Origin of the sequence: Streptomyces sp. NPDC058464 (assembly GCF_042721035.1) — a bacterium.
Lineage (GTDB): Bacteria > Actinomycetota > Actinomycetes > Streptomycetales > Streptomycetaceae > Streptomyces.
The window spans coordinates 359,775-464,732 of the sequence record NZ_JBHXMA010000002.1 but is presented as its reverse complement, the minus strand read 5'-3'; the positions used below and the strand labels follow the sequence as shown (position 1 = coordinate 464,732).

Below are 104,958 nucleotides of genomic sequence, written 5' to 3'. Positions count from 1 at the left end.
GGCGGCCCCCGGGCGTGGTTCGCACGCCGGCCGAGCGGGTTGCGAGGTCGGTCATCGAACGGTCACTTGCCCGCCGTCGCCGGGATCGCCTGGTCCTTCATCGACTTCAGCGCGGCGGCCTGGGCGGTCGCGAGCGCGTCGTCGAGGGTGCCGCTGCCGGCCGCGGCCTTGGCCATCGCGTCCTGGAGGGCCAGGTTCACGGTCTTCTGCGTGGGGCCCCAGGCGAAGCTGGTGTCGATCTTCTTGGAGGCGTCGGCGAAGACGTCGAAGATCTTCTGGTTGTTGTAGTACGGCACGCCCTGCTTCAGCGCGGGCAGGTCCAGGCCCGCGGTGGCCGCCGGGTAGAGGCCGCCCAGCTTGTTCTCCAGCGCCAGGGCGTCCGGGTCGGTGTTCAGCCAGGTGTTGAACTCGACCGACTCGTAGAGGTGCTTGCCGCCCTTCATGAACGCGACGGTCGAGCCGCCCCAGTCACCGGAGGAGCCGTTCGCGCCCCACGTCGGCATCGGGACGATGGTCCACTTCCCGGCCTGCTTGGGCAGGTTGTCGCGGAACATGCTGTAGCCCCAGGCGGCGCCGACGTAGGTGGCGAGCTGGTCCTTCTGGTACGCCGCGTACATCTGGGTCGAGCCGTGGGCGAGGTCGGTGCGCACGACCTTCTCGGAGATCAGCTTCTGCCAGTAGTCGGCGACCTGCTTGCTCTGTGCCGAGTCGACGCTGACCTGCCACTTGTCGCCGGAGTAGCCGTACATCTTGGCGTCGTTCTGCCAGAGGAGCCCGTTGAACCACTCGGCGTTGTTCGGGTCGAAGAACGTGATGTCGAGGTTCGGGTCAGCCTTGTGCAGCTTCTCGGCGGCCGTCGCGTACTCGTCCCAGGTCGTGGGCACGGCGACGTCGTACTTCTTGAAGAGGTCGCTGCGGACGTAGAGCGCCATCGGCCCGGTGTCCTGCGGGATCGCGAACACGCCGGTGCCGCCGAAGCTGGTCTGCGACCAGGTCCACGGCACGAACTTCGACTCGGCCGCGGTGGCCGCCTTGCAGGCGGAGGCGTCCACGAAGGCGCTCTGGGTGCGCAGGTTCGGGAGTTCGTCGTAGCCGACCTGGGCGAGGTCCGGAGCCTTGTTCGCCTTGAGGGCGTTGCCGAGGGTGCCGTACTGGTCGTTGGAGATGTTCTTCGTCTCGACCTGGACGTTCGGATGCTGCTTGTTCCACAGGTCGACGACCTTGTCCATGCCCGGAACGGTGTTCCAGTACTGGAGGGTGACCTTGCCCTTCGCGGGCTCGCAGGAGGATGCGGACGCCTTGTCCGACGAGCCGGACGAGGAACACCCGGCGAGTACGACGATGCCGGCCGTGGCGGCTGCGACGGCGAGGCGGGTGCGCGTGACTGTGCTGGTCATGTCTTCCGTTCCAGAGAACGCCTGGCGAAGGTGGTCAGGCGGGTCGACGTTGACTCCTGGAGGCGGCTGCCTTCTGATTGGAATTAGGGTCCGTGAGCGGTAACGTGAGCGCTCACGGGAGCGGTAACGGGAAGTTGATTGGGAGTGTGAGCTCCGGTCCGCCGGAGTGTCAAGGCTCATGACGTCGGACCCGGGCATACTCGGTGTCCCTGCGACGCGGGCGCGTCGGCAATTTCACGGAGGTGCGCGATGGCGTCGTCGGGAACCGGACCCCGCAGGGTGACGATCGACGATGTGGCCGAGGCCGCCGGAGTGTCCCGGCAGACCGTGTCACGGGCGCTCAACGACAAGGGCGAGATCGGCGTCTCCACGAAGCAGCGGGTCCTGGACGCGGCCCTCGCGCTGGGGTACCGGCCGAGCCGGTTCGCCAGGGGGCTGGTGCGGCAGGACACGTTCAGCGTCGGCCTGGTCATCCCCGACCTGCTCAACCCGTTCTTCACCGAGGTCGCCGCCGCCGCTCTGGACGCGGCACGGGGACGCGGCTGGCACGTGGTCGTGTACGACACCGGCGACCGGGTCGAGGAGGAGCGCGGCACCCTGGAGGTGATCGCCTCCCAGGTGGACGCGGTGGTGGGCTACCTGAGCCTGCCGGAGGACGAGATCGCGCGGCTCACCCGCGGGCTCCCCGTCGTCCTCATCGACCGCAAGCACCGCACGGAACGCTTCAGTTCGATCCTGATCGACGGCGAGGCGGGCGTCCACGCGGCGATACGGCACCTGACCGGGGCCGGGCACCGGCACATCGGCATGCTCGACCACGCGGAACGCTCCGAGCCGAGCATCCGGCACGAGTGGTTCGACGCCGCGATGTCCGCGTGCGGGCTGGACTCCGGTTCGGTGGCCCGCGCGGACCAGAGCGTCGAGGGCGGCGAGCGGGCGCTCCAGGAACTCCTCGCCCGGTACCCGGACCTGACCGCCGTGTTCACGTTCAACGACATCATCGCGATAGGCGCGTTGCGCGCCGCGCGCCGGCTCGGCCGGCAGGTCCCCCGGGACCTCGCCCTGGTCGGCTTCGACGGCCTGGGGCTCGGCACGCTGGTCGAACCACAGCTGACCACGGTGGCCCTGGACACCCGCAGCCTCGGCGCCCTCGCCGTCGAACAGGCGGCCCGCCTGCTGACCGGCAGCGGCCCACTGCCCGAGGACCAGCTGAAGGTGGGGGCGGAGTTGCGGGTGCGGGAGTCGGCGTAGGGGGCCTGGCTGAGGGCTTGGGGCTCGGGGCTCGGGGCTCGGGGCACGACGGTGACGAAGTCGCAGCACCACGCTTTCTCGCCCGGGCGTCAGGCGTCGGCTCTCTCGACGGGGTCCGGGGCCGCGCTCTCGACGCGGTCCGGGGCCGTCATGCCCAGACGCGCCTGTTCCTCCTCGACGATCCGGCGGGCCAGTTCGGTGTCCGACACGTCGACCGCGTCCGGGGTGGCCTCGGCCACCGCGCTGCGGCGGGCGTAGGCGTCGAACAGGCGGGTCTTCCGCTCCAGCATCTTCACCAGGCGCTCGTCCACTCCCCCGGTGGCGAGCAGGCGGTGCACCCGGACCGGTCTGACCTGGCCCATGCGGTGGGCCCGGGCGACCGCCTGGTGTTCGATGGTCGGCTTGATCTGGGGTTCGCAGATGACGACGACCGAGGCGGCCTGCATGTTGAGGCCGACGCCCGCCGCCTGGATCTGCGCCAGCAGCACCGCGGCGCCCGGGGCGGCGGCGAAGTCGTCGACGAGCTGCTGCCGGCGTGCGGCCGGGACGGCGCCGGTGAGCGGGCCGAAGACCGTGGTGCCGGCGGCGAGTGCCTCCTCGACCACGCGCAGGACGTCCTTGAAGTTGGAGAAGACCACCGTCTTCTGCCCGTTCTCGCCGGACTCCTCGACGATCTCCCGGAGCCGCTCCAGCTTGGCCGACTTCTCGGGGCGCAGGTAGGCGGCCCTGCGCATCGCCATGAAGTTGCCGGCGCGTACGGCGTCGCGGTACGCCTCCTCGTCCGACGCGCTCAGCTCCTCCCACTCGTCGGTGTGCTGGAGGCTGGGCAGCTCCGACAGCACGTCCCGCTGGTTACGCCGCAGGTAGACGGGGGCGACGGCCTTGCGGAAGGCGACCGATCCGGCCAGGGCGTCACCGTCGTCCAGGGACTGCGCGACGCCGCGGTCGAGCATGCCGACCAGGTTGCGGAACTCCGCGACCCGGTTCTCCATCGGGGTGCCGGTCATGAAGAGGGTGCGCTCGCAGCGCTCCGCCCACCGGGCCACCGCCTGGGACCGCTTGGCCTTCGGGTTCTTCACCGAGTGCGCCTCGTCGACCACGAACAGGCCGACCTCGCCGCCGCCCGGTTCGGGAAACCCGCGCAGCGCGTCGAACGTGGTCACCGCGACCCCGCCCCGCTCCTGCCAGTCGGCGAACGCGTCGCGCCGGTCGGGGCCGTGCAGGAGCAGCACGCGCAGGGCGCTGCGGGCCTCGATCTCCCGCGTCCAGTTCACGAGGACGCTCGCCGGGCACACCACCATGAAGTGGCTCTGCCCCTCGGCGGCCAGGTGGGCCAGCACGGCGATCGCCTGGATGGTCTTCCCGAGGCCCATCTCGTCGCCGAGGATCACGTTGCGCTGCGCGAGGGCGAACCGGGCGCCGAACGCCTGGTAGCCGCGCAGGGAGACCCGCCGGTGGGAGTCGTCGAGGTGCTGGGTCCGGACCCGCTCGGCGATCTCGTCCGGCAGGAAGCCCTCGGCGGCGGCCGTGTCGGGCGCCGCGCCGGAGATCTCGGCGAGCAGGCTGTAGTACTCGGCGGACCGGAGTTCGAAGTCCGCCCAGGCGGCGAGGTCGGACGACGGACGCCGGAGCAGGTCCACCGAGGCCTGCGCGAAGAGTTCGGGCAGCCGCCCCCGGTCCGCCTCGTCCACCAGCGGACCGAGTTCGGCGACCGCCGCCAGCGCGCGGGCCTTCCGCTCCCGGCCGGCCAGGAGCATCCGCAGCCGCCCGGCGGCCGGCCTGGCGTCGGCCAGCAGGGGCTCCAGCCGTTCCGCCAGAGCACCGGCCCGCTCGACGGCGCGCCGGGCGTCCGGGCCGGCCTCCACGAGTACGTGCAGCGCCCCGACGAGCGCGGTGGTGGCCGGCTCGGGCCGGTCCACGTCGATGTGGACGGCCACGGTCTCGTGCACGGCCTCGGAGAGCCGGCGGGCCGCGGCGAGCATCTGGTCGACGGTGCGCCGCCCGACACCGGGTATCTGCAGCAGCCGGTACGCGCCCGCGTCGAGCACCGCGCCCACCGTCCGCAGTCCGCTCTGCTCGACGCCGCCGAGCCGCAGCCGGCCTTCGGTGACGTCCTGGAGCCGGGCGACCGGGATGGCGTCGAGCTCCCGCCGTACCGCCGCGTCGTGGATCGGCGTGAGTGCCGCCCGTACCGCCTCGACGGCCCTGCCGTGGTCATCGACCACGTTCCGGGCCGCCTCGGCCAGCCGCGCTCCCTTCGCGACCACACCCCGCTCGTCCCGCCCCATGAGCCCCGCCCCTCATCCGCCGTGCCGGCATCCTCCCACCCCGCACCGACACCACCGGGGCAACGCCCGGGCGCCGGGCTTCGGGGACCGAGGTCGTGCGTCGGCGCCGTTCCGAGGCCGGCCCGGTACGAGATCATCCGGGCGGACGGCGCGGGCGGGTGCCCCCATCGGGCGGGGCCCCAACTGACGAAGCGTCGTACCACTTGCGGCGTGAGGCTTCCGGACACGTCCGGTGCGCGGCTATGTTCGCGCCGTGACGGACACCGGCCCGCAGCGTCGTGGATTCGCCTGGCTTCCGGTCTCGGTGGTGGCGCTCGCGGTGATGGCGTTGCTGCTGATGTTCGCCTCGCGGTACGGCTATCACCGGGACGAGTTGTACTTCCGGGTGCTGGGCCGGCATCCCGCGTGGGGATACGTCGACCAGCCGCCCGGCACGCCGCTGCTCACCCGCGCCTCGATCGCCCTGTTCGGGGACACCGTGCGTGGCCTCCGGGTCCCGGCGGTCCTGGCGGCGGGAGCGGTGGCGTACCTGTGCGCGCTGATCGCCCGTGAGACCGGCGGCGGCCGCGGCGCCCAGACGCTGGCGGCCGCGGCCTCCTCGGGGACGCTCGTGCTGGCCTTCGGGCATCTGTTCGTGACCACGTCGCTGGACATGGTCGTGTGGCTCGCCGTCGCGCTGTTCGTCTTCCGGGCCCTGCTGCGCGACCGGCCGCGGTGGTGGCTCGCCGTCGGCGTGGTGGTCGGCGTGGGGCTGTACAACAAGCTGCTGGTCCTGCTGCTTCTGGCCACGCTGGGCGCCGGCCTGCTGGCGGTCGGACCGCGCCGGGTGCTGCTGTCGCGGTGGCCGTGGGCGGGTATGGGGCTGGCCGCGCTGATCGGCGCACCGAACCTCGTCTACCAGGCCACCCACCACTTCCCGGCGCTCACCATGGCCGGTGCCCTCCGCTCGGACAAGGGCGCCCTGGGCGGCGTGCTGAACATCCCGTTCTTCTTCCTGACGGTCGGACTGCCCCTGTCGTACATCGCAGTCGCGGGTCTGCTCCGGGTGCTGCGCGACCCGGTGCTGCGGCCCGTGCGCGCCTTCGGCGTCGGATACCTCCTGCTGCTGGTGCTGCTCTGCGCCGTCGCCGCACAGCCCTACTACGCCATGGGCATGGTGCTGACCCTGCACGCGGTGGGTTCCGTGCCGGTGGCGCGGGCGCTGGCCGAACGGCGGCACAGCCGAGGGTTGTTCGCCGTGCTCCTCGGACTCAACCTGGTGGTCTCGGTGACGTTCGCCCTGCCGGTGCTCTCCCTCCACAGCCAGCAGAGCCTGCACCTCGCCGAGGCCGACCAGGGCCTCAGCGACGAGATCGGCTGGCCGCGCTACGTCTCCCAGATCGCCGCCGTCTACCGCCCCGGCGCGATCGTCATCACCGGCAACTACGGCGAGTACGGCGCCCTCGACCGCTACGGCGGCGCCCACGGCGTTCCCCGGCAGGTCCTCTACAGCGGGCAGAACGCCCTGCGCACCCTGGGCACTCCACCCGACTCCGCCCGTACGGCAGTCGTCGTCGGCTACGACGACCGGGCCTGGCTCTCCGCCCAGTTCGCCGACTGCCGCATCGAGGGCCGGCTGGACAGCGGCTACCGCATCGACAGCGAGGAACAGCACCGCGCCGTCTACCTCTGCCGCGGCCCGGTGCGGCCGTGGCACACCCTGTGGCCCCGCTTCCTCCACTACGACTGACGGCGCGGGGCGTGTCGCGGGGGACGGCGATCGCGCCAACCGTGACCAGGTGGACACGGCTGTTCGAGTCCCATCTGGTCTCAGCGCACAGGAGGAGCAGTAGGGCGGCGGGCCCCGTTGACACGGTCCCGTGGACAGGCGGCCACGCGTTGACCATCTCGTGGCCCGAGTCCCGCCGAGTGGCTACGGTTGAGCCATGACCGCACTGCCCGACTGGATGCGCCCGCCGCGCGTGGAAGGCTGGTTCGCGGAGGATCTGGACCGCCTCCCCGAGGCACCCCGCCACACCGAGCTGATCGACGGAGCCCTCGTCTTCATGCTGTCGCCCCAGCGGTGGTGGCACGGCCACCTCGTCACCATGCTCACCGTCGCTCTCATGGAGCAGGCTCCCACCGATGTCAGGGTCGGCCGCGGGATGACCATAAAGCTGGACGAGCGAAACCGGCCCGAGCCCGATCTGCTGTTGACGACCGCCCATTACGACGGCGACCGTACCTGGTTCGCGCCGGACGAGGTACGACTCGTCATCGAAGTCGTCTCACCCGAGTCCGCGCACCGGGACCGCACGGTCAAGCTCCGCAAGTACGCGGAGGCGGGCATCCCGCACTACTGGTGCATCGAGGACGAAGACGGCGCCCCCGTCGTGCACGCCTACGAGCTCGACGAACCGACTGGAGCCTACGCACCCGCGGGCATCTTCCGGGGCACGCTGAAGCGACCGGTGCCTTTCGAGATCAGCCTGGATCTCGACAAGCTCACCCCGCCGCGGGGCGACTAGGAGTCGGCACCACATCAGCACGGGAACACCGAAGGGGCCGGGCTCACCAGAGCCCGGCCCCTTCTGACCTGCACACTTGGCGGGGCCTCTAGCACGCAGTAAGGACGAACCGATCACACGTTGAACCGGAACTCCACCACGTCCCCGTCCTGCATCACGTAGTCCTTGCCCTCCATGCGGGCCTTGCCCTTGGCGCGGGCCTCGGCCACCGAACCGGTTTCGACCAGGTCGGCGAAGGAGATGACCTCGGCCTTGATGAAGCCCTTCTGGAAGTCGGTGTGGATGACACCGGCCGCCTCGGGAGCCGTGGCGCCCTTCTTGATGGTCCAGGCGCGGGATTCCTTGGGGCCGGCCGTGAGGTAGGTCTGCAGGCCGAGGGTGTCGAAGCCGACGCGGGCGAGGGTGGCGAGGCCGGGCTCCTCGGCGCCGACCGACTCCAGCAGCTCCAGGGCGTCCTCCTCGTCGAGCTCCGCGAGGTCCTGCTCCAGCTTGGCGTTGAGGAAGATCGCCTCGGCGGGGGCGACCAGGGCGCGCTGCTCGGCCTTGAAGGTGTCGTCGGTCAGCTCGTCCTCGTCGACGTTGAAGACGTAGAGGAACGGCTTGGTGGTGAGGAGGTGCAGGTCGTGGAGGAGCTCGGCGCGGTCCGAGCCCTGGAGGATGCCCTGGGAGAACAGCGTGTCGCCCTTCTCCAGGATCTCCTTGGCCTCCTCGACGGCCTTGACCTTCGGGGCCACGTCCTTCTTGATGCGCGACTCCTTCTGGAGGCGCGGCAGGACCTTCTCGATCGTCTGGAGGTCGGCGAGGATCAGCTCGGTGTTGATCGTCTCGATGTCGTCCTTCGGCGAGACCTTGCCGTCGACGTGTACGACGTTCTCGTCCTTGAAGGCGCGGATGACCTGGCAGATCGCGTCGGACTCACGAATGTTCGCGAGGAACTTGTTGCCCAGGCCCTCACCCTCCGAGGCGCCGCGGACGATGCCCGCGATGTCGACGAAGTCGACCGTGGCCGGAAGGATGCGCTCCGACTTGAAGATCGACGCCAGCTTGGCCAGGCGGGCGTCGGGGACGCCGACGACACCCACGTTGGGCTCGATCGTGGCGAACGGGTAGTTGGCCGCCAGCACGTCGTTCTTGGTCAGGGCGTTGAACAGGGTCGACTTGCCGACATTGGGCAGGCCGACGATTCCGATCGTGAGCGACACGTTGCGACTTCCCGTAGTGAGAGGGTGAGCGGGCCAGGGGCTGCCCGTGCCGGCGGGCCGGCCGATCCACCAGTTTACGGGGTTCGGTACCCCCGGCCGGCGGCCGCGTCGAACACCTGGCCAAGCTCTCCTCTTCGGCTTGGTTTCGGCGTGTCTGGGCCCCGACTGGGCACATTAACCGACCTAAGTTGGTCCGATGGAGCAACGCAGGACCCGCCCCCGACAGCCCGGACCGCGCCGGGGCGCCCCCCGTGCGCCGCTGCCGCCGCAGGCGAGACGGCGGCCGGGGACGCCCGAGCGCCGGCCCGCTCCGGGAAGGTCGCGTCCGGCACCGGTGGCAGGGCCCGCGCGGCTGCCGGGTCCACGGCTCACGGGGCTCGGCTGCGGCCTCTTCTGCATGGCCGCGATGTTCCTGCTCGGCTTCCTCGACGACCTGCTGCTCGGGGCGTCCCTGACCGTGTACGGCGTGCTGTTCCTGCCGGTGTCCGCGCTGAGCGCGCTGTGGGTGCGCGGGGGCGATCTGCTGACCGCCCCCGTCGTCGTCCCGATCGCCTTCGCCGTGGGTCTGCTGGCCGTCGACGACGACGGCGGCGGTTTCCTGGGCGGGCTGATGGGCCTGGTGACGGCCCTGTCCACGCAGGCCGGCTGGCTCTACGGCGGGACGCTGATCGCCGGGGTGATCGTCATCGTCCGCCGGATCCGGCTGATCCGGCGCCGCCGCAGAGCCTGACCACGGGCCGTGGGCCGTGGTGGCGGCTACCTGGCCACGTGGCTACTTGGCGTGGTGGGCCGCGCGCATCGCGGCGCCCACGATCCCCGCGTTGTTCTGCAGCTGGGCCGGGACGATCTCGGCCTTGACGCCCTGGATGTACGGCAGGAACTTGTCGGCCTTGCGGCTCACCCCGCCGCCGATGATGAACAGGTTCGGGGTGAAGAGCATCTCGACGTGTGCCAGGTACCTGTTGACCCGGCTCGCCCACTGCTCCCAGCTGAGGTCGTGGTCCTCCTTGACCTTGCTGGACGCCTTCTTCTCCGCGTCGTGGCCGTCCAGCTCCAGGTGGCCCAGCTCGGTGTTGGGGACCAGCTCGCCGTCGACGAACAGGGCGCTGCCGATGCCGGTGCCGAAGGTGAGCAGGATGACCACGCCCTTGCGGTCCCGGCCGGCGCCGAACTCCATCTCGGCCACGCCGGCCGCGTCCGCGTCGTTCACCACGGTCACCGGGAGACCGCCGAGCCGCTCGCTGAACAGCGTGCGCGCGTCGGTGTCGATCCAGCTCTTGTCGACGTTCGCCGCCGTGCGGATGTGAGTGCCGTCGGTGATCACGCCGGGGAAGGTGAGCCCGACCGGGCCGCTCCAGCCGAAGTGGTCGACCACCTGCTTGACCCCGTCGGCGACGCTGTCGGGCGTCGCCGGGTGCGGGGTCAGCACCTTGCACCGCTCCTGGGCCAGGTCGCCCTTGTCCAGGTCCACGGGAGCGCCCTTGATCCCGGAACCACCGATGTCCACGCCGAAGATCTGCATGGCTACACGTTACGTCGTACGACTGACAGTCACGACGCCGGAGGACTGTACGGACGGTCCTTACACCCCGGCGCCGGTGCCGCCGCGCTCGGCGACCAGGGTGGCCGCCTCTTCGCGCAGGTCACGGCGGAGTTCCTTGGGAAGGGAGAAGGTGATGGACTCCTCGGCCGCCTTGACGATCTCGACGTCGCCGTAGCCGCGCTCGGCGAGCCACTCCAGGACCTGCTCGACCAGCACCTCGGGCACGGAGGCACCGGAGGTGACGCCGACGGTCGTCACGCCCTCCAGCCAGGCCTCGTCGATCTCGCCGGCGAAGTCCACCAGGTAGGCCGCGCGGGAGCCGGCCAGCTTGGCGACCTCGACGAGCCGCTTGGAGTTGGAGGAGTTGCGGGAGCCGACCACGATGACCAGTTCGGCCTCGGCGCCCATCTGCTTCACGGCGAGCTGGCGGTTCTGCGTGGCGTAGCAGATGTCGTCGCTGGGCGGCGAGATCAGCTGCGGGAACTTCTCCTTCAGCGCGTCGACGGTCTCCATGGTCTCGTCGACGGAGAGGGTGGTCTGGGAGAGCCAGACCACCTTGGACTCGTCGCGGACCTCGACCTTGGCGACGTCCGCCGGGCCGTCGACCAGCTGGATGTGGTCGGGGGCCTCGCCGGAGGTGCCGATGACCTCCTCGTGGCCCTCGTGGCCGATCAGGAGGATGTCGTAGTCCTCGCCCGCGAAGCGGACCGCTTCCTTGTGGACCTTGGTGACCAGCGGGCAGGTCGCGTCGATGGTGGCGAGGCGGCCGCGCTCGGCCTCCTCGTGGACGACGGGGGCGACGCCGTGCGCGGAGAACATCACGATGTTCCCCGGCGGGACCTCCTCGGTCCGCTCGACGAAGATCGCGCCCTTCTTCTCCAGGGTCTGCACGACGTACTTGTTGTGGACGATCTCGTGCCGGACATAGATCGGGGCCCCGTACTGTTCCAGGGCCTTCTCGACGGCGATCACGGCGCGGTCCACACCCGCGCAGTAGCCACGGGGGGCGGCGAGCAGGACACGGCGGCCAGGCGAAGCAGTCATGGCACCCATCGTAAGGCCGCGTTCGGGGGGTCGAAGATCGCGTCCGGGTGACGATCCCGGGGAGACCGGCGGGCCGGCCGGGTTGTGGTGCCGGTCTGCCTGTCAGTGTGCGCCGTTACTCTCGGCGCATGGCTTTGAACACGTCCGCCGAAGCTCCCGTTCCCGTCGGGGAGATCTCCCGGCTCATCGGGGGGTGGATCGATCGGCTCGGGGCCGTCTGGGTCGAGGGGCAGATCACCCAGCTCTCGCGGCGGCCGGGGGCAGGCGTCGTGTTTCTGACGTTGCGGGATCCGTCGCACGACATCTCGATCGGCGTCACCTGCTACCGGCAGGTGTTCGACGCGGTGGCCGACGTGGTCGGCGAGGGGGCCCGGGTCGTCGTCCACGCGAAGCCGGAGTGGTACGCGCCGCGTGGGCAGCTGTCCCTGCGGGCCGCCGAGATAAGGCCGGTCGGGGTCGGGGAGCTGCTGGCGCGGCTGGAGATGCTCAAGAAGACGCTGGCCGCGGAGGGGCTGTTCGCCGCCGAGCGGAAGAAGCGGCTGCCGTTCCTGCCGCAGTTGATCGGGCTGGTGTGCGGGCGGGCCTCGGCCGCCGAGCGGGACGTGCTGGAGAACGCCCGGCACCGGTGGCCGGCGGTGCGCTTCGAGGTGCGGAACGTGCCGGTGCAGGGCGTGCACGCGGTGCCGCAGGTCGTGCAGGCCGTGAAGGAGCTCGACGCGATGGAGGAGGTGGATGTGATCATCGTCGCGCGCGGGGGCGGCAGCGTGGAGGATCTGCTGCCGTTCTCCGACGAGCAGTTGGTGCGGACGGTCGCCGAGTGCCGTACGCCCGTGGTGTCCGCCATCGGGCACGAGCCGGACACCCCGCTGCTCGACTACGTGGCCGACCTGCGTGCCTCCACCCCCACCGACGCCGCCAAGAAGGTCGTCCCGGATGTCGGGGAGGAGCTGGAGCGGGTGCGGATGCTGCGGGACCGGGGGCGGCGAAGTGTCGATGCGTTGGTGGCGCGGGAGGAGCGGGGGCTGGCGCATGCGCTCGCGCGGCCGGCCATGGAGGATCCGCACCGGATGGTCGACGAGCGCGCCGATCACGTCTCCTCGCTGGTCGACCGTTCGCGGCGCACCCTCGGGCATCTGCTCGACCGCGCCGACTCCGAGCTGACGCACACGCACGCGCGCGTGGTGGCCCTCTCCCCCGCCGCCACGCTGAAGCGCGGTTACGCCGTGCTGCAGAAGGGCGACGGTCATGTGGTGCGGGACCCCGGGCAAGTCGAGCCGGGTGAGGCGTTGCGGGCGCGGGTCGCGGAGGGCGAGTTCACGGTGCGGGCCGACGGTTGACGCCGGGTCGTACGAGTCGATGAGAAAGGTCAGTGCATGAGCAGCAGGACCGAAGAGGTCGCCCTCTCGTACGAGCAGGCGCGGGACGAGCTGATCGAGACCGTGCGGCGGCTGGAGGCCGGCGGGACGAGCCTCGAGGAGTCCCTGGCGCTCTGGGAGCGGGGCGAGGAGCTGGCCAAGGTGTGCCGGCGGTGGCTGGAGGGGGCGCGGGCCCGGCTGGACGCGGCGCTGGCCGAGGAGGACGAGGGGGACGAGGAGGAAGGGGACGCGGAGGAGGACTGAGCGGGGCGGTCGGCCTGCGGTCGTTGTGAGGCGGATCACTACGGTCCGGTTTTTGTTGAACCTTGAATCTTCCTTCGCCTATCGTCGTGCCGTCAGCCTATCCGGACCACGGTCCGGATGTGAATCGCGACGCGACCTCTAGGAAGTTCAACCATGTCTCTCGTTCTCGACCCCACCGCTCAGGACCTGCTGTTCCGCGAGGCCCGCACCGCCAACACCTTCACCGACGAGCCGGTGACCGACGAGCAGGTCCAGGCGATCTACGACCTGGTCAAGTTCGGCCCGACCTCCATGAACCAGTCGCCGCTGCGCGTGGTCCTGGTCCGCTCCCCCGAGGCCCGCGAGCGCCTCGTGCCGTACATGGCCGAGGGCAACCAGAAGAAGACCGCCACCGCGCCGCTGGTCGCGATCCTCGCCGCGGACAACGAGTTCCACGAGGAGCTGCCGGAGCTGTTCCCGCACTTCCCGCAGGCCAAGGACGCCGTCTTCGGCGACCGCGCGGTGCGTGAGGGCAGCGCGGCCCTGAACGCCGCCCTCCAGGCCGCCTACTTCATCATCGGTATCCGTGCCGCCGGCCTCGCCGCCGGCCCGATGACCGGCGTCGACTTCGCGGGCATCCAGAAGGAGTTCCTGGACGACGACCACACCCCGTTCGTGGTCGTCAACATCGGCAGGCCGGGTCCGGACGCCTGGTTCCCGCGCTCCCCGCGCCTGGCCTACGACGACGTCGTCACGACCGTCTGAGTCGCAGCGCTCGCGCGAATGCGGAAGAGGCCCCCGGCAACGGCGCCGGGGGCCTCTCGCGTTCGCGGGTCGGGTCGCGTCGCACGCGGGTCGGGTCGCACGCGGGGCGCGGCGCCCGCGTCAGGACATCTTCAGCGCCGCGGCCATCTTCGTCAGCTGGGCGAAGGAGGCCGTGCCGGCCACCACCGTGGTCGAGCCGGAGGTGCCGTCCAGCACCAGCGCGTCGTAGCGGCCGCCGGTGTAGTGCGTCCAGGTGCGGTCGCCGATCTTCTCCGTCGTCTTCGTGGCCGACGCGCCCTGGCTGGCGTCGTCGACGAAGTCCGCGCGCTTCTGAGTCGACTGCTCGATCTGGACGTACTGACCGTCGGGGGTCTGGTAGCCGAGGTGCCAGCGGTCCCCGTCCTCGCCCTGGAAGCGGACCGAGGTGGCCTTCCAGGTGCCGGGCAGACCCTCCGGCGCGGCCACCGGGTAGCTCGCCGCGCGTCGCGCCGTCAGCAGCTCGACCCGGTAGTCGACCCGCTGGATGTCGGGAGCGTGATCGTCGTGCGGGACGAGCAGGTAGATGAAGCCCGCCGCGAGGCCGATCAGGGCCAGGGAGAGAATCATGTCCCGGACCGTCTTCTGCTTGCCGTTCGTGCCTGCCACGCCCCTATCGTCGCAGGTGCCCGCTGCGCTCATCCGTGGGGTCCCCTGCTCATTTTGTCAGCCTGACGATAGAGTCGACGGGAAAACCCTCATCCGGCCGTCGTCGTATCAGAAAGGTGCGTACCGATGACCGAGAATCATCATCACCTGCCGTCCGAACTCGATGTCCCCTCCGAGGCCCCCGACCGCAACCTCGCCCTGGAGCTCGTCCGGGTGACCGAAGCCGCGGCGATGGCCGCGGGACGCTGGGTCGGCCGCGGCGACAAGAACGGCGCCGACGGCGCCGCGGTGCGCGCCATGCGGACCCTCGTCTCCACCGTGTCGATGAACGGCGTGGTCGTCATCGGCGAGGGCGAGAAGGACGAGGCCCCGATGCTCTTCAACGGAGAGCGCATCGGTGACGGCACCGGTCCCGAGGTCGACATCGCCGTCGACCCCATCGACGGGACGACGCTGACCGCCAAGGGCATGCCCAACGCGATCGCCGTGCTGGCCGCGGCCGAGCGCGGGGCCATGTTCGACCCGTCCGCCGTCTTCTACATGGACAAGCTGGTCACGGGCCCGGAGGCGGCGGACTTCGTCGACATCAACGCGCCCGTCTCCGTCAACATCCGGCGGGTCGCCAAGGCGAAGCGGGCCACCCCGGAGGACGTGACCGTCGTCATCCTCGACCGGCCTCGGCACGAAGGGATCATCAAGGAGATCCGGGAGGCCGGCGCGCGCATCAAGCTGATCTCCGACGGTGACGTCGCCGGGTCGATCTACGCGCTGCGCGAGGGCACGGGCGTCGACATGCTGCTCGGGATCGGCGGCACGCCCGAGGGCATCATCTCGGCGTGCGCGGTGAAGTGCCTGGGCGGCACCATCCAGGGCAAGCTGTGGCCCAAGGACGACGAGGAGCGGCAGCGGGCCATCGACGCCGGGCACGATCTGGACCGGGTCCTGACGACCGAGGATCTGGTGACCGGCGAGAACGTGTTCTTCGTGGCCACCGGTATCACCGACGGTGAGCTGCTGCGGGGCGTGCGGTACCGGTCGGAGACCGCGCTGACCGAGTCGATCGTGATGCGGTCGAAGTCGGGGACGGTGCGGCGGATCGACTCCGAGCATCGGCTGCGGAAGCTGCGCGCTTACAGCACGGTCGATTTCGACAAGGCCAAGTAGCGCCTGAGGGGGAGGGGCTGCGGGCCTCGTCGGCGGCTGCGGGTGCGTCGTGGCTGGTCGCGCAGTTCCCCGCGCCCCCAGGGGGTTGCCACCAGCGGCGCTGCGAGACACCGCCGGTCGCGCCCACGCGGCGGCAGCCGCACATCAGTACAGCCCAGCGCCCCTGACGGGCGCAGTGCGAAAGGCGCCCTCGGTGCGGTGAGGGCGCCTTTTCGTCAGCCTGCCTGTGCTATGCGGTTGGCCGCCGCCGCCCTCGCCGCCTTCTTCAGTTCCATGTCGCGGCGCCTGCGGCGGGCCAGGACCACGCGGCGTTCGGCGGCGGTGAGGCCGCCCCAGACGCCGTAGGGCTCGGGCTGGAGCAGCGCGTGTTCGCGGCACTCGACCATCACCGGACAGCGGGCGCAGACCCGCTTCGCCGCCTCCTCCCGGGACAGCCGGGCGGCGGTGGGTTCCTTGGAGGGTGCGAAGAACAGGCCTGCCTCGTCGCGCCGGCACACCGCCTCGGTGTGCCAGGGGGCGTCTTGGTCCCTGTCCCGCACTGGCACCCGCTGGGCCGGTACGGCAGCTACCTGCAGGGACGAATGCGGCGGTTGCAGCACGGGTCTACTCCTGACGACGGCTTCGCGAGCGAGAGACGATGCAGCAAGGCCTACCCGCTGTGCGCGGGCCTATGCACAGCGTCCTCAACAGCCGTAGTACGGCGGCTTGTTCACGACCCCTGGGGCCGCCGGGCCGGGAGTGATTCGCGACCGTCAACGGTCCAGGTGTTTGCGCAGCTTTCTGTCGACCTTGTCCTGAACCCGGTCCAGGATGTCCTCGATGAGCTTGCCGCGCTTCGGCCGCGCCTCCACGTTGCCGAGGACGGCCCACCCGTCGACGTAGACGACCGGCGCGTCGGGGTCGACCGAATCCAGCGTGTCCGCCTCGAAGTTGCCCAGCACACCGCCGCCGGTGCCGCGCAGCGACACGTTCTCCGGGACACGGATCTGGACGTCGCCGAAGACCGAGACCGCCTTGATGACGACCTGCTGGTACTCGAAGATCGCCTCGGTGAGGTCGAGCTCGATCGAGCCGAAGACCGCGTAGGCGTGCAGCCTGCGGCCGGCCCGCCAGCGGCCCCGGCGGCGGGCGCTGCTGAAGACCGCCACCACGTTGCTGTCCGCCTCGACGGGGATCGCGCCGGGCGTCGGCCGGGGCGGCACCGGCGTGTAGGCCGGGGCGGCCGGGCCGGCGTGGGCCGCGGGCAGGTCCCGTATGAAGACCTCCAGCTCACCCACCGTCTTGGCGTTCAGCACCCCCTCCACGCGCTCGGCGTGCTCGTCGGCGGTCAGGCGCCCCTCGGCGAGGGCCTCCCGCAGGATGTCGGCGACGCGGTCGCGGTCGGCGTCCGAGGCGCGCAGCTCGGCGACCGGCGCTCCGGCGTGCTCACGAGGGGGCTGCTTCTGAAGGTCCACGGCAGCAGCGTACCGAAACGCGATAGATCGCGACTACCCCTCGTCGCGACCTGTGGAAAACCCGTACGGTCCGCGAACTGAGCCTTACCTCACAGGCTCCCCGTCAGTGGCAGGTTCTAGGCTGGACGCGCCCGCCAGCGTCGGCGGGCGGCCGTCCGTCAGAGTGAGGAATGGGCTGAGATGCCTGAGTTCGCGTATACCGATCTGCTCCCCCAGGGCGAGGACACCACCCCGTACCGGCTGGTGACCTCCGAGGGTGTGTCCACCGTCGAGGGACCGGACGGGCGGACGTTCCTCAAGGTGGAGCCCGAGGCGCTGCGCAAGCTGGCCGAAGAGGCCATCCACGACATCCAGCACTACCTGCGCCCCGCGCACCTCGCCCAGCTCCGCCGGATCATCGACGACCCCGAGGCGTCGAACAACGACAAGTTCGTCGCGCTCGACCTGCTGAAGAACGCGAACATCGCGGCGGCCGGCGTGCTGCCCATGTGCCAGGACACCGGCACGGCCATCGTCATGGGCAAGCGCGGACAGAACGTGCTGACCGAGGGCGGCGACGAGGCGGCGCTGAGCCGCGGCATCTACGACGCGTACCTGAACCTCAACCTGCGCTACTCGCAGATGGCTCCGCTCACCATGTGGGAGGAGAAGAACACCGGGTCGAACCTGCCGGCCCAGGTCGAGCTGTACGCCACCGACGGCGGCGCCTACAAGTTCCTCTTCATGGCGAAGGGCGGCGGCTCCGCCAACAAGTCGTTCCTCTACCAGGAGACGAAGGCCGTCCTCAACGAGGCCTCCATGATGAAGTTCCTGGAGGCGAAGATCCGTTCGCTCGGTACGGCCGCGTGCCCGCCGTACCACCTGGCGATCGTGGTGGGCGGTACGAGCGCCGAGTACGCGCTGAAGACCGCCAAGTACGCCTCCGCGCACTACCTGGACGAGATCCCGGCGGAGGGCTCGGAACTCGGGCACGGCTTCCGGGACAAGGACCTGGAGCAGAAGGTCTTCGAGCTGACGCAGAAGATCGGGATCGGCGCGCAGTTCGGCGGCAAGTACTTCTGCCACGACGTGCGCGTGGTGCGGCTGCCGCGGCACGGCGCGTCCTGCCCGGTCGCCATCGCGGTGTCCTGCTCCGCGGACCGCCAGGCCGTCGCGAAGATCACCGCCGAGGGTGTCTTCCTGGAGCAGCTGGAGACGGACCCGGCGCGGTTCCTGCCGGAGACGACGGACGAGCACCTCGACGAATCCTCGGACGTGGTGAGGATCGACCTGAACCAGCCGATGGACACGATCCTCGCGGAGCTGACCAAGTACCCGGTCAAGACGCGGCTCTCCCTCACCGGTCCGCTGGTGGTGGCCCGTGACATCGCGCACGCCAAGATCAAGGAGCGGCTGGACGCGGGCGAGGAGATGCCGCAGTACCTGAAGGACCACCCGGTGTACTACGCCGGTCCGGCGAAGACCCCCGAGGGGTACGCCTCCGGTTCCTTCGGGCCGACGACGGCCGGCCGGATGGACTCCTACGTCGAGCAGTTCCAGGCGGCCGGCGGGTCGAAGGTGATGCTGGCCAAGGGCAACCGGAGCAAGCAGGTCACCGACGCGTGCGAGGCGCACGGCGGTTTCTACCTCGGCTCGATCGGCGGACCGGCCGCCCGGCTCGCCCAGGACTGCATCAAGAAGGTCGAGGTCGTCGAGTACGAGGAGCTCGGCATGGAGGCGGTCTGGAAGATCGAGGTCGAGGACTTCCCGGCGTTCGTCGTCGTCGACGACAAGGGCAACGACTTCTTCCAGGACCCGGCTCCGGCTCCGACGTTCACGACGATTCCGGTGCGGGGGCCGGGGCTGGCCTAGTGCGTCCGGTGCGGCGGGGGAGGGATGCCGCCCCCGCCGCCCCTGCCCGTCCCGCCCTTCCAGGGGGTGGGCCCCCTTCGACCGCCCGGTTCGGGGGCTGCCGCCCCCGGACCCCCGCTTCGGCCTGAACGGCCTCGTCCTCAAACGCCGGACGGGCTGAAGAGCGCAGGTCAGTGGGGCATGCAGCCGAACCAGTTCACCGTGTCGCCGTCCGTGGTGTAGCCCATGCATCTGAGGGTTCTGTGCTGCCGCTTCTCGGTGCGGTCGACCGGGCCGTTCAGGTACTCCGTCTTGTGGTGGGGCTCCACGAGGGTGTCGACCTGGATCCGGTACCAGCGGCGGTCGCCGGACGGCAGGGTGCAGCCCTGGGCGGTCACGTTGCGGCTGGGGTCGCCGCTCCAGACAGGGCGTTCGGCGCGGTCGCAGTGGGCTCGGGAGCCTGCGGCGCCCGCCGTGCCGGCTGCCGCGCCCAGCAGGGTCGCCGCGCCTATGGACACCGCTGCGAGGGTGCCGAGCAGACCCTTGGGAGTGAAGTTCATCGAGTGGTCCTCCTGCCAGCCGTGGTGACGGCGGGGAGTCGCCCTGTCACCTTGGGCCGATAGTCACATTTATCCGTGATGTTCGGCCTGGCGGGCGGGGAGGCCGTCCCCCGACCCGGTGACGTCGGTGGTGCCAATGCAGCAGGCGCCGGTCGCGTCCGGAACAACCGCCGTGCCCCGATCGCTGACAGGAACATGAGCGACTACCGCATCGAACACGACTCCATGGGCGAGGTCCGGGTGCCCGCGCACGCCAAGTGGCGGGCCCAGACCCAGCGGGCCGTAGAGAACTTCCCCGTCTCCGGGCAGCGGATCGAACGCGCGCACATCGAGGCGCTGGCCCGGATCAAGGGCGCGGCGGCCAAGGTGAACGCCGAGCTGGGGGTGGTCGACAAGGACATCGCCCGGGCGATCCAGGAGGCGGCCGAGGAGGTCGCCGAGGGGAAGTGGGACGAGCACTTCCCGGTGGACGTGTTCCAGACGGGGTCGGGGACGTCGTCGAACATGAACGCCAACGAGGTGATCGCGACGCTGGCGACCGAGCGGCTGGGGCGGGACGTCCACCCCAACGACCATGTGAACGCCTCGCAGTCCTCCAATGACGTCTTCCCGTCGTCCATCCACGTCGCCGCGACCGCAGCCGTCACCCGGGATCTGGTTCCGGCCCTGGAGCACCTCGCCGACTCGCTCACCAGGAAGTCCGAGGAGTTCGCCGACGTGGTGAAGTCCGGGCGGACGCATCTGATGGATGCGACGCCGGTGACCCTGGGACAGGAGTTCGGGGGGTACGCGGCGCAGGTGCGGTACGGCGTCGAGCGGCTGCGGGCCTCGCTGCCCCGGCTCGCGGAGCTGCCGCTCGGCGGGACGGCGGTCGGGACCGGGATCAACACCCCGCCCGGGTTCTCCGCCGCCGTGATCGAGGAGGTCGCCCGGGTCACCGGGCTGCCGTTGACGGAGGCCCGGAACCACTTCGAGGCGCAGGGCGCCCGGGACGGGATCGTGGAGACGAGCGGGCAGCTGCGGACGATCGCGGTCGGGCTGACGAAGATCGCCAACGATCTGCGGTGGATGTCCTCGGGGCCGCGGACCGGGCTCGCCGAGATCGCGCTGCCGGATCTGCAGCCGGGGTCCTCGATCATGCCGGGGAAGGTCAACCCGGTCATTCCGGAGGCCGTGTTGATGGTGGCCGCCCAGGTCGTCGGGAACGACCAGACGATCGCCGTGGCCGGCGCGGCCGGGAACTTCGAGCTCAACGTGATGCTCCCGGTCATCGGGAAGAACGTGCTGGAGTCCGTGCGGCTGCTGGCCAACGTGTCGCGGCTGCTCGCCGACCGGACCGTGGACGGGATCACCGCGCACCGGGAGCGGGCGCGGGAGTACGCCGAGTCGTCGCCGTCCGTGGTCACCCCGCTCAACAAGTACATCGGGTACGAGGAGGCCGCCAAGGTCGCCAAGAAGTCGCTGGCCGAGCGGAAGACGATCCGCCAGGTCGTCCTGGAGGGCGGGTACGTCGAGCGGGGCGACCTGACCGTCGAGCAGCTGGACGAGGCGCTTGATGTCCTGCGGATGACACGGCCGTAACCGGGTGCGAACGTTTCGCGCCGCCCGGCCAGAACCGTGACGTCCGCCGCAGCGTCGTATGCCTGTGGCACCTAATATCTGTGCATGGCAGACGGTGGAGCGGTGAGACGCGTGATGCGCGGGGAAACGGGCGGTGCGACCGGGAACGGCGCCGGGTCCGGCTTCTGGGCTCCCGGGAGCCAGATCCTGTGGCGGTACCGGGAGAACGCCGGGCACGGCTTCCACATCGCGCGCCCCGTCACCGTCGTCCGGGACGACGAGGAGCTGCTCGTCGTCTGGCTGGCACCCGGCACCGAGTGCGTCAGGCCGGTGCTCGCCGACGGCTCGTCGGTCGGTGAGGAACCGCTGGAGTCCCGCTACACCAAACCCAGGTCCGTCACGCACGGCCACTGGCGCGGCACCGGAGTCCTGAAGCTGGCCCGGCCGGGTGAGCCCTGGTCGGTGTGGCTGTTCTGGGAGCCGGGCTGGCAGTTCAAGAACTGGTACGTCAACCTTGAGCAGCCGCTGGTCCGTTGGGGCGGCGGAGTGGACTCGGAGGACCACTTTCTGGACATCTCCGTGCACCCGGACCGCAGTTGGCGCTGGCTCGACGAGGACGAGTTCGCACAGGCCCAGCGGGACGGGCTGATGGACGCGGAGACGGCCGCGGCGGTGCGGACGGCGGGCCTGGCCGCGGTGGCCGCCGTCGAGGCCTGGGAGCCGCCTTTCTCGGCCGGCTGGCAGCACTGGCGCCCGGACCCGTCCTGGGCGGTACCGTCACTGCCCGAGGACTGGGACCGTACGCCCGCGCACGTGTCCTCATGAGACCCTTGATGCGCCCCCGGTCCACAACCGTAGGATCGTCCTCCGCAAGGAAACGTGAGCACAACTCCCGGCGCATGCGCCGGGCTTGACCGAACGTCACCGAGGGGCGGCAGGACGTGAGCGAGGGGTACGAGGGCAACACCGGCGAGCGGTGCGCGGGCCGCAGATCGTTTGCCGGTGGCACAGGAACAGCCTCCAGCCACGCCGAAATTCCGTTCCTGGGACACGTAATCCGGGTATCGGCACTTCGGCGGGACCACCTGCGCGCCCGGCGCGCAGCCCCGGACGGACGGATTCGACACGCGTGACGGAGCACCCCACCTCCTACGAGCGCCCACAGCCGGGCGCCGACCCCGCGGAGGGCCGCGGGGCGCTCCTGCGTTCCCCGCAGCCGCAGGTGCAGACACAGGGACAACCGCAGCCCTGCCCGCGCGGCGGCACCGCCTTACCGGCACAGGCCCGCGCGGGAGAGACGCCCTCCGGTCCCGGTACCAGCACGTCCAAGGAGCACTCCGTCAACGGCCCCGAGCACGCCCAGCCCACCAGCGCTGAGCCCGATCCGCACCGGCCGCGCCCCGCCCCGGAGGGCATCCCGCCGCAACCCGGCGCCGAGCCGGAGCGGGCGGTGGGCTCCCAGGAGCGCCGTAGCGGACGCGGGCTGCCGCCCGGCCGGCCGATGCCGATGCGGCGGGACGGCGACCGGCTGCGCTTCGTGGGCGCCGCGACCCGCCGGATCGCCCGGGGCATCGACCTGGACGAGATCGTGATGGGGCTGTGCCGGGCGACCGTGCCGACCTTCTCGGACGCGATCCTGGTCTATCTGCGCGACCCGCTGCCGGTCGGCGACGAGCGGCCCGTCGGCCCGGTGGTGCTGCGGCTGCGCCGCACGGACCGGATCCCGGAGGAGCGGGACTCCGACGGTTTTCCGCCGTTGCCCGTCCCGGAGCCGGATCCGGCCGACATCGGCCTGGCCGCGCTCACCGCGGAGCTGTGCGAGGTACGGCCGGGCGGTGCGCTGAACGAGGTGTTGCGGGGCGTACGACCGGTTTTCGCCGACTCCCCCGCGGCCCGTGCCGCCCTCCCCGAACTCCTCGGTGAGGGAAACGAATCGCTCGTCCCCGGTGCCCAGCACGCGATCCTCGCCCCGCTGCGCGGCCGGCGCCGGGTGATCGGCGCGGCCCTGTTCCTGCGCCGCCCGGAGCGGCTGGCGTTCGAGGCCGACGACCTGCTGGTCGCCGCCCAGCTGGCCACGCACAGTGCGCTCGGCATCGACAAGGCGGTGCTGTACGGCCGGGAGGCCTACATCGCCGACGAGCTGCAGCGCACCATGCTGCCCGAGAACCTGCCGAGCGCCACGGGCGTGCGGCTGGCGTCCCGTTACCTTCCGGCCGCCGAGACGGCCCGGGTGGGCGGTGACTGGTACGACGCGATCCCGCTGCCCGGGAGCCGGGTGGCGCTGGTCGTGGGTGACGTCATGGGCCACTCCATGACCTCGGCGGCCATCATGGGCCAGCTCCGGACGACCGCGCAGACACTGGCGGGCCTCGACCTGCCGCCGCAGGAGGTCCTGCACCACCTGGACGAGCAGGCCCAGCGGCTGGGCAGCGACCGGATGGCGACCTGCCTGTACGCCGTCTACGACCCGGTCTCGCACCGCATCACCATCGCCAACGCCGGGCATCCGCCGCCGGTGCTGCTGCACCTGGGCGGCCACGCCGAGGTGCTGCGGGTGCCGGCCGGGGCGCCGATCGGCGTCGGCGGGGTCGACTTCGAGGCGGTGGAGCTGGACGCGCCGGCCGGGGCGACGCTGCTGCTGTACACCGACGGGCTGGTGGAGTCCCGGCTGCGGGACGTGTGGACCGGCATAGAGCAGCTGCGCGAGAAGCTCGCCGCTACGGCGCAGTTGACGGGACCGGACCATCCGCCGCCCCTTGAGGCGCTGTGCGACGAGGTGCTCGACATGCTCGGGCCGGGTGACCGCGACGACGACATCGCGCTGCTCGCGGCCCGGTTCGACGGGATCGCGCCGAGCGACGTCGCGTACTGGTTCCTGGAGCCGGAGGACGCGGCGCCGGGGCGTGCCCGGCGGCTGGCGCGCCGGGCGCTGGCCCGCTGGGGGCTCGAGGAACTCACCGACTCCGTGGAGCTGCTGGTCAGCGAGGTCGTCACGAACGCGGTGCGGTACGCGTCGCGGCCGGTGACGTTGCGGTTGCTGCGGACGGATGTGCTGCGGTGCGAGGTCGGCGACGACGTGCCCCAGCTGCCGCGGCTGCGGCAGGCCCGGGCGACGGACGAGGGCGGCCGGGGGCTGTACCTGGTGAACCGGCTGGCCCGGCGGTGGGGGGCGACGCGGTTGAGCACCGGGAAGGTCGTGTGGTTCGAGCTGAACCGCTGAGAGACGCCGAACGGCCCTGCCCCGCACGTGAGTGCGGGGCAGGGCCGTTCACATGCCGTACTTCAGGTTTCCGTCACGCGTAGCGCGCGGCGCGGCGCCTTCGGGACGGCTGGGTCATGTCGACCAGGACGCCCGCTCCCCGGCCGGGGGTCTCCTCCCAGGAGCGGATCTTGGCGGCGACCCGGGCCAGGCGTGGATCTCCCGGGCGGACCGCCACGTAGAACAGGCCCTCGCTGGGACGACGGTCGTCGCCGCCCCAGCGGACTACGCCCTCGGTGTCGGCGATGATGTCGCGGATGATCAGTTGCCGGCCGGCCGTGAAGGCGCCCCGGGCACCCGGCGGGTAGGAGCCCGGCCGGATCGCCACGGCCGTGCCGGACGCCCGGTTCGACTCGGGAAGCCGGCTGTCGCGGATGTCCGTGGGCGGTAGCCAGCCCTCGACCGGACGGGGTTCGCCCTGGGTGCCGAGGGCGTCGATCTCGTAGTGGAAACGGCGGACCACATGGACGAGCACGGTCCGCACGTCCCCGGCGCGCAGGGCGACGGTGAGCGGGCCGGGGGTGCCCTGGATGCCGTAGGTCCAGATCGAGCCGTTCGCGTCGGTCTCGTTCTCCATCTCCCATCCGTTCACGGACGGGCGGCTCGTCAGCAGGCGGCGGCGCCGGGCCTGTTGACGGCTCAGCGCCTCCTTCAGCTTGTCGTTCCTCAGGGGTGTGGGCCCGGCCTGGGGTACGGCGGCTGCCGGGGCGGCGGTCAGTCCGGTGCCGGCCAGGCTCGCGGCGGCGGTGACACCGGCCACCGCGGTGAGGGCGTGTCTGCGGGTCGGGACGGTGTGGCTCAAAGGGTCGGCCTTTCTTCCGTCTTGGCCGTTCGCTGCCTGCGGTGGAGCACGGCGGCGGTGATCGCGCAGGCCAGGGCCAGCAGCAGCAGGACGGCGAGGGAGGGATTGAGGTAGCCGGGGACCACGACGGTGTAGCTGCGGTCGGCGTCCGTGCGGCAGACGAGCCGCAGGGGGACGAAGTCGCCGTGGAACGCGGCCACCCGAACCCCCTCGGCCTTCTTCGCGCACTCGTTGCCGATCTCCTGCCGTTCCAGGAAGACGAGATGGAGGCACCCCCAGAGGTAGAGGGCGAGCGACCCGGTCACCGCTGTCAGGGACATTTCGCGCCACACGGTGGGCGGGGTGCGGGAACCGAGGTTCTGTCTCGTCAGCCGGGAGGCCAGGTACCCGGCGAGGCCGAGCAGGGCCGCCAGGCCTGTGAACAGGACCGTGACGAGCACGGTGAAGTCCGGTGCCTGGTACGGGTCGGACATCGGCATGAGGGCTATGACTCCCTGATGACTCGGTTGTACTTCTCGAAGATCGCGTACAGCGGCATGCGGAGCGTCGCGTCGGAGAACGCCGGTTCCTCCGGGCCCTGGTAGCGGCGCAGGACTTCGTAGATCTCCGTGTCGGTGTAGTCGAGTGCGGGACGCCTGACGGGGGTCTCCGCCACGTCGCCCGCCTTGCCGTCCGCGGACCAGATGTGGACGTGGGCCACGGTACGGACGTTGAACGCGTGGTCCTCCAGCAGCCGCAGCCACATCGTGTAGCGGTCGGCGTCGGGGCTGGGCCGCACGTCGGTGGGATCGAGGATCGTTCCGTCGACGAGACCGGAGCGGATGGAGTTGTTCCACGCCAGAATCCCGATACGGCCCTGGATCTGCCCGATTCCGATACTGCTGTCCTGGGCCCTTTGCACACCCGGGATGCCCTCGGCCCAGTCGGGGAGGATGCCGGAGTAGTAGAGGCCGACACCCGCGTCCACGAAGACGTCCTCGGAACCGTAGTGGCAGAACTCCCAGAAGGCGGAGGTCTGGATGAGGGCCTTGCGCATCCGGTACCGGCGGGCGGTCGCCGTGATCACGTCGTCGAGCTGGATGACCGTCTCCAGGCACTGCAGACGTGTGTAGATGTTGTTGGTGCCCTCGCCTCTGCCGATGGAGGCCATGTAGCCGGTGGCTTCCTGCGCCAGCCCGTCCCAGTAGGCCAGGCTGAAGCCGATGTCCTGCTTCTGCGCCGGGGCCGGGTCGAAGTCGCCCTGGCCGGTGTCACGTCCGGAGGCGATGTTGTTGTCGATCTCGATCGCGCCGTCGCCGGAACCGACCGTCTTGGTGACGATCTGGTCGAAGGCCCAGTTCTCCGGGAGCGTGTACCCCAGGTTGCCGGAGAAGCCGGACGACATGTCGGACACGAAACTCGTCTCCGCGTATCCGGCGGCGAAGACGCGGGAACACACGTTGCGCGGACCGTAGATGCCGATCCGGTACGGGTTGCCCATCCGGTCCATGCGCGCCTTGATGTTGGCGAAGTACGGCAGGACGAAGGCGGTGACCTCGTCGTCGACCGCGTCGTAGTCGACCGCGAAGTAGATCCGCGACCCGTACTTGAAGCCGTGTTCCTCGGCCTTGTACGCGGCGTTCAGGCAGTCCGTGACGCCCTGTGCGGGACTGTAGTAGTCGGCCGACCTGGCGAACGTCTGGTAGATCGGGAAGCAGCGCAGCCCGTACTGCTTGATGGTGTCCAGCTCACCCGGCTGGATCTCCTTCTCCGGAAGGGAGGTGGTGGAGGGGTTGTACAGATACCGGCCGATGTACTTGTAGCCGGCGTTCTTCAGCGCCTGCGCGCGAGCGGGGGTGATCTTCGTGACGCCGTCGCAGGCTTCTCCCACGCGCGTCTGGTCACCGTAGGAGACCAGCAGGGACGCCCAGGTCTGGAAGTCGCCGTTTCCGCTGACGGGAAGCCGCGCGAAGGACTGGAACACCTCGACCCCGGCCTGCACCTCCCCGGTGAAGTTCCCGAACGGCACGGCGCGCTTGTTGAGGATCATGGCCGCGGTGAACAGGAGCGCCCAGGTGCCGGTGGTGCCCACGGTGACGGTGTGGGACTTCAGGCCGGTCTGGGTGGCGGGGCCGAAGACGCCGTTGGCGGTGCCGTCGGCCATACCGAGCTCGTACTGGATGGCGTACAGCAGGGATTTGGCGACGTCGCGGGAGTGGTGGCCGTCGCAGGGGATGATGAAGAAGTCCTGCCGGCCCACGTAACGGCCGTTCATCCACTGCTGGATGCCGCGGATCGTGTCGGAGCCGCTGTTGACGGTGACGTAGGCGTCCATGTTGAGCAGGCCCTTGAAGACCTTCGGCTCAAGGCTGCCGCCCGGGTACGCGCCGTCGACGCCCATGTTCGCCTTCAGCCCCGACACGGCCGCCGCGACCCGGTCGCTGTACAGGCCGTCGATGCTGCCGCCGTCGTAGCCCTTGCAGTACAGGGCCGACTGGATGATGCGGCAGAAGTCGCCCGACGGAACGGTGGACGCGTTCAGCTTCGGGTACTTGGACTGGAGCGTCGAGAGCGTGGTGGGCCCGAAGGTGTTCGACAGGGTCGTGATGCCGAGTTCGTACTGCAGAGCGCGCGTGAGCGCGTACATCGTGTTCCAGCCGGTGTTCCCGTCCTCGGTGACGGTCATGCCGATCCGGCTGCCGTAGACCTGGTTGACGAACCGCTGGGCTCTGAGCACCATTTCATCGGCCACGGAAGTCCCCCTCGTGCCCGCTCGCGGAAAATAACACCCTGTCGGCGTTTTCTTTTCCGCCGGCTACCACTTGGTGCTGCACTTCAGCGGATACAGGTCGGCGTCGAACCGGATGCAGACCCGGTAGTAGTACGTCGAACCGCCGAGCATGTTCGACCAGTCGGACTTTCCATAGCCGGGCGTGGTGACGGAAAGCGACCTGATGAGAGTTCCGGCGGCGTTGTACTTCTCGATCGTGGCGTACGAGGTGTACACCGACGGGGTCGCGTTGTTCTCGACGCGCACCCACCCCGCCAGGCAGTCGGTCGACCAGCGGAGTTCCGCGACCCGGTTCTCGTTGGTGACCGTTCGCTCCGTGATGACGTTGGAGTCGCAGCCGTAGGTGACCGGCCCCTTGTTGTCACAGCCGGTCCCGGAACAGCCCGCGGCGTACGAGGTGCCCGCGAGCGGAATCATGGTGGCCGCCATGGCCGCGGCGGAAACCAACGCCGCCCTCACCGAATTTCTGCGCATAACACAGCCCCCTTCGGTTCGTCAGGAGTATTCGACGCGACAAAGCGGCCTTTACGGCCGCCTTGCCTGTTCTTTACTGATCCTAGGCAGCACTCCATGTCATGTCCACGGCTTTTTTTGTCCGTAATGTGCGGTCCCGGAAAGACCGAAGGGCGCCCAGCCGGTGCTGGACGCCCTTTCCGTCGTGCTCGGTGCTGTCGTCGGCCTACTGGTCGAGTTGGTCGAGCGGTTGGTCCGTGTTCCCGTCGCCCGGAGTCGTCGGCGTGTCCGTCGGCGTCTGCGAGGGCGTCTGGGACGGGGTCTGCGACGGCGTCTGGGACGGCGTCTGGGACGGGGTCTGCGACGGGGTCGCCGACTTCGTCGGGGTCGAGCTCGGGGTCTGCGACGGGGTCTCGGACGGGGTGAGGGTGGGGGTCGGCGTCTTGGACGGCTTGACGGCTGCGCCCAGCTTGGTGTCCAGGTCGAACTTGGCCTTCTTCGTGACGCCGAAGGTGTACGCCGCCCAGATCTGCGCCGGGTAACCGCCACCGTTGATACGGCCGGTGCCGGGGATCAGGCCCGTGGCGCCGGTCAGCGGGACCTGGTTGTGGGTCTTGGCGTCCTCGCCGAACAGCCCGACCGAGGTGACCAGGTCCGGCGTGTAACCGGTGAACCAGGCCGACCTGTTGTAGTCGGACGTACCCGTCTTGCCGGCCACCTGCTGGCCCTTGCGCAGCGGGTTCTGGGCCACCGACACCTTGGCCGTACCGTCGTCGACCACACCGGTCAGGACCGACGTCACCTGGTCGGCCGCCTCACGGCTGATCACCTGTTCACCGATCGGGTCCGGCAGGTCGACCTTGCGGCCGGTCTTCTCCGCGGACGCGAGGATCGACGGGGTGACCTTCTGGCCGTGGTTGTCGAGGGTGGCGTACACCGAGGCCATCTCCAGCGGGCTCGCGCCCATGGTGCCCAGGGTCATCGCGGGCACCGCCTGCAGGCTCTCGGTGTCCAGGCCGAGGTCGTCGGCGGTCTGCAGCACGTTCTTCATGCCGACGTCGACGCCCATCTGCGCGAACACCGAGTTGACGGACTTGTTCATCGCCGTCTGCACGGTGATGTTGCCGTAGTCCGCGTCGTCCTCGTTCGGCGGGGAGAAGGCGATGTCGCTGCCCTTGACCGCACGGCCGCTGGTGCCGTCGTAGATCGCGTTGGCGTTGATGTCCTTGCCGTCCTGCGTCTTGGCGTCCCGGTCGAGCGCGGAGGCGAGGATGATCGGCTTGAAGGTGGACGCGGGCTGGTAGTCGGCGCGGGTGGCGTTGTTCGTGTAGTGCTTGTAGTAGTCGACGCCGCCGTACAGGGCGAGGATCTTGCCGGTCTTGGGGTCGACGGAGACGGCACCGGCCTGGACGTTCTTGTCGACCTTGCGCTTCTTGCCGTCCAGCTTGCTGGTGAGCTGGCTCTTGACGGCCGCTTCCAGCTTCGTCTGCTTCTTCGGGTCGATGTTCAGGGTGATCGTCCAGCCCTGGTCGACGACCTGGGCCTCCGCCTCGGAGCGGGTGAGGCCCTGCGACTTCATCAGCTGGTTCTCCAGCTGGGTGTTGGCCAGGTCGACCAGGTAGCCCTTCTGGCCCTCCAGACCGGACGCGGCCTTCGGCTCCTTGGGGATCGGGAACTTCATGGCGTCACGCTTGGACTTGTCCAGCCACTTCTGGCCGACCATGTTGTCCAGGACGTAGTTCCAGCGCTCCTGCACCAGCTTCTTGCCGACGGGCCCCGCCACCGCCCAGTCGTACTGGCTGGGCGCCTGGAGCAGCGCGGCCAGATAGGCGCCCTGCTGGACGGAGAGCTTGTCGGCGTCGACGCGGTAGTAGGCCTGGGCGGCGGCCTGGATGCCGTAGGCGCCGCGGCCGTAGTAGCTGGTGTTGATGTAGCCAGCGAGGATGTCGTCCTTGGACTTCTCGCGGTCCACCTTCAGCGAGATGACCAGTTCCTTCAGCTTGCGGGTGACGGTCTGGTCCTGGTCGAGGTAGTAGTTCTTGACGTACTGCTGGGTGATGGTCGACCCGCCCTGGGTGCCGCGGCCCCTCGCGGTGTTGTAGAGGCCGCGGGCCATGCCCTTGAGGTCGATGCCGTTGTCGTTGTAGAAGGTCTTGTTCTCCGCCGCGACGAAGGTGTGCTGGACCTCCTTGGGGACCTTGGAGAGGTCCACGATCTCGCGGTTGACGGTGCCCTTGCGGGCCAGGACCGAGCCGTCGCTGTACTTGTAGACGTTGCTCTGCGTCTGCGCGAGCGCGTTGCCCTCGGGGATGCTCACCATCATGTACAGCGCGATGAAGGAGCCGATGCCCAGCAGGCAGACGGTGAAGAACGCGCCGAGCATCTTCTTCCAGGTGAACAGCCTGCGTATGCGGCCCTTGGCAGGCTTGCCCGGCGTACCGGGTTTGCCGGGCGGACCGGGCTTGCCCGGCTTCCTGGAGGCGGCGCGGCGGCGCTCGGCGCGGGTGGCGCCCTCGGCCGCCGGGGCGGCCGGGGACTCGACCACCGTCGTGGTCCCGCCCTCCGCCGTGATCTCGGGCTCGACCTGCTCGGACGTGCGGTTCCGCGGCGCGGCGCGGCGGCCGCCACGCTGTCGCGCTCTTCTCTCGTCCGCTCGTCCCATGAGTCCGTCTGCTCCGCTTCGTCTCGGCTGTCACACGTGTGTACGGGTGTCACACAAGTACGTGGCTCAGGTCAGTCCAGAAAACTAACACCGCTCGCTATGACAAAGGACGCACGATCTGCCCTTTTTCGGACGTGACAATCAGCACCCCCACCCAACGGAACCGACGAGCGGAGCAGGCGGAGGGTTGCCGGGCGCCGTCAAGTGATACCACTTGGATACGTCCGAGCAGGGTTCGAACAGGACGAAGACGGCCGGAACCACCGCGGCAGGCTCCGGGCGCGCTCCTCCGCCTGCGCTCAGGCCAGTTCCTCCTCGAACCCCTGCCGCCAGGACGGGTACCGCAGTTCCCAGCCGAGCTCCCGCTTCGCCTTGGCGTTGGAGAAGCCGCGGCCCTGGGTCATGACGACGACCGCCTGTTCGCCGGCCAGGAGACGGGCCAGCCAGACCGGCACCCGCAGCGGGCGCCGCGCGCCGGCGCACCGGGCGAGATGCGGCAGCCATGCGGCGGCCGGCGCCGGTTCGTCGTCGACGATGTTGAAGACGCCCCGCGCCTTCTGTTCGACGGCCAGCACGGTGGCGCTCGCCGCGTCGTCGAGGTGGATCCAGCTGCTGTGGCCGGTGGCACGGCCGACCAGGGGGTACTGGCGCCTGCGGACCAGCTCCACCTGGTCGTCGATGGCGCCGGGGCCGTAGAACGCGCCGTAGCGCAGGGCCGCACCCCCCGCACCGAGCACCGCGTCCTCCAGGTGGCGCAGGGCCAGCATGCCGCCGTGCGCGGGCGTTCCCGGCATCAGGTCCAGCGGGTCCTCCTCCGTCTTCACCCAGCCGCCCTCGCGGACGCCGTTCCAGCTGCCGTGGCTCTGCGCGACGACATGGGGGACACCGGTCGCCTCGGCGGCGGCGAGCAGGTGGTCCGTGCCCTCGGTGCGCAGCCGGTTGGTGAGGGCGAACCAGCGGTCGGGGTGCCGGATGTCCGGCTTGCCGGCGTGCGCCGGGGAGATCGCGGTCAGCTGATGGACGATCACGTCCGGGCGGGCCCCGGCCACCGCCGCGCCGACCGACAGCGCGTCCAGGCCGTCCATGACGACCCCGTCCGCGCCCAGTTCCCTCAGCAGTCCCAGCTTGGCCGCGCTCGTCGTCGTAGCCGTCACCCGGTGCCCCCGCGCCACCAGTCGCGGCACCAGCCGCCGTCCCAGAACCCCGCTGCCACCCGCCACGAACACCCGCACGGTCATCACCTTCCTGGTCCGTTCCGGAGCCGTGGACCGACTCCCGGACCGGAGACGAGACAGACCCGCGCCGCTGTGACATCGCGCTGTCGCACAACCGTGACAAACGGCTCCCACGTGCGCGTTCGCACACCCCGCCATGATCTACACACTCGGCGTATACATGCGGCGTATACACCGTGTGTAGAGTGCTCGCCATGTCCATCGGTCACACTCTTTTGGGGCTCCTGGAGTCCGGCCCGCGCCACGGTTACGACCTGAAGCGGGCCTTCGACGAGAAGTTCGGTCACGACCGGCCGCTGCACTACGGCCAGGTCTACTCGACGATGTCCCGGCTGCTGAAGAACGGGCTCGTGGAAGTCGACGGCATCGAGGCGGGCGGCGGACCCGAGCGGAAGCGGTACGCCATCACCGACGCCGGGGTCACCGATGTCGAGCAGTGGCTGGCGACTCCGGAGAAGCCGGCCGAGTACCTCCAGTCGACGCTGTACACCAAGGTCGTGCTCGCGCTGCTGACGCACCGCGACGCCGGCGAGATCCTCGACGGCCAGCGCTCCGAGCACCTGCGCAGCATGCGCATCCTCACCGACCGCAAGCGCCACGGCGACCTCGCCGACCAGCTCGTCTGCGACCACGCGCTCTTCCACCTGGAGGCGGACCTGCGCTGGCTGGAGCTGACCGCGGCCCGGCTCGACAAGCTCCGGGCGGAGGTGGCCGCGTGAACGCCGCCGCCGCTCCGGCCGGTTCGCTGCTCACCGCCGAGGGTCTGCGCAAGGCCTACGGCCCGACCCTCGCCCTCGACGGGGCCGGGTTCTCCATACACCCGGGCGAGGTCGTCGCAGTGATGGGTCCCTCGGGGTCCGGCAAGTCGACGCTGCTGCACTGCCTCGCCGGGATCGTGCCGCCCGACGCCGGGTCGATCATGTACGCCGGGCGGGAGATGGCGACCATGAGCGACGCCGAGCGCAGCGCGCTGCGGCGCAGCGAGTTCGGGTTCGTCTTCCAGTTCGGCCAGCTGGTGCCCGAGCTGACCTGCGTGGAGAACGTCGCGCTGCCGCTGCGGCTGAACGGCACGTCCCGCAAGGAGGCCGAGAAGACCGCGCTCGGCTGGATGCAGCGCCTGGAGGTCGACGACCTCGCGAAGAAGCGGCCCGGCGAGGTCTCCGGCGGGCAGGGGCAGCGGGTCGCGGTGGCGCGCTCGCTGGTGACCGGGCCGCGGGTGCTGTTCGCGGACGAGCCGACCGGCGCGCTCGACTCGCTCAACGGCGAGCGGGTGATGGAGCTGCTGACGGACGCCGCCCGGTCCACCAACGCGGCCGTCGTCCTCGTCACGCACGAGGCGCGGGTGGCCGCCTACTCCGACCGCGAGATCGTCGTACGGGACGGGAAGTCCCGGGACATGGAGCGGGCGGTATGAACGCCAGGCAGTGGTCCAGGGATCTGGCCATGGGGGTCCGGTTCGCCTTCGGGGGCGGACGCGAGGGCTGGTTCCGGGCCGCGATGACGGCGGTGGGCGTGGGCCTGGGGGTGGCTCTGCTGCTGCTCACCACGGCCATCCCGAGCGCGCTGACCGTGCGCCACCAGCGCGACGTGGCGCGGGCGGACTACACGTACGTCTTCGGCAAGCCCATGAAGGCCGGCGAGAAGACGTTCGTCGTCGCGGACATCGAGACCCCCTACCGGGGCAACGACATCCGCGGCCGGATCGTCCAGCGGGAGGGCGCGAAGGCGCCGGTGCCGCCCGGGCTCACCGCGTATCCGGCGCCCGGCGAGATGGCCGTCTCGCCCGCGCTGAAGCGGCTGCTCGACTCCCCCGACGGGGCCCTCCTGCGGGCCCGGCTGCCGTACCGGATCACCGCCACCATCGCGGAGAGCGGGCTGACCGGCTCGCAGGAGCTCGCCTACTACGCGGGCTCCGCCGACCTCGCCGCCCACATCCACCCGCCGGACGTGGCCCGGATCGACCACTTCGGCAGCCCCCGGTCCCCGGACGAGGAGTCCGACCCGGTCCTCACCCTGCTCGTCCTCGTGGTGTTCGTGGTGCTGCTGATGCCGGTCGCCGTGTTCGTCGCGGCCGCCGTCCGCTTCGGCGGCGAGCGCCGCGACCGGCGGCTGGCCGCACTGCGGCTGGTCGGCTCCGACGGCCGGATGGTACGGCGGATCGCGGCCGGCGAGGCGATGGCGGGCGCGCTCCTCGGACTCGTCCTCGGCGTCGGCTTCTTCCTGGCCGGCCGTCAGTTCGCGGGCAGCGTCGAGGTGTTCGGCATCAGCGTGTTCCCGAGCTATCTCAACCCCTCCCCCGTGCTGGCCGCGCTGGTGGCGGTCACCGTCCCGGCGGCGGCCGTGCTGGTGACCCTGTTCACGCTGCGCGGGGTGGTCATCGAGCCGCTCGGCGTGGTGCGTACGGCGAAGCCCGCCCGCCGCCGGCTGTGGTGGCGGCTGCTGCTCCCGGTGGCCGGCCTGGCGGCGCTCTACCCGATGATCGGGCAGGGCCGCGGCGACGGCGACTTCAACCAGTACCTGGTGACCGGCGGCGTCCTGCTCCTCCTGGTCGGCGTCACGGCGCTGCTGCCGTGGGTCGTGGAGACGGTCGTCGGCCGGCTCGGCCGGGGCGCGGTGGCCTGGCAACTGGCCGTCCGGAGGCTGCAGTTGAGCAGCGGTACGGCGGCCCGCATGGTCAACGGCATCGCGGTGGCGGTGGCCGGGGCGATCGCGCTCCAGATGGTCTTCGCCGGTGTCGAGGCGGACTACACCAAGGTGACCGCCAACGACCTGAACCGCGCCCAGATGTCGATCCAGGTTCCGGACGGCGTCTCGGTGCCCGAGGTCGCCCGGGCCATGACCGCCACCAAGGGGGTGCGGAAGGTGGTGTCGATCGCCGACGGCCAGGCCGGCGACCTGAAGAAGGACCCGAGCCAGACCACCCAGGTGAGCGTGGGCAGTTGCGCCTCGCTGCGGGAGATCGCCACCCTGCCGTCCTGCCACGACGGCGACGCCTTCGCGCTGAAGGGGTCCGACAGCGACTCCGAGACCGCGAAGCTGCTGGCGACCGGGGAGAAGCACGGCCGGACGCTGTACCTCAACCCCTCCTACACCGGCGACACCGAGGGCTCCCCGAGCCGCTGGGAGGTGCCGGCGGGGCTGAAGCAGGCGCAGACCCGCGAGGACCCCACCGGCTACAAGCGCGGCGGCCTCCTGCTCACCCCGGGCGCGCTGCCGGCCGGCGCCGACACGGCGGTGCAGGGCGTGGTCTACCTGTCCATCGACTCCGCGGTGCGTGACGTCAACGAGTACGTGATCAACACGGCGGTCCGGATCGACCCGCTGATGCACGCGGAGGCGCTGACCCGGTTCGAGCGGGACGGCCAGTTCGAGTCCATCCGCACCGGGCTGTTCGTGGGCGCGGCCGCCGTCCTGGCGCTGATCGGGGCGAGTCTGCTGGTCGGCCAGCTGGAGCAGTTGCGCGAACGCAAGAAGCTGCTGTCGGCCCTGGTCGCCTTCGGCACCCGGCGCCGCACGCTGAGCCTGTCGGTGCTGTGGCAGGCGGCCATCCCGGTCGGGCTGGGCCTGGCGCTGGCCGGCGTGGTGGGGCTGACGCTGGGCACGGTGCTGCTGCGGATGGTCGGCTCCACGGTGCGCGTGGACTGGCCGGGCGTGCTGGCGATGACCGGCTTCGGCGCGGCGGTCGTCCTGGCCGTGACCCTGCTGAGCCTGCCGCCCCTGCTGCGGCTGATGCGCCCGGACGGCCTGCGCACCGAATAGGCCGAACGACAGGTGTCAGGAACCGGCGCCGAGGACCCGGACGGGCAGCGGCCGCAGCGCCTCGCGCAACGCGGCCGCCAGCTCCCGGTACTCGGCGCCGCGCGCTGCCCCCGCGCGCATCGCGAGGGCGACCCGGCGGCTCGGCGCGGGCTCCGCGAAGGAACCGGTGAGAAGCTGCTCGCTGCGGCTGGTCTCGACCTTCACGGCGGTGTGCGGGACGGGCTGGAGTCTATGGCTGAGCGCCCTCTTCAAGCGCGGGACGGGCTGGAGAGCGTGGCTGAGCGACGTCGTCAGGCGTGGGACGGGTCGAAGAATGCGGCTGGGCAGCCCCGTCCGGCGCCGGACGGGTCGAAGATTGCGGCTGGGCAGCGTCGTCGGGCGTCGGGCGGGTCGGTTGCGGGGAGTGGTCGTCTTCGCCGGGTGCCGGGCCGGGCGGTTCCGGGGACTGGGCGTCCTCGTCGGGCTCGGTGCCTCCGTAGCGTTCCTGTGAGTACCGGTGGAGATAGCTGACCACCGTGTTGGTCACCGCCACCAGTGGCACCGCCACCACCGCGCCGCCCAGACCCGCCACCAGGCTGCCGGCCGTGACCGAGAGGACCACGGCGAGGGGGTGGACGCGGACCGCGCGGCCCAGGATGAACGGCTGCAGGATGTGGCCCTCGATCTGCTGGACCGCGAGGACGACGGCCAGGGTCAGCACCGCGGTGACGACGCCCTGGGTGACCAGTGCCACGATCACCGCCAGCGCGCCGGAGGCGACGGCTCCCACCAGGGGGATGAACGAGAACAGGAAGATGAAGACGGCCAGCGGCACGGCCATCGGGACATGCAGGAAGTAGATGCCGATGCCGATGAAGATGGCGTCGATGAGGGCGACGAGGACCGTGCCCCGGACGTAGGCGGTGAGGGTGCGCCAGGCGCGCGGGCCGGCCCCGGCCACTCCTTCGCGGGCCGCGGCGGGGACCAGCTTCAGGAACCACTGCCAGATGCGGTCGCCGTCGTACAGCAGGAAGAGCGTCGAGAAGAAGACCAGCAGGATGCCGGTGAGGGCCTCCACGACGACCTGGACGCCCTCCAGGCCGAACGAGGTGATCTCGTCGGTGTTGGCGCCGATCGCCTCGCGGAGGTTCTTGGCGATCTGGTTGATCTGCTTGTCGGTGACGTGGAAGGGGCTCTTCAGCAGCCAGTTGCGCAGGTCGTCGATGCCGCTCTGGATCTGGTCGGAGAGGGTGTCGATGTTCTCCATGACCTGCCAGGTCACGAACCAGCCCATCAGGCCGATCACCACGAAGCCGGAGATGGCGGTGAGCGCGGTGGCGGGGCCGCGCGGGACGCCGTAGCGGCGCAGGCGGGCGACCGTGGGCTGCAGCAGGGCGGTGATCAGCAGGGCGACGACGAAGGCGAAGACGACCAGTTGTACGGAGCTGATGACCCGCATCAGGATCCAGACCGCGCCGGCCAGCACCAGCAGCCGCCAGCCGACCTCGGCGGCGACGCGCACCCCCCACGGGACAGCCGTCACCGGGTCGGGACGCGGCACCGGCTTCCGGACGGGCGCGGGGGCCTGCGGAGCCGGGGTGGGGGCAGGGGCCGGGGCCGGGGCGGGCGCCGGAACGGACACGACCGGAGCGGGCGGCTCCGGCTCGGCGTGCTCCCGCTCCACCTCGGCCCGGCGCTCGTCCAACCGCTCGCCCATCTCGGTCAGTCCAGCACCGATGCGGCCGAGCCACCCAGGCACGCGCGACATGATCCGCCCTCTCCCCACCACTCCCCCCTGGAGTCGTCCGCAACGACCGTACAGGGCAACAGCCCCTCCCCCTAGGACGGGGAGGGGCTGTGGAAGGTTGAGAGAGGCTCAGCGCCCCGTAGGGGCGCGGCGAACCCCGGCGGAACGCCTAGTACCAGTGGTTCGCCTGCCAGAACGACCAGGCCTCACAAGGGCTGCCGTACCGGGAGTTCATGTAGTTGAGGCCCCACTTGATCTGCGTGGCCGGGTTGGTCTGCCAGTCGGCGCCCACGGAGGACATCTTGGAGCCGGGCAGGGCCTGGAAGAGGCCGTAGGCTCCGGAGGAGGCGTTGACCGCCCGGTAGTTCCAGCTGGACTCGTGGTCCACGATGTTGCTGAAGCACTGGTACTGGCCGCTGGCCACCATCTGCTGAGCCATCGCCTGGATCTGCGCCACGGTGTACGAGCTCTGGACCGGGAAGCTGGCGGAGGAACGGCTGGCCGCTTCCTTCGCCTCGGCGCGCTCCTTGGCTTCCTTCGCCGCCTTCTCGGCCTCGGCCTTCTTGGCCTCGGCGGTCTTGGCTGCGGCCACCCGGGCGGCCTGCTCGGCGTCCTTCTTGGCGCTCGCGTCCGCCTGGATCGCCACGGCGTCGGCCTGCTGCGTCAGGGACGCGGTCTGCACCTGGGCCTGCTCACCCGCGGGCAGATCCGCGAGGAGCGTGGTGTCGGCTGCCGTAGCCTCGGCGTCGTTGTTCGGCTGGGCAACACTGCCCGAGGCCACACCCACGACGCTTCCGACGGCGGTGACCGCGGTGGCCGAGGCCACTGCGAATCCCCGGACCGAGATCCGGCTCACACGGTTTCCTTCCAGCATCGCCCGCTTCGGTGACCCTGGCGGACGCAATCTTGCCCCCGACACTGGTCTCCTCACTACTGGGTCACGGGAGACACGGGCCCGGTGGGCAACTCCTGGGAGGGAGCGCCGCGTGGTGCTCGGGCGGCATACGACGTCGCTATGGAATTAGCAGTGATGCTTCTGTTGTTCCGTACCGCTGGGGGTACGGGTGTGTCGTATGCGGGGCCTGACAGGAGTGAGACTCTGCCGTAACCCGACGCCGGGTGGCAATTCAGAGTTGCGTGTGAAAGCTCACATCCGGTTTCTCCCAAGGGATTCCAGGAAACCGCCACACGCGAAGGCGCCGCCCGGCTAGGCTCGGGGCCTTTGCCGGACGGCGCCAACGGATGGGCAATCAGCCCAAGTTGGACACAGGGATCAGATGGCTCAGATGTGCCCGTCCTCCAGCATTTCGGTCACAAGGGCGGCGATCTGGGACCTCTCGGACCGGGTGAGGGTGACATGCGCGAACAGCGGATGCCCCTTCAGCTTCTCCACGACGGCGACCACACCGTCGTAACGCCCGACGCGCAGATTGTCCCTTTGCGCCACGTCGTGGGTCAGAACCACCCGTGAATTCGCGCCGATCCGGGACAGAACGGTCAGCAGGACGTTCCGTTCCAGCGACTGCGCCTCGTCCACGATCACGAACGCGTCGTGCAGGGAGCGGCCGCGGATGTGGGTGAGCGGCAGCACCTCCAGCATCCCGCGGGCGGTGACCTCCTCGATGACCTCGCGGCTGGTGACCGCGGAGAGGGTGTCGAAGACCGCCTGCGCCCAGGGGCTCATCTTCTCCGACTCGGAGCCGGGCAGATAGCCCAGCTCCTGCCCGCCGACCGCGTACAGCGGACGGAAGACCATCACCTTCTTGTGCTGGCGGCGCTCCAGGACCGCCTCCAGGCCCGCGCACAGCGCCAGCGCCGACTTGCCGGTGCCGGCCCGGCCGCCCATCGACACGATCCCGACGTCCGGGTCGAGCAGCAGGTCGAGCGCGATGCGCTGCTCGGCACTGCGGCCCTTGATGCCGAACGCCTCACGGTCGCCGCGCACCACACGGACGTTGCCCTCGGCCGTCACCCGGCCGAGCGCCTTGCCGCGCTCCGACTGGATGGTCAGGCCGGTGTGCACGGGGAGGTCGGAGACCTCCGGGACGTACACGTGACCTTCCTCGAAGAGGATGTCCACCTGCTCGCCGGACAGGGTCAGTTCGGACATTCCGGTCCAGCCGGAGGAGTCCGTGATGGCGAGTTCGGCGCGGTACTCCTCGGCGAGGAGACCGACCGACGAGGCCTTGATCCTGAGCGGCAGGTCCTTGGAGACGACGGTGACGTCGTATCCCTCGGCCTGCAGGTTGCGGGCGACCGCGAGGATGCGGGAGTCGTTGTCCCCCAGGCGGTAGCCGCTGGGCAGCACGCTGGGGTCCGAGTGATTGAGCTCGACACGGATCGTGCCACCGAGTTCCCCGATCGGGATCGGGGCGTCCAGACGGCCGTGCCGGACCCGGTAGTCGTCGAGCAGGCGCAGCGCCTGCCTGGCGAAGTAACCGAGTTCGGGATGATGCCGCTTGGCCTCGAGTTCCGTGACCACGACGATCGGGAGCACGACCTCGTGCTCCTCGAAGCGGGCCATGGCGTTCGGGTCGGCCAGCAGGACGCTGGTGTCGAGAACATAGGTGCGCCGGTCGGACTTGCGGCGCGTTGTGCTGGTCACCACGGAAGGACGTACCCCCTCGGATGAGGTCGGGGAGCGACGAAGGCGAACTGGACCGGTTGACGGCCGCCCTGCACGGGCCGAAAACCGGCCCCCCGCTGCTTCTTCCGTGCCGTGACCGCACGGTCGGGCTGGTGCAAAGGGCCTCCCGGGCGGGCGGCCCCGAGCCGCCCACTGAGAACCGATGCCCGTGGTTCGGGCATCGACCTGCTTGGCTTATGCCCTCGAACATGCGCCACCATGCCACGGTCCGCAACGACGGGAAAGTGAACTCCGTGTTACTCGCGCCCCGATATGGGTGATTTACGCCTCATGGGCGGGGTGGGGTCATCCAGCGTGACGACGGGGTTATCCAGCGTGGCGGCGGTGGTGGGGGTCGTATGCCGTGTTGACGTCCGCCGTCACGATGACGTCACCCGCCGTAGCGGCGGTGCCGGGCCGCGTAGTCGCGCAGGGCGCGCAGGAAGTCGACCTTGCGGAACGCGGGCCAGAAGACCTCGCAGAAGTAGTACTCGGCGTGGGCGGTCTGCCAGAGCATGAATCCGGACAGCCGCTGCTCCCCGCTGGTGCGGATCACCAGGTCCGGGTCGGGCTGGTCGCCGGTGTAGAGGTGACGGCCGATCGCGTCGACGGTGACGGAGTCGGCGAGGTCCTCCATCGCTACGCCCTTGTCGTGGGCGTCCAGGATCATCGAGCGGACCGCGTCGGCGATCTCCTGGCGGCCGCCGTAGCCGATGGCGACGTTCACCAGTATTCCGTCGACGTGCGCGGTGGCCTCCTCGGCCTCCTTCAGCGCGGTCTGCATCGGGGAGGGCAGCAGGTCGGGGGTGCCGACGTGGTGGACGCGCCAGCGGCCGTCGGCGGCGAGGGTGCGGACGACGTCCTCGATGATGCCGAGGAGGGGGACCAGCTCCTCCTTGGCGCGGTCGAAGTTGTCCGTGGACAGCAGCCAGAGGGTGACGACCTCGACGTCGGTCTCCGAGCACCAGCCGAGGAACTCCTCGATCTTCTCGGCGCCGGCGCGGTGTCCGTGCACCGTGCTGGATCCCGCGGCCTTCGCCCAGCGGCGGTTGCCGTCCATGATGACGCCGATGTGCTTGGGCACCTGAGCGTGGTCCAGGTGGCCTTCCACCCGGCGCGCGTAGAGCCTGACGAGCAGGCCGCGCAGCTTGTCGCGCAGGTTCACTTGAGTCCGCCCCTCGTGATTCGGATGCGGGGGTCCGCCCGCCGAAGCCTACCCCGCTGGGAGTTGGGGGAGGCGCGGTGGGGATGGCGCCCAATAGGGGTGGGGGCTTGTGCCGTTTGGCGAGTGCGGGTAGGTCACGGCTGGTCGCGCCCACGCGGCGGAGCCGCATATCGATACTGCCCCGCGCCCCCGGGTTGGTGGCGCCCAGGTCGCTTGAGAAGTGGGTGAGAGCTGCGGACAAAAAAACGGGCCGGTCCGTGGGGGGGAGACGGACCGGCCCGAGGGGGGGCTTCCACCATAACCCTTCGTAAGTGATGCTGCGCGCATCAGCGCGCATCAACTACTCTCCGGAGTCGTCCGACGACGCCCCGACGGGGCTGAAACGCTGGATTCGCGGGTCCCGATTGGCCGATTCACAGCGGAATCCCAGGAAAAGTAGCCGCTTACGGGGAGATCAAGAGGGTTTGGGCCATCTTGGGGACGCCTCGGCGAGTTGTGCGCCCGTCCCCCCGACGGGCTACCCCGGGCGCGAACGGCGACTTGACGGGAGCGAGTGGGGCGATACGGCACCGCGCAGCCCCCTCCACCGCGCGGTACCGCCCGCGCAGCTTTGCTCACGCGAATTGCCTTGGTCTGAACTTACGTGAGCCAACCGGGTGATACGAAACGAAACAGGTAACGATGTGAGAACGCCGTGAAGACAGAGGATGAACGGGAGAGATCGGCATTCACTTATGCATAGATCCACGAACTAGATCACGGTTTGCCCGTATCGATCCCGCACGTCACGACATGCCCCACCTCGATCGCTTGGCTCGCCTTACGGCCGGTCGGACGCCCGGAAACCCGGACGGCGGTTCTTGGCCATTCTTCGCCGCCTGGCATTGCAAGGCCGGTGGATCACGGCCGGCGCGCCGGTTTGCGGGCGTCGAAGAGATGCCGCGAGCTGTGCGCGACGAACGGGCCCTCGGTCTCGATCCGCCGGTGCAGGGAACGGAGTCGGGGCTCGTACTCCTCGACCGTGAAGCCCGGGACCATCCACACGACCTTCCGCAGGAAGTGCACGACGGCCGCGATGTCGTGGAACTCCATCCGCAGCCGCTCCGCCCGCAGCCCGACGACCTCCAGCCCGGCCGCCTCCGCCGCCGCGCGCTCGCCGTCGGGGTGCCGGCCGGCCCGTACGGCCTCCGGCTGCGGGCCGAGGAAGAGCTCGACGAGTTCGAAGACGCTGGCGGGCCCGACGTGCTGCGCGAAGTAGGTGCCGCCCGGGCACAGCACGCGCGCGATCTCGGCCCAGTGGGCCCGCACCGGGTGCCGGCTGAGGACCAGGTCGAAGGTCTCGTCGGCGAACGGCAGCGGGGCGTCCTCGGGTGCGGCGACGACCACGGCACCGCGCGCGCTCAGCAGGGCGCTCGCCTTCGTGACGTTCGGCGGCCAGCCCTCGGTGGCGGCGAGCAGCCGGGGCCGGTCCGGGGCCGCCGTACCGAGGGCGAAGTCGAACACCTCGCCGCCGCCGGTCTGGATGTCGAGCGCGGCCGCGGCGCGGGCCAGGCGCCGGCCGGCCGCACGGGCGTACCCCCAGGACGGGCGGGCCTCGGTGGCCCGCCCCTCGAACCAGGAGAAGTCCCACCCCTCGGTCGGCACGGCGGCACCCTCGGCGACGAGGTCCTCGAAGGTGCGGTGCGTCCGCTGCTCTGTCATGGCCCGCATAATCGCAGCGGGTTGTCGGTGCCCGCTGCTAATTTCGCCCGCCATGAAGACCGATGAGATGTACACCGCCGGTGAGAAGGAAACCCTGCACGCGAGCCTGGACCGGCACCGGGACGCGGTCCTGTGGAAGCTGCGGGGCCTCGACGACGAACAGCTCCGCCGGCCGATGACCCCGTCGGGGACGAACCTGCTGGGGCTGGTGAAGCATCTGGCGTCGGTGGAGTACGCGTGGTTCGTGGCGAGCTTCGGCGGCGAGGTCGAGCCGCTGTGGTTCGACCCGAGCACCGACGACGACCTGGTCATCGACCCCGATGAGACGACCCGCCAGATCGTCGACTTCTACGGCCGTGCCCGCGCCGCGGCCGACACGGTGATCACGGAACGCCCGCTGGAGGCACTGGGCCACCCGGACTGGCGGGACCACTCCGTCTCCCTGCGCTGGGTCCTCGTCCACATGATCGAGGAGACGGCGCGGCACGCCGGGCACATGGACATCGTGCGGGAACTGATCGACGGGGCGACGGGCGACCATCCGCACGCCGCCGCGACGTCGTGACCGGGCCATCGGGGTCGGCGGCCACGCGCCGGGGGATTCAGCCGGCGTGCCCGGCGCCGCCCTCGCGCAGCACCAGCAGCACAAACCCCTCGTCCACGGGGTGCCGCGGGTCGTCGTACGGCACGAAGCCGCTCTTCTCCAGGAGGCGTACGGAGGCGGTGTTCCCGGCGAAGGGGTCGGCGAACAGGGGCCGTACGGTCTCCTCCTGGAGGAAGAGGGCGAGGGCACGGCTGCCGACGCCTCTCCCCCAGTAGGCCCGCCCGAGCCAGTACCCGGTGAACCGGCGCTCGCCCTCCCACCAGGCGACGATGTTCCCCGCGACCTCCCCGTCCACGACGACGGTCCGCACCAGCCCGCTCGGATCCCCGAGCACCCGCTCTCTCCAGTGCCGCAGAAAGGCCTCCCGCGGCCGGGGCGTGAACCTCGACCGCCGGACGGCCTCCGCGTCATGCTCGTACGCGAGGAAGATTTCCAGATCGTCGTCCTGTACGGACCGCAGCCGAACGTCATTGGTCGTCATACCGGCGAGTGTGGCACCCACCACTGACAACACCGCCCGCCCGACTCCCGGACCCCCCCTTACCCCTTTAGGGCACCAGCGGCCGGACCTCCTCCGCGGTGAACCGCACGAAGGCCTCGGGGTCGGGCTCGTCCGCCGTCGGCTGGAGGATGACGGTGTCCGCGCCGGCCTCCACGAGCCGCTGCACGGCCTTGGCGACGGCGCCCGCGTCGCCGGCGACGCCGAGGTCGGGGACGGACTCCAGCCCCTCCGCGGCGAGTTCGGCACGGAGCCGGGCGGGGGCGTCGGGGCCGGTGGCGGTGAGCAGATAGACGACCACCCGGTGCGGCTCCCCCGCGTCGCGTCCCGCGGCCAGCCGCCCCTCCTCGATGAGCCGCAGGGCCCGGCGGACGCGGTCGGGTGAGGTCGCGGCGGTGAGAACGGTCCCGTCGGCGGCGGCACCGGAGAGGCGCAGCGTACGGGGGCCCTCGGCGCCGGCGAGGACCTCGACCGGGCCGGCGGGCGGCCAGTCGAGCGCGACGTCGTCGAGGTGGACGTACCGCCCGCCGACGGTGAGCCGTTCCCCGCGCAACAGCGCGCGCAGGGCGTCGAGATGCTCGCGCAGCAGGGTCAGCGGGGAGTCGGCGCGGGCGCCCACCTGGCCCATCCAGTCCTGCACACCGTGCCCGACGCCGACGACCGCGCGCCCCGGGAACATCCGGTGCAGCGCGGCGACCTCCATGGCGGTGACGGCGACGTTCCGCAACGGCACGGGCAACAGCCCGACCCCGACCCGCATCCGCTCCGACCAGGCAAGAGCGGCCGCGGCCGTGGAGATCCCACCCTCCCGAAAACAGTCCTCCCACAACCACAACTCTTCGAGCCCCACCCCCTCGGCAACCCGAACGACGTCCCGAAGCCGCTCGGGGGGAAGCTGGGGACGGAAGACGGCGCCGAGTGATGTCATGGGGGAGGTCCTACCCGGGGACCGGGGTCGCGACAACTCCGACAACCACCGGGTCGTTCACCCGGTCGCGGAGTTCGGGTCCGGTAGTCGTACTCCGGCACGACGGGCGCGTTCGAGAGCGGCCGGACTTGCACCACGGAGGTCGGCCACACCTCGTTCGTTCGTCGGACGCTGCTGGACCACATGGAAGCGACAGGGACCTGGAACCGCGATGACGGCGGCGAAGCGAGGATCACCAGCGAACCACACCTCCCTGATCTGCTTGGTTTTCTCGGTGGTGTAGCCACGCCCGAGACGCCGTCTCCACCACATGGACCGAATGTGCACCTTCAGGATCATGGGCAGCTTCTCGTCCTGGCGCTCCGGGTTGGGAAAGCTCAACCAGACGTCGCCGGCGGTGGCTCCTGGAACCTTTCCGATCCCGTTTTCCGGTTCCTCGAACACCTGCCATGGATAGGCACGCAGCAGACGCCGTGCATGGAAGGCCCAGGAGATGTAGGACGGCTGGAGAAAGGCCCGGTAGAACGAGTAGAGCAGGGGAACGAAGAAGAGCCACAGTGTCCAGGTCATCGACATGGTCACGTACCAGGCCAGCAGCCCCAGCCACGCTGCAGGCCACAGGATCTGACCCAAGAACGCGCAGGTGACCAGCTTCGCCCAGGCGCGGCGGGTTGCCGGATCGTCCCAGGCCGCGGGGTGGTGCGTAGGGGGCATGTCAGTCCTTGTCGGGTTCGTCGTCGGACGCTTCCGGACGCGGGTCTTCGAAACTGACCGTACCGGCGACGTCCTTGAGCAGATCTCGGTAATGCCGGGCGTGCTCGACCGCCGTCGTGGCCAGTGAGAGGATCGCGACGCGTCGGCCGTCGAGACACGGGACGTAGGCCGTGACCTGCAGAAGTCCACCAGGAGCGCCAAGTCCCAGCTCTGGTGGCTCGTGCAGACGCGTCTGAACGAGCGAGGCCGGACCGCACGGCAGGTCCAGCGTCTCGATGTGCTCTGCCCCCTCCGTACAAGCGGCCGCCCGCCCCGCGAGGACACTGCGCGGAGCCCAGCCGGTACCACGCCAGGCAAGCGTGAAAAGAGACAGCAACGGTCCGCCATCCCCGTCGTCGTCGGCGTGAAGACCCAGGCAACAATGCACCGCGCCGGCTTCCAGAAGCAGTTGGGCCAGTCGGAGCACCGGACCGAGAGCGGTCAGCGGAACAGCCACCTGTGCGACATCACGCGCTGCCGCCGCCAACTCGTCGAGCGGAAGTGGCACGAATCCCGGGGGCAGTGCGAACCAGACATCGGCGTCCTCGCTCCGGGCCGAGTCGTCGATCAGGTAAGCCACACCGCTCATGACGCTTCTCCCGCGCCACGCAGCAGGAAGTGGAGCGCACCCGCTGTCGCCGGGACGTCGACGCCCAGGGTTCTCGGTCCGTCGAGAAGGCTGGTGACCGTCTTGGCCGTGTCGTTGTCCAAGGCGCCGGCGAAACTGCTGGCGACACCGTAGACGGCTGTACCGGCCCCCAGGATCGTCGCCGGTTTGTCGACCTTTTCGACGATCGGCGCCAGCCGTCCGCCGAACACACGGGGATGAGACAGAAGGCTCACAGCCCCCTCGGCTGCCGAGGCCTCTGTCCGCACCGAGACGCCCACCGTCTTGATCGAGGTCGCCGCTCTGACTCCGGCCTTGGCGATCTTCTGCCCGAGGGTCAACACTTCCTCGACCTCCCCGACCGATCCCGCCGTGGCAGCCAGCAGCTCGGGGGCTTTCATGGCCCCCTTCGCCACCGCTCCCAACCCCGGCAGCATCCCCAGGAAGTCCCCCGCGACCCCGAGCAGGTTGCCCCAGAAATCGACGTCCAGTTCGCCCTCGGTGAGGCCGTCCTCCAGCGATGCCAGGACCTCGGGGTCGCTGACCCGCAGGCCGAAGGCCATTCCGCTGAGGAGGCCCGCCGCCAGGAACAGCATCCAGGGTGCGACGGCCGTGAGGCCCAGCAGTGCGATCACGCCCAGGACGGCGGCACACGCACTGAGGATGTCGGGGAGGTTGTCGCCCAGCCAGTCGGTGAACTTGTCCCACGCGTTCGGTTCCTGCGGCGCCAGCTTGTGCGTGGCGTCGCTGATGTGCCGGGCCCGCCTGCGCGCGGTCTCGTCGTGCTCGCCGGCGAGGGAGCGGGCGCGCTTCAGTACTTCGTCCAGGTCCCCCTGCGCGGCCGTGACCTTGCTGTTCGCCTTGTGCAGGGCCGAGTCGGCGCCATCGTGCGCCTTGCCCTTGCCCGCGGCTCTCTCCGCCTCGTCCGCGTGCCCCTGCGCCCGCTGCAACGCCTCGCGGGCGTCCCTGGCCTCGCCGTCGAGTCTCTTCGCGCGCCGCTGGAACTCCTCCAGCTCCGTGCCCCAGAGATCCAGTTGCCTCGCCGCCTTGTCGGCGGAGTGGGCGCCGTTCTTCAGGTTGAGCGGCAGCGGGCCGCCCTCCAGCTGCTCGCGGAAGGCGACGGCCGCGTCTCCCTCCCAGTAGCTGCCGTTCATCAGCTTCGTGACCTTGGAGTGCGCCCTCTCCATCTCCTTGGCACAGTCGGACAACCTCCGGTGGATGTCCCGCACCAGGTCGGTGCTGCCGGGCGCCGGATCGAAGCCGAGATAGGGGTAGGGACTCGTGGCCGTCACTTGCCCCCGCCCTTGCTCCGGGCCTTCTCCAACGCCTTCTCCAACGCCTTCTCCAGAGCGACATCCACCTCGTGGAAGTCGTCCTTCGCCTTCTTCGTGATGTCCGTGAGCTCCCCGATCTGCTCGGCGATCTCCTTCGCCCCGTAGTGCCAGTCCTCCTGGAACCGGTCGCACGCCTTGTCCAGGTCGTCCGTACCGAGGCCACTGACCCCCGGGTCGTGCAGCACCTTCTGCAACGCCGTGAACGACTCCCGCGCCTTCTTCAAGTCCTTGAAGAACCTGTCCAGTTCGGTTCCGTCGACCTTCAAACGGTCAGCCATGTACCGTCCCCGTCACGTCGGTCTCCGTGCCAGAGGAATTACGGGCGGTCGGAGGCAGGGCCGCAGAGGCGGTGGGCACGGCGGTGGGAAGCCGGGCAGGGCGGTTCACCGGGGGACTCCAGGTGGGGCTAGAGGTCTCTTGAACCGCCCAACGATTTCCACGGGCTCGGGTGACACATACCCAGACCCGATGGGGGAAAGAGCGGACGCCCGGGCGGGCAGGACAGCACTACCTGGCCGAGAAAACCTCGCCTGGGCCGGGACATCGGTCGCTCCCTCACCTGTCGCCCGCAGTGTGGAACGGCCGGTGCGAGCATCTGCGGCGGAGCCATGAGAGGGGTGGGCGTAAGGCGCTGGCGAGACGGGCGCGGGACGTTGCTGCGGTCACGGAGAAGCGGCGTCGGCCCGGGCGGCGGATGCGGTGAGGTCCTTGCGCAGGGCCAGCCGGAAGGGCCTGGCGCCGCCCGGTTCGGAGACCACGGCGCCGGGGCCGGGCGGGCCCGCGCACCAGACGTGGGTGAGCCGCACGCTCACGTGGCGTTTGAAGGGGGTGGACGTCAACACCTCCCGCCCGATACGGAGGATCGCGGGGACCCTCGCCTCGCGTCCCGTGACGGGGTCGTACTCCCTGGGCCGCCATCCGTGCGTGCCGGGTACGACGACCTCGCACTCCACCAGCCGCCACGGGTACGCGCCCAGCCTGCGATGCGTGCGCAGCGCCGTGACGGCTCCCCAGACGTTGAGGGCGCCTTCCTCGGTACGCGTGTACCAGGACACGGTTCACCACTCCCACCGGCGACTACTGGCACACGCGTTCGCATTCCCCTGGCTCCGCAACGCCCCACAAACGCTCCGCGCCCACAGACCAGAGGCGGCGGCGCTCCGCGCCGCGACACCGGGATGCGATTCCTCCCCGGCGTGAACGCCGGGGCATCCTCGCAACAGGGAGGTGAAAGTCGGCCAGGCCGAACCAGTCGTAGGCGGAGTGCTTCGTCCACTCCAGTGCAGGGCGGCCGAGATCGCCGTCGACCTCCACCAGGTAGTCGGCCTCGTGGCGCAGCCCGCCGCCGTCGTCGCCGGTCCAGGACGTGACACCCAGCAGCTTGCGGACACGGCGCAGGCGCCAGCCGGTCTCCTCCTCGACCTCGCGAGCGAGCGCCGCCATGAGTGATTCACCCGGCTCGACGTGTCCGCCCACGATGTCCCAGGTGTCGGGAAACAGGCGCCCCTCAGGGCCACGCTTTTGAGCGAATGCCTCTCCTCGGTGATTGAGGATCACCGCACCGACGGTCCAGAGTTCTCCCGGCGCGGGCACGGGCATCTCGACACCCGTGTCCACCACGACCTGCGGATCTTTCGCTGCCATGAGCGTCAGCCTAGGGGGATCGCATGCGGGTCCGGCCCGACGTCGCGTGACGCGGCCGTCCACGATCGGCCGACGGATGCCCTGTGGGTACCGCCGTCCCTGTGCTGCACTCCGCTGTACTTCTTCTGCACGATGTTCATCTGTTCGTCAGCGGCCTGTCCGGCCGTGGATCCGGCTCTTCGCGCCACCTGGTGACCTGGGCGAACCTCACGGAGTCCTTGATGCAGATCGCTTCGTTACCGTACCTCGATGAACACGCGACGGTCGTCGCCGCGGGGACCGCCGACGTCTGGCGCGCTCTGACCGAGACACTGGACCGGTCCTTCTCACGCCCCGGATCGGCCGCCTACACCAGACTGGTGGGATGCGCCGACCGCTCGGCGTCCGGGCCACGGCCCCTCGCCGAAGGGTCGACAGTTCCCGGCTGGCGGGTGGTCACCGCAGTCCCGGAGCGTGAACTGGTCCTCCAGGGACGGCATCGGTTCTCGTCCTACGCCCTGATCTTCCGCCTCGAACACGCCGGTCCGGGGCAGTCACGGCTCCGCGCCGAAAGCCGGGCGGCCTTCCCGGGCCTGGCCGGGGGCCTCTACCGACGGCTCGTCGTCGGAACGGGCGGGCACGTGATCGGCATGCGGCGTCTTCTCTCGGCGGTCCGCCGCCGGTCCGAGTAGGAGACGGGCTGGCCTCGCCGGCAAGGGGATCCCGTATGTCGCCGTGCCTGTACGTTCGTTCACGTCATGCGGCAGCGGGCGGGCGGAGGCAGCTGAGATGGCACGGTGGAGAGACGGGCGCGGGACGCTGCTCGTGCATGGTGGTGGGGATGAGAAGGGGAATGGGGATGGGGATGGATATGGGGTGAAGGCCGTTCCCTTGGAGATCGCTGCCTCCTACCGGGCGCGTACCAGAGGGCTGCTGGGGCGTGATGCTCTTGACGGGGCGATCCTGTTGTCGCCCGCCAGTGGGATCCACACCTTTCGGATGCGGATGGCGATCGATGTCGCCTATCTGGATCGCCGTCTCAAGGTCATCGCCGTACGCACCATGCGGCCGGGGCGTCTCGGTCTGCCCCGGCTCCGTTCCCGGCATGTGCTGGAGGCGGAGGCCGGGGCGATGGCGGGGTGGGGTGTGGCGGCGGGGGTGAGGGTGAGTGTGACTGTCGAGGAGGGGCGGGCCGGCTGACGGTACGGCGTGGGAGCCGTGCCGTGTAGGGGCTTCAGGAGCCGGTCCGCGGGAACGTGACCTCCACCCGGCGGTTCTTCTTCCTTCCCTCCTCCGTCGAGTTGTCCGCGATCGGGTACTGCTCGCCGTAGCCGCGGACGTCGAAGGTGATGTTCGGGTCGTTCAGGTCCTGGTCCAGGACGCCCTGTACGGCGTTGGCGCGCTGGCGGGAGAGGACGTCTCCGTGGGCGGAGGTGCCCAGGTTGTCGGTGAAGCCGAAGACGCGGACCTGGGTCGGGTTCTGCTTCCTGATCTCGTCCGCGATCGCCGCGATCCGCGCCTTCGCCGCCTCGCTCAGCTTCGCGCTGTCCTTGCTGAACAGCACCTCGGCCTGGAGGGCGAACGTCACGTCCGTGTTGGTGTCCGTACGGCGCTCGTCACCGCTCTGGTCCTCGACGACCGACTTGATGTCCAGGACCTTCGGCGCGGCGAGGGTGGCGCCTTCAGGGAGCTTCAGGTCGGGGTCCGTCGGGTCGATCTTCACGGGCGCGGTGGCGGAGGGCTCCGTGCCCGGGGGGACGCTCGGGTCGCCGCCGTCGGCACGGGCGGTCGTCGCGCCGTAGAGATTCGCGACGACGAGAAGCGTCGCGGCGCCCAGGGTCAGGGGGAGGCGTGGTGTGGTCACTTCGGCCTCACCCGGAGATCTTGATGGTGCCGCTGGAGAAGGTGGGGAGTTGGAGGGTCACCTCGGTGGTGTCGGCCGGCGGGGCGGGGAACTGCATGAAGACGGGGATGGTCTGGCCGGCCTCGATCGAGGACAGCCCAGTGGTCGTCAGTGGTCGCCCGTCCGTGTCCCGTAGCACGTAGTAACGCTTCTTGCCCTTGGAGTCCACCAGAGTGGCGCCCCCGAGCGACGTACCGTGCTGGATGATTTCGGTCTCGTCGCCTCGAATGATGGAGGGGATCACGATCGACTGGGAACCGTCGTTCTTGAAGACCCCGTTCACGGTGAGGAAGCCGCCCGAATCCCGGTCGGCGGATGTGATCTGAAGAAGCAGACCGTCCTCTCCTCGGAGTTCCGCCAAGGGGGTGTCCGACTGCCCTTCCTGAGCGCTCGGTTTTGATCCGCTGTCCTTTGAGGCGGAGGCCGAAGCCTTCGGGTTCTTGCTGTCGTCGCCACCTCCACCGCCGCATCCGGCCATGCCGAGGGCAAGACCGACGGTCACGGCCAACGCGACCGTCCCCCTGCGAGCCTTCGCAGTGAACCGAATGCTCATCACTCCGCTTCCTTCGTCACTCGTCGATTCGCTTGTCAGTCGGCCAGGTGGACGTCGAAGAGGTCCTCGGGACCCGGGAGATCCGTGAGGTCGTGCGGGTCCAGGGTCCAGTTCCGGTCCCTGCAGGTGAGTTCGGGCAGTACGCCGCCCCCACCGGACAGCGTGAACGTGCAGAGAGAGTCGATCACGGCGGTGGCGTGTGCCGTCGACCTCATGTTCTCGGTCCCCGGCACGACCGAATCGCCCACGGTCTTGTTCGTCTCGGCATCGACCTTGTAACTCAGTGGCGGTTCGGATGTGCACTGAGCCGTCGCGTCGTTCTGGGACGCCAGTTGGGCAGCGCGCCAGCAGGAATCCGCGACGTCCACGTGGCCGTCGAATATGTCCTGCCACTTGGTCGGGTCGAGGACGTCCTGCACCCACAGGTCGGCGAGTTCGTCACGCGTGTTCATGGCCGCGGCGAGCGCTGCCGCGTCGGCGGCCGTCTGGGCACCGTTCCGGTTCACCGCGGCCTGGCCGACCGCGAGATATGCGAACGCGAGAAAGAGCAGGCCTCCCACTACCGTGATGTAGATGGGGAAGGCCTGCCCTGAATCGCCGTAGCGGCGGACGTGGATCACACGATTTTGTCGATCTGCGCGGTGATTTTGTCGAGGATGTGACTGCCGATACTCGACCCCGTGACCGCCAGTACGATCGCCACCACCACCGCGATGATCCCCAGGTATTCGACCGCGGTCTGTCCCCGGTCGTCGGCACGGCGCTGCATTGCGACAAGCATCCTCAGCATCAGGTCGCTCATGGTGCTCCCCTCCGGGTTCGGTTCCGATCCTCGTAACGTATGACGGAACATACCCATCCGCGGAGGGTCCCAGGACCCAAATCCGGACCCAGTTCACCCGGTTCATCTCAGGCCACCCCCAGCCACTTGGCCGTCGCCTGGGCGCGGGTGGTGGTGTGGAGCTTGGCGAAGATGCGGTTGATGTGGTTCTTGACCGTCTTCTCGCTGATGAAGCAGACGGCGGCGATCTGCTGGTTGTTCATGCCGGACGCGATGAGGTCCATGATCTCCGCCTCTCTGCCGCTCAGTTGAAACCGGGACTGAGATGACTGTCCCACGGATGGTTGCAATTGCGAAAGGTTGTTGGGGGATGATTTATTAGGTAGGGCTCGCAGTTCTGGTCGTGTGTGTGCAGTTGCGTTGCCTCTGACGTGGGCCAGCAACGCGTTCGTCGCCGTCGGGGTGAAGTGCGGGCGGCCGCCGCCCACGTCCCGTACCGCCTGTGTCAGCTGCTGGGTCGTGAACTCGCCGTGGACCAGGTAGCCCCCGGCGCCCAGCCGGACCGCCTCCTGCACGAGGTCCGTCTCGTCGCTGTACGTCAGCATCATGACCGGGGCGACCCGCACCAGGTGGGGCAGGGCCGCCATGCCGTCCACGCCGGGCATGCGGACGTCCAGGAGGATGACGTCGGGACGGTGGTGCAGGGCCGCCTCGTAGGCCGCGCGGCCGTCCTCGGCCTCCGCCACCACCGTGAGGTCGTCCGCGGCGGAGAGGACGGCCGTCAGGCCCGCCCGGATCACCGGGTTGTCGTCGGCCACCAGGACGCGCAGTCCCCGCGGCTCGACGTTCGCGTCGTCGGTCACGTCGTCGGTCACGTCGTTGGTCATGTCAGTGGCACCTCCACTCGGACCTCCGTGCCCTTGTCGGTGGTCAGTTGGATACGGGCGCCCACCGACGCCGCCCGTTCCGTCATGCCGAGCAGGCCGAAGTGGCCGGTACGGCGCAGGTCTTCGAGCGTCGTGTCCGGGGGCAGGCCCCGGCCGTCGTCGTGGATCGTCACCACCAGGTGGGTGGGGGTGGCGGCCGCCCGTACGTCGACCTTCGTCGCCTGCGCGTGGCGGTGCGCGTTCTCCAGGGCCTCCGCCGCGATGCCCAGCAACTGGCGGGCGGTGGGGGGCGGGAGCGGTACCGGGGTGGCAGGGCCGTCGTACCGGGCGGGGAGGGCCGTGCGGGCGGTGAAGCCGGTCGTCAGCGACTCCAGTCGGGACAGTACGTCGGCCTCCGTGTCGGCACGGAGGTCCGTCAGGAGTTCGCGGGATTCCGCCGCCGCCCTGCGCGCCGCCCTCGCCAGCAGCTCCGCCTGCTCCCTGATCAGGGCCGGGTCCAGACGGTCCGGGGGCGCGGCCGCCGACGCGGCGAGGCCGTCGGCGACCAGTGCCACGCCGTACAGCGTCTTGGTCACGGAGTCGTGCATCTCGCGGGCCAGCCGGGCGCGTTCCGCACTCGCCGCCTCCGCCGCTGCGAGGCGGGCCCGGGTCTCGGTCAGGGCCTCGGTGGCGGCGCCGAAGCGGAGCATCAGGTTGCGCAGGGCCGAGCCCATCGCGCCGGTGATGACGCAGAGGCCGGGGAGGAGGAGGGACTCGGCCGGTGCGGAGTGGTGCTTCAGCGTTTCCTGCGCCATCAGGAGGATCAGCGACTGGAGGGAGGCGAAGACCGCCGCTCCGCGCCAGCTGTAGAGGAGGCCGGCGAGGAGCGGGGTGCAGACGCTGACGTACGCGAGGGTGGTGTCGGGGCCCGCGGAGATCAGGAGGAAGGAGCCGAAGAGGGTGTCGGCGGCCAGGAGGGTGGGGTGGCGCAGGAGGAGCGGGCCGAAGCGCTGCCAGTCCCGGAAGAGGACGTACGAGACCATGAACGTGACGACCACGGCCGAGCCGACCAGGCGGGCGCCGAGACCGGGGGTGGCGTTGAGGAGGGCGGCGGGGGTCGCCACGGCGATCATCGCCAGGCGAAAGCCGAAGACCTGGCGGCCCATCGCCTGAAGGGCCCGGATCTCCACCCTCTCGCCGACTCCGGCGGCTGCGACGGCCTCGCCGTCTTCGCCGGCGTCTCCGACGTCCCTGGTAGCCACGGTCCTCACCTCCGCCTACTTCCCCGTGACCGACCCGAAGTCGATCCCCGAGCCCAGCAGCAGGCCCGCGGCCAGCAGCAGCAGCGTCGCCGGGACCATGAACGTGGTGATCATGAGCGTGGCCCTCGGCACCGCCCGGGCCGCCTTGCGGCGGGCGTTCTGGGCGTCGGTGCGGCGCATGTCCTTGGCGAGTGCGACCAGGGTGTCGACGATCGGTGCGCCCAGTTCCTCGCCCTGCTGGAGTGCCGTCACGAACATCGCCACCTGTTCGGAGTCGTTGCGGCGGCGGAGTTCCGCGAAGGCCTGGCGGCGGCTCATGCCGAGGTCCATCTGGCGCAGGGTGATGCGGAGTTCGTCGGCCCAGGGGCCCTCGTAGTGCGTGGCCACCCGGTCCAGGGCCTGGCGGAAGCCGAGGCCGGCGCCGACGACCACCGCGAGGACGTCGAGGAAGTCCGGCAGGGTGCGTTCGATGACGTCCTTGCGGATGCGGATCGCCGACCAGATGCCGACCTCCGTCCAGAACGCGCCGAAGAGGAGGAGCAGGACGGCGACCAGCCACTGGCCGCGGAGGAGGAAGACCACGAAGCCGGTGCCGCCGAGGGCGCCGTAGACGGCGCGGCGGGCCGCGTAGCGGTCGATCGTGAGGCCGCCGGGGTTGCCCGCCAGGTCGATCCTGCGGCGGTACCTGGCCACCTGGCGCGGGCCCATCAGGCGGAGCACGGCGGGGGCGTACCGCATGCCCATGCGGTCGATGAGGGAGTTGGCGGCGCCGGTGCGGGTGGCGCCCACCTCCAGGGCGATCGCCAGGTCGGCGGGGAGCTTGGCGTCGGCGCGGTACATGCGGACGCCCGCGAAGACGCCGTAGACGGCGAGGGCCATGAGGAGGGCCAGGAGGAGTGCCATGTGACATACCACCTCTACCTATACGTCGATGCGGCTGAGGCGGCGGATGAGGACGAAGCCGATGGCATAGAGGCCGAAGGCGATGATGACCGCGGCCTGGCCGAGGCCGGTGCCGGTCATGCGGGCCAGGGTGTCGTCCTTGACCCCGTTCATCAGGAACAGGGCGCCGACGCCGAGCACCGGGACGGCGTACGACGTCATCGTCACCTGGGAGAGCTGGGTGCGGATCTCCCGGCGGGTCTCCTTGCGCTCCTCCAGGGTCTCGGTGAGGTTGCGCAGGGCGGAGACGACCTGGCCGCCCGCCCGGTTGGAGAGGACGAGCGTGGTGACGAGGACGACCAGTTCGCGGGAGGGGAGCCGCTCGGCGAGCTCGCCGAGCGCGTCGTCCATGGAGTGTCCGATCGCCAACTGGTCGGCGACCCGGCCCAGTTCCTCGCCCGCCGGGGCCTCCAGCTCCTCCGCCGCCATGCCGATCGCGGTGCGCAGGGCGAGGCCGGCGTGGGTGGCGTTGGCCAGGATGCGGGACAGTTCGGGGAGTTGGGCGATGAACCGCTCGATGCGTTTCTGCCGCTGCCAGTTGAGGAACTGGACGGCGGCGAAGACGCCGAGCAGGCCGGCGATCGGGCCGAAGAAGGGGGCGAGGGCGGCCTGGCCGATGAGCCAGAGGGCCGCGACGGTGGCGAGCATGTAGGCGAGGAACTCGCCGGGTGTCACGTCCAGGCCGGTTGCCGCCAGGCGGAGTTCCAGGCGGCGGCCGACCGCCGTGCCGCGCAGGCGCCGGTCCAGGTTGCGGAAGCGGCGCCGGCGGCCGGTGAGCGGGGCCTGGCCGGTGTAGGAGAGGCGGTCCACCAGGGCGGCGCGCTGGGCCCTGCCGGAGGCGTAGGTGTGCAGGCCCACCACGGCCAGGAGACAGGCCAGCAGGGTGATGCCGGTGGTGAGGGTGACGAGGTCGTGGAGGGACATGGGCCGCCTACCGGGCTTCTCGGGTGGTGAGCTGGTCGAGGTGCTGGGCCACGCCGAAGGCCTGCGGGATCGGCTGGCTCGCCATGTAGAGGCGGTCGGCGGTGCGGCGTGGCAGCGGGAAGTACTGGAAGGAGCCGTAGACCCGGCCGTCGTGGGTCATGGGCTGGGCGTCGAAGCGGGCCACGGTCGCCAGCCGGTACGGCTCGCTGCCGTGGCTGTCGAGTACGGCGATCTCGGTGATCCGGCGGGCGCCGTCGGCGAACCGGGTGAGCTGGACGATGACCTCGACCGCGCTGTTGATCTGGTCGTGCAGGGCGACGAAGGGGACCTCGACGTCCGACATGGAGGCCAGGGTCTGGAGGCGGGTCAGGGCGTCCTCCGCGCTGTTGGCGTGGACGGTGGCGAGCGAGCCGTCGTGGCCGGTGGACATGGCCTGCAGCATGTCGAGGGACTCGCCGCCGCGGACCTCGCCGACCACGATCCGGTCGGGGCGCATCCGCAGCGAGTTGCGGACCAGGTCGCGGATGGTGACCTGGCCCTTGCCCTCGACGTTCGCCGGGCGGGACTCCAGGCGGACCACGTGGGTCTGCTGGAGCTGGAGTTCGGCGGAGTCCTCGATGGTGATGATGCGTTCGTGGGCCGGGATCAGGCCGGAGAGGGCGTTGAGGAGGGTCGTCTTCCCGGTGCCCGTCGCGCCGGAGACGATGATGTTGAACTTCGCCTGCACCAGGCCCGCCAGCAGGAACACCATGTGCTCGTCGAGCGAGCCGAAGCCGATCAGCTCCTGGAGGGTGAAGGAGCGTGGGAAGCGGCGGATGGTGAGGGTCGGGCCGGTGAGCGAGAGCGGGGGGATGATGACGTTGACGCGTTCGCCGGAGGGGAGGCGGGCGTCGACCATCGGGTTCGACTCGTCGACGCGGCGGTTGACCGTGGAGACGATGCGTTCGATGGTCTGCATCAGCTGGTCCGCCGAGACGAAGCGGAGCGGCAACTGCTCGACGCGGCCGCCGCGTTCGACGAAGATCGCGTCCGGGCCGTTCACCATGATCTCCGTGATCGACGCGTCTTCGAGGAGCGGTTCCAGGATGCCGAGGCCGAGGGCCTCGTCGACGACCCGGCGGATCAGCTGAGAGCGTTCGACGGTCGACAGGACCGGGCCCTCGCGGCTGATGATGTGGCCGAGGACGCGTTCGAGGCGCGCCCGGCGCTCGGCGGCGGCCAGCGCGCTCATCTCCGCGAGGTCGATCTCCTCCAGGAGCTTGGCGCGGTAGGAGGAGACCAGGTGGCCGTCCTCGCCCCGGCTGCCGTTCTCCTCGGGGGAGTTGATGCGTGCCCGCAGGCTCATGGTGCCGTACTCCTCGTTCAGTGGTCGACGGGCATCGTGGCGGACTTGGTGGCGTTGCCGAGGTCCCAGACGATCTTGGGGATGTGGACCGTGGCGGTGACGGTGACCGAGTCGCCGCCGCCGGAGGAGGCGCAGCTCACGTCGATCCCGCTGCTGACCGCGGACGAGCAGGCGGCGCCGACGTCCTCCTCCAGCGAGGCCGCGCGGGCCCCCGCCCGGGCCGCCGTCCCGGCCTGCTCGGCGGCGTAGGCGACGGCGCCGAGCTGGATGCCGGCCAGCCCGACGAGGAGCAGGATCGGAAGGAAGCCGAGGTACTCGATGGCGACCTGGCCGCGGTCGCGGGGGTGACGAGGGCGAGGGGGGTGCATCTCAGCGCTTCACCTCCTCCACGGTGCCGGCGTGGCCGTGCACGGTGACGGGGAAGTCGATCGAGCCGGGGAACAGGACCGGGACGCGCAGGGAGACGTCCGCGGTCACCGTGCCGGTGCCGCCGCACTGGTCCACCGTGGCTCCCTCCCGCCAGGCCCCGGAGAGGTCCTCCAGCGCGGCGCTCTGGCAGACGCCGAAGCGTTCCCCCCGGGGTACGGCCGTGCCCGCCCGTACGCCCTCGTCGGCAGCGTTCCCCGCGAGGGTGAAGGCGTACCCCACGAGGACGGCCTGCCACATGAGCACCAGGGTGAGGATGATGACCGGGGTCATGCCGAGGAGTTCTATGGAGACCTGTCCGCGGTCGCCCGGTCGTGGGTCGGGTGCTGCGCCGTCGTGGCTGGTCGCGCAGTTCCCACCGGCCCTGAAGGGGCGCTGAGCGCCCCCCAGGGGCGCGGGGAACTGCGCGCTCGGCCCCCACCGGCCCGCACCCGGCCCACGCCCTCTCACGGCAGCTCCTTCCGCCGCCGGAACCCCACCGCCGCCCGCTCCCCGCCCCGGGCCCGTGCCCCGGACCGGCGTGGTGGTGGTGCCCCCTCCCCCGACCGGACCAGCCCCAGCTCCCCCGCCAGCCCCCACAACGCCTGCTTCACCGTGCTCCGCGAGTCCAGTTCGTGCATCCGGCCCGCGTCCACCGCCCCTTGCAGCTCCTTGAAGTTCGCCGGGATCGGGGTGCCCGCCAGCGCGGTCCCGGTGATCCGTTGGATCAGCGCCGGCTGGATCTCCGTACCGCGCGTGTACCGGTTGACGACCACCGTCGTCTCCTCGGCCTTGCGGATCTGCAGCCGGTCCCACATCCGCACCGTCCGCTTCGCCGCCCGTACGGCGACCACGTCCGGCGTGGTGACCAGCAGGGCGAGGTCCGCGGTCTCGACGGCCGCCGCACCCGCCCCGCCGAGCTGTGCGCCGCAGTCGACGACCACCACCTCGTAGCGGGAGCGCAGGGCGCTGAGGATCTGGCGGGCGGCACGGTCGGTGACCTCCTCGCCGCGTTCGCCCTCGGCGGGTGCGAGGAGCAGGGCGAGCCCGGAGTCGTGGCGGAAGACGGCCTCGGCCATGACGCGCGGGGAGATGTCGTTGACCGCGGCGAGGTCGGCGACCGAGCGGCGGAACTGGACGTCCAGGTAGGAGGCGACGTCCCCGGTCTGGAGGTCGAGGTCGACGAGGGCGGTGGAGTGGCCGGAGGCCTGCGCGGCGAGGGCGATCTGGACCGCGACGAGGGTCGCGCCGGTCCCGCCCTTCGCTCCGCTGACGGTGACGACGGTGCCGCCGACGCCGGCGAACACGTCGGCGCCGTGGCCGAGATGGCGTCGTACGCCCGTGGACCACTGGGCGACGGCCTGGACCCGGCCGGCCAGCTCCTCGTAGCTCAGCGGGAGCCCGACCAGGCCGCGGGCGCCGGAGTCCATCGCGGCGGCGAACAGGCCGGGGCTGGTGTCGGTGGTGACGAGGACGACGCCGACGGCCGGGAAGCGCAGGGCCACCTCGCGGATGAGTTCCAACGCCGGGACGGGGCCGATGCGTTCGTGGACGACGACGACCTCGGGGAGTTCGTCGACGGACTCGGCGGCGGCCCGGGCGAGGGTGTCGACGAGCCCGGTGGAGTCCACGACCGGGGCCAGCGGCTCGGCGTCCGGGAGCTGGCTGAGCAGGGAGACCAGGGAGCGGACGGCGTCCGGGTCACCGACGGCGGGGAGGATCCTGATGGGCATGGAGGGCGCCTCTCACTTGTCCGTCGCGAGTTCGTAGGTACGGTCCTTGTCCGGCACGGTGGTCGTCGTGCCGGGGGCGACCAGGGCGAGCCGGACCCGCTGGGCGAAGGACTCCGCGTAGGTGAGGCGCTGGGCGTCGAGCGTGGACAGCGCGAAGGTGATGGGGACGGCGTCGCTGGGCTGCGAGTTCCGGTTGTCCGGGTCCACGTAGCTGAGCTGGGCGCCGACGTCCAGGACCCGGGCGTCGGTCACGATGATCTTCGACTCGTCGGGGTCGCTCTGCTGCTTGCCCTCGAAGGTGGCGTAGACGTTGACCCGCGAGCCCGGGGTGATCTTGCCGGCCACCCCGGTGGCCGCGTCGATCATGATGGCGACCTCCTGCTCGCCCGGCTTCAGCTCGGGCTGGTCGACGATCATGTCGGTCTGGAGCAGCGAGCCCTTCTTGAGCGTGGTGACCGCGATCTTGCCCTGGATCTGGCTGAGGCTGGTGACCGCGTTGGCGGACAGCCACCGCTCGGGCAGCGAGATCTTCTTGAACTGGCTCGCGCTCAGCGTGGTGTACGGCGTGACGTCGGACCGGAGTTCGTACGCGGTGACCTTGGGGCCGACCTCGGACTTCGCGTTGTCGATGACGGAGAGCACGCCGGCGAACGCGGCGAGCGCGCAGAGCACCGACAGGATCAGGAGTATCACGCCGCGGCGCTGACGGGAGTTCATGGACCGTGCGACCTCATCGGGGAAGCGGGGGAAGTGGGGGAACCGAGCGGTGGGGGAACCGAGCGAGGGTGGGAGCTACGGGTCAGGCGGGCGTCCGCTGTTCCAGCGCGCGGGGCGGCGGCGGGTCGTAGCCGGGCGGGGTGGCGGAGCAGAAGACGCAGCGGTCGCCGATGACGTCGATGCCGCACCAGTGGCAGCTGGTCTGCCGTACCGAGGTGACCAGTTGGTAGAGGACCGACAGGTCGGCGAGGTAGCTGGTGAACTCGATCATCCGGCCGGTGCCCCACCACACGGACGACTCGGCGGGCAGCGGGGTCTCGCGCAGGCCGTGGGCGCCCCAGGCCTTGGCGAGGCCGCCGATCCAGTCGGACTGCAGCTGTCCCCTGGCGACCAGCATCCAGGTGCTGAATTCCGGGCCGCTGAGCACGGCGTCGGGGGCGATCCGGACCAGTTGCGGCTCGGGGTGCGCGACGATCCCGAACTGGGTGCCGGGCATCCAGGACTTGGCGTGCGCCTTGAGACCGACCGGGACGCGGTCCAGCTTGGCGACGGAGCCGAGGACGGCGCCGGAGTGGATGTAGTGGGTGAGCAGCCGGCCGGCGGAGGCGAGCACGCCGGGGCTGAGGTCGCAGGAGGCCAGCTGGCGCAGCTGCCGGGCCAGGACGGCGACGCCGAGCGGCGGCAGGCCGGGGCGGAACAGCGCGATCCGGTCGCTCTCCAGGAGGGAGCGAAGGGTGTGCAGGCGCCGGACCACGGGCTCCGGTACGGCGTCCGAGTACAGGACGACCACATGTCCGTGCTGCTCGATGAGGGCCACGAACTCGGCGAGGGTCTGTTCGAGCGGGCGCCGGTCGAGGTCCCGGAGCACGACCGCGGGCATGGTCCGCTCGTCCTGGACCGGCAGCGCCATGTCGGCACTGGTCACGGCAATGGCAGTTGGCACGCGCAGCTCCCCGCTCTTCACACCCGGCGGCCCACCGGTGTTACTCCAATGAGCCGGGACGACTTCATTGCGTGACTTCCTCAGCACTGTAACCACGCGCCTGTGACCGGAGAACAGCGTTTGTGTAGCTGTCTGGGATCCGTGACCGCACAAGTGACGGCAAATCGGGACAGGTTGAGCATATGACCGGGGCTTGTTCAGCCCCGCGGGGACTTCCGCCGACCTTTGAATTTGGTCTGGACCTATTGACACGCGAATTGGTCTGGACCACCTTGATTGTCATGCCCAGACTCATCCCCCAACTCGTGTCCCGGCATTCCGGACAGCGACGCATCCGCACCTGGTCGGCCGTGGCCACCCTCGCCACGGCACTCGCGATGGCGGGCCTGGCCTCCGCGCCGGCCTCCGCCGCCGACGTCAACAACGCGAAGAACCCCGGCTTCGAGTCGGGCCTGTCCAACTGGACCTGTTCCGCGAGCAGCGGTACGACGGTCTCCTCCCCCGTCCACTCCGGCGCCGCCGCGCTGAAGGCGACCCCGGCCGGGCAGGACTACGCCCAGTGCAGCCAGACGGTGGCGGTCAAGGCCAACTCGACCTACACGCTCAGCGCGTGGGTGCAGGGCTCCTACACCTACCTCGGGGTGACCGGCACCGGCACCACCGACGTGTCGACCTGGACCCCGAACACCACCTGGACCCAGCTGTCGACGACCTTCACCACCGGCGCCTCGACCACCTCGGTGACGGTCTGGACGCACGGCTGGTACGGCCAGCCCGCCTACTACGCCGACGACTTCTCGGTCTACGGCCCCGACGGCGGTGGCGGCTCCGACCCGGCCCCGACCGTCCCGGCCACCCCCACCGGCCTCGCGGTCTCCGGTACGACGTCGTCCTCCGTGTCCCTGTCCTGGAGCGCGGTGTCGGGCGCGACCGGCTACAACGTCTACCAGAACGGCACCAAGGTCACGGCGGTCACCGGCGCCTCGGCCACGATCACCGGGCTCGCGGCCTCGACGTCGTACTCCTTCCAGGTCACCGCGACCAACTCGGCGGGTGAGTCGGCGAAGTCGACGGCGGTGACGGCGACGACGACCGCGTCCGGCGGCAACGGCGGCGGCTCGCTGCCCAAGCATGCGGTGACGGGCTACTGGCAGAACTTCAACAACGGCGCCACCGTCCAGAAGATCTCGGACGTGCCGTCCTCGTACGACATCATCGCCGTCGCCTTCGCGGACGCGACCAGCACACCGGGCGCGGTGAGCTTCACCCTCGACTCCGCCGGGCTCGGCGGGTACACGGTCGACCAGTTCAAGGCCGACATCCAGGCCAAGAAGGCGGCCGGCAAGAAGGTCATCATCTCGATCGGCGGCCAGAACGGCACGATCTCGGTGAGCGACTCGGCGTCCGCGACGAACTTCGCCAACTCCGTCTATTCGCTGATGCAGACGTACGGCTTCGACGGCGTCGACATCGACCTGGAGAACGGCATCAACGCCACCTACATGAGCCAGGCGCTGCGCTCGCTGTCGTCGAAGGCGGGCTCCTCGCTGATCATCACGATGGCCCCGCAGACGATCGACATGCAGTCGACGTCCAACGGGTACTTCCAGACGGCTCTGAACGTCAAGGACATCCTCACGGTCGTCAACATGCAGTACTACAACAGCGGTTCGATGCTGGGCTGCGACGGCAAGGTGTACAGCCAGGGCTCGGTGGACTTCCTCACCGCGCTGGCCTGCATCCAGCTCCAGGGCGGTCTGTCGCCGTCCCAGGTGGGCCTCGGCCTGCCGGCGTCGACCAGCGCGGCGGGCAGCGGCTACGTCTCGCCGACCGTGGTCAACAACGCCCTCGACTGCCTGACCAAGCTGACCAACTGCGGCTCCTTCAAGCCGTCGACGGCCTACCCCGACCTGCGGGGCGCGATGACCTGGTCGACGAACTGGGACGCGGCGGCCGGCAACGCGTGGTCGTCCTCGGTGGGCGCCCACGTGCACGCGCTGCCGTAACGACAGGTGAGTGGACTCCGGCGGCTGGGCAGGCCGCCGGAGTCCGGGCTGTGGGGCGCTACGGCTGTCGCCGACCGCAGCCGTCGCACCCGCAGGTACCGAGCTCGAACCACACGGTCTTGCCCGGCCCGTCCTGGTGGCAGCCCCAGCGCCGGGCAAGCGCATCCACCAGGTACATCCCTCTGCCGCCCTCCGCGAGGCCCGCGTCCAGCACCCGCGGCGGGCGGCGGTCCTCGTCGGCGACCTCGCAGCGCAGCACCCCGTGCGAGGCCGCCAGGGTGAGCCGGAACCGGGTCGCCGCATGGCACAGCGCGTTCGCGGCCAGCTCGCCGACCAGCAGCTCGCACACGTACGCCACCTCGTCCTGGTCCGCGAGTCCCCATTCCTCCAGCTGCCGCCGTACCGCCGCGCGCGCCTCGCGGGCCGCCGTCGGACGGGGGTCGTACTCGACCCTCAGATGGCCGGCCCGGGTCGGCGGCTGCGGGTACGCGGCATACAGGGGGTAGGGATCCGGGAAGCGGCTCCCGGAGGGCTGCAGCATGCCTCCCAGCGTGCCCGGACCCGGCTCCCCGCGCACGGGGAGGAATACCTGATCCCGTACCCGCGTATGCGCCGCCGCGGGGGTACGCGCGTACGGCATCTCGCTCACGCGTACTGGACGCGGATCTTCGCCCCGTCCCCCGCCGCCCCGTCCCGGACATCGACGTACGAGCACACCTGGCGCGTGAACCACAGCCCCTGCCCCGGCTCCGGTGCACCGCCGGGCGGCGGCACGAAGCCGGCCAGCGGATCCCCCACCGCCCGGCACAGCCGCAGCTCGCAGACGCAGGCCGGGGCCTCGCCCCAGGCGAGGACCTCGACCACCGGCCCGTGCGCGGCGGCCGCCGCCTCGACGGCACGGCCGAACCGCCCGGCGTCCACGGCCGGCAGCCCGCGCCCGGCGGCCCAGGCCCGGACCGCCTCCGGTGCGGGCAGCCGGGCCGCCGACTGCGGCGGCGGGGCCAGCGGTACGGCGTCCAGCTCGCGCACCAGGACGGGCGGCTGCTCGTACACCCCGCTGCCCGGGTGGGCCCTGCGGGCCGCGTCGACGACGGCCGGGCCCGCCGTCCGGGTGTCGTACGCGCACAGGGCGGTGGTGGCGAAGGGGGCGAACAGGAGGTTGGCGAGGGACTCGTAGCGGATCCACTCGGCGCTCTCCCGCGCCGAACGGCCCGCGCGCCCGCCCCAGTCAGGCTCCATGAGGAGGTGCACACGGCCGCCGGGCCCCGCGTTCGCCGCGAGGTAACCGGCGCCCTGGGCCACGGCGTTGGCGGCCGTGCCGGTGTACCAGTCGGCGTGGTCGATGAAGCCGACGTCCCGGGCGTCGGCGCCGAGCGCGTCGCGCAGGGCGGCCAGCAGGCCGGGGGCGGCGATGGCGACGGGCGGGGGCTCGCCGGGGGCGGCCAGGCCCTCGGCGAGGAAGGGCAGGGCGGCGGCGACGAACGCGTCGTCCGAGCCGAACACGGCCATCCGGTGGTCGAACTGCCCCTGGGCGGCGGGGCGCGCGCCCGTACTGGTACTCATCGGGTCTCCTGTGCGTCAGCGCCGGGCGGTCACCCAGGCGGCGATCTGGCTGCGGTTGCTGAAGCCGAGCTTGCCGAGGATGCGTTCCACATGGCCCTCGGCGGTACGGCGGGCGATGACCAGGCGGTCGGCGATCTGCTGGTTGCCCAGCCCCTCGGCGACGAGCTCGGCGACCTCGGTCTCGCGACGGGTGAGCCGGACGGGCGTCGTCCGCAACTCGGGTGGGTGGGGCGGGGGTTGCGGTTCCTCACCGAGGGCGTACGCCAGCACGTCCGCCAGGCCGAGCGTCCCGCCCCGGCCGTACGCCCGCTCGTACTCCCCCGGCCCCAGGGCCGCCCGGGCGTGGCTCTCGCAGTCACGGCGGGCCGAGTTGAGGGCGGCGGAGCCCCAGCGGTCGCGGTCGATGCCGGACCAGACGCGGTCGGCGCCGCCGAGCAGCACGGCGGTGCGCTCGGCCGCGCCGAGGCCGTCGGCGATCCGCGCCAGCAGGTCGAGGGTGAGCCCGATGCCGATGACGTCGTGGACCTCGCGTTTGCGGCGCAGCGCCTCGCGGGCGCGGGGCTCGGCGCGGCGCCAGTCGGCGCGGACGGCGTGCGCGAGGGCGAGGATGCGCAGGACGTAGGAGCGGACCCAGTCCTCGCCGTGCGCCTCGCACAGGCCGAGGGCGCGCTCGCAGACGGCGGTGGCCCGCTCGGCCTGCCCCAGGAAGGCGTACGCGCAGGCCAGTTCGACCAGGTCCAGGCCGTGCAGGCTGAGGTGCTGGCCGGGCACGGGGCCCCGGGCGACGGTGGTCTCGTAGTGGGCGCGGGCGGCGCCGAGGTCGTCGGCGAAGAGCTGGACGACGCCGATCACGTAGTCGGCGTGCGCGGCCTCCGCCGGGTCGCCGAGCCGCTCGGCGAGAGCACGGGCCTCGCGGGCGCGGCGCAGGCCCCGGGTGAGGTCCTCGGGGCTGCCGGCGAGCAGGGCGGAGACCCAGAGGGCGCGGGCGCGGCCGGCGGTCGGGGCGGGGTTGGCGTCGAGGGCGCGGTCGAGCCAGTAGCGGCCCTCGCGCGGGGCGCCGCAGGCGTGCCAGTAGAACCAGAGGGTGCCCGCGAGCCGCAGGCCGGCACCGGCCTCGCCGGGGGTGGTGAGGCTGAAGTCGAGGGCGGCGCGCAGGCTGTCCCGGTCGGCGCGGAGCCGGGCGACGATCTCCCGCTGGCCGGGCCCGAACCAGGCGGCCTCGGAGGCGTCGGCGTGGAGCTGGACGTGGTCCCGGTGCCGCCGCCGGGCGGCTTCCTCCGCGCCGGGCCGCTCCCGGAGCCGGTCGAGGCCGTAGTGGCGGAGGGTGTCCAGGAGGCGGTAGCGGGCGCCGCCGCCGTCCGGGTCCTCCTCCCGGACGAGCACGGACTTGTCGACGAGCCCGGCGACGGCGTCCAGGACGTCGGGCGGACGGCTCCCCGGCTCGCCCCCGTCCTCTTCGCGCGGGCCGGGTTCGTGGCACACCGCCTCGGCCGTCTCCGGGTCGAGGCACACCGCCTCGGCGGTCTCCAGGTCGAAGCTGCCTTGCAGTACGGACAGCCGGGCCCATGCCGACTGCTCCCGTGCCGTGCAGAGTTCATGGCTCCAGTCGACGGCCGCGCGGAGCGTCCGGTGGCGGGGCAGGGCCGCCGGGCTGCCGGCGGTGAGGAGGCGGTAGCGGTCGTCGAGGCGGGCGAGGAGCTGGTCGAGGCCGAGGACGCGCATCCGGACGGCGGCGAGCTCGATGGCGAGCGGGAGCCCGTCGAGGCGGCGGCACAGGCGGGCCACGGCGGCGCGGTTGGCGGGGGTGAGCCGGAAGCCGGGGAGCACGGCGGCGGCGCGGTCGGCGAAGAGGGCGAGGGCCGGCTGGGACTCGGCGGCGCAGAGGTCGCCGTCCGGGTCGGGGACCGGCAACGGCCGTACCTCCATGAGGTGTTCCTCGGTGAGGCCGAGGCGGTGCCGGCTGGTGGCGAGGATGCGGACGCCGGTCGTACCGCGCAGCAGCGCCGCGGCGAGGGCGGCGCAGGCGGCGAGCAGATGCTCGCAGTTGTCGACGACGAGGAGCAGGCGCCGCTCGCGGAGCCGCTCCACCAGCGCGTCCAGGGGCGGCCGGTCGGAGTGGTCGTACAGGCCGAGGGCGTCGGCGACGGCCAGCGGGACGAGCACCGGGTCGTGCAGGCCGGCGAGGGCGACGTAGCGGACGCCGTCCGGGAAGGCGCGTTCGACGCGGGCCGCGACCTGGGCGGCGAGCCGGGTCTTGCCGACCCCGCCGGGGCCGGTGAACGTGACGAGGCGGGCCTTGGCCAACAGCTCGCGGCCCGCGGCCTGTTCGTCTCTCCGGTCGACGAAGCTGGTCGTCTCGACCGGCAGATGGCAGCCCCCACGCGGCGCCGATCCGCCCATGATCAGCCAGCCCTCCTCTTGGCCGTCCGACCACGGTCCCCCGGCGGACCGGGAGAACGCACACGGACGTCACGCGGGTGGGTGCACTTCGGCGGGGGCCACTTGCGGCGGCGGGTACGCGCGTACACTGCGCGGCCGATTCACGCGGCCGATTCACGCGGCCGATTCACGCGGCCGATTCACGCGGCCGATTCACGCGGCCGATTCGCGCGCCCAAATCCACGCGGCCAATTTTACCGTCTTGACCTGTCCATGCCATTCCCTGGACGATGAGCGGCACTCGCACAGCCATCGCACAGGTACGTAGGTACGTCGCACTGAACCACCCCCACCTCCCCAGGAGACTTCATGCGACTTCGCATACGCGGCTCCGGTGCCCGCACCGGCAGACGGACCGCCGCACTCGGCGCCCTGCTCGCCCTCACCCTCACGGCCCCCGTGTCGGCGACGGCGACCCACGCGACCGCCGACAGTGCCCGACCGTCCGCCCCGTCGGCGGACGACGTCCGGCAGTACGAGATCCACCAGAGCACCACCCCGGTGACCCGCGCCGCCATCCAGCAGGCCGGCGTCTCCGTGGACGAGGCCGACGAGGAGACGGTGGTCGTCTCCGGGCGGCCCGCGCAGATCGCCGCGCTGAAGCGCCTCGGCTACGACGTCACGCCGCTCGGCGCGGCCCCGGACCGGTCGTCCGCCGCCGACCAGCTGCGCCTGTTCGACTTCCCGACGGCCGACTCGAAGTACCACAACTACGCCGAGGCGAACGCCGAGATCGACCAGCGGCTCGCCGCCTACCCCTCGATCATGAGCAAGCAGGTGATCGGCAAGTCGTACCAGGGCCGGGACATCGTCGCGATCAAGGTCAGCGACAACGTGGCGACGGACGAGAACGAGCCCGAGGTCCTCCTCACCTTCCACCAGCACGCGCGCGAACACCTGACGGTGGAGATGGCGCTGTACCTGCTGCGCGAACTCGGCGCCGGATACGGATCGGACTCCCGGGTCACGAACATCGTCAACAGCCGGGAGATCTGGATCGTCCCCGATCTCAACCCCGACGGCGGCGAGTACGACATCGCCACCGGCTCCTACCGGTCGTGGCGCAAGAACCGGCAGCCCAACTCCGGTTCGTCGTACGTGGGTACGGACCTGAACCGGAACTGGAACTACAAGTGGGGCTGCTGCGGCGGCTCCTCGGGCTCCACGTCCTCGGAGACCTACCGGGGCGCGGCCGCCGAGTCGGCGCCGGAGGTGAAGGTGGTCGCCGACTTCGTGCGCAGCCGGGTCGTCGGCGGCAAGCAGCAGATCAAGGCCGGGATCGACTTCCACACGTACAGCGAGCTGGTGCTGTGGCCGTTCGGCTACACGACCGCCGACACGGCCACCGGGATGACCGCGGACGACGCCGCCGCGTTCAAGGCGGTCGGGCAGAAGATGGCGGCGAGCAACGGCTACACGCCGGAGCAGTCGAGCGACCTGTACATCACCGACGGCTCGATCGACGACTATCTTTGGGGCTCCCAGAAGATCTTCGACTACACCTTCGAGATGTACCCGACGTCCAGTTCCGGGGGCGGCTTCTACCCGCCCGACGAGGTGATCGAGCGGGAGACCTCCCGGAACCGGGACGCGGTGTTCCAACTGCTGGAGAACGCGGACTGCATGTACCGGTCGATCGGGAAGGAAGCGCAGTACTGCAGCTAGCCGACCGGGACCCCGACGGGTGAGCCCCTCCGGCGGTGGGGCAGCCACCGGGGCCGGAGCGGCTCGGCCGTGGACGGGACGGGGCTACTCCTTGCGGAGGGCCTTGCCCTTGTCCACGGCCCCGTCGTCGGCCTTGTCGTCGGCTTCGGCCTTGTCGTCGGCTTCGGCCTTGTCGTCGGCTTCGACTTCGGCTACGGCTACGTCCGCGGCCTCGTCCTTCTCTTCCGTGCCGTCGTCGAAGTACGCGTCGAGGACCTCGTCCAGCTGGTCCTCCCACTCCTTGAAGCGGGAGCGGGACGTGGCCTCGATCTCGATCGGGTACCAGCGGCGGTCCGGGGTGTGGACGGTGATCGTGAAGCGCTTGCCGAAGCGCGGGGCCTCGGTCTCGATCGCGCCGATCTCGTCCCAGCGGAACTCGCACTTCTCCTCGTCGAGGCTGAGGCGCACGCCCTGGTGGTCGGCCACTATCCGGGCACGGCGGTCGGCGGCCTCGAAGGCGGGCCCCTCGGGGGTCTCCTCGTCGCCCGCGGCGCCGTCGGCGTCCTCGTCCGCCGTGGCCTCGCCCTCGGCCGCGGCCGCCGGTTCGGCCGCCTCCTGCACGTCCTCGGCCTCCTCGGCCGCCTCCGGCCGGGCGTCCTCCGGCTTCGCGTCCGCCGGCTCGGCGGGCGCGGGTCCGGTGAGCCCGGGGATGAAGGCCGGGTCGAATCCGGCGCCCTCCAGGGGCTGGCTGTTGGCTCCTATGCGCTGCTCCACAGCGGGCAGTATGGTCCAAGAACCTGTGCCGGACACAGCCAGCCCCGGACTTCGTTATCAGACGCCTACACGAAGACGCCGAGACGCCCTACACGAACACACTCAGCACACCCGCCACCCCGAACCCCGCCACCGACAACACCGTCTCCAGCACGGTCCACGTCCTCAGGGTGTCCCGCTCGCTGATGCCGAAGTACTTGGCCACCATCCAGAATCCACCGTCGTTGACGTGCGAGGCGAAGATCGAACCCGCCGAGATGGCCATGATGACGAGGGCCACGAAGGCCTGGGAGTGGTGGCCCTCGGTGAGGAGCGGGGCGACGATGCCGGCCGTCGTCACGATCGCCACCGTCGCCGAGCCCTGGGCGACCCGCAGGACCACCGAGATCAGGTACGACAGGACGATCACCGGGAGGCCGACGCCGTTGAAGGTGTCGGAGAGGGCCTGGGCTACCCCGCTCGCCTTCAGTACGGCGCCGAAGATCCCGCCCGCGCCGACCACCAGCAGGATGTTGCCGACCGGCTTGAGGGACGCCGTCGACACGGTCTCCAGGGACTTGCGGGACCAGCCCCGCCGGATGCCGAGCAGGTAGTAGGCGAGGACCAGGGCGATGGTGAGGGCGACCATCGGCGTCCCGAAGAACTCGAGGACCGAGCGGCCGGTGGAGGGGTCCAGGGCGATGGAGGAGAAGGTCGCGGCGAGGATGAGGACGAGGGGCGTGCCGATGATGGCCAGGACCGTCGCGAGCGGGACCGGCTTCTCCTGGGGCGCCACCCCGGCCGCCCGCTGCTCCGCCAGCACCGCCTGCCTGGCCTCCTCGGCCGCCTCGACCATGTCCTGCGGTACGGCGACGAAGATCCGCCGGCCGATCCACGCCGAGTACGCCCACGCGGCCAGTACCGCCGGGATGCCGCAGACGACGCCCATGAGGATGACCCAGCCAAGCTGGACGTGCAGCAGCGCGGCGGCGGCCACCGGGCCGGGGTGCGGCGGCAGGAAGGCGTGGGTCATGGAGAGGCCGGCGAGGAGGGGGAGGCAGTAGAGGAGGATCGACTTGCCGCCCCGCTTGGCCGCCGCGTAGACGAGCGGGGCCAGGACGAAGATGCCGACGTCGAAGAAGACGGGGATGCCGAAGATCAGGCCGGTGAGGCCCATGGCGAGCGGGGCCCGCTTCTCCCCGAAGAGGTTGAGGAGACGGGTCGCCAACACCTCCGCGCCGCCACTGACTTCGAGGATCGCGCCGAGCATGGTGCCGAGGCCGATGATGATCGCGACGTGGCCGAGGATGCCGCCCATGCCGGACTCGACGGTGGAGACGGCGTCCGAGCGCTGGACGGTGCCGAAGAGTTCGGTGACCGAGAGCCCGGCCAGCAGGCCGACGGCTATGGAGACGGCGAGGAGGGCCACGAAGGGCTGCAGCCGGACCTTGATGATCAGGAAGAGCAGAAGGGCGATGCCGATGGCGGCGACGGTGAGGAGTCCGGCGGTGCCGTCGAGGAGGAGGAGCAGGCCTCCGGTGTGGGGCGGGGTGGTGGGGGCGGGGGCGGACGCGGCGAGCGGTAGGGACATGTGGGGGTCCTCTGCGTAAGTTCATGAGGCTTTCGGGCAGGGGGCATCGCGGTACGGCACCCGGGCGGGCGCCGTACCGTGACAGACGTACGGTGTGCGGGAGTTGGTGGGGGGCGGCGGCCTCAGCCGAGGACGGCGAGGGCGTCGATCTCGATGAGGAGGCCGGCGGGCAGACCGACGTACACGGTCGTGCGGGCGGCGGGCGGCGCGGTGAGCGCCTGCTCCTCGAAGTACGTGTTGTAGATGCCGTTCATCTCGGCGAAGTGGTCCACGTCCGTGAGATAGACGCGGATCATCATGACGTCGTCCCAGGAGGCGCCGCCCTCTTCGAGGATCGCCTTGACGTTGGCGAGGGTCTGGAGGGTCTGCTCGCGCAGGGTGGGGCCGGCCGGGGTCGGGGGCCTGCCCTCCTCGGCGGGCAGGAAGCCGACCTGGCCGGCGACCTGGAGGATGTTGCCCTTCCGGACGCCGTGCGAGAACTTGGCGGGCGGGGTGGTGTGGGTCGTGGGGGTGAGGGCGGTCTTCTCGGTCATCTGGTGCCGGCTTCCTTGATCGGGGTTCTGCCTGAGTACTCGCCGCTGATCGCGTCCGCCGTACGGCGCACCTGCGGGAGCAGGGTGAGGAGTTCGTCGGCGGTGACGACGACGTTGGGCGCGGAGACCGACATCGCGGCGACGACCCGCCCGTCGGCGCCGCGGATCGGTGCGGCCACGCAGTTGATGGACTCCTCGTGGCCGCCGAGGTCGGTGGCCCAGCCCTGTTCGCGCACCTTGGCCAGTTCCCTGAGGAACGCCTCCGCGTTCGGCGTCGAACGGGCCGTGTACATCGGGTAGTCGAGCTTGTCGGCGAGGGCCCGCCGTTCGGGCTCGGGCAGGTCGGCGAGGAGCAGCTTGGCGACGGCGGCGACGGTGATGGCGACGGGCTTGCCGATCCGTGAGTACATGCGCACCGGGTAGCGGCTCTCGACCTTGTCGATGTAGAGGACCTCGCCCTCCTCGAACACGGCGAGGTGCACGGTGTGTCCGCAGGCCGCGTTGAGGCGGGCCAGGTGGGGGTGGGCGATCTCGCGGACGTCGAGGTTCTCCATCGCCTCCTGGGCGAGGGCGAAGAGGCGGGCGCCGAGGCGGTAGCGCTGGTCGGACTGGCGGTAGACCAGGCCGTGTTCGTGGAGGGTGCGCAGCAGCCGCAGTGCGGTCGACTTGTGCACACCGAGGCGGTCGGCGACCTGGCCGAGGTCGGCGGGGCCCTCGGCGAGCAGGGGCAGGATGCTGAGCGCTCGGTCGACGGTCTGGCTCATGGGGTGCGTTCCTCCTCTTCGGCCGCGTCGGCTTGCGTCCAGCCGGGGCCGAGTCGAAGTCTCTCCCACCCGCTGTCGTCGAGGGCGGTCAGGCGGTCGGTGGTGTCGCGGGCGGGGGGCGGGGCGAGGTCGGCGGGGGTGGTGAGGGCGGCGGCGGCGAAGAGGTGGCCGAGCCGGAGCGTCCGCGGGAGCGGCAGGCCGCGCAGGATGCCGGAGAGGAAACCGGCGGCGAAGGCGTCACCGGCGCCGACGGGGGCCACGACGTCGACGGTGGGGGCGGGTTCGAAGGTGACGGTGGGCCGGGGCCGGGGGGTGGGGCCGCTTACCGGCGCCGGCCGGGTGCCGCCCGCGCCCACCCGTGCCGCCCCAGCGGCACGACTGCCCGCGGCTGAGAAGGGGGGCCGGCCGTGGCGCCCCGTCAGGGGCGCAGGGCTGCATTTGATTTGCGGCTGCCGCCGCGTGGGCGCGACCAGCCACAACCAGCCCGCGGCCGAAACGAAAGCCGTCGCCCCCCGGGCGCCTTGCTTCACCACCAGCGCCTCCGGCTCCGGCAGCAACTCCCGGACCGCCGGCGGCCCTCCCGTCACCCCCCACGCCTGCTCCGCCTCGTCCTCCCCCACGAAGACGACATCGGCCCGCCGCGCCAGCTCCAGCAGGACGGACGGGCCGTCGCCCGAACCCCACAGCCCCGCCCGATAGTTCACGTCGAACGACACCAGGGGCCGCTCCCCGCCAGCAGCCGTCAGTTCCCGCAGCAGCCCCAGGCACCCCTCCGACAGCGCCGCCGTGATCCCCGACAGGTGCAGGACCCGGCCCGCGCGCACCGCGCCGGCGTCCACGTTCGCCACCGACATCGCGGAGGCGGCCGACCCCGCCCGGTAGTACGCGACCTCGTGCGCTTCCGTCGCCCGGTCCCCCGCCGTGCGGAAGTACACACCCGTAGGGCGCACCGGATCGCGTCCGACGGACGAGACGTCGACGCCGTACGACGCGACGGTCTCCACCAGGTGGTCGCCGAACCCGTCCGTGCCGATCCGGCTGACCCACCGCACGGCGTGCCCGGCGGCGGCCAGCGCGCACGCCACGTTGGACTCGGCGCCGCCGATCGCGCGATCGAAGGACGGCACGTCCGCGAGGCGCCCCGGCCGGGTGGGCAGGAACGTGACCATGGACTCGCCGAGCGCGACGACGTCCACGGTGGCAACGGCGCCGGTGGCCTTCACGATGGTCGTGGCTCCTCGTCGTCGGGGAAGGGTCGCCGCGGGCTCCATTGACCCGGCGTTGGCGTGGATGTTAGACAGCGGTAAGCGATATACGCAATGTACGTTGCACAGCATGCAACCGAACTGATCAGGGAGGCTCCGTGTCCCTCGACACCGGTACCGAAGCGCTCGCCCGGCTCGCGGAGGAACGCGTCGACCACCGTTTCAAGGGCCTCCCGCCGGACGCCGAGGGCCTGACCGTGGGCGAACTGGCCGCCCAGCGCCGCAACCTGTTCTCCGGCGGCTTCGCGACCCCGGTGCTGGCCCTCTCCGCCGAGCGCCTGGAGCACAATCTCGCGCTCATGGGGACGTACACCGAACGGCACGGCCTGGCCTTCGCCCCGCACGGCAAGACCTCGATGGCCCCGCAGCTCTTCCGCCGGCAGACCGAGCGCGGGGCGTGGGGCATCACCCTCGCCGTGCCGCACCAGGTGCGGGTGGCGCGGGCGTTCGGCACCCGGCGGGTCTTCCTCGCGAACGAGCTCGTGGACGCGGCGGCGCTGCGCTGGATCGCCGCCGAGCTGGAGCGCGACGCGGACTTCCGGTTCGTCTGCTACGTCGACTCCGTGCGCGGGGTCGAGCTGATGGACGCGGCGCTGCGGCCGACGGGGGCCTCGCGCCCCGTGGACGTCGTCGTCGAGCTCGCCGCCGGGGAGGGCGCCCGTACCGGTGTCCGCACGGAGGCGGAGTGCGCGGCGGTCGCGGACGCGGTGGCCGGGGCGAAGACCCTGCGGCTGGTCGGGGTGGCCGGGTACGAGGGGGAGGTCCCGCAGGCCGACCCGGACCGGGTGCACGCCTATCTGCGCCGGCTGGTCGCCCTCGCCGTCGAGTTCGACAAGGCGGGCCGGTTCGCGGGGCTGACGGAGATCGTCGTGAGCGCCGGCGGCAGCGCCTGGTTCGACGCGGTCGCGGACGTCTTCGCCGGGATCCCCGAACTGTCCGCCCCCGTACTGAAGTTGCTCCGCTCGGGCGCCTACGTCTCGCACGACGACGGCCGCTACCGCGAGGTCACCCCCTTCAACCGCGTCCCCGAGGAGGGCGCCCTGGAGCCGGCCTTCCGGCTCTGGGCGCAGATCGTCTCCCGCCCCTCCCCGGAGCAGGCCTTCGCCAACGCGGGCAAGCGGGACGCGGCCTACGACCTCGACCTCCCCGTCGCCCAGGTGGTCCGCCGGGCGGGCACGGAGCGCCCGGCGACCGGGGTCTCGGTCACCGGCCTGTCCGACCAGCACGCCTGGCTGCACACCGGCCCGGAGGCGGACCTGGAGGTCGGGGACTGGGTGGGCCTCGGCCTCTCCCACCCGTGCACGTCGTTCGACAAGTGGCAGCTGATCCCGGTCGCCGAGGCGGACGGCACGGTCGTCGACTACATCCGCACCTACTTCTAGTTCTGGGGAGCCCGCCGTGGAGGACCTGGTCATCCGGGACGCCGACGTCGTGGACGGCAGCGGCGCGCCGTCCTACCGCGCGGACGTCGTCGTCGACGGCGGCCGGATCGTGTCGATCGTCAAGGAGGCCGCGGCGGCGGGCTGCCAGCGCCCGCGCGCGGTGCGCGAACTGGACGCGGAGGGCCTGGTCCTCTCCCCCGGCTTCATCGACATGCACGCCCACAGCGACCTGGCCCTGCTGCGCGACCCCGACCACAGCGCCAAGGCCGCACAGGGGGTGACCCTGGAGGTGCTGGGCCAGGACGGGCTGTCGTACGCCCCGGTCGACGACCGCACGCTGGCGGAGGTCCGCCGGGCGATCACCGGCTGGAACGGCTCCGGCGACGACATCGACTTCGACTGGCGGTCGGTGGGCGAGTACCTGGACCGCCTCGACCGCGGCATCGCCGTCAACGCGGCCTATCTCATCCCGCAGGGCACGGTCCGCGCGCTCGCCGTCGGCTGGGAGGACCGCGCGGCCACCCCGGCCGAACTGGACCACATGCGCCGGCTGGTGGCGGAGGGCATGGCACAGGGCGCGGTCGGCCTGTCCTCCGGCCTCACCTACACCCCCGGCATGTACGCGCCGGACGCCGAACTGACCGAACTGTGCCGGGTGGTGGCGGAGTACGGCGGCTACTACTGCCCGCACCACCGCTCCTACGGCGCGGGCGCCCTGGAGGCGTACGCGGAGATGGTCGACCTCGCCCGAGAAGCGGACTGCTCCCTCCACCTCGCCCACGCCACCATGAACTTCGGCGTGAACAAGGGCCGGGCCCCCGAGCTGCTCGCCCTCCTCGACGAGGCCCTCGCCGCCGGCGCCGACATCACCCTCGACACCTACCCCTACACCCCCGGCAGCACGACCCTCGCGGCGATGCTGCCGAGCTGGGCGAACGAGGGCGGCCCGGCGGCGGCCCTCGCCCGTCTGACGGACGACGGGACATCCGAACGCATCCGCCACCACCTGGAGGCCGTCGGGTCCGACGGCTGCCACGGCGTCCCCATCGAGTGGGACACGATCGAGATCTCGGGCGTGACCGACCCGGCCCTCACGGACTTCGTCGGCCGCACGGTCCAGGAGTCGGCGGACGCCCGCGGGGAGTCCCCCTGGACGACGGCCCGCCACCTCCTCGTCACCGACCGCCTGGGCACCACGATCCTCCAGCACGTGGGCCACGAGGAGAACGTCCGCACGATCATGCGCCACCGGGTCCACACCGGCGGCTCGGACGGCATCCTCCAGGGCACGAAACCCCACCCCCGCGCCTACGGCACGTTCCCGCACTACCTCGGCCACTACGTGCGGGAGCTGGGCGTCCTCACCCTGGAGGAGTGCGTCGCCCACCTCACGTCCCGCCCCGCGGCCCGGCTCCGCCTGCCGGACCGCGGCCTCGTACGCGAGGGCTACCGAGCGGACGTCGTCCTCTTCGACCCTCTGACGGTGGCGGCAGGCTCGACGTTCGAGAACCCGCGCCGGCTGCCGACGGGCATCCCGCACGTCCTGATCAACGGCCGCTTCGTGATCGAGAACGGCCGCAGAACGGACGAGCTGGCGGGACGTGCCATCCGACGTGCACCCCAGTGCTTTTAGGGGCGCGGGGAACTGCGCGACCAGCCCCCACCCACCCGCACCCGAGAACGAACCGCCCGCCACCCCCTACGGCTTGGGCAGGGTGCAACCACTCGCACTCAGGCTCAGCACGTTCCCCGTCGTGAAGCACGCCGGAATGATGTACGTCTCCTCGGCGTAGTTGATCCCCTGCCGGACCGTCACGGTCCCGTTCTCGTCCACCTCGCACGGGTTGTCGACGGTGCACCGCTCCCCGTCCTCGTTGCCCGTGTTGTTGACGGCGACGACCTGGCCCGTGGTGGTGTCGATCACCGGCGACCCGGACGTCCCGCCGATCGTGTTGCACGCGGAGGTGTAACGGACCGAGTCCTTCCAGGTCCAGTCGCCCTCCTTCAGCCGGTACACGAACCCGTCGATGTTGCAGCTGTAGATCGTCTTCCAGTAGCCGGAGACGACCTTGATGGCGGTGCCGGCGACGGGGTGGGAGGCGCTGACGGTCAGCGGGCTGATGCCGTAGGAGCTCTTGATCGCCGCGTACGTCGTGGTGGTGCGGTAGATCGTGATGTCGGTGTCGGTCATCGTCGAGTAGACGACCTGGTTGGCGCGGAGCGTGGCGACCCGGGTGCCGGAGGAGTTCAGCAGGCCGAAGGTACGGCTGGAGGACTGGCCGGTGATGACCTCGCCGGGCTCGGGGAAGCCGGTCTCCAGGCAGTGGCCGTTGGTGAGGACCAGCGCGGGGTCGCTGTCCGCGGAGTTCGGGAAGCGGATGACCGAGCCGGAGCAGTTGCTGAGCGAGACGGTGCCCGCGAAGTTGACGGTCACCGCCGCGGCCTTGGCCGTCTGCGGCGCGGCGACCGCCGGAGCCGTGCCGATCCCGGTGATGGCCAGGGAGGCGAGCGCGGCGACGAGAGGCTTGTTCATGTGGGGGTCCCCTCTGTACGACGAGGTGACCGGAGATCTTCCGGCCACCCGCTGTTTTTGTCATGCACATTCTCATCACATGGGCGCACGCGGGCAAGGAGTTGTTTCAGGACCGGTGTTGGCGGGTTTCCGCGCAGGAGGCACCGACGCACTCGAAGAACGCCGGGGTGAACCGAACCGCTAGTGGGACTTGCCGCCGCCACCCCTTCCGTGCCCCCAGCCGTGCCCTCCGCCCGAGTAGGTCGCCGTCGGCGTCGTGCCGGTGGTGGCGGTCGGCGACGGCGTCCCGCCCGTCCCGCCGGTCGCGATGGCGCTCGGGGAGGCACCTGACGAAACGCTCGCCGACGCGTCCGGCCGGGCCGACGACGACGTCGCGGCCGGTGCGGCAGACGCGGCCGACTTCGGCGAGGAGGCGGCGGACCCGGTGCGCGGACTCTGCCCGGGCGCCACCGCGGCCGACGACTCACCGGCCGTGCGCTTCGCACCGCCCTGCCCGCCCGGCGTGCCGTCGGTGGACGGGGCCGAGGAGAAGGGAAGACCCACGATCAGCGCGAGCACGGAGGCGGCACCCACCGCTCCCACCGCGGCGACCACGTACGTGCCACGCCGGCCTCGCACACCTCGCACACCCCACACACCCCGCACGCCTCGTGCACCGCGGGCCGCCCGCCGCCGGTCCGCCCGGCCCGGTTCCGCCCGACCCGGTTCCGCCCGGGCGGGGGCGATCCGGGGCAGCTCGCGCGTCTCGTCGTATGCGTTGAGCCAGCCGTGCGCGGTCGCCGGGTCCCGGTACTCCTCGTACGCGGGGGTCGGTCCACCCGCGGGTCGGTAGACGCTGGGCGCCCCGGTCTCGTCCTCGGCAGATCTCGGCATGGACGCGGATTGTAGGGAGAGGAGGGCCCTTTGAGACAGCTACCGGCGATAACAGGCCAAACCGCCGGGCCTCGCCCCGCCCCTGCCCCGCCCCCGCCTGTCCCCCACACGTGTCTCACGTGGCGGAAAACACGGACCGGTGGGCGTTACCGCCCCGTAAGCTCACCGACATGCAGGTGATCCAGTCGACCAAGCTCGCCAATGTCTGTTACGAGATCCGGGGTCCGGTTCTCGAGGAGGCGATGCGGCTAGAGGCGGCGGGGCACCGCATCCTCAAGCTCAACACCGGCAACCCGGCCGCCTTCGGCTTCGAGTGCCCGCCGGAGATCCTGGAGGACATCCTCCGCAACGTCTCCACGGCACACGGCTACGGCGACGCGAAGGGTCTGCTGGCCGCCCGGCGCGCGGTCGTCATGCACAACCAGACCATCGGCATCGAGACCGACGTCGAGCACGTCTTCGTCGGCAACGGCGTCTCGGAGCTGATCGTGATGGCGATGCAGGGGCTCCTGGACGACGGGGACGAGGTTCTCGTACCCGCCCCGGACTACCCCCTGTGGACCGCGGCGGTCTCGCTCTCCGGCGGCACAGCCGTGCACTACCGCTGCGACGAGCAGTCGGACTGGATGCCCGACCTCGCCGACATCGAGCGCAAGGTCTCCGACCGCACCAAGGCGATCGTCATCATCAACCCGAACAACCCGACGGGCGCGGTGTACGACGAGGCGATGCTGCGCGGGCTGACCGACATCGCCCGCCGCCACAACCTGCTCGTCTGCTCGGACGAGATCTACGACAAGATCCTCTACGACGGTGCCACGCACACGCCGACCGCGGCCGTGGCCCCGGATCTGCTCACGCTCACCTTCAACGGCATGTCCAAGGCGTACCGGGTGGCCGGCTACCGGGTCGGCTGGATGTCCATCTCCGGGCCCCGGGCGCACGCCGACTCCTACATCGAGGGCCTGACGATCCTCGCGAACATGCGGCTGTGCGCGAACATGCCGGGTCAGCACGGCGTGGTGGCGGCACTCAGCGGGCGCCAGACGATCAACGACCTGGTGCTGCCGGGCGGGCGGCTCAAGGAGCAGGTGGATCTCGCCTACGACCTGCTCACCCAGATCCCGGGCGTGAGCTGCGTGCGCCCCAAGGGCGCGCTGTACCTCTTCCCGCGGCTCGATCCCCAGGTCTTCAAGATCAAGGACGACCGGCAGATGGTCCTGGACCTGCTGCGGCAGGAGAAGATCATGGTCGTCCAGGGCAGCGGCTTCAACTGGCCGGAGCCGGACCACTTCCGGGTGGTGACCCTGCCGTCGGTCGGGGACCTGCGGGACGCGATCACGCGGATCGGGCGGTTCCTGGACGGGTACGGCCAGCCGTAGGTAGCCGTTGCGCCACGGTCCGTGAGCCCGGTCAACTTTAGACGAAATCTAAGCTAGGATGGCTTCCTGTCAGAGCACAGGAGGCCATCTCCCATGTACGAACCGATCCGCACCAAGTCGGTCCACAGCACGATGGCCGGCACACCTTCCGACTTCCCCCACCGGACGCGCGAGGAGGAGCTGGACATCCAGCTCGCGGGACACCTCGCGGCGCTGCTGGCCGTCACCGACGAACTGCGCGCACTCACGCCGTCCACCGACCTCGACGCCGCCGCGATCCGGCTGGCCGAGCAGGTGGCCCGGCTGCGGGGCGGACGGACGCCGGTCCGCGCGTCACTGACGGCGGTCCAGGAGCCGGCCGCGCTCCACGAGCGTGCGCATGCGCTCGCGGGCCGCGCGCTGGTGGTCGCGGCGTCCCGGGCGGACACCGCGGCGGCGATCCTCGCGGCGGAACGCATGGACGCCCACGCGGCGGCCACGGAACTCACCACAGCCGGCTGACCCACCCCCCGGACGGCCCCGGTCCGCGCGCTCCCGCAGCGACGCGCGGACCGGGTTGCCACATGTCAGTACGCTGAGGTCATGGGCATGGACTACCCGAAGATGCGCGCGATCGCCGAGCAACTCGGGGCCTACGCGGAGCAGCTCGAAGGGACCTGGAGCGTCGAGATCGGCCCCTCCGGTCCGATACTGGCGATGATGTGCCCGTCGAAGCGCCATGAGGGCACGGTCAGCCGTATCCGCAATCAGCTGAACACCCAGCTCCAGGTCACCCACCCCGGCTACATGTGCGAGAACGGCCCGGAGATCGAGCACCCCGCCCTCGGCCGCATGCGCCGCCCCGACGCCGTCGTCATCCCCGAGGACGTGCTCGACGAGGAGGGGCAAGCCGTGGACGCCTCGCACGTGCTGGCGATCGTCGAGATCGGGTCACCGTCCAACCCGGACATCGACTACGCCGAGAAGATCAGCGAATACGCGGCAATGGGCATCGCCCACTTCATGATCGTCGACCCGCGGAAGGGCACGATCGAGGTGCATTCAGACCCGTGCGGGGACCACCACTACCGGCGCATGGACCCGTACATCTACGGCGACCTGGTGCCCTTCGGCCCCTGGCAGGTGGAGACCTCCGCCTTCCGCCGGTACGGCAAGGCCGGGAACGACCCCGTCTGACGGCGCTCGGCGGACTCCGGCGCTCCGGTTTCGTTCCGGGGCGCCCCCTTCACCCCTCGTTCACCCGTTCCACCCAGGACTGAGGGATTCCGGGAGCACTCTCCACCTCGTGAGACGTATCGCGGGAATCGTCCTCGCGGTGCTGCTGATCGGTGGCGTGGTGGCTGCCGTCGTCGCAGGCCGGCAAGGGGATGGCAAGGGCACGGCAACGAAGACCGTGCGCGGTGTGATCGGTTCGGAGAAGTCGGACTTCTTCGCCGATCCCGATGTGGTGAAGGCCCTCGCCGCCAAGGGCTACACCGTGAAGACGGAGGCGTCCGGATCCTGGGCCATGGAGGATCTGGACCTGAAGGGCTACGACTTCGCCTTCCCGTCCAGCTCGGCGCCCGCCGACACGCTGGCCGAGAAGTACCACGCCCGCCAGCCCCTCCCCCGGCCCTTCTACTCCCCCCTCGTGGTGGTGGCCCACCGCAGCGCGGCCCAGGTGCTGGCCGCCAACGGCCTCGCCGTGCTCGACGGGAAGGGCAAGGGGACCCTGAAGATGGCCGCTTACCTGGACGCCGCCCGGCACAACCGGACCTGGCAGCAGCTCAACGGGGCCAAGGCGCACGGCGAGTTGACCGGGACGCTGTACATCACCAGCACCGACCCCGAGACCTCCAACTCCGGCGCCCTCTACCTCGCCGCCGCCTCCTACGTCGCCAACGGGGGGCGGGTGGTGGCGAGTGATGCCGATGTCAGGAAGACGGCGCCGCTGCTGCACAAGCTCGTCAGCGTGCAGGGTGCCCAACAGCCCAGCAGCGACTCGGTGTTCCGGGACTTCATCAGCGGCGCCGGCAACCCGCTGGTGTGCCTGTACGAGTCGCAGGTCGTGTCGCTGCTCGCGGAGCAGCACGGCTCCGACGACCTCGTCGTCCTCTACCCGGACACCACGGTCAACAGCGACCACACCATCGTGCCGCTCGACGACGCCGGCCGGGAACTCGGCGAACTCCTCAGCACCGACCCGACCCTGCGCAGGCTCGCCGTCAGGCACGGCTTCCGGCCCCAGGGCGACTCCGCCGAGTTCGTCAAGGCCACCGCCGACCGCGCCGCCTACCTCAACCAGACACTGACCGGCGTCCGGCAGGCGCCCGTGCCCACCTCCACGGTGCTGCACGACATGGCCCGCCGTGCGCGCGGCTGACGGGGGGACCCTGTGAGCAACTTCGACAAGATGAGGCCGAGCGGCGGTGAGCACCCGCCCACGCTGAGCGGTGAGGACGTCTTCACGCTGACCCCGCCCGAGGCGGTCGCGCCCGTGCCGCGCGAGAAGGCGGGCGGGCTGGTGCCCGTCGACGACGGCGTCCGTACGGACATGGCGCGGAGGGCCTCCGACTACGTCCGCGACCTCGCCGCCCTGGACGCCCGGTCACCGGAGTTCGCGAGCAAGGTCGGCGAGATCACCGGCCTCGGCGCCGGCGAGATGCGCACCGCCGCCTCGCAGTCCAACCGCATGCTGGAGCGTGCCGTCCGCAGCCTGCCCGACAAGGGCGGCGACGCCCAGGCCAAGGTGGCCGGCTCGCTGGTCGAGCTGCGCCGGGTCGTGGAGGACCTGGACCCGCGCGACCTGCCCGCGGGCAAGGGCCGCAAGTTCCTGTCCCGGCTGCCCGGCGGCAACAGGCTCCGCGACCATGTCGCCAAGTACGCCTCCGCGCAGGGGACGTTGAACAAGATCGTGGGCTCGCTGCGCGGCGGGCAGGACGAACTCCGGCGGGACAACGCGGCGTTGCAGACGGAGCGGGTGCGGCTCTGGGAGACCATGGGCAAACTCCAGGAGTACGTGGTCCTCACCCAGGCCCTGGACACCGCCGTCGAGCAGCACGTCGCCCGGATCCCGGACCCCCAGGAGGCCGACGCCGTGCGGGCGGACGTGCTGTTCCCGGTCCGGCAGAAGCACCAGGACCTGCTCACCCAGCTCGCGGTGTCCGCACAGGGCTACCTCGCGATGGACGTCGTACGGCGCAACAACGACGAGCTGATCAAGGGGGTCGAACGCGCGGCCACCACCACCGTCTCCGCGCTGCGGATCTCGGTGATGCTGGCTTCCGCGCTCGACACGCAGAAGAAGGTGATCGAGCAGGTCAACGCGTTGCGCGGGACGACCGAGGACCTGATCCGGGGCAACGCCGAGATGCTCGCGAGCCAGAGCGGCGAGATCCAGCGGATCGCCGCCGACCCGGCCGTGGGCGCCGAGACGCTGCGGGCCGCGTTCCAGCAGATCTACCGGACCCTCGACGCCATCGACACCTACAAGGTGCAGGCGACCGAGGCGATGGCGAACACCGTGCAGTCCCTCACGGACGAACTCCAGCAGGCGAGCGCCTACCTGGAGCGCAGCCGGGCGAAGGGCGCGCTGGACGGCGGCCTCGCATGAACAGACGTGTTCTCCCTGCCCTCCTCGCGGCGGCGGCCGTCGTCCTGGCCGGCTGCACCTCCGAGGACCACGGCGACGACTCCACGGCCCCGAAGCCCGGCACCCTGCGGGTCCTCGCCTCCTCCGAACTCAGCGACATGACGGCCGTCTTCGACCGGGTCCGCAAGGACACCGGGGTCACGATCCGTCCGACCTACATGGGCACCCTGGACGCCATCGACCTGCTGGCCAGGGGAAAGGTGGACGGGAGGTACGACGCGCTCTGGCTGTCCTCCGACGACTATCTGCGGCTGCGTCCGGAGGCGGCGAAGAAGGTCGTCTCCGAGACCTCGATCATGTCCAGCCCGGTCGCGATCGGCGTGAAGACGTCCACCGTCCGCTCGCTGGGCTGGAAGCCGGCCGCCGTCACCTGGTCCCAGGTCGAGCGGGCCGTCGAAGCCGGCAGGCTGACGTACGGCATGACGGATCCGGCCCGCTCCAACTCCGGCTTCGCCACGCTGGTCTCGGTGGCCTCCGCGCTCTCCGGCGCCCAGTCGGCGCTCACCGACGACGACGTCACCAAGGCGACTCCCCGGCTGAAGAAGTTCTTCAGGGGCCAGTCCCTGACCTCGGGCTCCTCCGGCTGGCTGGCCTCGGCGTACCAGCGGCGCGGCAACGTCGACGCCCTGCTCAACTACGAGTCCGTGCTGCAGGGCATCCCCGGTCTCACCGTGATCCGCCCGAGCGACGGCGTGATCACCGCCGACTACCCGTTCTCCTCCCTGGCCTCGACCTCCGCCGCGACCCGCGAGGACGTCCGCAGGGTGACGGAGGACCTGCGCACCGCGGCCGTGCAGAAGCTCATCACGGACACCACGCACCGCCGTCCGGTCGTGGCCTCCGTCGCCCCGGCCGCCGGCCTGGACACCAGCCGCCGCCGCGAACTCCCCTTCCCCGGCAGCAAGTCGGTGGCCGACGGTCTCATCTCGGCCTACGAGAACGACCTGCGCCGGCCCTCCCGCACGGTCTACGTCCTGGACACCTCGGGCTCGATGAAGGGCGACCGCCTCTCCCGCCTGAAGAAGGCCCTCACCGGCCTCACCGGCGACTTCCGCGACCGCGAGGAGGTCACCCTGATGCCGTTCGGCTCGGACGTGAAGAGCGTCAGCACCCATGTGGTCGACGACAAGGCCGACCTCGCCGCGATCCGCAAGGACACCGACGCCCTGCACGCCGACGGCAGCACGGCGATCTACACCTCCCTGGAGAAGGCGTACGGCCGGCTGAACCCCTCCCAGGACACCTTCACGTCGATCGTGCTGATGACCGACGGCGAGAACACCACGGGCGCCAAGGTCGCCGACTTCGACGAGTTCTACAACAAGCTCTCCACCGACCGGCAGCAGATCCCCGTCTTCCCCATCCTCTTCGGCGACTCCTCCCATGCCGAACTCCAGCACATCGCCGCCCTGACCGGCGGCCGTCTCTTCGACGCCCAGCGGGGCTCGCTGGACGGCGCCTTCGAGGAGATCCGTGGCTACCAGTAGGGCTCTCGCCTACCTCGAATCCCGTAAGAACCTCACGGGCAGCGGGGCCGGCCTCGTCGGCCTGGTCCTGACCTTCACGGGGGTGGCGGGCACGTACTGGCCGGTGGTGGTGGCGGGCCTGTACGGCGCGGGCGCACTGATCGCGCCGCCGGAACGCCCGCCGCTGCCGGAGTTCCCGACCCCGTCCGCCCAGCTGGGCGAGGTGCGGGCCGACTTCCGCAAGCTGGAGACCTATCTGGCGGAGGTCGGACTGCCGGCCTCGACCGAAGCCCGGCTCGGCGAACTGACGGACCTGCTGACCGCGTTGCTGGACCCGGGCCGGCCCGCCGAGCTGCTCGCCCAGGACCCGGAGGGCGTCCATGTCCTCTCGCGGACGGTCCGGCAGGACATCCCGGAGGCGGTCGACAGCTTCGTACGCACCCGGTGGTGGACGCGGCTGGCCCCCGGCCAGGAGCCTCCCGAGCGGCACCTGGAGCGACAGCTGGCCCTGCTGAAGGAGGAGGCGGAGCGTCTGGCGGCAGACCTCAGGGACGCCGAGGCCCGGCGCCAGGAGACGCACACCCGGTACCTGGAGGACCGCAACAACTGAGGCCGGCCCCGGCCTCAGTCGTCGCGGTGGCGGTCAGGGACAGCTGATGCGGGTGTCGCCCGGGTCGGTGGTGCAGGTGTCGGTGCCGGCGCCGCCGTTGGCCGTGTCGTTGGCGGACACGCCGTCGGTGGTGACGACCCGGTCGTTGCCGGCGGATCCGTTCACGATGTCGTTGCCCGGTCCGCCGTAGAGGGTGTCGTTGGCGTTGCCTCCGTCGATGGTGTCGTTGCCGTAGTCGCCGTAGACCGTGTCGGTGCCGTCGTTGCCGCGGAGGGTGTCGTTGCCGCCCAGGCCGCAGATCACGTCGTTGCGGAAGGTGCCGTTGAGGGTGTCGGCGCCGCTGGTGCCGATGATCGTGCAGCCCCGGGAGTTGTTGACGGTGCCGGTCGCCGTGGCGGTGTTGTTGCCGGTCGCCGGGTCGGCCGGGGTGCCCGTGACCGTGGCGGTGTTGCCGAGGGTGCCGGTGGCGCGGGGTTCGGCGACGACCGTGACCGTGGTGCTCGCGCCCGGCGCCAGCGTGCCGAGGGCGCAGGTGGCGCCGGTCGCGGTGGTGGTGCAGCTGCCCTGGTCGGGGGTGGCCGAGATCAGGGTCGCGCCCCCTCCGGAGAGGGTGTCGGTCAGCGTGACCCCGGTGGCGGCCGCGGTGGAGGCGGCCGCGTTGGTCACGCGGACCGTGTAGGTGGCGCGGTCGCCGATGGTGACGGAGGACGGGCCGGTCTTGGTGACGGAGAGGTCCGCGCTGGGCGGCGGCGGGGTGCTTCCGCCCCCGCCCAGGTAGCGGGCGAGCGCGAAGTCGTTGTTCGGTCCGCCCTGCCCCGCGGCGACGATCCGGCCGTCGGACTGGAGCGCCACGCCGTGGGCCACGTCGGTGCCGCCGAAGCCCGTGGTCACCCGGCCGCCGGTGCCGAAGCCGCCGTCCGGACCGCCGTCGGTGTTGTACCGCAGGACCGCGAAGCCGCCGGCCCCGCCGCCTGCGACGACGATCCGCCCGTCGCTCTGCAGTTTCACGTCCTGGGCGCTTCCGCCGGGGGTGACGGCCAGGCCGTCGCCGTCGAAGGTCGTGTCCAGAGTGCCGTTGGTGTGGTAGCGGGCGAGCGCGAACCCGCCGCCGCCCCCGCCGGCCGCGACGATCTTGCCGTCGGGCTGGATCGCGAGCGCCTCCGCGGTGTCGTAGTCACCGAAGTCCGTCCGCTGGATGCCGCCGCTGCCGAACCCGGTGTCGAGGCTGCCGTCGCCGTTGTAGCGGATGAGCGAGAAGTCGAAGCGGGTCGTCCCGACCTGGCCCGCGACCACGATCTTGCCGTCGGGCTGGAGGGCCAGGGCGCGCACGTCGCCGCCCTCCTCCGGAGAGGGCGAGGGGTCGGTGGTCACCATGCCGTCACCGCTGAAGCTGGTGTCCAGGGTGCCGTCGGAGAGGTAACGGGCCACCGCGGCCTGGCCACCGACATAGCCCGCGGCGACGATCCTGCCGTCCGGCTGCACCGCGACGTCCATGGCCTCTTCGGGGGTGCCGAAGTCGGTGAACACCCGACCGTCACCGCCGCCGAATCCCGTGTCCAGCGTGCCGTCGGTGTTGTACCGGGCCACGGTGAACCAGCAGCAGTTCTCGTACCCGCGCCAACTGCCGCCCGCCACGACGATCTTGCCGTCGGGCTGGAGCGCCACGGCATGGGCCTCGCTCCACTGGAGCTCCTCGGGCGGGATCATGTTGTTGACGGGGGTCGTGACCCTGCCGTCGCCGCCGAAGCTCGTGTCCAGGGTGCCGTCGGCGTTGTGCCGGGTCAGCGCGAAGTCGCTCTCCGGCACCGTGTCGGAGGCGGAGGAGCCGACGGAGACGATCTTGCCGTCGGACTGCACCGCCACGTCGTTGGCGGAGTCGGTGCCACCGAGGTCGGTGCGGACCGTGCCGTCGCCGCCGAATCCGCTGTCCAGGTCGCCGGGGGCGGCGACCGCGGTGCCCGGCAGGGCCAGGAGCAGCGCCAGGAGGGTGGCTGCCACGGTTCCGGCCCGGATCGTGCGTGATCGAACACCAGGTGTGAACGATCGAACATGTGGTGTGAACATATCCGCCAGCGTTCCGGCGCCGGTCCACGGGTCGACGCGCCACGAGCCGCCTTGGGCTCACCGGCCGCAGGAAATCAGCCCGGCGGGCGACCGCGGCCCCACCCGCACAGGCGAAGGCCTGCCGTCCCCGTGCCCGTCGGGGCGGACGGGAGCAGGGACGGCAGGCCCAGGAGCCGCACACGCCGTTGTGCGCGGCCTCGCCGGTTCACACCGCGGCCGGTCGTGACGATCGCTGGTCAGGGCACATCCGGACCGGCCGCGGAGTCTTCTCGGAGGGAGACTCGGAGTCTTTTCCGAAGGGGGCTCAGCCCAGCCGCTCCACCAGCGCCCGGTACTCGGCCCACAGCTCCTTCGGCGTGTGTTCGCCGAAGGTGTTCAGGTGGTCGGGGACGAGGGACGCCTCCTCCCGCCAGACCTCCTTGTCGACGGTCAGCAGGAAGTCGAGGTCGCTGTCCGCGAGGTCGAGCCCGTTGGTGTCGAGGGCGTCCCGGGTCGGCAGCACGCCGATCGGTGTCTCGACGCCCTCGGCCTTGCCGTCCAGCCGCTCCACGATCCACTTCAGGACGCGGGAGTTCTCGCCGAAGCCCGGCCAGACGAACTTGCCCTGGTCGTTCTTGCGGAACCAGTTGACGTAGTAGATCTTCGGCAGCTTGGCCTGGTCCTTGTCCTTGGCCACGTCGATCCAGTGGGCCATGTAGTCGCCCATGTTGTACCCGCAGAACGGCAGCATCGCGAACGGGTCGCGGCGCAGCTCGCCGACCTTGCCCTCGGCGGCGGCGGTCTTCTCGGACGCGACGTTCGCGCCGAGGAAGACGCCGTGGTTCCAGTCGAAGGACTCGGTCACCAGCGGTACGGCGGTGGCGCGGCGGCCGCCGAAGAGGATCGCCGAGATCGGCACGCCCTTCGGGTCCTCCCACTCCGGCGCGATGATCGGGCACTGGGCGGCGGGCACGGTGAAGCGGGCGTTGGGATGGGCGGCCGGGACGTCGGACGCCGGCGTCCAGTCGTTGCCCTTCCAGTCCGTCAGGTGGGCCGGAGTCTCCTCCGTCATGCCCTCCCACCAGATGTCGTTGTCGTCGGTCAGCGCCACGTTGGTGAAGACGGCGTTGCCCCACAGCGTCTTCATCGCGTTGGCGTTGGTGTGCTCACCGGTGCCGGGCGCGACGCCGAAGAAGCCGGCCTCGGGGTTGATGGCGTAGAGCCGGCCGTCCTCGCCGAACCGCATCCAGGCGATGTCGTCGCCGATCGTCTCCACGGTCCAGCCGGAGACGGTGGGCTCCAGCATGGCGAGGTTCGTCTTGCCGCAGGCGGAGGGGAAGGCCGCGGCGACGTACTTCGACTCGCCCTGCGGCGGAGTCAGCTTGAGTATCAGCATGTGCTCGGCGAGCCAGCCCTCGTCGCGCGCCATGACGGACGCGATGCGCAGGGCGTAGCACTTCTTGCCGAGCAGGGCGTTGCCGCCGTAGCCGGAGCCGTAGGACCAGATCTCGCGCGACTCGGGGAAGTGCGAGATGTACTTGGTCTGGTTGCACGGCCAGGGGACGTCGGCCTGGCCCTCCGCGAGCGGGGCGCCGAGGGTGTGGACGGCCTTCACGAAGAAGCCGTCGGAGCCGAGTTCGTCGAGGACGGGCTGGCCCATGCGCGTCATCGTGCGCATCGAGGCGGCGACGTACGCCGAGTCCGTGATCTCCACGCCGAGAGCGGACAGCGGCGAGCCGAGGGGGCCCATGCAGAACGGGACGACGTACATCGTCCGGCCCTTCATCGAGCCGCGGAACAGGCCCTTCTCGCCCGCGAAACTGTTTTCTTCTCCGGTAAAGATGGCCCGCATCTCGGCGGGGGCCTTCCAGTGGTTGGTCGGGCCGGCGTCCTGCTCCCGCTCGGAGCAGATGAACGTGCGGTCCTCGACCCGGGCGACATCGGTCGGGTCGGAGGCCGCGTAGTAGGAGTGGGGGCGCTTGATCGGGTCGAGCTTCTTGAAGGTGCCCTTCGCCACGAGCTCTTCGCACAGTCGCTCGTACTCGGCCTCGGATCCGTCACACCAGACCACGCTGTCCGGTTGCGTCAGTTCGGCGATCTCGTTGACCCACGAGATCAGTTCCTGATGGTTGGTGGGGATGACGGTGGGAGCCGCGATGTCGCGCGCCACGATTGCTCCTAAATGAGGGATTTTTGATCTTGTGGCCCTGTTTTCAGGCCTTGTTGCCCCGTGGGGGCTGCGACCCGGATGCTTCGTAGCCGCTCATCCGGTGCCGACCGCACTCATTTGATCCTCCGACTCGATCACCCATCTGTCCAGAGGGAGTCACAGATGAGCGACGTGAGGAAGGCCACGGTTTCTGCGCCCACCTGCGTTTCTTTGCGTCCACATTGAGTTCGCCTCAAGGTCTTTTTGCTCATCGATGTGAGCGCAACCGAGGCCCCGTGAGACGATGGCCACTCTCCGGTGGTCATCGAGCGAGACTGATCCGTAACTTACGGTTCCGTAGGTACGATGCCCTTCATGACTGCGCCCGTCCCCGACGCGCCCACGGACTCGCCGACCGCCGGCCGTGGTTCCGCCGCGCTCTCCTCCCTGTCGCAACAGGTCAAGCCCAAGCTGCGCGGCTGGCTGCACCTGGGCATGTTCCCGGCCGTACTGGTCGCGGGCCTCGTCCTCACCGCCCTCGCCGACTCGCCGCGCGGCCGTATCGCCTGCGGGATCTTCGCCCTGACGGCATGCCTGCTGTTCGGCGTGAGCGCGCTCTACCACCGGGGCAACTGGACCCCGCGCATGGACGGGATCCTGCGCAGGCTCGACCACGCCAACATCTTCCTGATCATCGCGGGCACCTACACGCCCCTGACCATGCTGCTGCTGCCCGGAGCGAAGGGGCAGTGGCTGCTGTGGGGCATCTGGGGCGCGGCGGCCGCGGGGATCGTCTTCCGGGTCTTCTGGGTCGGCGCACCTCGCTGGCTGTACACGCCCTGCTACATAGCGATGGGCTGGGCGGCGGTCTTCTTCCTGCCCGACTTCATGCGCACCGGCGGTATCGCGGTCCTGGTCCTGGTGATCGTCGGCGGTCTCCTCTACAGCGCGGGCGGCGTGATCTACGGCATCAAGCGCCCGAACCCGTCACCGCGCTACTTCGGGTTCCATGAGGTGTTCCACTCCCTCACGCTGGCCGCCTTCGTCGTCCACTACGTCGGCATCTCCCTGGTGGCGTACCAGCACGCGTAGCTCCCGGCACCGCTCGTCCGAGTGGCCACGGCTTCCGAGCCGTGGCCACTTTTTTCATGCCCTCTTCCACATTACGACATCAACTCGCCATTGACAGCAACTGGATTTTGAGAGCTACTCTCATTTCATGGCTACTGTCACTCATCTTGAAGAGACGCACCAGAACCCCCGCCGCTGGTGGGCTCTCGGTGCCCTGGTCGCGAGCATGCTGGTGCTCGGCTTCGACACGACGATCCTCAACGTGGCGCTCCCGACGATGGCCGAGGAGCTCGGCGCCACCACCAGCCAGCAGCAGTGGATGGCGGACGCGTACGTCATCGTCTTCGCGTCGCTGATGCTCCCCGCCGGACTCCTCGGCGACCGCTTCGGCCGCCGCCGGATGCTCGTCGTCGGCCTGCTGGTCTTCCTGGCGGGCTCGGTGATGGGCTCGCTCGCCGGCGACGTGAACTGGGTGATCGCCGCCCGCGCGGCGATGGGCGTCGGCGCGGCGCTGGTGATGCCGCTCGCGATGTCGGTGCTGCCCTCGCTGTTCGGGCCGGGCGAGCGCACCCGGGCCGTCGGCATCGTCTCGGCCGCCTCGGCGCTCGGCCTGCCGCTCGGCCCGATCATCGGCGGCTTCCTGCTCAACCACTTCTGGTGGGGCTCGGTCTTCCTGATCAACGTGCCGATGGCCGCCATCGGCATCGCCGCCTGCGTCTTCCTGCTCCCCGAGACCAGCGACCCGGCCTCCCCCAGGGTCGACATCCTCTCCACCGTGCTCACCGCGGTCGGCCTCGGCGCCCTGGTCTACGCGATCATCGAGGCCCCCGGCCGCGGCTGGGGCGACCCGCTGGTGCTGGCCCTGTTCGCGGTCGCCGTCGTCCTCGGCACGGCGCTGGTGCTGCGCGAACGCCGGGCGGTGCGCCCCATGCTCGACATGGAGCTCCTCACCCACCGCGGCTTCCTGCTGAACACCCTCGCGGCGACCCTGGTGATGTTCGTGCTGTCCGGCCTGCTGTTCGTGCTGCCGCAGTACCTCCAGGCGGTCCTCGGCAACGACGCCTTCGGCACCGGCCTGCGCCTGCTCCCCATGATGGGCGGCCTGGTCATCGCCGCGCGCACCGCCCAGCCGGTCGTCGCCCGCTTCGGCGCCCGCGCCGTGGTCGCCGCCGGCCTGGTCGTCCTCGCCTTCGCCGCCCTGCTCGGCAGCCGCACCTCGGTGAGCGACGGCTACGGCTTCACCGCGCTGTGGCTGTCCATCGCCGGCCTCGGCTTCGGCTTCTCGGTGGTCCCCTCCATGGACGGCGCGCTCGGCGCCCTGCCCGCGGACCGGGCCGGCAGCGGCTCCGGGCTGCTGATGACCACGCGCCAGGTCGGCGGCGCGATCGGCATCGCCCTGCTCGGCAGCCTGCTGGCCGGTGCCTTCCGGGACCGCCTGGACGTCACCGGACTGCCCGCCCCGCTCGGCCACACCGCGGGGGAGTCCGTCGTCGCCGCCCACCTGGTCGCCGCGAAGACCGGCTCGACCGACCTCGTCGCCTCCGCGAACGCCTCGTACGTCCACGGCATGGGCCTGGTCCTGATGGTGTGCGGGATCGCCGCGCTCGCCACCGCGCTGCTGGCCGCCGCGCTCCTGCCGAACACCCCCGCCGAGCGCCGCACCGAAGGGAACGAGTCCCCGGCCGTGGCCCCCGCCACCGCCGATGCCGGACAATGACCGGCATGACGGCCGCACATCCTCCCCTCTCCCCCGCCGACACCCCCCGGCTCGGCCTGCGCGAACGCAAGAAGATCAAGACGCGCGAGGCCATCCGCACCGCGATGTACGCGCTGGTCGCGGAGCAGGGGTACGACGCGACGACGATCGAGCAGATCGCCGAGCGGGCCGAGGTGTCGCCGTCGACGGTCTACCGGTACTTCCCGACCAAGGAGGACATCGTCCTCACGGACGAGTACGACCCGCTGATCATGGAGGAGCTCCGGGCACGGCCCACCGACGAGCCGTGGCCGGTCTCCCTCCGCCATGTGATGCACCGGGCGATCAGGCTGGGCGCGAAGGACGACCCCGTGGTCTCCCGGCTGCGCACCCGGCTGATGGTCGAGGTGCCGGCGGTGCGCTCGCGGATGATGGAGAGCATGTCGAGCACCGGCCGCATGTTCCGGCGGGCCATCGGCGAGCGCACCGGCCTCGACCCGGACAGCCTGGAGGTACGGGTCTACGCGATGTCCATCGTCGGCGGACTGATGGAGACCTCGATGTACTGGGCGGAGCAGGAGCACGAGCCCGACTTCGACGCCCTCGTCGACCGCGCCCTGAACGTCATCGAGCACGGCCTGCCCCCGGAAAACCACTGAGGTCAAGGCCCTCGCCCATGCGATCCTGACCAGGTGAACGCTCCCGAGATCCAGGTCGAAGTCGCTCCCGGGCTGGCCCTGTTCGTCCCGCACGCCCGCCGCGTGGGCGTCCACCCCCTCGGCGTCGACGGCGTCTCGACCCTCGGCCACGTCATCGAGTCCCTCGGCGTCCCGCTCACCGAGGTCGGCGCCCTGGTGGTGGACGGCCGGGAGGTCCCGCCGGGCCACATCCCGGCGCACGGCGAGTCGGTGGCCGTTCGCCCGGTACGGCGCCCGCAGCGGGTCCCCGGGGCTCCGCTCCGCTTCCTCCTCGACGTCCACCTCGGCACCCTCGCCCGCCGGCTCCGCCTCCTCGGCGTGGACACGGCGTACGAGTCGACGGACATCGGCGACCCGGCCCTCGCGGCCCGCTCGGCGGCCGAGAAACGCGTCCTGCTCAGCCGCGACCGGGGCCTGCTGCGCCGCCGCGAACTCTGGGCGGGCGCGTACGTCTACAGCACCAGCCCCGACGACCAGCTCCACGACGTCCTCGACCGGTTCGCCCCCGCCCTGCGCCCCTGGACCCGCTGCACGGCCTGCAACGGCCTGCTGAAGGAGGCGACGAAGGACGAGGTGGCGGACCAGCTGAAGGGCGGCACGCAGAAGTCGTACGACGTCTTCGCGCAGTGCGCGGAGTGCGGCCGGGCGTACTGGAAGGGCGCGCACCACGAGCAGCTGGAGGCCATCGTGGCACGCGCCCTCGCCGAGTTCGCCTGAACCGGCGCCGGTCCGGGGTCAGTTGCGGCCCAGCGCCCGGTACTCCCAGCCGGCCGCGCGCCACTGGGCGGGGTCGAGGGCGTGCCGGCCGTCCACGACCCGGCGCCGGTTCACCACGGCGCCCATGGCCTCCGGGTCGATCTCCCGGAACTGCGTCCACTCGGTGAGCAGGACCACGACATCGGCGTCCGCGGCGGCCTGCAGCGCGTCCGTCCCGTACGCCAGCTCGGGGTGGACGCGGCGGGCGTTGTCCATCGCCACCGGGTCGTAGACCGTCACCTGCGCGCCGGCCCGGTGCAGGGTGGCGGCGACGTCCAGCGCCGGGGCGTCCCGGATGTCGTCGGAGTTGGGCTTGAAGGCCGCCCCGAGCGCGGCCACCTTCGTGCCGGCGAGTTCGCCGCCGACCAGCTCGCGGACCAGGTCCACGGTGCGGGCCCGGCGCCGCTGGTTGATCGCGTCCACCTCGCGCAGGAAGGCGACCGCCTGGGAGACGTCCAGTTCCTCGGCGCGGTGGATGAACGCCCTGATGTCCTTGGGCAGGCAGCCGCCGCCGAAGCCCAGTCCCGGCTTCAGGAACCGGCCGCCGATCCGGTCGTCGTAGGCCAGCGCCTCCGCCAGCCGGTGCACGTCGGCGCCGGTGGCCTCGCAGACCTCCGCCATGGCGTTGATGTACGAGATCTTCGTGGCGAGGAAGGAGTTGGCGGCGACCTTGACCAGTTCGGCGGTCGGCAGGTCGGCGACCACCACCGGGGTGCCCTGGGCGATGACCGGCGCGAACGCGGCGCGCAGCTGCTGCTCCGCCCACGCGGACTCGGTGCCGAACACCAGCCGGTCGGGGTGCAGGGTGTCCTCCACCGCGAAGCCCTCGCGCAGGAACTCCGGGTTCCAGGCCAGCTCCACGGCGTCCCCGGCCGGGGCGGTGCTCCGGACCAGCTCCGCGAGGCGGGCCGCGGTGCCCACCGGCACCGTCGACTTCCCGACCACCAGGGCCCGGCGGTGCAGGTGCCGGGCCAGCTCGGTCACCGCGCCCTCCACGTAGCGCAGGTCCGCCGCGTAGGAACCGGGCTGCTGCGGGGTGCCCACGCAGATGAAGTGGATGTCGCCGAACTCCGCGGCCTCCGCGAGGCTCGTCGTGAAGTGCAGCCGGCCTGACTCCTGCGCCTTGACCAGGAGTTCGGGCAGCCCTGGCTCGAAGAACGGTACCTGCCCGGCTCTCAGCAGCTCGATCTTGCCGGGATCGACGTCGACGCCGAGCACCTCGTAGCCGAGTTCCGCCATGCACACGGCGTGCGTGGCGCCCAGGTAGCCGGTGCCGATGACGGTGAGACGGGGCGCGTGGGTGCTGTCGGGAAGAGTGTCCATGATGCCTCCGAGGGGATGTCCGAGCGGAAAGCGCGCATGCCGAAGACGCGCGTGGGTGAGGTGGGTGAAGGAAGGGGACTGCGCCGCGGGGGCCCGGGTGCGGACCGGGCCCCTCGCCGTCAGGAGGAGCAGGCGACGTTGGCGAGGCCCTTCGCCGCGTCGCTGACCTTGTTGTCGCAGGTGACCTTGTTGTTCTCGACGGGCGCGAAGTGGAAGCCGTAGCCGGGGCCGTCCACCTGGGCGGTGTTGGCCTGGAACACGTTTCCGGTGCCCCAGCCGTCGAGGATCTGGTGGGTCTGGAAGCCGTCCTCACGGGAGTGACGGCCGGTGTTGCCCTTGATCAGCCAGTTATTGCCCTTGACGTCGACCCAGGAGTCGTTGTGACCTCCGCTGAGGTCGGCGCCGTCGAAGGTGTTGCCGACGAGAGAGCCCCCCGTGGTGCCCTCCTTGATGTCGACGGACTCCGCGGTGGTGTCGCTGACGTGGTTGCCGCGGATCACGTTGTCGTCGCTCTTGTCGGGCTTGCAGTCGGTGACGGTGCACCAGTTGGACTCGGCGGACCCGACGTAGATCCCCTCGCCGAACTGCTCCTTGCGCTTGCCCGTGGCGCGGACGGTGTTGCCCTCGACGACGTTGCCGGAGCTGAAGTCGCGCAGGTGGATGCCCTCGTCGCCGATGTTCTCGACGGTCAGGCCCTGGATGACGGTGCCCTGGACCTGGTCGGCCATGACCCCCTTCTGGGCGTTGCGCACGGTGAAGCCGATCAGCCGCCAGTGGCTGGCGCCGTCCAGGTGGAAGGCGTAGCCGCCGTCGACGTCCCCGGCGTCGATCACCGCGCCGGGGCCGCCGCACAGGAAGATCGGCCGGTCCGCCGTGCCGGGGGTGGCGGCGGTGAAGCGGTCCGAGTAGACCCCGTCCGCCATCTTGATGACGTCGCCGGGCTGTGCCTGGTCCAGCGCGTCCTTCAGGGACTTGGCGTCGCTGACGGTGACGGTGGCGGCCGGGCACTTCACCGGCCCGGCGGACAGGGCCGCGGCCGAGCCGGTCGCGGTGGGCGTGGCCGGCCCGTCGGTGGCCGTCGTGTCGCTCGGTGCCGGGTCGGAGGCCGTGGCGCCGGGATCACCGGGGTCGCCGGTGTCGTCCCCGTCGTCCGTGGGTTCGGCGACCGGGATGGTGGGGCCGGCGGTGGGACCGGCGCCGTACACGACGGGCCGGTCGTCGCCGGCGGAGACGCCCGCCACGATCAGTGCCACCACCGAGATCACCAGGGCGGCGGAGGCCACCCACAGCGGCGGCCCGCCGGAGAGCCAGATCCGGCGCAGCCGCTCCACGGCGGGCTCACCCGCCGCAGAGCCGCCGCCGTCGCCCGGCCTGCCGTCACCCGTCCTGCCGTCGCCCGGCCCGTTGTCGGCCGGCCCGTTGCCACCCGGACCGTTGCGGTCCGGCCCGTTGCCGGCCGGAGCGCCGTCACCGGGCGGTGCTGCCGGGGCGTCGTCGCTCATTCGCTCATCACCGGCTCCCGTCGGCGGCCCGCCACGGCGATCTCGTCCGGCGGCGGGGCCGGCAGCGGCGCCTTGTCGGAGTACGGGTGGACGATGGCGGCGCCCCGCCCGTTCGCCCGGCGCCTGCGCCGGCCCATGGCGGCCGAGAACAGGATGAGGAGCAGGATGCCCGTCCACAGCAGGGTCATCGGGCTCGCGTAGTGCTTGACCTTGACCCAGAAGGAGCTGGTGTCGTACCAGGCGAAGGTCTGGTTCTCCTTGATGTCGGCACCGCCGTGCGAGCGGCTGGAGTCCAGCGCGCTGGGGCCGACCCCGCCGATCACGTTGTAGGAGACGGTCGTGCCGTCCACGCCGCCGACCAGGCTGACCCCGTGGTTGGTGGCGTCCTGGACGGTGTTGCCGCGTATCTCGGCGGCCGAGTCGCGCACGTACACGCCGGTTTCCGGCCCGTCGATGATGTTGCCGGTGACGGTGGCACCGGTGACGCCGTCGCGTACCGAGATGCCCTGCCGGTTCTGGCCGGTCAGGCGGTTGCCGGTGATGGAGACCTTGTCCGCGGCGAGGCGGGCCACGATGCCCATGTCACCGCCCTCGATGCGGTTGTTCTGCACGCCGACGTCGAAACCGCCGAGCACCTCGACGCCGTAGCGGCCGTTGTCCTTGGCCACGCTGTTGGCGACCGAGTTGGAGCCGTAGCTGTCGACGGCCTGCCCGGAGGCGGAGGGCCCCTCGGCGAGCGGCCTGCCGCTGAGCGTGTAGCCGTTGCCGCCGTTGCCCTCGGCGGTGGAGCCGCTGACCCGCACCTGCTGGGTGGCCCGGGAGAGGATGAAGCCGTCGCCGCCGTTGTCCTTGGCGACCGTGCGCTGCACGAGCGAGCTGGAGACGAACCGGTGCATGACCACCCCGTCCTCCAGGCTGTTCGCCACGGTCGTGTCGCTGATCTCGATCCCGGTCGCGCTGGAGATGAAGATCCCGAAGGCGTTGCCGGTGATGGTCGAGTGGGTGATCGACCCGGAGACGTAGGAGAGGCCACCGGTGGAGAACCGGGCGTCGGGAGTGGTCAGTTCGCCCGACGGCATGGCCGTGATGTCACCGCTGGTGGAGTCCTGGTCGTTCTGGTCGCCCTGCTGGTCGGCCCGTTCGCGCGCGGTCTTGCCGTGCACCTGGCCGGTGTCCTCCAGCGAGCCGGTGTTCGGCCGGTCGGTGCCGGTGAGGCTGAGTCCGCCGGTGCGGCCGCTCCAGAACCCGAGGTTCGCGAGTTTGGCGTGGGTCATCTCGAACTGGCCGCCGATGGTGCGGATGTAGGCGCGGCCGTCCCGGACGTCGCTGTCGGCCTTGTTGGCCTGCGGGTCCCAGCTGGTGATGGTGAGCGGCGCCTGGGAGGTGCCCTGGAGGGTCAGTTCGCCGCCGAAGGAGACGATGGAGACGAAGCCGGTGCGGTTGCTGGCCATCCGCAGGGTGAGGCCGCCCGGGTTGGACAGCTTCAGCTTGGCGCCGACGTTGAGGTAGATGTTCTCGGTCAGCAGATACGAGCCGTCCTTGCGCCGCACGAAGGTCTGCGGGGCGAGTTTCAGCAGGTCGGCGATGGTGTAGGGGTTGCTGCGATCGGTGAGTACCAGGGTGTACCCGTTGTCGGTGTCCAGCCGGTACGGCACGGTCCACTTGGTGGACTGCAGGGGCGCCACCGAGGTGAACGCCCGTACCTGGTTGAGCCGGTGGTCCTCGTCGGCGACCAGCGCGGCCTGGGTCTCCGCGTCCTCGGCGGCCAGTTTCTGCTTCTTGTCGCCGTCCCCGTCGGCGTGGGCCGTGGCCGAGCTGCCCAGCAGCAGCGTCGCCGCCACCGCGAAGGCGCCCAGCAGGGCCGCCGTTCTGGCACCGGCCCGGCGCAGCCGGGTGCCGGGGCCGGGTCTTCTCTTCGTCCTGCGATACGTCATGAGGGGGGTGGTGGTCATGGCGTCAGATCACCTCGGGCTGGAGGGCGGAGTGGCTCTGGCCGCCGGCGGATCCGGAGAGCGTGGCGGCGCTCTGGCCCTCGCCCCCGATGCTGGTGCTGCTGCGGGTGAGCCAGCCCTGCTTGTTCATGGTGACGAAGGCGTACAGCTTGATCGGCAGCGAGATCATGATGACCACGAGGGCCGTCAGGGGCAGCAGGAAGATCTCCTGCGGGTGCCTGCGCAGGTGCGAGTAGCCGCGGACGGCCCGGCCCAGCAGCAGCCAGATCAGGGTGAGGACGATGCCGCGCGGGCTGAAGTCCAGCCGGCTCAGCAGCAGGTAGCCGAGGGCCATGCCCATGGTGACCGGAGTCAGCAGGATCTGCAGCACGGTGATCTTGGTGACCAGCGGGACCCGCCACAGCCAACCCTTGTAGAGCGCGGTGAGGTAGCACCGGTAGGAGTTGCGGCTCCACCGGACGCGCTGCTTCACGAAGGCCCGGAAGGACGACGGGAACATCGAGATGGCCCGCGCGGAGGACTGGTGCACGGTCTTGTAGCCCGAGGCCAGCACCAGCCAGGTCAGCCGGCCGTCGTCGCCCGCCACACAGCGGCGGCCGAGGAAGAACTCGTTCTCCAGGTTCTCCAGCACCGGCAGCACCGCGGCACGTCGGTAGGCGGCGGTACGACCGGACAGGCAGGCCACGGCACCGGCCCGGCCCATGGCCGGGACGTAGTCGTAGTAACGGAGGTTGACCAGCCAGTCGGCGATGCGGCGCCAGACGCTGGTGGTGCGCTGGTAGACGTTCTGCTGGGTGCCCACGCCGCCGACCGTCGGGTCCTCGAACGGCATCTGCACGGCGTCGAGCAGCCCCGGCTCCCAGCGGGTGTCGGAGTCCACCAGGACGAGGAGCTCACTGGTGGCGGCGCGTATGCCGACCCCCAGGGCGGAACGTTTCCCCCTGTGCTCGAAGGCGAGCACCCGGACCCGGGGGTCCTCCACCAGCGACAGCCGGTGCAGTACCTCGTGGTCCTCGACGTCAGGAACGATGATGATCTCGGCCGGATCCTGGGCGAGCCAGGTCTCCAGGCACTCCAGCAGGATCTCGGGGTCTTCCCGGTAGGCCGGGACCACGACGGACACACTGGTACGGAAGTTGTTGACGACCGGCTTGGCGAACCGCGAGAGCACCGCCCGGTACAGCCAGAGCGCCCAGACGAACAGTCCGGCAAGCCCCAGCGGCATCAGCTCCCGCCACGAAGTTTCCCCCACAGCCTCGACGATCCACGACCAGACCTGGTCGAAGAACTCGGACAAAGTTGCGCTCTCCCCCCACATAACACGACTGCCACGGCCCGAAATTAGACAGAACCGGGCACTGCTCCAGCGATGCTAGGGGCTCCCGGGTGAACGGCGATCACACAGAGCACAAACTTCGCTCACAGAGTCTTCACGCCCATCCCGCCCCACCCGTGACGGTGCGTCACACCAGTCACGGCATGGGCTGGATCTTATGAGGGTGTTGTGAAGACCGTGAACTCTTCCGATAAATGGCATGTTTCAACGCAACGAGCGGAAAGCGCGTTCTGGCGCCCCGTAGGGGCGCGGGGAACTGCGCGACCAGCCCCCACGCGCCCGCAGCCGACAACCTGCCCACATCCTTCGGAGAACGTCAGCCCCCGAGTGCCGCCCGCAGCCGCTCCAGGTCGGTGGTCGGCGCGTCACACGTGAAATTGCGGCACACGTACGCGGCCGCCTCCCCGCCGACCAGCGGCCGCCCCGCGAGCAGCGGGAACTCGTCACTCCCCTGAGTCCCCACAGCCACGACCGCACCGGGCGCGGTACCCAGCAGCGCCGTGCGATGCAGGACGGTCGCGCCGGCATCCCCCGCAGCCGGACCCACGATCGCCACCTCGCGCGGACCGTCGAGCAGCGCCTCGGCGACCGCGAGCCCCCACCCGATGAAGCGCGGCACGCGCGGTCCGAGCGTGCCGACGATCCCCAACGCCCTTTCCGCGGCGGTGCGATGAGGTTCGGACCCGGTGTGGGCCGCATAGCCGAGCAGGGCGCCGGCCGCGGCGGTCCAGCCGGAGGGCGTGGCGTTGTCGGTCGGGTCCTGCGGCCGGCGGATCAGCTGCTCTGCGTCGGCGGCCGTGTCGTAGAGGGCGCCGCTCTCCGGGCTCTCCTGGTCGGTGAAGCGGGCCAGGACATGGCCGAGGAGGAGCCCGGCGAACTCCAGCCAGACGCCCTCGCCGGTCACGGAGGCGAGCGCGAGGAAGCCCTCGGCGACGTCGCCGTAGTCCTCCAGCACGCCGGCGTTGGCGCCGACCCTGCCGTCCTTGCTGGTGCGGGCGATCCGCGCGTGGTCGTCGAGATGGAGCCGTACGAGGAGATCGGCGGCGCCGACGGCGGCCTCGACCAGGTCGGGGCGGTCGAAGTAGGCACCGGTCTCGGCGAGTGCGGCGACGGCGAGGCCGTTCCAGGCGGCGACGACCTTGTCGTCACGGCCCGGAGCCGGGCGGTCGGCCCGTGCGGCCAGCAGCCGCCGCTTGACGGCCTCGACCCGCGCGGCGTCGAACACACCCTCCTGCTGCGGGAGTTGCAGAACCGACTGGCCGTGCTCGAAGGTGCCCTCCGCGGTGACCCCGAAGTACTGGGCGGCCAGGTCCGCGTCCTCCTCGCCCAGGACCTCGCGCAGCTGTGCGGGCGTCCACACGTAGTACGCACCCTCGACGTGCCGCCCGCCCCCGTCGTCGCTGTCGGCGTCCAGCGCGGAGGCGAACCCGCCCTCGGCGGTGCGCAGTTCGCGGACCATGAAGTCGGCGGTCTCCAGGGCGACCCGGCGGGCCAGCTCGGACCCGGTGGCCCGCCACAGGTGGGCGTACACCCGGCACAGCAGGGCGTTGTCGTACAGCATCTTCTCGAAGTGCGGCACGACCCAGTCGCGGTCGACGGAGTAACGGGCGAAGCCGCCGCCGAGCTGGTCGTAGAGGCCGCCGCGGGCCATCCGCTCACAGGTGTCCACGGCCATCTGCAGCGCGCCCTCGGAACCGGTCCGGGCGTGGTGCCGCAGCAGGAACTCGATGACCATGGACGGCGGGAACTTGGGGGCACCGCCGAACCCGCCGCGCTGCGGGTCGTACTCGCGGGTGAGCCCGAGCAGCGCCTGGGCGAGCTCCCCCTCACCGGGCGGCCGGCCGCCCTGGTGCCCGAGCTCCCGCTGGGCCAGATCACGGACGATCTTCCCGGCGACCTCGGCGACCTCCTCCCGCCGGTCGGCCCAGGCGGCCCGGACCCCCTCCAGCACCTGCCGGAACGAGGGCATCCCGTGGCGGGGGGCGGGCGGGAAGTACGTGCCGAAGTAGAAGGGTTCGGCGTCCGGAGTGAGAAACACGGTCATGGGCCAGCCACCCTGCCCGGTGGCGGCCTGCACGGCCTCCATGTAGACGGCGTCGACGTCCGGCCGCTCCTCGCGGTCGACCTTGATGTTGACGAAGTGCTCGTTGAGGTAGCCGGCGGTTGCCTCGTCCTCGAAGGACTCGTGGGCCATCACATGGCACCAGTGGCAGGAGCTGTACCCGACGCTCAGCAGCACGGGCTTGTTCGCGGTCCGCGCAGCCTCGAAGGCTTCGGCCGACCAGGGCCACCAGTCGACGGGGTTGTCGGCGTGCTGGAGAAGGTACGGGGACGTCTCATGGGCCAGTCGGTTCACCCTCCCACTCTCCCACGGCCTCGGGAGCCGCGTAGAAGCGCAGATTCACCCGGCGCGCCCCTTCGGGAACGGCGTCCTCGGAGTGTCCGTAGCGGTCGAGCAGTTCGCGGTAGGCGCGTACGAAGTCGTGGAGGTCGCTCTTCGTCATCCAGGTACCGGTGCGCTGTACCTGGGCCCAGCCCTGCGGGCCGCGGTACTCCTCGTGGGCGCGGCGGAAGAGCCTGGTGTCGACCTCGATCTTGAGGAGGGCGAGGTGCTCGGCCGCCGTGTACTCCTCGGCCGTCATGGTGGCCGGGTCGGGTGTGGTGTGGCTGAAGGGCAGGCTCCGCCACCAGCGCTCCCGGCCGCCCGACTTCTCCGGGATCTCCTCGATGAGCTTCTGCTCGGCGAGTTTGCGCAGGTGGTAGCTGGTGGTGCCGGAGCTCTCCCCGAGCTCGCGGGCGAGCACGGTGGAGTTGGCCTCGCCGTGCCGGCCGAGGTAGTCGAGGATCCGGCGGCGCAGGGGGTTGCCGAGGGACTTGTAGAGGGCGGTGCGCTCCAGGCTGGTCATCTCGGCGTGGGCGGCGGGCGGCTCGGCGTGCGCGGCGGGTGTCTCGGCGGGGGCGGCGGGTGTCTCGGCGGGGGCGGCGGACTCGGGTGCTCCGGCCGTCCGGGGTGTGCCGTCGGTCATGCGGCCACGGTAACCCCGGCCCCCAGGAACCCTGAGACGTCCCTGACGATCCCCGACCCTTCCCCGATGTCTGCCGAATTTTCTTTGCAGAATTTTCTCTGCGATCTAGCGTGGGGGCATGGCGGAGGAGCCGGGCGATTCACAGGTTCCACAGCCACGGATCCGGAACAAGGCGAGGGGGATCAGGTGTTCAACCGTTTAACGGCGATGCGGACCCGAAGGACGAAGCGGATGAGGCGGCTGAAGCGGTGGGCACTGATCCTTCTCGGATCGTCCGCCGTGCTGCTCGTGCCGTGGATGGTGGTGCTGGCGCTGACGCTGCCCACCAAGACCGAGGTCCACAACTGGGCGGTGGCCTGGATCGGGCTGGACGTCCTGATGGCGGCGGGCTGCGCGGCGACGGCCGTGCTGGGGTTGCGGGGCGATGCGCGCGCCCGCCTCACCGCGTCGGCGACGGCATCGGTCGCGGTCCTGGACGCGTGGTTCGACATAACGACGTCGGCGGTGGGCACGGAGCTGCTGGAGGCGCTGGCGAGCGCCGTGGCGGAGGCGGGGCTGGCGGCGGCCTGCGTGTACCTGGCTCTGTCGAAGGGGTGGGGGCGGATGTCCGCGCACCCCGGCGGGGCCGCCCGGTAGTTCGTCGCCGTCGCCGATCCGGACGCCGTCATTCCCGCTCGATCTTCACGGCGGTGCCGTAGAGGACGTAGGCGTCCGAGAAGCCCGAGGCAGGGCTCACCGCGAGGCGGACCCCGATGACCGCGTCCGCGCCTTCGATCACGGCGTTGCGGGCCAGCGCGTTCAGGGCTTCCTCCATCTCGTTCCTCCTCATCCAGACGAACCAGGCGCGGACGATGCGATACCCGGCCAGTGGAAGGGTGTCCGTCGTGTAGAGCTGGATCTGCCGCCCGGGTCCGGGCCCGTTCTGTGCCATACGTCACCGTCCTCGATCCGAGTGCCGGGCGGATGCGGTCGTGAGGCGGTCGGAGAACCCGTCGAAGCCTCGGCCGGGCCGCGCTCCCGACGGTCCGCGCCCGCCGACTTCCGCGACGGGTATTCCCTCGCTCTGTGCGGGTCATGTCGTCGAGGGTCATGTCGTCCAGGGTCGTGTCGTCCAGGGTCGTGTCGTCCGGGGTCGTGTCGTCGGCCGAGGGAGCCGGAGTCCCGCTGCGGTCCGCGCGCCGACGCGAAGACCTCCGGTGCACGAGGGGACCACCACCGAACCCTCACCGATCGCCTGATCGCCGCCCCCTCGCCATCGCGACCCTTCGCAAGGACACTTGTAG

At 70.8% G+C, this 104,958-nt stretch carries 95 protein-coding genes and 1 pseudogene; 34 read left to right on the top strand and 62 right to left on the bottom strand.

Annotated features, from left to right (window positions below; genetic code table 11):
* Positions 1-62: 62 nt before the first annotated feature.
* The gene (locus ACFWPQ_RS05115) at positions 63-1,397 is read right to left on the bottom strand and encodes an ABC transporter substrate-binding protein (protein ID WP_384030054.1); all 1,335 of its coding nucleotides are present in this window, start codon (positions 1,395-1,397) and stop codon (positions 63-65) included.
* Positions 1,398-1,646: 249 nt separating this feature from the next.
* Between ACFWPQ_RS05115 and ACFWPQ_RS05110 the strand changes: the two genes are divergently transcribed.
* Complete coding sequence (locus ACFWPQ_RS05110; protein WP_384030052.1) at positions 1,647-2,648, top strand: LacI family DNA-binding transcriptional regulator; 1,002 nt, start codon at positions 1,647-1,649, stop codon at positions 2,646-2,648.
* A gap of 89 nt (positions 2,649-2,737) precedes the next feature.
* On the opposite strand, the gene ACFWPQ_RS05105 is transcribed toward ACFWPQ_RS05110, so the two are convergent.
* Entirely contained in the window at positions 2,738-4,936 is a 2,199-nt protein-coding gene (locus tag ACFWPQ_RS05105) for a DEAD/DEAH box helicase (protein ID WP_384030050.1), read from the bottom strand.
* 253 nt (positions 4,937-5,189) lie between these two features.
* Between ACFWPQ_RS05105 and ACFWPQ_RS05100 the strand changes: the two genes are divergently transcribed.
* A complete protein-coding gene (locus ACFWPQ_RS05100; RefSeq protein WP_384030048.1) occupies positions 5,190-6,665 on the top strand; it encodes a glycosyltransferase family 39 protein in 1,476 nt (491 codons plus the stop codon).
* 196 nt (positions 6,666-6,861) lie between these two features.
* Positions 6,862-7,443, top strand: coding sequence for a Uma2 family endonuclease (locus ACFWPQ_RS05095; RefSeq protein WP_384030046.1), 582 nt, complete (start codon positions 6,862-6,864; stop codon positions 7,441-7,443).
* A gap of 113 nt (positions 7,444-7,556) precedes the next feature.
* Here ACFWPQ_RS05095 and ychF read toward each other — a convergent pair whose 3' ends face one another.
* Positions 7,557-8,645 carry a redox-regulated ATPase YchF gene (gene ychF / locus ACFWPQ_RS05090; RefSeq protein ID WP_350781368.1) on the bottom strand — a complete coding sequence of 363 codons (1,089 nt, stop codon included), beginning with the start codon at positions 8,643-8,645 and terminating at the stop codon, positions 7,557-7,559.
* Between the two features lie 196 nt (positions 8,646-8,841).
* Here ychF and ACFWPQ_RS05085 point away from each other — a divergent pair, with 196 nt between their 5' ends.
* Positions 8,842-9,375, top strand: a complete 534-nt coding sequence (locus tag ACFWPQ_RS05085) for a DUF6542 domain-containing protein (protein ID WP_384030043.1) — start codon at positions 8,842-8,844, stop codon at positions 9,373-9,375.
* A 42-nt stretch (positions 9,376-9,417) separates the two neighbouring features.
* Here ACFWPQ_RS05085 and ppgK read toward each other — a convergent pair whose 3' ends face one another.
* Both ppgK and ACFWPQ_RS05075 read right to left on the bottom strand, forming a co-directional pair.
* A complete protein-coding gene (ppgK, locus tag ACFWPQ_RS05080) occupies positions 9,418-10,167 on the bottom strand; it encodes a polyphosphate--glucose phosphotransferase (protein ID WP_384030041.1) in 750 nt (249 codons plus the stop codon).
* 60 nt (positions 10,168-10,227) lie between these two features.
* A complete protein-coding gene (locus ACFWPQ_RS05075) occupies positions 10,228-11,241 on the bottom strand; it encodes a 4-hydroxy-3-methylbut-2-enyl diphosphate reductase (protein WP_384030039.1) in 1,014 nt (337 codons plus the stop codon).
* A 119-nt stretch (positions 11,242-11,360) separates the two neighbouring features.
* On the opposite strand from ACFWPQ_RS05075, the gene xseA reads away from it, so the two are divergent.
* The 3 genes from xseA to ACFWPQ_RS05060 all read left to right on the top strand — a co-directional run bounded on the left by xseA (position 11,361) and on the right by ACFWPQ_RS05060 (position 13,595).
* Positions 11,361-12,569: an exodeoxyribonuclease VII large subunit gene (xseA, locus tag ACFWPQ_RS05070; RefSeq protein ID WP_384030037.1), complete on the top strand. Its 1,209-nt coding sequence runs from the start codon at positions 11,361-11,363 to the stop codon at positions 12,567-12,569.
* A gap of 36 nt (positions 12,570-12,605) precedes the next feature.
* Positions 12,606-12,851, top strand: coding sequence for an exodeoxyribonuclease VII small subunit (locus tag ACFWPQ_RS05065; RefSeq protein ID WP_384030035.1), 246 nt, complete (start codon positions 12,606-12,608; stop codon positions 12,849-12,851).
* 153 nt (positions 12,852-13,004) lie between these two features.
* Positions 13,005-13,595 (top strand): malonic semialdehyde reductase, encoded by a 591-nt coding sequence (locus tag ACFWPQ_RS05060; protein ID WP_384030033.1) that lies wholly within the window; start codon positions 13,005-13,007, stop codon positions 13,593-13,595.
* Between the two features lie 120 nt (positions 13,596-13,715).
* Here the strand turns inward: ACFWPQ_RS05060 and ACFWPQ_RS05055 are convergent, their stop codons facing one another.
* Positions 13,716-14,240 carry a DUF4245 domain-containing protein gene (locus tag ACFWPQ_RS05055; protein WP_384030031.1) on the bottom strand — a complete coding sequence of 175 codons (525 nt, stop codon included), beginning with the start codon at positions 14,238-14,240 and terminating at the stop codon, positions 13,716-13,718.
* A 126-nt stretch (positions 14,241-14,366) separates the two neighbouring features.
* Between ACFWPQ_RS05055 and glpX the strand changes: the two genes are divergently transcribed.
* The gene (glpX, locus tag ACFWPQ_RS05050) at positions 14,367-15,404 is read left to right on the top strand and encodes a class II fructose-bisphosphatase (RefSeq protein WP_361292041.1); all 1,038 of its coding nucleotides are present in this window, start codon (positions 14,367-14,369) and stop codon (positions 15,402-15,404) included.
* Positions 15,405-15,619: 215 nt separating this feature from the next.
* Here glpX and ACFWPQ_RS05045 read toward each other — a convergent pair whose 3' ends face one another.
* Both ACFWPQ_RS05045 and ACFWPQ_RS05040 read right to left on the bottom strand, forming a co-directional pair.
* Positions 15,620-16,003, bottom strand: coding sequence for a WhiB family transcriptional regulator (locus ACFWPQ_RS05045; protein ID WP_089099070.1), 384 nt, complete (start codon positions 16,001-16,003; stop codon positions 15,620-15,622).
* Positions 16,004-16,156: 153 nt separating this feature from the next.
* Positions 16,157-16,858, bottom strand: coding sequence for a DUF1707 domain-containing protein (locus tag ACFWPQ_RS05040; protein ID WP_384030028.1), 702 nt, complete (start codon positions 16,856-16,858; stop codon positions 16,157-16,159).
* A 180-nt stretch (positions 16,859-17,038) separates the two neighbouring features.
* Between ACFWPQ_RS05040 and ACFWPQ_RS05035 the strand changes: the two genes are divergently transcribed.
* Complete coding sequence (locus ACFWPQ_RS05035; protein WP_384030025.1) at positions 17,039-18,709, top strand: fumarate hydratase; 1,671 nt, start codon at positions 17,039-17,041, stop codon at positions 18,707-18,709.
* 170 nt (positions 18,710-18,879) lie between these two features.
* Here the strand turns inward: ACFWPQ_RS05035 and ACFWPQ_RS05030 are convergent, their stop codons facing one another.
* The gene (locus ACFWPQ_RS05030; RefSeq protein ID WP_384030023.1) at positions 18,880-19,248 is read right to left on the bottom strand and encodes a hypothetical protein; all 369 of its coding nucleotides are present in this window, start codon (positions 19,246-19,248) and stop codon (positions 18,880-18,882) included.
* Between the two features lie 195 nt (positions 19,249-19,443).
* Here ACFWPQ_RS05030 and ACFWPQ_RS05025 point away from each other — a divergent pair, with 195 nt between their 5' ends.
* From ACFWPQ_RS05025 to ACFWPQ_RS05015, 3 genes are all read left to right on the top strand, one after another.
* The gene (locus tag ACFWPQ_RS05025; protein ID WP_384030021.1) at positions 19,444-20,829 is read left to right on the top strand and encodes a class II fumarate hydratase; all 1,386 of its coding nucleotides are present in this window, start codon (positions 19,444-19,446) and stop codon (positions 20,827-20,829) included.
* An 84-nt stretch (positions 20,830-20,913) separates the two neighbouring features.
* Positions 20,914-21,633, top strand: coding sequence for a DUF402 domain-containing protein (locus tag ACFWPQ_RS05020; RefSeq protein WP_384030019.1), 720 nt, complete (start codon positions 20,914-20,916; stop codon positions 21,631-21,633).
* A 304-nt stretch (positions 21,634-21,937) separates the two neighbouring features.
* Positions 21,938-24,028 carry a SpoIIE family protein phosphatase gene (locus ACFWPQ_RS05015; protein ID WP_384030017.1) on the top strand — a complete coding sequence of 697 codons (2,091 nt, stop codon included), beginning with the start codon at positions 21,938-21,940 and terminating at the stop codon, positions 24,026-24,028.
* A gap of 73 nt (positions 24,029-24,101) precedes the next feature.
* Here the strand turns inward: ACFWPQ_RS05015 and ACFWPQ_RS05010 are convergent, their stop codons facing one another.
* From ACFWPQ_RS05010 to ACFWPQ_RS04985, 6 genes are all read right to left on the bottom strand, one after another.
* Complete coding sequence (locus tag ACFWPQ_RS05010) at positions 24,102-24,869, bottom strand: hypothetical protein (protein WP_384030015.1); 768 nt, start codon at positions 24,867-24,869, stop codon at positions 24,102-24,104.
* Entirely contained in the window at positions 24,866-25,348 is a 483-nt protein-coding gene (locus ACFWPQ_RS05005) for a hypothetical protein (RefSeq protein WP_384030013.1), read from the bottom strand. The genes ACFWPQ_RS05010 and ACFWPQ_RS05005 overlap by 4 nt, the downstream gene beginning before the upstream one ends.
* 5 nt (positions 25,349-25,353) lie before the next feature.
* On the bottom strand, positions 25,354-27,600 hold the full coding sequence (locus ACFWPQ_RS05000; protein ID WP_384030011.1) for a glycoside hydrolase domain-containing protein: 2,247 nt from the start codon (positions 27,598-27,600) through the stop codon (positions 25,354-25,356).
* 63 nt (positions 27,601-27,663) lie between these two features.
* Positions 27,664-28,068 carry a DUF2690 domain-containing protein gene (locus ACFWPQ_RS04995; RefSeq protein WP_384030009.1) on the bottom strand — a complete coding sequence of 135 codons (405 nt, stop codon included), beginning with the start codon at positions 28,066-28,068 and terminating at the stop codon, positions 27,664-27,666.
* A gap of 250 nt (positions 28,069-28,318) precedes the next feature.
* A complete protein-coding gene (locus ACFWPQ_RS04990; RefSeq protein ID WP_384030007.1) occupies positions 28,319-30,754 on the bottom strand; it encodes a transglycosylase domain-containing protein in 2,436 nt (811 codons plus the stop codon).
* 299 nt (positions 30,755-31,053) lie between these two features.
* Complete coding sequence (locus ACFWPQ_RS04985) at positions 31,054-31,992, bottom strand: NAD-dependent epimerase/dehydratase family protein (RefSeq protein WP_384030005.1); 939 nt, start codon at positions 31,990-31,992, stop codon at positions 31,054-31,056.
* Positions 31,993-32,183: 191 nt separating this feature from the next.
* Between ACFWPQ_RS04985 and ACFWPQ_RS04980 the strand changes: the two genes are divergently transcribed.
* From ACFWPQ_RS04980 to ACFWPQ_RS04970, 3 genes are read left to right on the top strand one after another with little or no spacing between them, the layout of a single operon-like run.
* On the top strand, positions 32,184-32,708 hold the full coding sequence (locus ACFWPQ_RS04980; protein ID WP_384030003.1) for a PadR family transcriptional regulator: 525 nt from the start codon (positions 32,184-32,186) through the stop codon (positions 32,706-32,708).
* Complete coding sequence (locus ACFWPQ_RS04975) at positions 32,705-33,403, top strand: ABC transporter ATP-binding protein (RefSeq protein WP_384030001.1); 699 nt, start codon at positions 32,705-32,707, stop codon at positions 33,401-33,403. Before ACFWPQ_RS04980 ends, ACFWPQ_RS04975 begins: the two co-directional genes overlap by 4 nt.
* Positions 33,400-35,748 (top strand): ABC transporter permease, encoded by a 2,349-nt coding sequence (locus ACFWPQ_RS04970; RefSeq protein ID WP_384029999.1) that lies wholly within the window; start codon positions 33,400-33,402, stop codon positions 35,746-35,748. Before ACFWPQ_RS04975 ends, ACFWPQ_RS04970 begins: the two co-directional genes overlap by 4 nt.
* Before the next feature lie 15 nt (positions 35,749-35,763).
* Here ACFWPQ_RS04970 and ACFWPQ_RS04965 read toward each other — a convergent pair.
* The 6 genes and pseudogenes from ACFWPQ_RS04965 to ACFWPQ_RS04940 form a co-directional block, all read right to left on the bottom strand.
* Positions 35,764-35,967: pseudogene (locus ACFWPQ_RS04965) on the bottom strand (hydrogen peroxide-inducible genes activator); the annotation flags it as partial.
* Positions 35,968-35,977: 10 nt separating this feature from the next.
* The gene (locus ACFWPQ_RS04960; RefSeq protein ID WP_384029997.1) at positions 35,978-37,495 is read right to left on the bottom strand and encodes an AI-2E family transporter; all 1,518 of its coding nucleotides are present in this window, start codon (positions 37,493-37,495) and stop codon (positions 35,978-35,980) included.
* A 148-nt stretch (positions 37,496-37,643) separates the two neighbouring features.
* Entirely contained in the window at positions 37,644-38,348 is a 705-nt protein-coding gene (locus ACFWPQ_RS04955; protein ID WP_361292013.1) for a transglycosylase SLT domain-containing protein, read from the bottom strand.
* 408 nt (positions 38,349-38,756) lie between these two features.
* Positions 38,757-40,082, bottom strand: coding sequence for a PhoH family protein (locus tag ACFWPQ_RS04950; protein WP_384029995.1), 1,326 nt, complete (start codon positions 40,080-40,082; stop codon positions 38,757-38,759).
* Positions 40,083-40,491: 409 nt separating this feature from the next.
* On the bottom strand, positions 40,492-41,265 hold the full coding sequence (locus ACFWPQ_RS04945) for an isoprenyl transferase (RefSeq protein WP_384029993.1): 774 nt from the start codon (positions 41,263-41,265) through the stop codon (positions 40,492-40,494).
* 900 nt (positions 41,266-42,165) lie between these two features.
* Positions 42,166-42,966, bottom strand: a complete 801-nt coding sequence (locus tag ACFWPQ_RS04940; protein ID WP_384029991.1) for a methyltransferase domain-containing protein — start codon at positions 42,964-42,966, stop codon at positions 42,166-42,168.
* Between the two features lie 52 nt (positions 42,967-43,018).
* Here ACFWPQ_RS04940 and ACFWPQ_RS04935 point away from each other — a divergent pair, with 52 nt between their 5' ends.
* The gene (locus ACFWPQ_RS04935) at positions 43,019-43,531 is read left to right on the top strand and encodes a DinB family protein (RefSeq protein ID WP_384029989.1); all 513 of its coding nucleotides are present in this window, start codon (positions 43,019-43,021) and stop codon (positions 43,529-43,531) included.
* A gap of 37 nt (positions 43,532-43,568) precedes the next feature.
* Here the strand turns inward: ACFWPQ_RS04935 and ACFWPQ_RS04930 are convergent, their stop codons facing one another.
* From ACFWPQ_RS04930 to ACFWPQ_RS04895, 8 genes are all read right to left on the bottom strand, one after another.
* Complete coding sequence (locus ACFWPQ_RS04930; protein WP_384029987.1) at positions 43,569-44,051, bottom strand: GNAT family N-acetyltransferase; 483 nt, start codon at positions 44,049-44,051, stop codon at positions 43,569-43,571.
* Positions 44,052-44,118: 67 nt separating this feature from the next.
* Positions 44,119-44,997, bottom strand: coding sequence for an LLM class flavin-dependent oxidoreductase (locus ACFWPQ_RS04925; protein WP_384029985.1), 879 nt, complete (start codon positions 44,995-44,997; stop codon positions 44,119-44,121).
* 57 nt (positions 44,998-45,054) lie between these two features.
* The gene (locus tag ACFWPQ_RS04920) at positions 45,055-45,711 is read right to left on the bottom strand and encodes a hypothetical protein (protein WP_384029983.1); all 657 of its coding nucleotides are present in this window, start codon (positions 45,709-45,711) and stop codon (positions 45,055-45,057) included.
* Between the two features lies 1 nt (position 45,712).
* Positions 45,713-46,339 (bottom strand): hypothetical protein, encoded by a 627-nt coding sequence (locus tag ACFWPQ_RS04915; RefSeq protein WP_384029981.1) that lies wholly within the window; start codon positions 46,337-46,339, stop codon positions 45,713-45,715.
* Entirely contained in the window at positions 46,336-47,649 is a 1,314-nt protein-coding gene (locus ACFWPQ_RS04910) for a hypothetical protein (RefSeq protein ID WP_384029979.1), read from the bottom strand. The genes ACFWPQ_RS04915 and ACFWPQ_RS04910 overlap by 4 nt, the downstream gene beginning before the upstream one ends.
* Entirely contained in the window at positions 47,646-47,969 is a 324-nt protein-coding gene (locus tag ACFWPQ_RS04905) for a hypothetical protein (RefSeq protein WP_384029977.1), read from the bottom strand. Before ACFWPQ_RS04905 ends, ACFWPQ_RS04910 begins: the two co-directional genes overlap by 4 nt.
* Before the next feature lie 384 nt (positions 47,970-48,353).
* The gene (locus ACFWPQ_RS04900; protein ID WP_384029975.1) at positions 48,354-48,746 is read right to left on the bottom strand and encodes a hypothetical protein; all 393 of its coding nucleotides are present in this window, start codon (positions 48,744-48,746) and stop codon (positions 48,354-48,356) included.
* 22 nt (positions 48,747-48,768) lie between these two features.
* Positions 48,769-49,335 carry an NUDIX hydrolase gene (locus ACFWPQ_RS04895; RefSeq protein WP_384029973.1) on the bottom strand — a complete coding sequence of 189 codons (567 nt, stop codon included), beginning with the start codon at positions 49,333-49,335 and terminating at the stop codon, positions 48,769-48,771.
* Positions 49,336-49,556: 221 nt separating this feature from the next.
* On the opposite strand from ACFWPQ_RS04895, the gene ACFWPQ_RS04890 reads away from it, so the two are divergent.
* Together ACFWPQ_RS04890 and ACFWPQ_RS04885 are read left to right on the top strand one after the other, a co-directional pair.
* Entirely contained in the window at positions 49,557-50,006 is a 450-nt protein-coding gene (locus tag ACFWPQ_RS04890; protein WP_384029971.1) for a hypothetical protein, read from the top strand.
* Positions 50,007-50,103: 97 nt separating this feature from the next.
* Positions 50,104-50,514, top strand: coding sequence for a DUF192 domain-containing protein (locus tag ACFWPQ_RS04885; RefSeq protein ID WP_384029969.1), 411 nt, complete (start codon positions 50,104-50,106; stop codon positions 50,512-50,514).
* A 34-nt stretch (positions 50,515-50,548) separates the two neighbouring features.
* On the opposite strand, the gene ACFWPQ_RS04880 is transcribed toward ACFWPQ_RS04885, so the two are convergent.
* From ACFWPQ_RS04880 to ACFWPQ_RS04815, 14 genes are all read right to left on the bottom strand, one after another.
* Positions 50,549-51,178 (bottom strand): OmpA family protein, encoded by a 630-nt coding sequence (locus tag ACFWPQ_RS04880; RefSeq protein WP_384029967.1) that lies wholly within the window; start codon positions 51,176-51,178, stop codon positions 50,549-50,551.
* A gap of 7 nt (positions 51,179-51,185) precedes the next feature.
* Positions 51,186-51,770, bottom strand: coding sequence for a hypothetical protein (locus tag ACFWPQ_RS04875; protein ID WP_384029965.1), 585 nt, complete (start codon positions 51,768-51,770; stop codon positions 51,186-51,188).
* A 35-nt stretch (positions 51,771-51,805) separates the two neighbouring features.
* The gene (locus ACFWPQ_RS04870) at positions 51,806-52,387 is read right to left on the bottom strand and encodes a pilus assembly protein TadG-related protein (RefSeq protein ID WP_384030102.1); all 582 of its coding nucleotides are present in this window, start codon (positions 52,385-52,387) and stop codon (positions 51,806-51,808) included.
* Positions 52,387-52,572: a hypothetical protein gene (locus tag ACFWPQ_RS04865; RefSeq protein WP_384029963.1), complete on the bottom strand. Its 186-nt coding sequence runs from the start codon at positions 52,570-52,572 to the stop codon at positions 52,387-52,389. The genes ACFWPQ_RS04870 and ACFWPQ_RS04865 overlap by 1 nt, the downstream gene beginning before the upstream one ends.
* 107 nt (positions 52,573-52,679) lie before the next feature.
* Complete coding sequence (locus ACFWPQ_RS04860) at positions 52,680-53,438, bottom strand: response regulator (RefSeq protein ID WP_384029961.1); 759 nt, start codon at positions 53,436-53,438, stop codon at positions 52,680-52,682.
* Positions 53,435-54,679: a sensor histidine kinase gene (locus ACFWPQ_RS04855; RefSeq protein WP_384029958.1), complete on the bottom strand. Its 1,245-nt coding sequence runs from the start codon at positions 54,677-54,679 to the stop codon at positions 53,435-53,437. The genes ACFWPQ_RS04860 and ACFWPQ_RS04855 overlap by 4 nt, the downstream gene beginning before the upstream one ends.
* 15 nt (positions 54,680-54,694) lie before the next feature.
* Positions 54,695-55,582, bottom strand: coding sequence for a DUF5936 domain-containing protein (locus ACFWPQ_RS04850; RefSeq protein WP_384029956.1), 888 nt, complete (start codon positions 55,580-55,582; stop codon positions 54,695-54,697).
* Positions 55,583-55,600: 18 nt separating this feature from the next.
* A complete protein-coding gene (locus ACFWPQ_RS04845) occupies positions 55,601-56,545 on the bottom strand; it encodes a type II secretion system F family protein (RefSeq protein WP_384029954.1) in 945 nt (314 codons plus the stop codon).
* 7 nt (positions 56,546-56,552) lie between these two features.
* A complete protein-coding gene (locus tag ACFWPQ_RS04840) occupies positions 56,553-57,890 on the bottom strand; it encodes a CpaF family protein (protein ID WP_384029952.1) in 1,338 nt (445 codons plus the stop codon).
* A gap of 17 nt (positions 57,891-57,907) precedes the next feature.
* A complete protein-coding gene (locus ACFWPQ_RS04835) occupies positions 57,908-58,258 on the bottom strand; it encodes a TadE/TadG family type IV pilus assembly protein (RefSeq protein ID WP_384029950.1) in 351 nt (116 codons plus the stop codon).
* 1 nt (position 58,259) lies between these two features.
* Positions 58,260-58,589, bottom strand: a complete 330-nt coding sequence (locus tag ACFWPQ_RS04830; RefSeq protein ID WP_384029948.1) for a pilus assembly protein — start codon at positions 58,587-58,589, stop codon at positions 58,260-58,262.
* Positions 58,590-58,762: 173 nt separating this feature from the next.
* Complete coding sequence (locus tag ACFWPQ_RS04825; protein WP_384029946.1) at positions 58,763-60,028, bottom strand: CpaE family protein; 1,266 nt, start codon at positions 60,026-60,028, stop codon at positions 58,763-58,765.
* 12 nt (positions 60,029-60,040) lie between these two features.
* The gene (gene cpaB, locus ACFWPQ_RS04820; RefSeq protein WP_384029944.1) at positions 60,041-60,745 is read right to left on the bottom strand and encodes a Flp pilus assembly protein CpaB; all 705 of its coding nucleotides are present in this window, start codon (positions 60,743-60,745) and stop codon (positions 60,041-60,043) included.
* 82 nt (positions 60,746-60,827) lie between these two features.
* Entirely contained in the window at positions 60,828-61,655 is an 828-nt protein-coding gene (locus tag ACFWPQ_RS04815) for a hypothetical protein (protein WP_384030100.1), read from the bottom strand.
* A 314-nt stretch (positions 61,656-61,969) separates the two neighbouring features.
* Between ACFWPQ_RS04815 and ACFWPQ_RS04810 the strand changes: the two genes are divergently transcribed.
* Positions 61,970-63,694, top strand: coding sequence for a chitinase (locus ACFWPQ_RS04810; RefSeq protein WP_384029942.1), 1,725 nt, complete (start codon positions 61,970-61,972; stop codon positions 63,692-63,694).
* 58 nt (positions 63,695-63,752) lie between these two features.
* Here ACFWPQ_RS04810 and ACFWPQ_RS04805 read toward each other — a convergent pair whose 3' ends face one another.
* From ACFWPQ_RS04805 to ACFWPQ_RS04795, 3 genes are all read right to left on the bottom strand, one after another.
* The gene (locus tag ACFWPQ_RS04805; protein ID WP_384029940.1) at positions 63,753-64,235 is read right to left on the bottom strand and encodes an ATP-binding protein; all 483 of its coding nucleotides are present in this window, start codon (positions 64,233-64,235) and stop codon (positions 63,753-63,755) included.
* A 104-nt stretch (positions 64,236-64,339) separates the two neighbouring features.
* A complete protein-coding gene (locus ACFWPQ_RS04800) occupies positions 64,340-65,257 on the bottom strand; it encodes an anti-sigma factor RsbA family regulatory protein (RefSeq protein WP_384029938.1) in 918 nt (305 codons plus the stop codon).
* Between the two features lie 15 nt (positions 65,258-65,272).
* Entirely contained in the window at positions 65,273-67,657 is a 2,385-nt protein-coding gene (locus tag ACFWPQ_RS04795; protein ID WP_384029936.1) for an ATP-binding protein, read from the bottom strand.
* Positions 67,658-68,005: 348 nt separating this feature from the next.
* Here ACFWPQ_RS04795 and ACFWPQ_RS04790 point away from each other — a divergent pair, with 348 nt between their 5' ends.
* A complete protein-coding gene (locus tag ACFWPQ_RS04790; protein ID WP_384029934.1) occupies positions 68,006-69,361 on the top strand; it encodes a M14 family metallopeptidase in 1,356 nt (451 codons plus the stop codon).
* An 84-nt stretch (positions 69,362-69,445) separates the two neighbouring features.
* Here the strand turns inward: ACFWPQ_RS04790 and ACFWPQ_RS04785 are convergent, their stop codons facing one another.
* From ACFWPQ_RS04785 to ACFWPQ_RS04765, 5 genes are all read right to left on the bottom strand, one after another.
* Positions 69,446-70,114: a hypothetical protein gene (locus ACFWPQ_RS04785; RefSeq protein WP_384029932.1), complete on the bottom strand. Its 669-nt coding sequence runs from the start codon at positions 70,112-70,114 to the stop codon at positions 69,446-69,448.
* 88 nt (positions 70,115-70,202) lie between these two features.
* Positions 70,203-71,684 carry a GntP family permease gene (locus ACFWPQ_RS04780; protein WP_384029930.1) on the bottom strand — a complete coding sequence of 494 codons (1,482 nt, stop codon included), beginning with the start codon at positions 71,682-71,684 and terminating at the stop codon, positions 70,203-70,205.
* A 122-nt stretch (positions 71,685-71,806) separates the two neighbouring features.
* Positions 71,807-72,217 carry a RidA family protein gene (locus ACFWPQ_RS04775; protein WP_362597993.1) on the bottom strand — a complete coding sequence of 137 codons (411 nt, stop codon included), beginning with the start codon at positions 72,215-72,217 and terminating at the stop codon, positions 71,807-71,809.
* The gene (locus ACFWPQ_RS04770) at positions 72,214-72,981 is read right to left on the bottom strand and encodes an IclR family transcriptional regulator (RefSeq protein ID WP_384029928.1); all 768 of its coding nucleotides are present in this window, start codon (positions 72,979-72,981) and stop codon (positions 72,214-72,216) included. Before ACFWPQ_RS04770 ends, ACFWPQ_RS04775 begins: the two co-directional genes overlap by 4 nt.
* Positions 72,978-74,150: a sugar kinase gene (locus tag ACFWPQ_RS04765; protein ID WP_384030098.1), complete on the bottom strand. Its 1,173-nt coding sequence runs from the start codon at positions 74,148-74,150 to the stop codon at positions 72,978-72,980. Before ACFWPQ_RS04765 ends, ACFWPQ_RS04770 begins: the two co-directional genes overlap by 4 nt.
* 194 nt (positions 74,151-74,344) lie before the next feature.
* On the opposite strand from ACFWPQ_RS04765, the gene ACFWPQ_RS04760 reads away from it, so the two are divergent.
* Both ACFWPQ_RS04760 and ACFWPQ_RS04755 read left to right on the top strand, forming a co-directional pair.
* Positions 74,345-75,628 carry an amino acid deaminase gene (locus ACFWPQ_RS04760; protein WP_384029926.1) on the top strand — a complete coding sequence of 428 codons (1,284 nt, stop codon included), beginning with the start codon at positions 74,345-74,347 and terminating at the stop codon, positions 75,626-75,628.
* A 16-nt stretch (positions 75,629-75,644) separates the two neighbouring features.
* Entirely contained in the window at positions 75,645-77,261 is a 1,617-nt protein-coding gene (locus tag ACFWPQ_RS04755; RefSeq protein ID WP_384029924.1) for an amidohydrolase family protein, read from the top strand.
* Between the two features lie 66 nt (positions 77,262-77,327).
* Here ACFWPQ_RS04755 and ACFWPQ_RS04750 read toward each other — a convergent pair whose 3' ends face one another.
* Both ACFWPQ_RS04750 and ACFWPQ_RS04745 read right to left on the bottom strand, forming a co-directional pair.
* The gene (locus tag ACFWPQ_RS04750; protein ID WP_384029922.1) at positions 77,328-78,161 is read right to left on the bottom strand and encodes a trypsin-like peptidase domain-containing protein; all 834 of its coding nucleotides are present in this window, start codon (positions 78,159-78,161) and stop codon (positions 77,328-77,330) included.
* Positions 78,162-78,341: 180 nt separating this feature from the next.
* A complete protein-coding gene (locus ACFWPQ_RS04745) occupies positions 78,342-79,034 on the bottom strand; it encodes a hypothetical protein (protein WP_384029920.1) in 693 nt (230 codons plus the stop codon).
* Positions 79,035-79,204: 170 nt separating this feature from the next.
* Between ACFWPQ_RS04745 and ACFWPQ_RS04740 the strand changes: the two genes are divergently transcribed.
* From ACFWPQ_RS04740 to ACFWPQ_RS04710, 7 genes are all read left to right on the top strand, one after another.
* Positions 79,205-80,416 carry a pyridoxal phosphate-dependent aminotransferase gene (locus ACFWPQ_RS04740; RefSeq protein WP_361303612.1) on the top strand — a complete coding sequence of 404 codons (1,212 nt, stop codon included), beginning with the start codon at positions 79,205-79,207 and terminating at the stop codon, positions 80,414-80,416.
* A gap of 93 nt (positions 80,417-80,509) precedes the next feature.
* On the top strand, positions 80,510-80,917 hold the full coding sequence (locus ACFWPQ_RS04735; RefSeq protein ID WP_384029918.1) for a hypothetical protein: 408 nt from the start codon (positions 80,510-80,512) through the stop codon (positions 80,915-80,917).
* Positions 80,918-81,004: 87 nt separating this feature from the next.
* Positions 81,005-81,592, top strand: a complete 588-nt coding sequence (locus ACFWPQ_RS04730) for a Uma2 family endonuclease (RefSeq protein WP_384030096.1) — start codon at positions 81,005-81,007, stop codon at positions 81,590-81,592.
* Between the two features lie 109 nt (positions 81,593-81,701).
* On the top strand, positions 81,702-82,778 hold the full coding sequence (locus tag ACFWPQ_RS04725; protein ID WP_384029916.1) for a hypothetical protein: 1,077 nt from the start codon (positions 81,702-81,704) through the stop codon (positions 82,776-82,778).
* Positions 82,779-82,808: 30 nt separating this feature from the next.
* Positions 82,809-84,008, top strand: coding sequence for a toxic anion resistance protein (locus tag ACFWPQ_RS04720; protein WP_384030094.1), 1,200 nt, complete (start codon positions 82,809-82,811; stop codon positions 84,006-84,008).
* The gene (locus ACFWPQ_RS04715; RefSeq protein WP_384029914.1) at positions 84,005-85,534 is read left to right on the top strand and encodes a substrate-binding domain-containing protein; all 1,530 of its coding nucleotides are present in this window, start codon (positions 84,005-84,007) and stop codon (positions 85,532-85,534) included. Before ACFWPQ_RS04720 ends, ACFWPQ_RS04715 begins: the two co-directional genes overlap by 4 nt.
* Complete coding sequence (locus tag ACFWPQ_RS04710) at positions 85,521-86,123, top strand: hypothetical protein (RefSeq protein WP_384029912.1); 603 nt, start codon at positions 85,521-85,523, stop codon at positions 86,121-86,123. The genes ACFWPQ_RS04715 and ACFWPQ_RS04710 overlap by 14 nt, the downstream gene beginning before the upstream one ends.
* Positions 86,124-86,156: 33 nt before the next feature.
* Here the strand turns inward: ACFWPQ_RS04710 and ACFWPQ_RS04705 are convergent, their stop codons facing one another.
* Both ACFWPQ_RS04705 and ACFWPQ_RS04700 read right to left on the bottom strand, forming a co-directional pair.
* A complete protein-coding gene (locus ACFWPQ_RS04705; protein WP_384029910.1) occupies positions 86,157-88,121 on the bottom strand; it encodes a calcium-binding protein in 1,965 nt (654 codons plus the stop codon).
* Between the two features lie 370 nt (positions 88,122-88,491).
* A complete protein-coding gene (locus ACFWPQ_RS04700; protein ID WP_384029908.1) occupies positions 88,492-90,336 on the bottom strand; it encodes a phosphoenolpyruvate carboxykinase (GTP) in 1,845 nt (614 codons plus the stop codon).
* Positions 90,337-90,690: 354 nt separating this feature from the next.
* On the opposite strand from ACFWPQ_RS04700, the gene ACFWPQ_RS04695 reads away from it, so the two are divergent.
* From ACFWPQ_RS04695 to ACFWPQ_RS04680, 4 genes are all read left to right on the top strand, one after another.
* Positions 90,691-91,407, top strand: a complete 717-nt coding sequence (locus ACFWPQ_RS04695) for a hemolysin III family protein (protein ID WP_384029906.1) — start codon at positions 90,691-90,693, stop codon at positions 91,405-91,407.
* Positions 91,408-91,534: 127 nt separating this feature from the next.
* The gene (locus ACFWPQ_RS04690) at positions 91,535-93,103 is read left to right on the top strand and encodes an MFS transporter (RefSeq protein WP_384029904.1); all 1,569 of its coding nucleotides are present in this window, start codon (positions 91,535-91,537) and stop codon (positions 93,101-93,103) included.
* Entirely contained in the window at positions 93,100-93,741 is a 642-nt protein-coding gene (locus tag ACFWPQ_RS04685; RefSeq protein ID WP_384029902.1) for a TetR/AcrR family transcriptional regulator, read from the top strand. Before ACFWPQ_RS04690 ends, ACFWPQ_RS04685 begins: the two co-directional genes overlap by 4 nt.
* A gap of 33 nt (positions 93,742-93,774) precedes the next feature.
* On the top strand, positions 93,775-94,497 hold the full coding sequence (locus tag ACFWPQ_RS04680; RefSeq protein ID WP_384029900.1) for a Mut7-C RNAse domain-containing protein: 723 nt from the start codon (positions 93,775-93,777) through the stop codon (positions 94,495-94,497).
* A gap of 18 nt (positions 94,498-94,515) precedes the next feature.
* On the opposite strand, the gene ACFWPQ_RS04675 is transcribed toward ACFWPQ_RS04680, so the two are convergent.
* From ACFWPQ_RS04675 to ACFWPQ_RS04650, 6 genes are all read right to left on the bottom strand, one after another.
* Positions 94,516-95,859, bottom strand: coding sequence for a UDP-glucose dehydrogenase family protein (locus tag ACFWPQ_RS04675; RefSeq protein WP_384029898.1), 1,344 nt, complete (start codon positions 95,857-95,859; stop codon positions 94,516-94,518).
* A 119-nt stretch (positions 95,860-95,978) separates the two neighbouring features.
* The gene (locus tag ACFWPQ_RS04670) at positions 95,979-97,361 is read right to left on the bottom strand and encodes a right-handed parallel beta-helix repeat-containing protein (RefSeq protein WP_384029896.1); all 1,383 of its coding nucleotides are present in this window, start codon (positions 97,359-97,361) and stop codon (positions 95,979-95,981) included.
* Complete coding sequence (locus ACFWPQ_RS04665; RefSeq protein ID WP_384029894.1) at positions 97,358-99,313, bottom strand: right-handed parallel beta-helix repeat-containing protein; 1,956 nt, start codon at positions 99,311-99,313, stop codon at positions 97,358-97,360. The genes ACFWPQ_RS04670 and ACFWPQ_RS04665 overlap by 4 nt, the downstream gene beginning before the upstream one ends.
* A 4-nt stretch (positions 99,314-99,317) precedes the next feature.
* Positions 99,318-100,610: a glycosyltransferase family 2 protein gene (locus ACFWPQ_RS04660; protein ID WP_384029892.1), complete on the bottom strand. Its 1,293-nt coding sequence runs from the start codon at positions 100,608-100,610 to the stop codon at positions 99,318-99,320.
* Positions 100,611-100,965: 355 nt separating this feature from the next.
* Positions 100,966-103,005 (bottom strand): thioredoxin domain-containing protein, encoded by a 2,040-nt coding sequence (locus ACFWPQ_RS04655; protein WP_384029890.1) that lies wholly within the window; start codon positions 103,003-103,005, stop codon positions 100,966-100,968.
* Positions 102,986-103,675 carry an ArsR/SmtB family transcription factor gene (locus ACFWPQ_RS04650; RefSeq protein WP_384029888.1) on the bottom strand — a complete coding sequence of 230 codons (690 nt, stop codon included), beginning with the start codon at positions 103,673-103,675 and terminating at the stop codon, positions 102,986-102,988. The genes ACFWPQ_RS04655 and ACFWPQ_RS04650 overlap by 20 nt, the downstream gene beginning before the upstream one ends.
* Positions 103,676-103,906: 231 nt before the next feature.
* Between ACFWPQ_RS04650 and ACFWPQ_RS04645 the strand changes: the two genes are divergently transcribed.
* A complete protein-coding gene (locus ACFWPQ_RS04645; protein ID WP_361303564.1) occupies positions 103,907-104,311 on the top strand; it encodes a hypothetical protein in 405 nt (134 codons plus the stop codon).
* Positions 104,312-104,339: 28 nt separating this feature from the next.
* Here the strand turns inward: ACFWPQ_RS04645 and ACFWPQ_RS04640 are convergent, their stop codons facing one another.
* Entirely contained in the window at positions 104,340-104,606 is a 267-nt protein-coding gene (locus ACFWPQ_RS04640; protein ID WP_384029886.1) for a heavy metal-binding domain-containing protein, read from the bottom strand.
* Between the last annotated feature and the right edge of the window lie 352 nt (positions 104,607-104,958).

Excerpts from the sequence above, each read along its gene's own strand:
- ACFWPQ_RS05115 (WP_384030054.1), bottom strand. The coding sequence starts at position 1,397 with ATGACCAGCACAGTCACGCGCACCCGCCTCGCCGTCGCAGCCGCCACG.
- ACFWPQ_RS05110 (WP_384030052.1), top strand. The coding sequence starts at position 1,647 with ATGGCGTCGTCGGGAACCGGACCCCGCAGGGTGACGATCGACGATGTG.
- ACFWPQ_RS05105 (WP_384030050.1), bottom strand. The coding sequence starts at position 4,936 with ATGGGGCGGGACGAGCGGGGTGTGGTCGCGAAGGGAGCGCGGCTGGCC.
- ACFWPQ_RS05095 (WP_384030046.1), top strand. The coding sequence starts at position 6,862 with ATGACCGCACTGCCCGACTGGATGCGCCCGCCGCGCGTGGAAGGCTGG.
- ACFWPQ_RS05085 (WP_384030043.1), top strand. The coding sequence starts at position 8,842 with ATGGAGCAACGCAGGACCCGCCCCCGACAGCCCGGACCGCGCCGGGGC.
- ppgK (WP_384030041.1), bottom strand. The coding sequence starts at position 10,167 with ATGCAGATCTTCGGCGTGGACATCGGTGGTTCCGGGATCAAGGGCGCT.
- ACFWPQ_RS05075 (WP_384030039.1), bottom strand. The coding sequence starts at position 11,241 with ATGGGTGCCATGACTGCTTCGCCTGGCCGCCGTGTCCTGCTCGCCGCC.
- xseA (WP_384030037.1), top strand. The coding sequence starts at position 11,361 with ATGGCTTTGAACACGTCCGCCGAAGCTCCCGTTCCCGTCGGGGAGATC.
- ACFWPQ_RS05065 (WP_384030035.1), top strand. The coding sequence starts at position 12,606 with ATGAGCAGCAGGACCGAAGAGGTCGCCCTCTCGTACGAGCAGGCGCGG.
- ACFWPQ_RS05060 (WP_384030033.1), top strand. The coding sequence starts at position 13,005 with ATGTCTCTCGTTCTCGACCCCACCGCTCAGGACCTGCTGTTCCGCGAG.
- glpX (WP_361292041.1), top strand. The coding sequence starts at position 14,367 with ATGACCGAGAATCATCATCACCTGCCGTCCGAACTCGATGTCCCCTCC.
- ACFWPQ_RS05035 (WP_384030025.1), top strand. The coding sequence starts at position 17,039 with ATGCCTGAGTTCGCGTATACCGATCTGCTCCCCCAGGGCGAGGACACC.
- ACFWPQ_RS05030 (WP_384030023.1), bottom strand. The coding sequence starts at position 19,248 with ATGAACTTCACTCCCAAGGGTCTGCTCGGCACCCTCGCAGCGGTGTCC.
- ACFWPQ_RS05025 (WP_384030021.1), top strand. The coding sequence starts at position 19,444 with ATGAGCGACTACCGCATCGAACACGACTCCATGGGCGAGGTCCGGGTG.
- ACFWPQ_RS05020 (WP_384030019.1), top strand. The coding sequence starts at position 20,914 with ATGGCAGACGGTGGAGCGGTGAGACGCGTGATGCGCGGGGAAACGGGC.
- ACFWPQ_RS05005 (WP_384030013.1), bottom strand. The coding sequence starts at position 25,348 with ATGCCGATGTCCGACCCGTACCAGGCACCGGACTTCACCGTGCTCGTC.
- ACFWPQ_RS04995 (WP_384030009.1), bottom strand. The coding sequence starts at position 28,068 with ATGGCGGCCACCATGATTCCGCTCGCGGGCACCTCGTACGCCGCGGGC.
- ACFWPQ_RS04990 (WP_384030007.1), bottom strand. The coding sequence starts at position 30,754 with ATGGGACGAGCGGACGAGAGAAGAGCGCGACAGCGTGGCGGCCGCCGC.
- ACFWPQ_RS04985 (WP_384030005.1), bottom strand. The coding sequence starts at position 31,992 with ATGACCGTGCGGGTGTTCGTGGCGGGTGGCAGCGGGGTTCTGGGACGG.
- ACFWPQ_RS04980 (WP_384030003.1), top strand. The coding sequence starts at position 32,184 with ATGTCCATCGGTCACACTCTTTTGGGGCTCCTGGAGTCCGGCCCGCGC.
- ACFWPQ_RS04970 (WP_384029999.1), top strand. The coding sequence starts at position 33,400 with ATGAACGCCAGGCAGTGGTCCAGGGATCTGGCCATGGGGGTCCGGTTC.
- ACFWPQ_RS04960 (WP_384029997.1), bottom strand. The coding sequence starts at position 37,495 with ATGTCGCGCGTGCCTGGGTGGCTCGGCCGCATCGGTGCTGGACTGACC.
- ACFWPQ_RS04955 (WP_361292013.1), bottom strand. The coding sequence starts at position 38,348 with ATGCTGGAAGGAAACCGTGTGAGCCGGATCTCGGTCCGGGGATTCGCA.
- ACFWPQ_RS04940 (WP_384029991.1), bottom strand. The coding sequence starts at position 42,966 with ATGACAGAGCAGCGGACGCACCGCACCTTCGAGGACCTCGTCGCCGAG.
- ACFWPQ_RS04935 (WP_384029989.1), top strand. The coding sequence starts at position 43,019 with ATGAAGACCGATGAGATGTACACCGCCGGTGAGAAGGAAACCCTGCAC.
- ACFWPQ_RS04930 (WP_384029987.1), bottom strand. The coding sequence starts at position 44,051 with ATGACGACCAATGACGTTCGGCTGCGGTCCGTACAGGACGACGATCTG.
- ACFWPQ_RS04925 (WP_384029985.1), bottom strand. The coding sequence starts at position 44,997 with ATGACATCACTCGGCGCCGTCTTCCGTCCCCAGCTTCCCCCCGAGCGG.
- ACFWPQ_RS04920 (WP_384029983.1), bottom strand. The coding sequence starts at position 45,711 with ATGCCCCCTACGCACCACCCCGCGGCCTGGGACGATCCGGCAACCCGC.
- ACFWPQ_RS04915 (WP_384029981.1), bottom strand. The coding sequence starts at position 46,339 with ATGAGCGGTGTGGCTTACCTGATCGACGACTCGGCCCGGAGCGAGGAC.
- ACFWPQ_RS04905 (WP_384029977.1), bottom strand. The coding sequence starts at position 47,969 with ATGGCTGACCGTTTGAAGGTCGACGGAACCGAACTGGACAGGTTCTTC.
- ACFWPQ_RS04895 (WP_384029973.1), bottom strand. The coding sequence starts at position 49,335 with ATGGCAGCGAAAGATCCGCAGGTCGTGGTGGACACGGGTGTCGAGATG.
- ACFWPQ_RS04890 (WP_384029971.1), top strand. The coding sequence starts at position 49,557 with ATGCAGATCGCTTCGTTACCGTACCTCGATGAACACGCGACGGTCGTC.
- ACFWPQ_RS04885 (WP_384029969.1), top strand. The coding sequence starts at position 50,104 with ATGGCACGGTGGAGAGACGGGCGCGGGACGCTGCTCGTGCATGGTGGT.
- ACFWPQ_RS04875 (WP_384029965.1), bottom strand. The coding sequence starts at position 51,770 with ATGAGCATTCGGTTCACTGCGAAGGCTCGCAGGGGGACGGTCGCGTTG.
- ACFWPQ_RS04865 (WP_384029963.1), bottom strand. The coding sequence starts at position 52,572 with ATGAGCGACCTGATGCTGAGGATGCTTGTCGCAATGCAGCGCCGTGCC.
- ACFWPQ_RS04860 (WP_384029961.1), bottom strand. The coding sequence starts at position 53,438 with ATGACCAACGACGTGACCGACGACGTGACCGACGACGCGAACGTCGAG.
- ACFWPQ_RS04850 (WP_384029956.1), bottom strand. The coding sequence starts at position 55,582 with ATGGCACTCCTCCTGGCCCTCCTCATGGCCCTCGCCGTCTACGGCGTC.
- ACFWPQ_RS04845 (WP_384029954.1), bottom strand. The coding sequence starts at position 56,545 with ATGTCCCTCCACGACCTCGTCACCCTCACCACCGGCATCACCCTGCTG.
- ACFWPQ_RS04840 (WP_384029952.1), bottom strand. The coding sequence starts at position 57,890 with ATGAGCCTGCGGGCACGCATCAACTCCCCCGAGGAGAACGGCAGCCGG.
- ACFWPQ_RS04835 (WP_384029950.1), bottom strand. The coding sequence starts at position 58,258 with ATGCACCCCCCTCGCCCTCGTCACCCCCGCGACCGCGGCCAGGTCGCC.
- ACFWPQ_RS04830 (WP_384029948.1), bottom strand. The coding sequence starts at position 58,589 with ATGACCCCGGTCATCATCCTCACCCTGGTGCTCATGTGGCAGGCCGTC.
- ACFWPQ_RS04825 (WP_384029946.1), bottom strand. The coding sequence starts at position 60,028 with ATGCCCATCAGGATCCTCCCCGCCGTCGGTGACCCGGACGCCGTCCGC.
- cpaB (WP_384029944.1), bottom strand. The coding sequence starts at position 60,745 with ATGAACTCCCGTCAGCGCCGCGGCGTGATACTCCTGATCCTGTCGGTG.
- ACFWPQ_RS04815 (WP_384030100.1), bottom strand. The coding sequence starts at position 61,655 with ATGGCGCTGCCGGTCCAGGACGAGCGGACCATGCCCGCGGTCGTGCTC.
- ACFWPQ_RS04810 (WP_384029942.1), top strand. The coding sequence starts at position 61,970 with ATGCCCAGACTCATCCCCCAACTCGTGTCCCGGCATTCCGGACAGCGA.
- ACFWPQ_RS04805 (WP_384029940.1), bottom strand. The coding sequence starts at position 64,235 with ATGCTGCAGCCCTCCGGGAGCCGCTTCCCGGATCCCTACCCCCTGTAT.
- ACFWPQ_RS04800 (WP_384029938.1), bottom strand. The coding sequence starts at position 65,257 with ATGAGTACCAGTACGGGCGCGCGCCCCGCCGCCCAGGGGCAGTTCGAC.
- ACFWPQ_RS04795 (WP_384029936.1), bottom strand. The coding sequence starts at position 67,657 with ATGGGCGGATCGGCGCCGCGTGGGGGCTGCCATCTGCCGGTCGAGACG.
- ACFWPQ_RS04790 (WP_384029934.1), top strand. The coding sequence starts at position 68,006 with ATGCGACTTCGCATACGCGGCTCCGGTGCCCGCACCGGCAGACGGACC.
- ACFWPQ_RS04780 (WP_384029930.1), bottom strand. The coding sequence starts at position 71,684 with ATGTCCCTACCGCTCGCCGCGTCCGCCCCCGCCCCCACCACCCCGCCC.
- ACFWPQ_RS04775 (WP_362597993.1), bottom strand. The coding sequence starts at position 72,217 with ATGACCGAGAAGACCGCCCTCACCCCCACGACCCACACCACCCCGCCC.
- ACFWPQ_RS04770 (WP_384029928.1), bottom strand. The coding sequence starts at position 72,981 with ATGAGCCAGACCGTCGACCGAGCGCTCAGCATCCTGCCCCTGCTCGCC.
- ACFWPQ_RS04765 (WP_384030098.1), bottom strand. The coding sequence starts at position 74,150 with ATGGTCACGTTCCTGCCCACCCGGCCGGGGCGCCTCGCGGACGTGCCG.
- ACFWPQ_RS04750 (WP_384029922.1), bottom strand. The coding sequence starts at position 78,161 with ATGAACAAGCCTCTCGTCGCCGCGCTCGCCTCCCTGGCCATCACCGGG.
- ACFWPQ_RS04745 (WP_384029920.1), bottom strand. The coding sequence starts at position 79,034 with ATGCCGAGATCTGCCGAGGACGAGACCGGGGCGCCCAGCGTCTACCGA.
- ACFWPQ_RS04740 (WP_361303612.1), top strand. The coding sequence starts at position 79,205 with ATGCAGGTGATCCAGTCGACCAAGCTCGCCAATGTCTGTTACGAGATC.
- ACFWPQ_RS04735 (WP_384029918.1), top strand. The coding sequence starts at position 80,510 with ATGTACGAACCGATCCGCACCAAGTCGGTCCACAGCACGATGGCCGGC.
- ACFWPQ_RS04730 (WP_384030096.1), top strand. The coding sequence starts at position 81,005 with ATGGACTACCCGAAGATGCGCGCGATCGCCGAGCAACTCGGGGCCTAC.
- ACFWPQ_RS04720 (WP_384030094.1), top strand. The coding sequence starts at position 82,809 with ATGAGGCCGAGCGGCGGTGAGCACCCGCCCACGCTGAGCGGTGAGGAC.
- ACFWPQ_RS04715 (WP_384029914.1), top strand. The coding sequence starts at position 84,005 with ATGAACAGACGTGTTCTCCCTGCCCTCCTCGCGGCGGCGGCCGTCGTC.
- ACFWPQ_RS04695 (WP_384029906.1), top strand. The coding sequence starts at position 90,691 with ATGACTGCGCCCGTCCCCGACGCGCCCACGGACTCGCCGACCGCCGGC.
- ACFWPQ_RS04690 (WP_384029904.1), top strand. The coding sequence starts at position 91,535 with ATGGCTACTGTCACTCATCTTGAAGAGACGCACCAGAACCCCCGCCGC.
- ACFWPQ_RS04685 (WP_384029902.1), top strand. The coding sequence starts at position 93,100 with ATGACCGGCATGACGGCCGCACATCCTCCCCTCTCCCCCGCCGACACC.
- ACFWPQ_RS04675 (WP_384029898.1), bottom strand. The coding sequence starts at position 95,859 with ATGGACACTCTTCCCGACAGCACCCACGCGCCCCGTCTCACCGTCATC.
- ACFWPQ_RS04670 (WP_384029896.1), bottom strand. The coding sequence starts at position 97,361 with ATGAGCGACGACGCCCCGGCAGCACCGCCCGGTGACGGCGCTCCGGCC.
- ACFWPQ_RS04665 (WP_384029894.1), bottom strand. The coding sequence starts at position 99,313 with ATGACCACCACCCCCCTCATGACGTATCGCAGGACGAAGAGAAGACCC.
- ACFWPQ_RS04650 (WP_384029888.1), bottom strand. The coding sequence starts at position 103,675 with ATGACCGACGGCACACCCCGGACGGCCGGAGCACCCGAGTCCGCCGCC.
- ACFWPQ_RS04645 (WP_361303564.1), top strand. The coding sequence starts at position 103,907 with ATGAGGCGGCTGAAGCGGTGGGCACTGATCCTTCTCGGATCGTCCGCC.
- ACFWPQ_RS04640 (WP_384029886.1), bottom strand. The coding sequence starts at position 104,606 with ATGGCACAGAACGGGCCCGGACCCGGGCGGCAGATCCAGCTCTACACG.